This is a genomic window from Amazonocrinis nigriterrae CENA67 (assembly GCF_016056305.1).
Classification (GTDB): domain Bacteria; phylum Cyanobacteriota; class Cyanobacteriia; order Cyanobacteriales; family Nostocaceae; genus Amazonocrinis; species Amazonocrinis nigriterrae.
In genome coordinates this window covers 129,805-245,147 of the sequence record NZ_JAECZC010000007.1, presented here as the reverse complement: position 1 = coordinate 245,147, position 115,343 = coordinate 129,805, and the positions used below count along the sequence as shown (strand labels likewise).

General features: G+C 42.5%; 87 protein-coding genes and 5 pseudogenes (1 of these 92 running past the window's edge). 52 read left to right on the top strand and 40 right to left on the bottom strand.

Annotated elements, in window-relative coordinates:
- The 4 genes from I8748_RS06255 to I8748_RS06240 form a co-directional block, all read right to left on the bottom strand.
- Positions 1 to 32: the 5' portion of a DUF1392 family protein gene (locus I8748_RS06255; RefSeq protein WP_198123785.1), read on the bottom strand. It extends 424 nt beyond the left edge of the window; only the first 32 of its 456 coding nucleotides appear in the window; it begins with the start codon at positions 30 to 32; its stop codon lies off the left edge, out of view.
- A gap of 371 nt (positions 33 to 403) precedes the next feature.
- Complete coding sequence (locus tag I8748_RS06250) at positions 404 to 703, bottom strand: RNA recognition motif domain-containing protein (RefSeq protein WP_198123784.1); 300 nt, start codon at positions 701 to 703, stop codon at positions 404 to 406.
- A 294-nt stretch (positions 704 to 997) separates the two neighbouring features.
- Complete coding sequence (gene psb34, locus I8748_RS06245; RefSeq protein ID WP_198123849.1) at positions 998 to 1,168, bottom strand: photosystem II assembly protein Psb34; 171 nt, start codon at positions 1,166 to 1,168, stop codon at positions 998 to 1,000.
- Positions 1,169 to 1,534: 366 nt separating this feature from the next.
- Complete coding sequence (locus tag I8748_RS06240) at positions 1,535 to 5,164, bottom strand: hypothetical protein (RefSeq protein ID WP_198123783.1); 3,630 nt, start codon at positions 5,162 to 5,164, stop codon at positions 1,535 to 1,537.
- Between the two features lie 964 nt (positions 5,165 to 6,128).
- On the opposite strand from I8748_RS06240, the gene I8748_RS06235 reads away from it, so the two are divergent.
- From I8748_RS06235 to I8748_RS06220, 5 genes are all read left to right on the top strand, one after another.
- Positions 6,129 to 8,510, top strand: a complete 2,382-nt coding sequence (locus I8748_RS06235) for a phosphoketolase family protein (protein ID WP_198123782.1) — start codon at positions 6,129 to 6,131, stop codon at positions 8,508 to 8,510.
- 148 nt (positions 8,511 to 8,658) lie between these two features.
- Positions 8,659 to 9,291 (top strand): bifunctional 4-hydroxy-2-oxoglutarate aldolase/2-dehydro-3-deoxy-phosphogluconate aldolase, encoded by a 633-nt coding sequence (locus I8748_RS06230; RefSeq protein WP_198123781.1) that lies wholly within the window; start codon positions 8,659 to 8,661, stop codon positions 9,289 to 9,291.
- A 111-nt stretch (positions 9,292 to 9,402) separates the two neighbouring features.
- Positions 9,403 to 9,915 carry a L,D-transpeptidase gene (locus I8748_RS06225; protein ID WP_198123848.1) on the top strand — a complete coding sequence of 171 codons (513 nt, stop codon included), beginning with the start codon at positions 9,403 to 9,405 and terminating at the stop codon, positions 9,913 to 9,915.
- A gap of 264 nt (positions 9,916 to 10,179) precedes the next feature.
- On the top strand, positions 10,180 to 10,323 hold the full coding sequence (locus I8748_RS34520) for a hypothetical protein (RefSeq protein WP_214662414.1): 144 nt from the start codon (positions 10,180 to 10,182) through the stop codon (positions 10,321 to 10,323).
- Between the two features lie 75 nt (positions 10,324 to 10,398).
- Positions 10,399 to 10,923 (top strand): L,D-transpeptidase, encoded by a 525-nt coding sequence (locus I8748_RS06220; RefSeq protein WP_198123780.1) that lies wholly within the window; start codon positions 10,399 to 10,401, stop codon positions 10,921 to 10,923.
- 1,127 nt (positions 10,924 to 12,050) lie between these two features.
- On the opposite strand, the gene I8748_RS06215 is transcribed toward I8748_RS06220, so the two are convergent.
- Positions 12,051 to 12,269, bottom strand: coding sequence for a hypothetical protein (locus I8748_RS06215; RefSeq protein WP_198123779.1), 219 nt, complete (start codon positions 12,267 to 12,269; stop codon positions 12,051 to 12,053).
- Between the two features lie 236 nt (positions 12,270 to 12,505).
- On the opposite strand from I8748_RS06215, the gene I8748_RS06210 reads away from it, so the two are divergent.
- From I8748_RS06210 to I8748_RS06200, 3 genes are all read left to right on the top strand, one after another.
- The gene (locus I8748_RS06210; protein ID WP_198123778.1) at positions 12,506 to 13,714 is read left to right on the top strand and encodes an RNA-guided endonuclease InsQ/TnpB family protein; all 1,209 of its coding nucleotides are present in this window, start codon (positions 12,506 to 12,508) and stop codon (positions 13,712 to 13,714) included.
- Between the two features lie 39 nt (positions 13,715 to 13,753).
- Positions 13,754 to 14,701 (top strand): UV DNA damage repair endonuclease UvsE, encoded by a 948-nt coding sequence (gene uvsE / locus I8748_RS06205; protein ID WP_198123777.1) that lies wholly within the window; start codon positions 13,754 to 13,756, stop codon positions 14,699 to 14,701.
- A gap of 191 nt (positions 14,702 to 14,892) precedes the next feature.
- Positions 14,893 to 16,491 (top strand): Hsp70 family protein, encoded by a 1,599-nt coding sequence (locus I8748_RS06200; RefSeq protein WP_198123776.1) that lies wholly within the window; start codon positions 14,893 to 14,895, stop codon positions 16,489 to 16,491.
- A gap of 469 nt (positions 16,492 to 16,960) precedes the next feature.
- Here the strand turns inward: I8748_RS06200 and I8748_RS06195 are convergent, their stop codons facing one another.
- Together I8748_RS06195 and I8748_RS06190 are read right to left on the bottom strand one after the other, a co-directional pair.
- Positions 16,961 to 17,257 (bottom strand): hypothetical protein, encoded by a 297-nt coding sequence (locus I8748_RS06195; RefSeq protein WP_198123775.1) that lies wholly within the window; start codon positions 17,255 to 17,257, stop codon positions 16,961 to 16,963.
- Positions 17,258 to 17,284: 27 nt separating this feature from the next.
- Positions 17,285 to 17,440, bottom strand: coding sequence for a hypothetical protein (locus tag I8748_RS06190; protein ID WP_198123774.1), 156 nt, complete (start codon positions 17,438 to 17,440; stop codon positions 17,285 to 17,287).
- 616 nt (positions 17,441 to 18,056) lie between these two features.
- Between I8748_RS06190 and I8748_RS34960 the strand changes: the two genes are divergently transcribed.
- Positions 18,057 to 18,701 (top strand): transposase family protein, encoded by a 645-nt coding sequence (locus I8748_RS34960; protein ID WP_225896327.1) that lies wholly within the window; start codon positions 18,057 to 18,059, stop codon positions 18,699 to 18,701.
- Positions 18,702 to 19,130: 429 nt separating this feature from the next.
- On the opposite strand, the gene I8748_RS06180 is transcribed toward I8748_RS34960, so the two are convergent.
- From I8748_RS06180 to I8748_RS06150, 7 genes are all read right to left on the bottom strand, one after another.
- Positions 19,131 to 21,476 carry a response regulator gene (locus tag I8748_RS06180; RefSeq protein WP_198123773.1) on the bottom strand — a complete coding sequence of 782 codons (2,346 nt, stop codon included), beginning with the start codon at positions 21,474 to 21,476 and terminating at the stop codon, positions 19,131 to 19,133.
- Positions 21,477 to 22,360: 884 nt separating this feature from the next.
- Positions 22,361 to 25,222, bottom strand: a complete 2,862-nt coding sequence (locus tag I8748_RS06175; RefSeq protein WP_198123772.1) for an NHLP bacteriocin export ABC transporter permease/ATPase subunit — start codon at positions 25,220 to 25,222, stop codon at positions 22,361 to 22,363.
- Between the two features lie 119 nt (positions 25,223 to 25,341).
- Complete coding sequence (locus tag I8748_RS06170; RefSeq protein ID WP_198123771.1) at positions 25,342 to 27,549, bottom strand: NHLP family bacteriocin export ABC transporter peptidase/permease/ATPase subunit; 2,208 nt, start codon at positions 27,547 to 27,549, stop codon at positions 25,342 to 25,344.
- 14 nt (positions 27,550 to 27,563) lie between these two features.
- Positions 27,564 to 29,003, bottom strand: coding sequence for an NHLP bacteriocin system secretion protein (locus I8748_RS06165; RefSeq protein WP_198123770.1), 1,440 nt, complete (start codon positions 29,001 to 29,003; stop codon positions 27,564 to 27,566).
- Between the two features lie 146 nt (positions 29,004 to 29,149).
- Complete coding sequence (locus I8748_RS06160; RefSeq protein WP_198123769.1) at positions 29,150 to 32,452, bottom strand: type 2 lanthipeptide synthetase LanM family protein; 3,303 nt, start codon at positions 32,450 to 32,452, stop codon at positions 29,150 to 29,152.
- 335 nt (positions 32,453 to 32,787) lie between these two features.
- On the bottom strand, positions 32,788 to 33,063 hold the full coding sequence (locus I8748_RS06155) for a Nif11-like leader peptide family natural product precursor (RefSeq protein ID WP_198123768.1): 276 nt from the start codon (positions 33,061 to 33,063) through the stop codon (positions 32,788 to 32,790).
- 146 nt (positions 33,064 to 33,209) lie between these two features.
- Positions 33,210 to 33,485 (bottom strand): Nif11-like leader peptide family RiPP precursor, encoded by a 276-nt coding sequence (locus I8748_RS06150; protein ID WP_198123767.1) that lies wholly within the window; start codon positions 33,483 to 33,485, stop codon positions 33,210 to 33,212.
- 549 nt (positions 33,486 to 34,034) lie between these two features.
- On the opposite strand from I8748_RS06150, the gene I8748_RS06145 reads away from it, so the two are divergent.
- Positions 34,035 to 39,647: a PAS domain S-box protein gene (locus tag I8748_RS06145; RefSeq protein WP_198123766.1), complete on the top strand. Its 5,613-nt coding sequence runs from the start codon at positions 34,035 to 34,037 to the stop codon at positions 39,645 to 39,647.
- Positions 39,648 to 39,705: 58 nt separating this feature from the next.
- Here the strand turns inward: I8748_RS06145 and I8748_RS06140 are convergent, their stop codons facing one another.
- Positions 39,706 to 40,188: a hypothetical protein gene (locus I8748_RS06140; RefSeq protein WP_198123765.1), complete on the bottom strand. Its 483-nt coding sequence runs from the start codon at positions 40,186 to 40,188 to the stop codon at positions 39,706 to 39,708.
- 423 nt (positions 40,189 to 40,611) lie between these two features.
- Here I8748_RS06140 and I8748_RS06135 point away from each other — a divergent pair, with 423 nt between their 5' ends.
- The gene (locus tag I8748_RS06135) at positions 40,612 to 40,785 is read left to right on the top strand and encodes a hypothetical protein (RefSeq protein WP_198123764.1); all 174 of its coding nucleotides are present in this window, start codon (positions 40,612 to 40,614) and stop codon (positions 40,783 to 40,785) included.
- Between the two features lie 221 nt (positions 40,786 to 41,006).
- Here I8748_RS06135 and I8748_RS06130 read toward each other — a convergent pair whose 3' ends face one another.
- A complete protein-coding gene (locus tag I8748_RS06130; RefSeq protein ID WP_198123763.1) occupies positions 41,007 to 41,459 on the bottom strand; it encodes a cupin domain-containing protein in 453 nt (150 codons plus the stop codon).
- 206 nt (positions 41,460 to 41,665) lie between these two features.
- On the opposite strand from I8748_RS06130, the gene I8748_RS06125 reads away from it, so the two are divergent.
- The 4 genes from I8748_RS06125 to I8748_RS06110 all read left to right on the top strand — a co-directional run bounded on the left by I8748_RS06125 (position 41,666) and on the right by I8748_RS06110 (position 44,446).
- On the top strand, positions 41,666 to 43,204 hold the full coding sequence (locus tag I8748_RS06125) for an ATP-binding response regulator (RefSeq protein ID WP_198123762.1): 1,539 nt from the start codon (positions 41,666 to 41,668) through the stop codon (positions 43,202 to 43,204).
- Positions 43,205 to 43,493: 289 nt separating this feature from the next.
- Positions 43,494 to 43,865, top strand: a complete 372-nt coding sequence (locus I8748_RS06120; protein ID WP_198123761.1) for a response regulator — start codon at positions 43,494 to 43,496, stop codon at positions 43,863 to 43,865.
- 67 nt (positions 43,866 to 43,932) lie between these two features.
- The gene (locus tag I8748_RS06115) at positions 43,933 to 44,271 is read left to right on the top strand and encodes a hypothetical protein (RefSeq protein WP_318781195.1); all 339 of its coding nucleotides are present in this window, start codon (positions 43,933 to 43,935) and stop codon (positions 44,269 to 44,271) included.
- A complete protein-coding gene (locus I8748_RS06110) occupies positions 44,237 to 44,446 on the top strand; it encodes a hypothetical protein (RefSeq protein WP_198123760.1) in 210 nt (69 codons plus the stop codon). The genes I8748_RS06115 and I8748_RS06110 overlap by 35 nt, the downstream gene beginning before the upstream one ends.
- A gap of 305 nt (positions 44,447 to 44,751) precedes the next feature.
- Here the strand turns inward: I8748_RS06110 and I8748_RS06105 are convergent, their stop codons facing one another.
- On the bottom strand, positions 44,752 to 45,111 hold the full coding sequence (locus tag I8748_RS06105; RefSeq protein ID WP_225896326.1) for a hypothetical protein: 360 nt from the start codon (positions 45,109 to 45,111) through the stop codon (positions 44,752 to 44,754).
- A gap of 382 nt (positions 45,112 to 45,493) precedes the next feature.
- Here I8748_RS06105 and I8748_RS06100 point away from each other — a divergent pair, with 382 nt between their 5' ends.
- From I8748_RS06100 to zwf, 6 genes and pseudogenes are all read left to right on the top strand, one after another.
- Positions 45,494 to 46,393 carry a hypothetical protein gene (locus I8748_RS06100; RefSeq protein ID WP_198123759.1) on the top strand — a complete coding sequence of 300 codons (900 nt, stop codon included), beginning with the start codon at positions 45,494 to 45,496 and terminating at the stop codon, positions 46,391 to 46,393.
- A 408-nt stretch (positions 46,394 to 46,801) separates the two neighbouring features.
- Positions 46,802 to 46,987 (top strand): hypothetical protein, encoded by a 186-nt coding sequence (locus tag I8748_RS06095; protein WP_198123758.1) that lies wholly within the window; start codon positions 46,802 to 46,804, stop codon positions 46,985 to 46,987.
- 111 nt (positions 46,988 to 47,098) lie between these two features.
- Positions 47,099 to 47,502: pseudogene (locus tag I8748_RS36240) on the top strand (hypothetical protein); the annotation flags it as partial.
- 310 nt (positions 47,503 to 47,812) lie between these two features.
- The gene (locus tag I8748_RS06080; RefSeq protein WP_198123757.1) at positions 47,813 to 48,304 is read left to right on the top strand and encodes a hypothetical protein; all 492 of its coding nucleotides are present in this window, start codon (positions 47,813 to 47,815) and stop codon (positions 48,302 to 48,304) included.
- The gene (gene gnd, locus I8748_RS06075) at positions 48,277 to 49,332 is read left to right on the top strand and encodes a phosphogluconate dehydrogenase (NAD(+)-dependent, decarboxylating) (RefSeq protein ID WP_225896325.1); all 1,056 of its coding nucleotides are present in this window, start codon (positions 48,277 to 48,279) and stop codon (positions 49,330 to 49,332) included. The genes I8748_RS06080 and gnd overlap by 28 nt, the downstream gene beginning before the upstream one ends.
- 74 nt (positions 49,333 to 49,406) lie before the next feature.
- On the top strand, positions 49,407 to 50,783 hold the full coding sequence (zwf, locus tag I8748_RS06070; protein ID WP_198123756.1) for a glucose-6-phosphate dehydrogenase: 1,377 nt from the start codon (positions 49,407 to 49,409) through the stop codon (positions 50,781 to 50,783).
- A gap of 268 nt (positions 50,784 to 51,051) precedes the next feature.
- Here the strand turns inward: zwf and I8748_RS06065 are convergent, their stop codons facing one another.
- Complete coding sequence (locus I8748_RS06065; protein ID WP_198123755.1) at positions 51,052 to 51,957, bottom strand: hypothetical protein; 906 nt, start codon at positions 51,955 to 51,957, stop codon at positions 51,052 to 51,054.
- A 244-nt stretch (positions 51,958 to 52,201) separates the two neighbouring features.
- Here I8748_RS06065 and I8748_RS06060 point away from each other — a divergent pair, with 244 nt between their 5' ends.
- Together I8748_RS06060 and I8748_RS36235 are read left to right on the top strand one after the other, a co-directional pair.
- On the top strand, positions 52,202 to 52,504 hold the full coding sequence (locus I8748_RS06060; protein WP_198123754.1) for a transposase family protein: 303 nt from the start codon (positions 52,202 to 52,204) through the stop codon (positions 52,502 to 52,504).
- Positions 52,505 to 52,602: 98 nt separating this feature from the next.
- On the top strand, positions 52,603 to 52,968 hold the full coding sequence (locus I8748_RS36235; RefSeq protein ID WP_404800277.1) for a transposase: 366 nt from the start codon (positions 52,603 to 52,605) through the stop codon (positions 52,966 to 52,968).
- A gap of 79 nt (positions 52,969 to 53,047) precedes the next feature.
- Here I8748_RS36235 and I8748_RS06050 read toward each other — a convergent pair whose 3' ends face one another.
- The 6 genes and pseudogenes from I8748_RS06050 to I8748_RS06030 all read right to left on the bottom strand — a co-directional run bounded on the left by I8748_RS06050 (position 53,048) and on the right by I8748_RS06030 (position 58,450).
- A complete protein-coding gene (locus I8748_RS06050) occupies positions 53,048 to 53,431 on the bottom strand; it encodes a response regulator (RefSeq protein ID WP_198123752.1) in 384 nt (127 codons plus the stop codon).
- A gap of 434 nt (positions 53,432 to 53,865) precedes the next feature.
- Complete coding sequence (locus tag I8748_RS06045; RefSeq protein WP_198123751.1) at positions 53,866 to 56,130, bottom strand: response regulator; 2,265 nt, start codon at positions 56,128 to 56,130, stop codon at positions 53,866 to 53,868.
- A gap of 174 nt (positions 56,131 to 56,304) precedes the next feature.
- Positions 56,305 to 56,817 (bottom strand): flavodoxin FldA, encoded by a 513-nt coding sequence (gene fldA, locus I8748_RS06040; RefSeq protein ID WP_198123750.1) that lies wholly within the window; start codon positions 56,815 to 56,817, stop codon positions 56,305 to 56,307.
- A 477-nt stretch (positions 56,818 to 57,294) separates the two neighbouring features.
- Positions 57,295 to 57,402 (bottom strand): annotated as a pseudogene (locus I8748_RS36430) (IS982 family transposase); the annotation flags it as partial.
- 17 nt (positions 57,403 to 57,419) lie between these two features.
- Positions 57,420 to 57,554: pseudogene (locus I8748_RS06035) on the bottom strand (IS701 family transposase); the annotation flags it as partial.
- 446 nt (positions 57,555 to 58,000) lie between these two features.
- Positions 58,001 to 58,450 (bottom strand): DUF1931 family protein, encoded by a 450-nt coding sequence (locus I8748_RS06030; RefSeq protein WP_016863622.1) that lies wholly within the window; start codon positions 58,448 to 58,450, stop codon positions 58,001 to 58,003.
- An 853-nt stretch (positions 58,451 to 59,303) separates the two neighbouring features.
- Here I8748_RS06030 and groES point away from each other — a divergent pair.
- The 4 genes from groES (at position 59,304) to I8748_RS06010 (ending at position 63,314) form a co-directional block, all read left to right on the top strand.
- Complete coding sequence (gene groES, locus I8748_RS06025; RefSeq protein ID WP_011316757.1) at positions 59,304 to 59,615, top strand: co-chaperone GroES; 312 nt, start codon at positions 59,304 to 59,306, stop codon at positions 59,613 to 59,615.
- A gap of 152 nt (positions 59,616 to 59,767) precedes the next feature.
- Positions 59,768 to 61,405: a chaperonin GroEL gene (groL, locus tag I8748_RS06020; protein ID WP_198123749.1), complete on the top strand. Its 1,638-nt coding sequence runs from the start codon at positions 59,768 to 59,770 to the stop codon at positions 61,403 to 61,405.
- An 850-nt stretch (positions 61,406 to 62,255) separates the two neighbouring features.
- The gene (locus I8748_RS06015; protein ID WP_198123748.1) at positions 62,256 to 62,726 is read left to right on the top strand and encodes an Hsp20/alpha crystallin family protein; all 471 of its coding nucleotides are present in this window, start codon (positions 62,256 to 62,258) and stop codon (positions 62,724 to 62,726) included.
- A 45-nt stretch (positions 62,727 to 62,771) separates the two neighbouring features.
- The gene (locus I8748_RS06010; RefSeq protein WP_198123747.1) at positions 62,772 to 63,314 is read left to right on the top strand and encodes a DsbA family protein; all 543 of its coding nucleotides are present in this window, start codon (positions 62,772 to 62,774) and stop codon (positions 63,312 to 63,314) included.
- Positions 63,315 to 63,416: 102 nt separating this feature from the next.
- Here I8748_RS06010 and I8748_RS06005 read toward each other — a convergent pair whose 3' ends face one another.
- Positions 63,417 to 65,072 (bottom strand): group II intron reverse transcriptase/maturase, encoded by a 1,656-nt coding sequence (locus I8748_RS06005; RefSeq protein ID WP_225896324.1) that lies wholly within the window; start codon positions 65,070 to 65,072, stop codon positions 63,417 to 63,419.
- A 626-nt stretch (positions 65,073 to 65,698) separates the two neighbouring features.
- Here I8748_RS06005 and I8748_RS06000 point away from each other — a divergent pair.
- From I8748_RS06000 to I8748_RS05965, 8 genes and pseudogenes are all read left to right on the top strand, one after another.
- A complete protein-coding gene (locus I8748_RS06000; protein ID WP_198123746.1) occupies positions 65,699 to 66,253 on the top strand; it encodes a general stress protein in 555 nt (184 codons plus the stop codon).
- A 192-nt stretch (positions 66,254 to 66,445) separates the two neighbouring features.
- Positions 66,446 to 66,709, top strand: a pseudogene (locus I8748_RS05995) (transposase); the annotation flags it as partial.
- 103 nt (positions 66,710 to 66,812) lie between these two features.
- On the top strand, positions 66,813 to 67,655 hold the full coding sequence (locus I8748_RS05990; protein WP_198123745.1) for a 2Fe-2S iron-sulfur cluster-binding protein: 843 nt from the start codon (positions 66,813 to 66,815) through the stop codon (positions 67,653 to 67,655).
- Positions 67,642 to 68,634 (top strand): FAD binding domain-containing protein, encoded by a 993-nt coding sequence (locus I8748_RS05985; protein WP_198123744.1) that lies wholly within the window; start codon positions 67,642 to 67,644, stop codon positions 68,632 to 68,634. The genes I8748_RS05990 and I8748_RS05985 overlap by 14 nt, the downstream gene beginning before the upstream one ends.
- 18 nt (positions 68,635 to 68,652) lie before the next feature.
- A complete protein-coding gene (locus I8748_RS05980; protein ID WP_198123743.1) occupies positions 68,653 to 70,869 on the top strand; it encodes a xanthine dehydrogenase family protein molybdopterin-binding subunit in 2,217 nt (738 codons plus the stop codon).
- Positions 70,870 to 70,926: 57 nt separating this feature from the next.
- Entirely contained in the window at positions 70,927 to 72,087 is a 1,161-nt protein-coding gene (locus tag I8748_RS05975; protein WP_198123742.1) for an XdhC family protein, read from the top strand.
- On the top strand, positions 72,066 to 72,662 hold the full coding sequence (locus I8748_RS05970) for a nucleotidyltransferase family protein (protein WP_198123741.1): 597 nt from the start codon (positions 72,066 to 72,068) through the stop codon (positions 72,660 to 72,662). The genes I8748_RS05975 and I8748_RS05970 overlap by 22 nt, the downstream gene beginning before the upstream one ends.
- A 430-nt stretch (positions 72,663 to 73,092) precedes the next feature.
- Positions 73,093 to 73,347 carry a hypothetical protein gene (locus I8748_RS05965; protein WP_198123740.1) on the top strand — a complete coding sequence of 85 codons (255 nt, stop codon included), beginning with the start codon at positions 73,093 to 73,095 and terminating at the stop codon, positions 73,345 to 73,347.
- Positions 73,348 to 73,479: 132 nt separating this feature from the next.
- Here the strand turns inward: I8748_RS05965 and I8748_RS05960 are convergent, their stop codons facing one another.
- Positions 73,480 to 74,040, bottom strand: a complete 561-nt coding sequence (locus I8748_RS05960) for an amidohydrolase family protein (protein WP_198123739.1) — start codon at positions 74,038 to 74,040, stop codon at positions 73,480 to 73,482.
- A gap of 468 nt (positions 74,041 to 74,508) precedes the next feature.
- On the bottom strand, positions 74,509 to 82,629 hold the full coding sequence (locus tag I8748_RS05955) for a phytase (RefSeq protein WP_198123738.1): 8,121 nt from the start codon (positions 82,627 to 82,629) through the stop codon (positions 74,509 to 74,511).
- Between the two features lie 799 nt (positions 82,630 to 83,428).
- Here I8748_RS05955 and I8748_RS05950 point away from each other — a divergent pair.
- Positions 83,429 to 86,449 carry a peptidase domain-containing ABC transporter gene (locus I8748_RS05950; RefSeq protein WP_198123737.1) on the top strand — a complete coding sequence of 1,007 codons (3,021 nt, stop codon included), beginning with the start codon at positions 83,429 to 83,431 and terminating at the stop codon, positions 86,447 to 86,449.
- A 79-nt stretch (positions 86,450 to 86,528) separates the two neighbouring features.
- Entirely contained in the window at positions 86,529 to 88,103 is a 1,575-nt protein-coding gene (locus tag I8748_RS05945; protein WP_198123736.1) for an HlyD family efflux transporter periplasmic adaptor subunit, read from the top strand.
- 197 nt (positions 88,104 to 88,300) lie between these two features.
- Here the strand turns inward: I8748_RS05945 and I8748_RS05940 are convergent, their stop codons facing one another.
- The 4 genes from I8748_RS05940 to I8748_RS05925 all read right to left on the bottom strand — a co-directional run bounded on the left by I8748_RS05940 (position 88,301) and on the right by I8748_RS05925 (position 92,040).
- Complete coding sequence (locus tag I8748_RS05940) at positions 88,301 to 88,975, bottom strand: response regulator transcription factor (RefSeq protein ID WP_198123735.1); 675 nt, start codon at positions 88,973 to 88,975, stop codon at positions 88,301 to 88,303.
- Between the two features lie 68 nt (positions 88,976 to 89,043).
- On the bottom strand, positions 89,044 to 90,462 hold the full coding sequence (locus tag I8748_RS05935) for a sensor histidine kinase (protein ID WP_198123734.1): 1,419 nt from the start codon (positions 90,460 to 90,462) through the stop codon (positions 89,044 to 89,046).
- Positions 90,463 to 90,739: 277 nt separating this feature from the next.
- Positions 90,740 to 91,474, bottom strand: coding sequence for a DUF4079 domain-containing protein (locus tag I8748_RS05930; RefSeq protein WP_198123733.1), 735 nt, complete (start codon positions 91,472 to 91,474; stop codon positions 90,740 to 90,742).
- Positions 91,475 to 91,659: 185 nt separating this feature from the next.
- Complete coding sequence (locus I8748_RS05925) at positions 91,660 to 92,040, bottom strand: hypothetical protein (protein ID WP_198123732.1); 381 nt, start codon at positions 92,038 to 92,040, stop codon at positions 91,660 to 91,662.
- Positions 92,041 to 92,372: 332 nt separating this feature from the next.
- On the opposite strand from I8748_RS05925, the gene I8748_RS05920 reads away from it, so the two are divergent.
- The 4 genes from I8748_RS05920 to I8748_RS05905 all read left to right on the top strand — a co-directional run bounded on the left by I8748_RS05920 (position 92,373) and on the right by I8748_RS05905 (position 94,929).
- Complete coding sequence (locus I8748_RS05920; protein ID WP_198123731.1) at positions 92,373 to 93,419, top strand: DMT family transporter; 1,047 nt, start codon at positions 92,373 to 92,375, stop codon at positions 93,417 to 93,419.
- Positions 93,420 to 93,458: 39 nt separating this feature from the next.
- Positions 93,459 to 93,689, top strand: coding sequence for a hypothetical protein (locus I8748_RS05915; RefSeq protein WP_198123730.1), 231 nt, complete (start codon positions 93,459 to 93,461; stop codon positions 93,687 to 93,689).
- Between the two features lie 149 nt (positions 93,690 to 93,838).
- Entirely contained in the window at positions 93,839 to 94,336 is a 498-nt protein-coding gene (locus I8748_RS05910) for a DUF427 domain-containing protein (protein ID WP_198123729.1), read from the top strand.
- Between the two features lie 149 nt (positions 94,337 to 94,485).
- Entirely contained in the window at positions 94,486 to 94,929 is a 444-nt protein-coding gene (locus I8748_RS05905) for a DM13 domain-containing protein (RefSeq protein WP_198123728.1), read from the top strand.
- A gap of 175 nt (positions 94,930 to 95,104) precedes the next feature.
- Here the strand turns inward: I8748_RS05905 and I8748_RS05900 are convergent, their stop codons facing one another.
- A complete protein-coding gene (locus I8748_RS05900) occupies positions 95,105 to 95,305 on the bottom strand; it encodes a hypothetical protein (RefSeq protein ID WP_198123727.1) in 201 nt (66 codons plus the stop codon).
- A 152-nt stretch (positions 95,306 to 95,457) separates the two neighbouring features.
- On the opposite strand from I8748_RS05900, the gene I8748_RS05895 reads away from it, so the two are divergent.
- Positions 95,458 to 95,934: a GNAT family N-acetyltransferase gene (locus tag I8748_RS05895; protein WP_198123726.1), complete on the top strand. Its 477-nt coding sequence runs from the start codon at positions 95,458 to 95,460 to the stop codon at positions 95,932 to 95,934.
- 118 nt (positions 95,935 to 96,052) lie between these two features.
- Here I8748_RS05895 and I8748_RS05890 read toward each other — a convergent pair whose 3' ends face one another.
- On the bottom strand, positions 96,053 to 96,667 hold the full coding sequence (locus I8748_RS05890) for a class I SAM-dependent methyltransferase (RefSeq protein ID WP_198123725.1): 615 nt from the start codon (positions 96,665 to 96,667) through the stop codon (positions 96,053 to 96,055).
- Between the two features lie 340 nt (positions 96,668 to 97,007).
- On the opposite strand from I8748_RS05890, the gene I8748_RS05885 reads away from it, so the two are divergent.
- The 5 genes from I8748_RS05885 (at position 97,008) to arsS (ending at position 101,621) form a co-directional block, all read left to right on the top strand.
- Positions 97,008 to 97,295 carry a Mo-dependent nitrogenase C-terminal domain-containing protein gene (locus I8748_RS05885; RefSeq protein WP_198123724.1) on the top strand — a complete coding sequence of 96 codons (288 nt, stop codon included), beginning with the start codon at positions 97,008 to 97,010 and terminating at the stop codon, positions 97,293 to 97,295.
- A 274-nt stretch (positions 97,296 to 97,569) separates the two neighbouring features.
- A complete protein-coding gene (locus tag I8748_RS05880; RefSeq protein ID WP_198123723.1) occupies positions 97,570 to 98,244 on the top strand; it encodes a response regulator transcription factor in 675 nt (224 codons plus the stop codon).
- A 260-nt stretch (positions 98,245 to 98,504) separates the two neighbouring features.
- Complete coding sequence (gene arsM / locus I8748_RS05875; RefSeq protein WP_198123722.1) at positions 98,505 to 99,473, top strand: arsenosugar biosynthesis arsenite methyltransferase ArsM; 969 nt, start codon at positions 98,505 to 98,507, stop codon at positions 99,471 to 99,473.
- Positions 99,474 to 99,488: 15 nt separating this feature from the next.
- Positions 99,489 to 100,448 carry an inorganic phosphate transporter gene (locus tag I8748_RS05870; RefSeq protein WP_198123721.1) on the top strand — a complete coding sequence of 320 codons (960 nt, stop codon included), beginning with the start codon at positions 99,489 to 99,491 and terminating at the stop codon, positions 100,446 to 100,448.
- 186 nt (positions 100,449 to 100,634) lie between these two features.
- Positions 100,635 to 101,621, top strand: a complete 987-nt coding sequence (gene arsS, locus I8748_RS05865; protein ID WP_198123845.1) for an arsenosugar biosynthesis radical SAM (seleno)protein ArsS — start codon at positions 100,635 to 100,637, stop codon at positions 101,619 to 101,621.
- A gap of 426 nt (positions 101,622 to 102,047) precedes the next feature.
- Here the strand turns inward: arsS and I8748_RS05860 are convergent, their stop codons facing one another.
- Positions 102,048 to 102,305 (bottom strand): hypothetical protein, encoded by a 258-nt coding sequence (locus tag I8748_RS05860; RefSeq protein ID WP_198123720.1) that lies wholly within the window; start codon positions 102,303 to 102,305, stop codon positions 102,048 to 102,050.
- A gap of 298 nt (positions 102,306 to 102,603) precedes the next feature.
- Here I8748_RS05860 and I8748_RS05855 point away from each other — a divergent pair, with 298 nt between their 5' ends.
- The 4 genes from I8748_RS05855 to I8748_RS05845 all read left to right on the top strand — a co-directional run bounded on the left by I8748_RS05855 (position 102,604) and on the right by I8748_RS05845 (position 106,310).
- Positions 102,604 to 104,835 (top strand): FG-GAP-like repeat-containing protein, encoded by a 2,232-nt coding sequence (locus tag I8748_RS05855; protein ID WP_198123719.1) that lies wholly within the window; start codon positions 102,604 to 102,606, stop codon positions 104,833 to 104,835.
- A gap of 90 nt (positions 104,836 to 104,925) precedes the next feature.
- Positions 104,926 to 105,087, top strand: coding sequence for a hypothetical protein (locus I8748_RS34515; protein WP_214662443.1), 162 nt, complete (start codon positions 104,926 to 104,928; stop codon positions 105,085 to 105,087).
- 598 nt (positions 105,088 to 105,685) lie between these two features.
- On the top strand, positions 105,686 to 105,865 hold the full coding sequence (locus I8748_RS05850) for a hypothetical protein (protein WP_198123856.1): 180 nt from the start codon (positions 105,686 to 105,688) through the stop codon (positions 105,863 to 105,865).
- A gap of 145 nt (positions 105,866 to 106,010) precedes the next feature.
- Positions 106,011 to 106,310 carry a hypothetical protein gene (locus I8748_RS05845; RefSeq protein ID WP_198123718.1) on the top strand — a complete coding sequence of 100 codons (300 nt, stop codon included), beginning with the start codon at positions 106,011 to 106,013 and terminating at the stop codon, positions 106,308 to 106,310.
- A gap of 192 nt (positions 106,311 to 106,502) precedes the next feature.
- Here I8748_RS05845 and I8748_RS05840 read toward each other — a convergent pair whose 3' ends face one another.
- The 5 genes and pseudogenes from I8748_RS05840 to I8748_RS05825 form a co-directional block, all read right to left on the bottom strand.
- Positions 106,503 to 107,498: a carbohydrate kinase family protein gene (locus tag I8748_RS05840; protein WP_198123717.1), complete on the bottom strand. Its 996-nt coding sequence runs from the start codon at positions 107,496 to 107,498 to the stop codon at positions 106,503 to 106,505.
- A 17-nt stretch (positions 107,499 to 107,515) separates the two neighbouring features.
- The gene (locus I8748_RS05835; protein ID WP_198123716.1) at positions 107,516 to 108,832 is read right to left on the bottom strand and encodes a glycosyltransferase; all 1,317 of its coding nucleotides are present in this window, start codon (positions 108,830 to 108,832) and stop codon (positions 107,516 to 107,518) included.
- A 137-nt stretch (positions 108,833 to 108,969) separates the two neighbouring features.
- On the bottom strand, positions 108,970 to 111,177 hold the full coding sequence (locus I8748_RS05830; protein ID WP_198123715.1) for an ATP-binding protein: 2,208 nt from the start codon (positions 111,175 to 111,177) through the stop codon (positions 108,970 to 108,972).
- 483 nt (positions 111,178 to 111,660) lie between these two features.
- A pseudogene (locus I8748_RS34955) lies at positions 111,661 to 111,801 on the bottom strand (ISAs1 family transposase); the annotation flags it as partial.
- A 581-nt stretch (positions 111,802 to 112,382) separates the two neighbouring features.
- Entirely contained in the window at positions 112,383 to 112,976 is a 594-nt protein-coding gene (locus I8748_RS05825; protein ID WP_198123714.1) for a MarC family protein, read from the bottom strand.
- 365 nt (positions 112,977 to 113,341) lie between these two features.
- Between I8748_RS05825 and I8748_RS05820 the strand changes: the two genes are divergently transcribed.
- Positions 113,342 to 114,157, top strand: coding sequence for a carbon-nitrogen hydrolase family protein (locus tag I8748_RS05820; RefSeq protein WP_198123713.1), 816 nt, complete (start codon positions 113,342 to 113,344; stop codon positions 114,155 to 114,157).
- A 233-nt stretch (positions 114,158 to 114,390) separates the two neighbouring features.
- On the opposite strand, the gene dhaL is transcribed toward I8748_RS05820, so the two are convergent.
- Positions 114,391 to 115,023 carry a dihydroxyacetone kinase subunit DhaL gene (gene dhaL, locus I8748_RS05815; protein ID WP_198123712.1) on the bottom strand — a complete coding sequence of 211 codons (633 nt, stop codon included), beginning with the start codon at positions 115,021 to 115,023 and terminating at the stop codon, positions 114,391 to 114,393.
- Between the last annotated feature and the right edge of the window lie 320 nt (positions 115,024 to 115,343).

The window sequence follows — 115,343 nt, the reverse complement described above, 5'->3', positions numbered from 1 at the left end:
CAGGATTCTAAAGCGGTAATCTGGTTAATCATGATGCTTTGCACTTCTCTTTTTTATACATACACTTGATTACACCAGCACAATCCGGAATTTCAGTCAAATCCTTAACCTGACCATAACCAATAGCCTTTTTCTACAGAAACAGTAATTTTACTATGCTTTAATATTGGTTTGGCTTACCCCACTCAAATTTAAATTATGGGTCAAGACTGCGCTCAACATTTTTGTTCAAAGCTTTGCTTGTGTCTGTTGCAACGTCTACCTTGGTGGGTGAAGAATTGATTTGATAGTGGTTATTAGCTACTATGTATACTTGGATACAGGAAACAGAGGCGATCGCTTGCCATCCCCAAGTTAGATTTTCTCACTTGAGGAAGCAATTGTTCGTTTGAGAGCTTAAAGCTTAGTAACGGTTACGTCCACCGTAGTTACCTCTGTTACCACCAGACGGCCCTCTATCTTCTTTGGGTTTAGCTTTATTCACTTTCAGTTCACGACCCATCCACTCAGCACCATTAAGAGCTTCAATGGCAGCTGCTTCTTGATCATCTGAACCCATCTCTACAAAAGCAAAGCCTCGCAAACGACCCGTTTCACGGTCTGTAGGAACTACAACCTTTTTGACAGTACCATACTCTCCAAAAACACTTTTAATATCATCTTCGGTAACTTGGTAAGAAATGTTACCCACATAAATTGACATCGATTTTCTCCAAAATTATGACTGTGTAGAGATTTAAATTTCGGAGACAAGTCTTTCAATATCAAAAGCAAAAAGCCTGTCAATACTAAAAATAAACCCTTTCACCGAATTAATTCTCACTTTTTTAAGATGACATAGCTATCAAATATCTGCAAAAGCCTAGTCAGCCTTGCAAGGGACTTTTCTTGGCGTCTAAGCACTGATTAGCAATAAAAAAACCCAGCCATATCAGCTGAGGTTAGAGAGAGAAAACCCAATGTAGAAGGAAGATACCGATGCCAAACTTCAAAAATCCTAGCTGACACCCAAGGCAACCAAAACTAGAGCAGTAACGAAAACTACTGCAACCGCACCCAAGAGTGTGTAGCGACGTTGCTGCTCTGGTGATGGATAAGCGGCATAGTACATCTCAGGTTCAGTGGCGTAGTTGTTCAGGATGCCTTCTTCGTTAATGGTGGTGTACATAGTTTGTTTAAACATATTAATTTATGTAAATAAATATAACAATATTTTTACAAATAGTCAACAAGACTGAACACAAAAAGGTTGATAACCTTGATAAGAGCTAGTAATTAGGGATAAAGGAGTTTAATCAATACGGTTCGGATAAGAAATTTACTCGTGAAGGCAAGCAGGGGAGCTGGGGAGCTGGGGAGCAGAGGGGAAAGACTTACTGCAAGTCTTTCCCCTCTGCTGTCTCAACGAAGAGATGTCTTAACCGAACGGTATTCGGAGTCTAATAGCCTGCAAAAGTCTCTTTGACAGCTGAGAAAAGGGTAAGGGTTTAAAACCCTTACCCTTTTCCCTTTTCCCTTTGCCCAATCTACACGGTCACTGCTGGTGTGCTGAGATCAGCTTAAGCGGCTTGAATGTATTGATATCTACGCAAGTGGTATTATCCAGCTTGACTTTTAATTCAGTACTGAAAGTGATTAGTTGCTCAACCAGCGCCTGGCGATCAGTTAAACAGCCTTTAATAACCATGAGTTCTTCCAAAGTCCACTCATAGAGATTTCTTTCTGAATTGTTAATAAACACAATCAATTCGTTTCTGATTTTCCAGATTTGGTTGAGTAGCTCGTCCAGCTTAACGCTGATTACATTCGCAACCTGAATGTTGAATGATTCTCTATTGCCGATGATTGCAATCACTTCATCAACGTATTGTCTCACCAGAGTGATAAATGTCTGATTCCATTCATTACGGATGTTCTCAAGCTTAATGTCAACATCTCTGTAGAGGTTATTAATCTTGTTGTTAATTTCCGTACTGTTAACAATAAAATTGAGCATTCTATTGTTAACTTCAGGACTGTTGATCACAACATTCTCAATCTTCTGGTGAATTTGAGAATTATCGATGAAAACATTCTGAATCTTCTGGGTTAATTGATCATTGTCGAAGATTTGGTTAATTAAGACGTTGTTGTTGGTTACGTTGTACTGCAAGCGTTGGTCAACGTACTGATTCAGATCAGTGTTGTCATTAATGATGCTTTGAGTGATCAGGTTGATTTTGTTGCGGACGTTTTGCTCGAATGAGTTATCAACTTGCTGGCTGACATACTGATTAAGCTCAGTATTATTATTAATGATGCTCTGGGTAATCAGGTTGATTTTGTTGCGGACGTTTTGCTCGAATGAGTTATCAACTTGCTGACTGACATACTGATTCAGTTCAGTATTGTCATTAATGATGCTTTGAGTGATCAGGTTGATTTTGTTGCGGACGTTTTGCTCGAATGAGTTATCAACTTGCTGGCTAACATACCGATTAAGCTCAGCACTATTGTTGATGAGATTTTGAGCAATCAGGTTGATTTTGTTGCGGACGTTTTGCTCGAATGAGTTATCAACTTGCTGACTGACATACTGATTCAGTTCAGTATTGTCATTAATGATGCTTTGAGTAATCAGGTTAACGTTGTTGCGGATATTTCGCTCGAATGAGTTATCAACTTGATGACCGACATACTGATCAAGCTCAGTATTATTATTAATGATGCTCTGGGTAATCAGGTTGATTTTGTTGCGGACGTTTTGCTCGAATGAGTTATCAACTTGCTGACTGACATACTGACTAAGATCAGCACTATTATTGATGAGATTTTGAGCAATTAAGTTGGTATTTTTACGGATATTTTGCTCAAAAGAACTGTCGATTTGTTGATTAAACTGTCGGTCGATGAACTGGTTAAATTCCTGCTTATTGACAATGCTATTGATAATCAAATTAATGTTGTTACGGATATTTTGCTCAAAAGAGTTGTTGACTTGCTGATTAACGTATTGGTTAAGTTCCTGCTTATTGATGATGTTGTTGAGAATCAAACTAATATTGTTGCGGATTCTTTGCTCAAAATTTTGGTCGAAATAGAGGTTGAGTTGTTGGTTAATTTTATTCGATATCTCAACGTTAATCTTATCTTCCAATATCCGCTCTAAGTAATAATCAGACCAATCTTGCAAGTTCTGCTTCAAGCTCAACTCTACCTGTTGTAGATAAGCGTCCATTGAGAACCTGACTTTTGCCACTTCTATGGACAGGCTGTTGAAGCGCTCTTCGTAACTTTTGAGAAGTAACTGTTCGAGTTGATCCCAATATTTATTTTCTAGCTTTATATCAACTTTATCTGTCACCTTGGTAGAGCTATCAATCTGCTTTAATTGCTCTTCCCACTTTTTCTTAAACTCTTCTTCTTCAAATCTGAATGTGAAGTCAAAGGTATAGTTTTCTTGCTTCCGTTCTATATTCGTCTGTTCTATTTCTATAGAGTTGTTATCTCCCAACTCTATACGTCTTTCGGTTATTTCAGCTTCGCCTAATTGCTCTATTGCCAAAATAATCTGTCCTTCATTATCTTCCTTATAGGTATCAATAAATAATCCTGTTAGCGTAGTCTTTTCCTTGACTTCTAAAACTACTTCGTCTTTCAGACCATTTAATGAAACCCAAGTTTCTTCAATTTCGATACCTGTGAGTTTTGTAGTAAATTTCCCACCTTGAATCAAAATTAAAGCCCAAGGCTCTAGATTAAATTTTTTGTTATCTGACCAATAGCTAGCATTACCTTCCCGAATCTTCAGCCGATAATTACCAGGATTTAATTCAATGAAATTACCTCCAGTTTGTTTGAGGGTAGACAGATAATTTTCGTCCAAAACGTAGCAATTTTTTTTGCTGTCTACTGTTAAAGTTCGAGAGTTAAAATATTGCTTATTACTAGTAATAAGCAGATTAATTGACCCACTATTATCAGCATTATTGAAATCGAAGTATAAGGCGTTGATAACAGCTTTACCCTTGACCTCTAATTTGAGAGTGTCATTATATTCATTTAAAGTCGTCCAGGTTGCACCTACTTCAAACCCTGTGTTTTTATTAATGATTGTAGTTCCATCAATCCCATATATCCACAGTAAAACAAACGGTTCACCTTCTGTTTTGCTTTTGGCATAACTATAGCGACCTTCAGTAATCCTGATGTCAAAATTACCTTTTTCTAAGGTGAACGAGGTTGCAACATTCTGTTGCAAATTGTTCATTTGATTAGGGTCGATAACGTAGCAATTGGTTTTGGTATCGATAGTTAAGATATTCACGTTTTTTCCCTTGGCAGTTGTAATTACTTGCATAGTTTTGCTGTTGTGAAAATTTTCCTCTGGCTTTACTTCTGGAGTAATTTCGACTACTCTTTTCGTAGCTGGTTCATAAATAGTAATCCCAGCCCAGCGACCGATAGGTTCGGTTATGGCAACTAAAGTCCCTTTACCAGTTTTAGTATCAATGGAGATTAATTGACCATCTTTACCTAACTGAAAAAAGTTACCAGTTACGCCGTACAGAACATCATTAACAAATTCTAAACTGGTAACATCAGCAAAGCCTATATCCCCAATAATTTTGACTTCACTTGTATCAAGGTCACAGGTTGCTAATAGTTTCTTTTTGTCATAACCAATTAAGGTGATATAAGCTTTACCATTAGCATTAAAAGCAACTTCACCACAGTTATATTCTTTGCCTGTTACTGTTAGTGCCGGTGTTCCTTTACCTGTTTCGAGATTAATAGCAATCAGTTGTTTAGCACTTGTAGCGTAGAGGATTTGGCGCTGGCAATTGTATGCTAAACCTACACAAGTAAAGCCAATATCACCGATCGCGATCGCCTCACCTGAATTTAGGTCGATTTTAACTAGTTTCGTCTTATCGTCTACAAGGCCCAGTCCGTATAATTGAGAATCAACAAAAGCAATATCTGAAAGTTCTACAGCTATTTCGCCAATCAGAATAGCTTTATTTGTTGCCAAATCCAGAGTATACAGTTTACTTATTTCATTCAAGTAAACTGCTCTTGGTATGAGCTGAATATTCGGTGTGCTGCTATCAAGTTTTCTGTTTACACTTGATTCATTTCTTTTATTTTGCACATAACTAGATATCCAACTAAATATGTTCATAGCAAAAATTTACGAAATTTTGTTGCAAATCAAACTTTTTAACTACTTGCAAGTTCAGTAAACCGAAAACTTTTAGAAGCTGACAAAAGACTGAAGATATTAGGCGTAATCTTGAGAACTTTTCATGATGATAATAAACATTACAAATAGTTTATGGAAGTCGTCGGGAAACTCCATCCTTTTGTGGGTCGAGAGGGATAGCCGCCTGCCGACTTGGGGCATTGGGCATTGGTAACTCTTCTCCATACCCTATTTTCCATGTCCAAAAACTCCATCCCCTTGTGGGTAGAGTTTTTTTATTGGTAATCCACCTAGAAGTGTTGAGTTGATTTACCAAACTTTACATTATTTTTTACAGCAGAAACGATGAGATAGGAAAACCTGTTAATAGTTTCCTATTTTGTTTTCCCTCTGAAGGTGTAATTATTTTTTATCAAAAGAAATATTTATAAAATGTAATTCTTTAATTGGCTCAATGTATTACAACGTAATCCTCTAGCTTGATTTGCAGGAAAATAAAGGATTAGATGACAGTAGGATAAATTAGGCAAACAAGGGAATAAATGAGCATTAAGCTGTTCCGCATAAAAGATTGCATATCTAATTTGTGTGGACTGATGACTGATGACTGATGACAGTCAACGACCTTTATAGGTGATTATGCAATTTAGATGCGCTTTAGCTTAGTTGCTAAATCATGGCTCAGATATGTAAGACAAAAAATAAAATTAAGTGGAAAAATAACTCGGTATGATGCTGAAGTCTGTTACCTTCCTGTAAAGGTCATATTCGGTATTTAATCAGGTTTATTTAAAATTTGAGTAAATGTATTACATAATTGCTCATACCTATTTTCAATTTACTTATGACAATATTTGTCATGAGTAAGATGCACTTGATTTTATAGGCGAGTAAACTGTCATACTGATGAATTCGTGAAAATTATTTTGTAATGGAGTTTGATATGACTTTAGCAACTCCTCCACAGACGAAGCCTTTAACTGATGCAGAATTGTATAAAATGAACGCCTACTGGCGTGCAGCCAATTATCTTTCAGTAGGGCAAATATATCTTCTTGACAATCCATTACTGTTAGAACCGCTGAAGTTGGAACATGTCAAACCCCGACTACTCGGACACTGGGGAACAACACCAGGCTTGAACTTCATTTATGTCCACCTCAACCGAGTAATCAATAAGTATGATTTGAACACCATATACATTGCCGGGCCTGGTCATGGTGCCCCTGGACTGGTAGCTAACACTTACTTAGAAGGCACTTATAGCCAGTATTACCCCAACATCTCCCAAGATATTGAGGGGATGAAACAACTTTTCAAACAATTTTCCTTTCCGGGTGGTATTCCTAGCCATGCTGCACCGGAAACTCCGGGTTCTATCCATGAAGGCGGTGAACTTGGTTATGCGCTTGTCCATGCCTACGGTGCTGCTTTTGACAACCCTGATTTGATAGTTGCGGCTGTTGTCGGTGATGGGGAGGCTGAAACTGGTGCTTTAGCTACTAGCTGGCATTCTAACAAGTTTCTCAATCCTGTTCATGATGGTGCAGTACTTCCTATCTTGCACCTAAATGGGTATAAAATAGCTAGTCCAACCCTACTGTCACGGTTGAGCCATGAAGAGCTAGAAAGTTTGTTTGTGGGTTATGGTTACAAACCTTACTTTGTGGAAGGCTCAGAACCCGCAGATGTCCACCAACAGATGGCGGCAACTTTAGACACCATAATTACAGAAATTCAAAACATCCAGAGAGAAGCCCGCGTGCATGGTTTTAGCCAGCGCCCGCAGTGGCCAATGATTATTTTACGCACACCCAAAGGTTGGACAGGGCCAAAAGAAGTAGATGGCAAAAAAACCGAGGATTCTTGGCGATCGCACCAAGTACCTTTAAGCGAGATTGCCAAAAAACCAGAACACTTGCAAATTCTGGAAGATTGGATGAAAAGTTACAAACCAGAAGAACTTTTCGACACCAACGGTAAGCTAATTCCTGAACTAGCAGAACTGGCTCCCAAAGGACACCGCCGCATGGGCGACAATCCCCACGCCAACGGCGGTCTTCTCCTGCGCGATTTGAAGTTACCTAACTTCCAAGACTACGCTGTAGATATCCTCCAACCAGGCAAAGTAGAAGCGGAAGCTACCAGGGTGACAGGAAAATTCCTCCGGGATGTCATAAGACTCAACCAAGAAACCCGTAACTTCCGTATGTTCGGCCCCGACGAAACCCAATCAAACCGCCTAGATGCTGTGTTTGAAGTTACAGATCGGACTTGGGTAGCCAAGATTCTTCCAGAAGACGAACATTTATCTCCCGATGGGCGGGTGATGGAAATCCTCAGCGAAACTAGTTGTCAAGGATGGTTAGAAGGCTATTTATTAACAGGTCGCCACGGATTTTTCTCCTGTTACGAGGCATTCATCCACATCATTGACTCAATGTTCAACCAGCACGCCAAGTGGTTGAAAACTACCCTTGACATTCCTTGGCGTAGACCAATTGCTTCTCTGAACTACTTGCTTACCTCCCACGTTTGGCGACAAGACCACAACGGTTTTTCTCACCAAGACCCTGGTTTTATCGACCATGTGGTCAACAAAAAATCAGAAATCATTCGCGTATATCTCCCCCCTGATGCCAACACCTTGCTGTCGGTGACAGACCATTGTCTCAGAAGCCGTCAGTATGTCAACGTCATCGTTGCAGGTAAGCAACCTGCACTGCAATATTTAGACATAGATGCAGCTATCAAGCACTGCACCAAAGGTATTGGGATTTGGGAATGGGCAAGTAATGACCAAGACAGCGAACCCGATGTGGTGATGGCTTGCGCTGGGGATGTTCCCACCTTAGAAACCTTAGCTGCTGTAGACATTTTGCGGCAGAACTTCCCTGATTTGAAGGTGCGGGTGGTCAACGTAGTGGATTTGATGACACTACAGCCAAAAAGCGAGCATCCCCACGGTTTAAGCAGCAAAGACTTTGACACGATTTTCACCACTGACAAACCAATTATCTTTGCTTTTCATGGCTATCCTTGGTTGATTCATCGCCTAACTTATCGCCACACCAACCACAATAACCTGCATGTACGCGGTTATAAGGAAGAGGGAACCACCACAACTCCCTTTGATATGGTTGTACTTAACGACCTCGATCGCTTCCACCTGGTGATGGACGTAATCGATCGCGTACCAAAACTAGGTTATAAAGCAGCTTATGTCAAACAGCGCTTGCAAGATAAGCTAATCGAACACAGGCACTACATCTCTAAGTATGGCGAAGACATGCCAGAGATTCGTGACTGGAAGTGGCCGTATTAAGCTAGGGAGTGGGGAGTAGGGAGTAGGGGGGATGAGGAGGATGAGGGGGATGAGGGGGATGAGGGAGAATAACTTCTTTTTCCCAATTCCCAATTCCCCATTACCAATTACCCATTACCCATTACCTATTACCAATTCCCTATTAACAATGCCTGATCAATTTTGGTTATCACAGTTACAAAAACACCGAGCGATCGCAGTTATCCGCGCCCCAAAAATCGAACTGGGACTGCAAATGGCTATGGCTGTGGCATCTGGAGGAATGCAGCTAATTGAGATTACCTGGAATAGTGATGGCGCACCAGAATTAATTAGTCAACTACGTTCTAAATTACCTGACTGTATTATCGGTACTGGTACACTGTTCAATGTCCAACAACTGCAAGCTGCGATCGCATCTGGGGCACAGTTCCTCTTCACACCCCACGTTGATCCTGTGATGATTCATACCGCAGTTGAGAGAAATATCCCTATTATCCCTGGTGCGCTTACTCCTACAGAAATTATTACTGCCTGGACTCAAGGCGCTAGTTGTGTGAAGGTGTTCCCTATACAAGCAGTGGGAGGGGCTAGTTATATTAAAAGTTTACAAGGGCCACTAGGTAACATTCCCTTGATCCCTACTGGCGGCGTCACCCTAGAAAATGCCAAGGAATTTTTACAAGCAGGAGCAATTGCTGTGGGTTTAAGTAGCGAATTGTTTCCTCAAAAACTGGTTGTAGATAGAAATTGGGAAGCGATCGCTCAAAATGCCAGTAACTTGATGCAACAGTTAGTCTAACGATAGAGTGAAATTATACAATGTATATACTTATAATAGAAGTAAAGGGCTAGAGATTAAATTTTAAATCTGAAAAATCTCTTTCAACTTCGTCATCTGAAGGTATTTATGATGAAAAGTCTTATTAACACTGACTGGATGCGTCACTTAAAAATATTCCTTGCAGGCACAGCACTATCCTTGAGTGTGATGGGTGCTGGAACTAATCAAACTTGGGCAGCTTCAAATCAACAGACGATTAAACAAACCATCCAGACTTTACAACAATCCGACCAACGCTGGATTCAAATTAATCTCTCAAAGCAGCGATTAACAGCTTGGGAAGGTGGAAAACCCGTTTATTCCGTCGTGATTTCTTCCGGCAAAAAATCTACTCCGACTCGCGTCGGCACTTTTAAAATTCAATCCAAGTACAAGACTACCCGGATGCGGGGAGAAGACTACGACGTTCCTAACGTTCCTTATGCAATGTTTTACCAAGGAAACTATGGTATTCATGGTGCATATTGGCATAAAAGTTTTGGTACTCCAGTCAGTCACGGCTGTGTTAATGTTGCACCGAATCATGCCAAGTGGTTATTCAAATGGGCATCGTTAGGGACACCAGTAGTCATTCATAAGTAGTTTTTGGGAATTGGGAATTGGGAATTGGGAAAAAGAAGTTATTTTCAACTTCTCACTCATCCCCCTCATCTCTACTCCCCACTCCCCATTCCCTAATAACCAGAAATCAAGACAATTGAGCGATTTTGGTGGAACTGTCGGTAGGAAATCTCCGGAATTAGAATTACTAAAGTTGAAATAAATAATAGAAGAACTGATCAGCCTCAAAGATATAAGCGTAAATCCTGACAAATCCTGTTTGAAATTACTTAAATTGTGAGTGCGATGTCTACGCAGTTAACACCATCAAATCTGCAAACGAGCGATCGCACCAGACAAGACTATTGGAAGCATGAGAGTAAAAGTTTACTACAATGCCCCTGTAATATTACAGTTGCAATTTATTCTCCCCTGCTGTCTAAACGATAATCTCCAGGCAAAAAAGGAGTAGGACTACTCTTTTTCTGCTCAAACAAGCAAACTTAAAATAGAAGGTGATGCAACATGCAAAGTTGGATACGTTGCTCAAGAACTTTCTGTGCAGGTATGGTGTTGATCGTGGCAGCTTTAGTCTCTTGTTTGCCACCAACGGCGGCTGACCATAACTCTGCTACAGCCAGTGCAGCATCGCTGGAGAACAACAGCATCACTATCTCTGAAGACCAACAAAAATCCCAACCTCGTAGGATTGAAATTGACTTATCCGAGCAACGCTTACGTGCATGGGAAGGTGAAAAACTAGTATATTCATTCCGCATTTCTACAGGAAAGCGCTCAACTCCCACACCCATAGGTAGCTTTCGCATTAATTCTAAATATCGCACTGATCGAATGCAAGGCAGGGGTTACGATATTCCTGATGTTCCTTACACAATGTATTTTTATCGAGGCTATGCTATTCATGGTGCTTACTGGCATAACCGTTTTGGGACTCCAGTAAGTCATGGTTGCGTGAATTTGCCAGTTAAATTAGCTCGCAAGCTTTACAACTGGACTTCAATAGGGACTTTGGTTGTAGTGCGTAAGTAGAGTGCTGAGTGCTGAGGAGCCAGCCGCGTGGGCGGGTTTCCCGACTTGAGCGGACTGGCGTTGCTGAGTGAGTTAGGTTAGGAGTTAGCAGGACTTAAACAAGGCATACGCATTTGTTATTTCAGCGAACTCATTTGTTATTTCGGCGTACGCATTTGTTATTTCGGCGTACGCATTTGTTATTTCGGCGTACGCATTTGTCATTTCGGCGTACGCATTTGTTATTTCGGCGTACGCATTTGTTATTTCGGCGAACTCATTTGTTATTTCGGCGAACTCATTTGTTATTTCGGCGTATCCATAACGCACGCTACGAAACTTCTAGAAGAGTTGAAACCTATGCTGCTTGTACTTGTGTATACACCGTAGCCTTAGCGAGGGAAGGGTGCGCGAAGTGTGCGGGCGGGGCATTTCTGTACCTCATATAGTTGAAATTTGCTGTATTTAGGTTTCAAGCATTTTTAAGTCTTTGGTTGTATTTGTTTTGCCTGCATCGGTTTGAAGGTTATTTCTGCCTCAAAAATGTTTCAGTCCTGTTATTTCTTTTGAGAGACAAGAGTAATTAATCCAATTATTTCTCAAGTTTGATAGCAGTTCTTTCCCCAGACTGACTAACTAAAAGTGAGCAATTGCTATGATAAGTGCATAACAGTTATTACTGGATGGGTGTTGTACCGCTGTGACCCATTGTCGTGTGTCGAAGGAGAGCGACGACAGATACACGGACAGTAAGAATATGTGCAATGAAAGGTGTGGAGTTTTTGTCGCTTCCTTCACTTTGCTACCTATGTACGGAAGGTTAAACCCTTCATCAGAGCGGTTGGGCGTAGTAGACTTTCAACGCTATTATGACATGTTATAATACTCAAACTGCCTTAGCTCACTTGTTGAACTAAGGCAATTTGAGTGATTATAATTGCGAATTTCTTGTGAAGACTGTTAATGGTCAGGAAATTCCATAAAATCAGGACTCATACCAATTTGAAAAAAGAATGCAACAGATATCTTGTAGGGGCGTACAGCTGTACGCCCCTACAGTTAATCAATCTGTCGCAAAGATTATTTAAATCGGTATTATGCAAAATAATGCATTGAGGAGACTTTACCCCTGCTTTCCTACTTCTCCCTCAAGCCCTGGATGTTGGTTTCAAAAATAACCATGCGACGAAGAATGTAGCTGCTGTAAATAGTTGCGTCAAATCTAAAGCAGATAGATAGCCATCTGCAAATGAAGCAATACTGCGATCGGTGATGCCAAATACCCAAGATGAGAGGCCAAACAGCCAAATCCCATTTTTGAGATATCCTACGAATTCCTTAGAGTCTGATTTTTGCTGGTCTTTCATGATCCTCTGTTGTTTTAGTGAAGAATCTGCTGATTTATGAAAAATGCCGCTATTAAAAACTTTCTTCGACTCCTGGGATTGGATCTATCTCTATATTAATAAATATTTCAGAGGCTTGACTTCACTACCTAAAGGTACATCTATCTTTTTTGACCGAAATTAATGGGTTTTAAGCCTCGCCTTTATAGGGCGGCTTTTTTGTGTTAGAATTTTGCCGTAGGGTTTTCCCACGTCAAATGATTGTTTTTGAGTTTAAAGCCAAAGGAAAAACAACTCAATACGCCGCCATTGATGAGGCGATAAGGACATTTCAATTTGTTCGCAACAAGTGTATCCGCTACTGGATGGACAACCGAGGTGCAGGACAAAAACAGTTATATCGTCACAACACTGCGTTAAGAGCTGAGTATCCATTTGTTAAAGCTTTAAACTCTCATGCAAGTCAAGTTGCAGTTGAAAGGGCTTATACTGCAATTGCTCGGTTTTACGACAATTGTAAAAAGCAAATTCCAGGTAAAAAGGGCTATCCACAGTTTCAGAAAAACAACCGCTCAGTTGAATATAAAACCTCTGGATGGTCACTTTCACCAAACAGGAAGCAAATCACTTTTACCGATAAAAAAGGCATTGGCAAGCTAAAAATCAAGGGAACTTGGGATTTAAACTTCTACCAAATAGATCAGATAAAACGGGTTAGATTGGTTAGTCGTGCTGATGGCTACTACGTTCAGTTTTTAGTGAAAGCTGATGTGAAAGTAGACATTAAACCAACTGGTAAAACTATTGGATTGGATGTTGGAATCAAAGAGTTTTACACCGATAGCAACGGACATACAGAACCCAACCCTAAGTTTTATCGAACAAGTGAGAAACGGTTAAAATTCCATCAACGCCGTGTTCAACGCAAAGTTCAAGGCTCTACTAATCGTAAGAAAGCTATTAATAAATTAGGGCGAGTACACCTCAAAATAAGTAGGCGGCGTGAAGAACATGCCAAGAAGGTGGCACGTTGCGTAATCCAATCTAACGATTTGGTCGCCTACGAAGATTTGAGGATTAAAAATTTAGTTAAAAATCATTGTCTCGCCAAGTCAATTAATGATGCTGGTTGGTATCAGTTCAGAAAATGGTTAGAGTATTTTGGGACGAAGTTTGGTAGGGTAACTGTTGCTGTTAATCCGCGACTAACTTCTGCTGAATGTTCTAATTGTGGTGCAGTAGTCAAGAAATCTTTGTCTGTGAGAACCCATGCTTGTCAATGTGGTTTTGTGCTAGATAGAGACTGGAATGCTGCAATCAATATTCTGAATTTAGCCTTGGGTACTACGGGTCACGTAGGAACCTGGGTCTTAGACCCGAACGCTTCAGGAGATTCGACCTCTACTCATACTGGAGAAATCCTGTGTGAGCAAGTTGGGTCTATGAATGAAGAATCACCGCCCTAAAAGTGCGGTGAGTGTCAAAGAAATCAATCAATTTAGTTAATGACTGTAATTCAGTTTCAAAACTCATCTGATACACAGCGATCGCAAACAAATCTGCCACATTTAGGGCTAGTTTGTATCACTTTTTCTAAACAAGTTCGCTTTCGCACGATGACGCGCACGCGCTACTTGCAACTCTCTCATGTTGAACGTGAAAGCGGACTCAGAGAAATATATCAGCATAATTTACAGCGTTTGCATGATGCCCTTGGCTTTTGTGAAGCAAACAAAATTCGGCTGTATCGCATAACCTGCGCTTTATTTCCGCTGAGTGATATGGAAGATGAAATTGGCGCTCATATATTGGAGGAAATGCAGCCCCAATTGAGCGAAATTGGTAAAAAATCGCTAATTTTGGGCATCAGAATGGTACTGCACCCAGACCAATATGTAGTGCTGAGTTCTGATTCTCCCGAAGTGGTGCAAACAAGTATTAAAATTCTAGAACGCCACGCTCGTACACTTGACTTGCTGGGCTTACCGCGATCGCCTTGGTCATTGATGAATATTCATGGCGGCAAATCTCAACGCAGTGAACAATTAGTAAAAGTGATTTCCGAACTCCCAGAAACAGTTAAAAGTCGTTTGACCTTCGAGAATGATGAATACGCTTACAGTGCTGAGGAAATTTTAGCAGTGTGTCAGCGCTCAGGAGTACCAATGGTATTTGATGCCCATCACCATATTTGCCACGAAAACTTAGATAGCTACAATCACCCCAGTGTAGCGTCGATGTTTTACGCAGCGCGGGAAACTTGGAAAAATCCAGATTGGCAATTGGTACATATTTCCAACGGTGAAGAAGCTTTTAATGACAGAAAACACAGCGAATTAATCATTGCTATGCCTGATGTCTATCACCAAGCACCGTGGATAGAAGTTGAAGCTAAAAAGAAAGAAGAAGCGATCGCGCATTTGCGATCATGGTGGTTGGAAGGGGAAGGGTGAAGGGGAAGGGGAAGGGGAAGGGGAAGGGTGAAAGGTGAAGGGGGAAAGTAAGAGTATACTATATCAGTATTTTGGTGTGGAAGCACGTTCTTTCCCTACACCCCACACCCTGTTTTCGGTCATCAGTCATCATAATTAGATATATTATTTGCATCACAAATGTCTTGGTGGGAAATCATTATAGATAAACTATGGCGATCGCAATCGATTTTGGTACTAGCAACACAGTCATTGCCCGTTGGAATCCTGTCACCCAGCAGCCGGAAACCCTTAGCATACCTGGTTTATCAATTCAGCAAAGTTTAAATCCGCCATTGATTCCTAGCTTGGTTTATGTCGAAGAAGCAACACAAGGTAAAATTTTAGTGGGGCAACAAGTACGCGATCGCGGTCTTGACCTTAAGGGGGAAGCACGATTTTTTCGCAGCTTCAAACGTGGTATTGGTGCAGATATCCAAGGTTTTCTACCTGAACTAGATGGGCAGATTATCACGTTTGAACAAGTGGGACAATGGTTCCTCAAGGAAGTGATTGCACAACTAGCACCCCAGGAAGGCGGGTTAGATTCCTTAGTGTTAACGGTACCCGTAGACAGTTTTGAAGCTTATCGTCACTGGTTGGGAAAAGTTTGTCAAGACCTCAACGTTGAACAAGTGCGGATGCTGGATGAACCCACAGCCGCAGCTTTGGGTTATGGCTTGGCAGATCAAGACATGATCTTGGTAATTGACTTTGGCGGCGGTACTTTGGATTTATCCCTAGTGCAGTTGAATAAAGGCGCGCAAGGAAGCACAAAGCCTGTGGGTTTTCTCTTGAAGTGGGGTAATAAATCTTTGGCGGAAAACTCCAAACAAAAGGTAAAAACTGCCCGTGTTCTGGCGAAAGCTGGGCAAAATTTGGGCGGTACTGATATTGATAATTGGTTAGTAGATTACTTTGTCAAAACTCAAGGGTTGACGGTAAGTCCTTTGATAACCAGACTCGCTGAAAAGTTGAAAATTCAGCTATCTACCCAAAACCAAGCCAGTGAAGTTTATTTTGATGATGAAACATTTGAAAGTTACGAACTAGAATTAAACCGTGATGGCTTGGAAAATATTCTCACTGAACATGGGTTTTTTGAGTTACTCGATGAGTCCATGACAACATTGTTGCAGCAAGCGCGACGGCAAGGGGTAGAGATTGCAGATATCAATGCAGTTTTGTTAGTTGGTGGTACTGTGCAATTGCCAGCAGTGCAGACATGGGTGAAGCAGTATTTTGCACCGGAAAAAATTCGTTGCGAACGTCCCTTTGAAGCGATCGCCCAAGGTGCGTTACAGTTAGCCCAAGGCGTGGAAATCAAAGATTTTCTCTACCATAGTTATGGTATCCGTTATTGGAACCGCCGCCAACAACGCCACAACTGGCATCCGATTATCAAAGCGGGACAACCATATCCCATGAGTCAGCCAGTGGAATTAGTTTTAGGTGCTTCCTTGGAAAATCAACCCAGTATTGAGTTAATTATGGGAGAATTGGGAGTAGAAACAGGCGGTGTTGAAGTTTATTTTGATGGCGATCGCTTGATTACTCGTCGTCTGGATAGCGGTGAAACCAGCGTCAAACCACTCAACGATAAAGATGGTGCCAGAAGTATAGCTCAATTGTCACCTCCGGGTTATCCTGGGAGCGATCGCATTAAAATTCTGTTTCAAGTTGATGAACAGCGCTTTTTACGAATCACCGTTGAAGACTTGTTGACTAATGACACGCTGTTGGAAAATCAACTCGTAGCACAGTTGAGTTAGTGTTCTTCTATTCTGTCAATCAGATTGGCACAAGCTTAAATATTAGACTTCTTGCATAAATCAAAAAACAACCCCACCCCGCCTTTGACTTACGTCAAAGTCTCCCTACCCCTAATCCCCAAAGGGGGCCCCGAGTTCCCCGCAAGCGGGGAGGGGATTAAGGGGTGGGGTAAAACGACTGTGGAATAAGCTTTTTGACTTAAGTTGACACCAATGACAGCTGTACGCCCCTACTCATGTATCTGTATCAGGTATTTCGTGAAATGGTATAATACCATGTCCGGTAAATTAGTTATGATTCCCACAATCATTGCACCCCACCCCTAACCCCTCCCCGTTCACGGGGAGGGGAAACAAAGTGTAGCTTTGGTGGGGTGGGGTTCTTAGGGTTTAATAAGTAATCAAGCGGACATGATATAACGCTTCACAAAAAAACCCCCGTTCCCTAAAGAAAACGGAGGTTCCAAAGTTATGAAACTAAAATCTGACGAATGAGAATACTCATCACTTCATCAGGGTTTCCGGTTGGTAATAGTTGACTCCAGTCTCCCACGTTTGCATAGCCAATCACTTGCAAATAGTGGATTGTGCTAGTAACGGCTTTGGGAGAACCTATCAGTAAATGCTTAATTGGTTCTCTGGTAGGTAAAAGTTTTGCAAAAGATTGCTTAGGAGTGGGTGTATCTGAATCTTCGCTTGGCAAATAACCCTCAAACTCTCCTTTGGCAAAGTTTTGATCATCTCCGGACTGTTTTTCTTGTGTCATGATAGTGTTGACTCCTATTGTAGGGGTTTAAAGAAGGGCGATCGCGCTGCCTTGGTCGGGAAGCGATCGCCTTTCTTGTACATTTGACTGTACATATATAATATATAGTATAAATTTATACTTTGCAAGCCCTGTTGCAAAAATTTTTTGTCCCTCTTTGCGTCGGATTGGAGAGAGGTTCATCGAACTCACGTTAATTATTAAAATTTTCTAAAAATCGCCTTAACTGTCTTAACTGTCTTAACTATCCTTGCAAAATTAACTATGGTCGTATTAGTATACAAACGACCGCCTAAAACAGAATTATTTGCTACCAAAAAGAGTCTGATTATGGATCAATTAGCGTTTAAGAGAATGTTTGTAAAGGTTTTTTTGCTCTGGTGTTAAACACAGCGAAGGATCTGGTGTACATGGCTGTAACTTTGATTCTTCGTTGGAATTGACCCAAGTCAGAGCAGTAAAAGTATAGCTTACGGCACTTTTAAAACAAGCTCTCAGAGCAATTCTAGATCAGGATTGCATGGCACTGATTTATCCATAGAAGATAAACACATATGGACAGCTGATGGTGAATCAGTTGACAGATTTTCATATGGTTTTGAACAAAGACTTACCAATGGTGTGCCTACACCATTTAGTTTTGTAGCGTCATTCTGGCAGACGTAAGTTGCAATATAAATGTAGAAACTGCTTTTCAAGAATCAAGTTGTTTCTAACATTTTTATAGACCATTACGTTCTGTAAACAGGTCAAAAATTTAGTTTCTTTGCTCAAAACTCAAGTAATAAAAGGAAAAAAAATGAGCGACATCACAAAACGTTATCCTGTAATTCTATTTCCAGGCATAGCAGGATCGCGACTGAAAACAAGGAAAGATGGTTCTCAAAATGATCACCCACTTTGGTTTAATAGTCTCGTACTGGCGACAATGATTCCTGGGTTGTCAAATGATACCAGCACCCAAGAAGTTGATAATTCTACTGTTCCTTCGGCATCAATAGTTGAATCTGATGTAACAGAAGCTGATTTAGATAAAACCACGGCTATTCTGCCTTCAGAAACCTGGCAATTCCATATGAAATTGGATGTTGATGGCATAACCCCAAAGAAAGAAGCAAACGGTGGTGAGATAATTAATAGAGAAGTACAAGGATTAGAAGGAATTAAAAATGCAAATTATCCTTTACCTAATGAGAATCAAGACCCAGAAAGGGGATATTATCAAGCATTAGTGGATATCCAAGAAGGCGAAAGCGCCTCAGTCCTTGGGTTGAGCCAAAATATATTTGATACGGCTGGGCTAATTTATTTATTGGATCTCCCCAAGGCTTTTCAAGGTGGTGAAAACATTACTACTCCTCACAAAAGAAAGGCAAAACAAGAATTAACTCAACAGCAAAAAGATGAAAATAAGGCTTTGTCTAGTAATCGAATATTCATTTGAACATTTGATTCGATTGCTTAAAATATTCCGTATAGCCTCACAAAGATTTCGCTTAAAACTTGAGACGTATGAGCAGATTATTTTAACAGTCTGTGGGTTAGTTAGGCTGAGAATTAGTAGCTTAATTCTGCCAATTTAGCTATTAAAAATAGTCAAGAAATTCTAAAAAAAAATGAGTTAATGTTTATGCCTCTAAACTAATAGTAACTATCTCAAAGGCTGATCGCTACGTTTTTACGCAAATATCAAAGTTTTGCCTCAAAGCTTTGAACAGTCTGGCGCGAGGAGTTTTCGGACAAGTCTACTGACAGATTACCGTTACTAGAGCTTTTTTTGACTTTCCAAACATCCTCTTAGCTCAATGACTATGATGTTTTCTCATAAATGATTTAGTATTGCTACATTACACTGTTTTAGTTTAAAGTCCAGTTAGTTGTGCTGCAACATAGAAATAGCAATTTGGTATAGAGAGTGGATATTTAGTCCATCATTAGGATAGTCAACCACAGCAAAATAACAGCTTACTTGGAAGCGATCGCCATTGGGAGCTGTAAATACTTGCTGGCGGAGCTTGGTTAAAATGTCACTGAGGCGGTGGTTAATCACAAGCCGTTCTGTTTCAGTAAACACAGGAACTCCTACCACAAATTCTCCGTTACCCCAATAGCCTAAAATTTCGCCACAGCAAAATGCCGATTGAAATAGACGACTCCATCGTTGCAATACTTGATTACCAGCCTCATGACCGTACTGGATATTAATTTGGCGTAAATCACTGATAGTTAATATCACTAAGTAAACCGATTGCTGATTTTTCTCGGCTTGAGCAATCAGGTACTGTAAGTCACGGTTAGACTGGAACTGATTTGCTAGTCCGGTTAGGGGGTCTTTGGTAGAGAGGGACTGAAGTAGGCGGCTGCGTTCTAAGCGATGGGTAATCCTTGCCATCAGTTCTGCTTCCACAAAGGGTTTAACCACATAATCATCTCCTCCAGCAGCAAACACCTGCTGCACTGTTTCCATCTCCCAGTGAGCAGTCAGAAATATAATCGGTAATTCCTGCCATTGGAGATCTGTGCGAACTGTCTGACAAAGTTCTGTACCACTTACGTGGGGCATTTCTATATCCAAAATCAATAAATCTGGTGCAGTAGATTGTAATACCTCCCAGAAACGTAAGGGATCGTCCAATCCAGTCATTCGCATTCCCCAAGGCTTTAACATTGGCTCTAATGCTGCTAAAATCACCGGATCATCATCAACTACCAATACATTTGCTGTTAAAGAACGGGTAGACTGTAATATTTGAGACGCAGTTTTGCAAACTTGACTTGCAGTGACAGGCTTTACGAGAAAACCCCGCGCCCCAGACTGAGCCAAAGTCACGCGATCCACCAACTTATCACTGACAGCCAGCGCCAGAACAGGTACAGGAGGGATGTGTGTTGCTAAATCCAATATTAGTGCCAAACTTTCCTCTCGCTGCCCTATCTCATCTACATTCAGCACTACTAAATCTGGTGATGTGGTTTGCAAGAAGTTTTTTGCACCTTCTAACGTTGTTATTTGCTGCCATTGCATCTCCATAGAATATGCAACTTGTTGCAACTGTGAACCTAGTTGTAAATCAGGGTCAATCAGCAGTAACTTAGAATTTATCTCTTCCTCAATCGAGGTAGGTGTTTGATTAACTACCTTTTGTGTCATCAGGTCTAACAATTTGCCTAACTCTTGTATCAGTGATATCAGTTGGTGTTTTTGGGCTGGTGATAGCTCTCCATTTTTGTCTAAAATCTGTTCAATTTCCCGCGCTATTTGAGTTCCTGCTTCTTGCTCAAACATTCCCAAAACACCGGCTAGCTTGTGGGCTTCCCGTCCCGCCGATTTACGTAATTCTATAGTTAGTGTGCCGCTAAAGATTTCTGATGCTGCTTGTTGCAGTACCTCCATTCGCTGTATCATTAACCCCTGATATTGACTCCACAACGTCTTCATTGCCTGGTTAAACTGCTGTTCAACAGATGAGGAACTATTGGGTATGGAAGAATTATGATTTGTATTTTTTTGAGTTATTTCTCTTTCGTTATTTCCACTAATAATAACTTTTTGGGATTTTAAGCGATATCCCAGACCATAAACGTTTTCAATCCAGTCTACGGCCCCAACTACTTTCAACTTATGTCGTAACCACTTAATATGGGATTTAACAGTTTCCTCTTGGGGTGGGTCGTCAAAAGTCCAGAGATGTTCGATAATATCTCCCCGACTAAAAACCCGCGATGGATTCCGCAGTAATAGCTCCAGTAGACTGTATTCTTTGGGGGTTAAGTTGAGAACTTGATTATTGTATGTTACTTCACAAATACTTGGATCTAACCGCAATGCCCCAACTTCTAGCACTGGAGGACGGGGAATATCGCTGCGACGTAATAAAGCACGTACCCTTGCTTGGAGTTCTTCCAAATTTAAAGGTTTAATTAGATAATCATCTGCTCCAGCATCGAGTCCACGAATGCGATCATTAGTTTCATCTTTTGCTGTGATCAATAAAATGGGAGTGGAACAGCCACTAGAACGTAAACGCTGACATAAAGTAATGCCATCCAGTTTCGGCAATCCTACATCCGTCAATATGAGGTCGTAGCTTGTATTTTGGACATATTCCCAGCCAACTTGTCCGTCTCGTGCGATTTCAACAGCATAGTATTGTTGGGAAAGAGACTGCAACAAAATACTTGCTAAAACTTCGTCATCTTCGATCAACAAGATTTTCATCACAACACTATTTTTCTTTGTATATAGAAATTTTATTTGATTTTTGAAATAACTCCTTACATCCCAATAGTGTAAAATCAAAACATCTGTCCAATAATTTATAAGTCAGTCTGTACAACAATTTGAGTCTCAGCTTTCATACAGCAAATTGCAGGTTTATAAGATACAGTGGCAGTAATTTGTAAACCAATTTTGTAGATGTTTAAAATTGACTAATTTTAGTGCAGTTGGAATTAAAACATTAAAGATTTTTGTTGTGCATCGAGAGAACTGAGGCAGAAAATAGTCGTAACATTTAACAGAAAATTAGGGGGTAAAGAGGCTAGCAATGCTAGCCTCTTTACCCCAAACCCTTTAATGATTATCATTATCTATAAAAGTATTTGCAGAGATACTCAACACTTAAGTCGAATGGCATTAAGAAAAGTAGAAACGCTTATCAATTAAATAGTTTGTAATTGTTGGCATAATTCGTACCTCTTTTTGGTCATGAAGGGGTAAGCTTTGGGGCGGCGTTTGGTAACTCGTGCCTCATTAGCTCTGACTTTTCACGTCATGTGGAAAAGTTAACGCCAGACCTAACCCCCCAGCCCCCTTCCCTTGAAGGGAAGGGGGAGTAATTAAAGCCTCTCTCCTTGTAGGGGAGAGGTTTGGAGAGGGGTTTTCCAGATCCCGTGAAAAGTCTGCATTAGCTAGACGAAACCAAGCGTTAGGCATAATTTCAGGACTTGTGTGTACACCGTAGGGGAAGCCTGGAGGGAGAGGTTCATCGAACTCACGTTAACTTTTAGCAAAGTGCGATAAATGCAAAGACGTTTTTGAGAAGAAGCAGCTAATAATTTGGGGATAAAGTTAATTAGCAATCTTAAACTTTTGTTTATGAATCAGCTTTTAAGCTCCTCTGCTAACTGTTGGGCTACCAGTCTGGCAAATAATCCTTCTTGAGCAATCAATTCCGCAAAATTACCTACCTGCACGACAGAACCAGCATCAATAACATAGATGCGATCAGCATTACGAATCGTGCTGAGACGATGAGCAATCACCACTCTGGTAGCATTTAACTTAGCTAAACTTTCAGTCACAATTGCCTGGGTGCGGTTGTCCAAGGCACTAGTTGCCTCATCCATCAAGATAATTTTAGGCTTTGAAACAAGCGATCGCGCAATCAATAATCTTTGCCGTTGTCCACCAGAAAGATTAGTACCTCCCTCGCTAATTATGGTGTACATCCCCATTGGCATTTGCTTAATGTCATCAGCCAAGCCTGCCATTCGTGCCGCTTCCCAGGCTTGTTCTTGCGTTACCAAAGCTCCAGCAGTTATATTCTCAAAAATTGAGCCTGTGCCAATTTTGCCATTTTGCAGTACCACCCCTAATTGTCTTCGCACAGCCTGAATATCCAACTGTGTCAAGTCTTTGCCATCATAGTAAACACTGCCTGTTAATGGAGTCTCAAACCCCAACAACAAACGCAATATTGTTGATTTTCCGCTTCCAGAAGGGCCAACAATCGCTATAAATTCTCCTGGTTCACCATGGAGGCTGACATCGTTAAGGATTAAACTTTTATTCTGTGAGTAGTGAAAGCTAACACGATCCAGTGCGATGCGACCGCTTAACTTTCCAGGATTTGTTTTAGTTGAGTCTGATTCTGGCTGCGATCGCCAAATTGGCTTGGCCTGTTCCCAAATTGGTACAATACCCAACATATCAGTTACGGTATTGCTCAGGTCAGTCACTCCCTTGATAAAAATTGTCAAAGCATAGTTAAAAGCAACAAACGTACCAATATTCAAGCGTGTCTGCATCAACAACATGACAAACCCAAACAGCAGCACAGTACTCATCAAGGGAAGTGCTTCGTTAAATATAGAAACGCCATCTTTTATTTGTTGCCAACTCGCTTTCAAGCGAATCTGCTGGCTGTACTTTTTTGCCCAAGCTGCGAATGCTCGTTCTTCTGCCATTGCTACCCGCAATTTAGCGACACCATTAATCAGTTGCACGGTGAGTCCTTGAATTGCACCATTTAGTTCTTGCTGTTTTTGTGATTTCCTTACTAACAGCCAGTTGGAAATAGCCGTTACTACAGCAGCAACAATTGCTAAACTGACTCCCACAATAGCTAGTTGCCGACTGTAAACAAACATCAGTGCTAAATTGAATAAAGCAAAAACTCCACTCAATAAAGTTCTTTGGGTTGCACCACTGAGTTGTTCATGAATTTGCCTCACCGCCATGACGCGGTTAACCAAATCTCCAGAAGCGTATTGACGAAAAAAACCTGGACTTAATCTGAGCAGCCGATCCCAGATAGCTGGTTGCAATACGCTGTCAGTAGCACTTTCGACTCGTAAGGTAATAATACTTTGGGCAATCTGAAAAGCTAACTGTCCAAAAGCCGCTGCTAACAATACTAATCCTATCTGCCACAGTAAAGTGCGATCGCCATCAGGAATAGCATTGTTGACTAAAATTGTGGTTGCCTGGGGTGCAATCATTCCCAGCAACGTTCCCATTATCCCCACTACTACAATACAGGTGATATCTTTTTCATAGCCCTTCACCCCAAACTGAAGCAGCTCAATGGCATTATTCACAGCTTTGGGTAATGGTCGATACAAAACGTAAGCTACATCTGATAGTGTTTTGGCGACTGATGCATTTACGGCTATGCGAGTTCGTACTATTGGGTCAAATACGATATAACCCTTATTATCTGTAGGCAACAAAGCTACTGGGCGGCTTTCTAACTGGGTATAAGCTAACAGAGGCCCTTGATCCTGTCGCCACCAACCATCTGTTAAACTTATCCGCCGAATATGAATTTGCGATGCTCTGGCGATGGCTGCTACAGGGTCTTGAGCAGAACTGAAATCATCTGCTGGCGGACGAATCTCTATCCCCAGTACCCTGCCGACTGCTGCCAATGCTATCAACAAGGGCGGCCCTTCTTGAACAAATACAGCCTCTTGTTGCGGGTGCAAAACTGCCGCTAACTCAGAGAGCGCTCGTTGTACGACTTGCTGATTAAGTTGTTCTCGTTCCTGAAACTGCCAAAATTTTGCTTCCTTGTTTAACAGTAAATTCAAGTAGTAGAAGAAATAATTATGTAAAGTTGCCAAACCTGCGAACATTTCCGCAGTATTTTGGAAATTTACAGGCCATATCTCTCCAGTAACCGTATTTTCTGCTTCTAGCCACATGCCACTCGTGAGCGGAAACACTGGCGAGGTGGGATTTATCGTTAGTTCAGCAACCCCCATCCAGCGAGTATTACCTTGCTGCAACTTCACCCATACAAGTGTTTTTTGCCACAATTGTAGTGCTTCACCAGTCGATAATGAAAAATTATGCCTGTTCGGCTGCACCTGCACAAGGTTTAATGGTGTTGCCAAAACTGTTTGCTGAGCGCCGAGAGATTGACCTAAATGGTATATCCAACCTTCTAAAAGTGCGAGTGGTTCCAAATCAGCCATTAACATCTGGCATAATTTTGTGGGTGCTATTGCCACTACCACAAATCCCCATTCTCCAGATGTACCAAACACGGCCTCACCAGCACTGACATGAAACAGATAGTGGCGACGCTCTGAGCCTAAACCATTTTTAACATTAGCGGCAAACACCGCTAATGTTCCAGACTGCACTATCCACAATGTTTCTGGATTATCCAGAAACGCTGATTCGTTTACCTCAAGAGAGCATAGTCTGGGAAAGAAATTCACCTGCGGGCTACTCATTCATAGGAAGTGGGATTCAAATATCTTAAGTAAGTTGGCACAATAAAATCAAACTGATGTAAACAAAAATGAAATAGGCTAAAACTCTTATGACTATTGCCTATTGCTTTTTGGCTTAATTATATCTGTGTCGCCTGGAGTAAACGGACATAAGTTCCACCTTGCTGCCATAATTCTTCATGAGTGCCACGCTGCACGATTTTACCTTGCTCTAGGACAATAATTTCATCACAGTAGCGAATTGTACTGAGACGATGGGCTACTACAATACAGGAACAACCACGCTGTTGTAAATTACGATTAATAGTCAGTTCTGTTTGGGCATCTAGGGCACTTGTTGCTTCATCAAGTACTAACACAGAGGGATTTCTGACCAAAGCGCGGGCAATTTCTAAACGCTGACGTTGCCCACCGCTAATATTCATGCCGCCCTCAATCAACTCAAAGTCATATTTTCCAGGCATAGATGCGATCGCATCATGAATAGCTGCATCCTGGCAAGCCTGCACTAAATCAGCTTCTGGCACAGTAAAGTCCCAAAGAGTGATATTTTCTCGCACAGTCCCTGCAAATAAAAAAATATCCTGTTCAACCATTGCCAAACAATTAGCAAGGACAGAGCGTTTAATCTGCGATCGCCCTACACCATCAAAGCAGATTTCTCCATCCCAAGGCTGATAAAGACCGCAAATTAATTTAGCAATAGTAGATTTACCAGAACCACTTCCCCCTACAAGTGCTATTCGTTGCCCTGGCTTGACAATTAAGCTCAAATTGTCAATTAACGGAGGTTCTACACGACTGTAGCCAAAGGTGATATTTCGTAACTCAACATGTCCATGTAATTGCCAGGGAGATGAAGAAGTAATTTCTCTCCTCACTCCCCCTACCTCCTGCTTTTCCTCCACTTCTGAGTCAACTGAATTTTGCAACACATCATCAAGGCGGTTTAAGTCAGCTTCTAAATCTTGCAGGGTACTGCCAAAATTGACGAGGCTATTAACTGGTTCTAAGAAGCTCTGGGTTAAACTTTGGTAGGCAACCAGCATCCCAATACTAAGACTTCCATCCATTACCTGTAAACCACCAACTAGCAAGATAAAAGCTGTGGTCAGAGCGGTTAAAATGGTCGGTAATGTAGCAATAATTTGAGTTTGTAAACCTAATTTTTGTTCAGCGTTGAGTGCTTTGGCATAATAACCCGCAAACCGAGCAAATAAATCTGACTCCAGTCCAGAAGCTTTGACGGTTTCTATTGTTTGGATGCCACTAACCGCCACCCCAGCTACCTTGCCATATTCCTGAGCTAGCCGCATATTGGCGTCGACGCGAGTTTGCGATAAAAATAGCAGGGCAAGAATGTTGATAGCAGCAAAATAAACTGCGATCGCACTCAGCAATTGATCATACTGAATCATGATCAGCAGGTAAAAAACCATCATCACTGCATCAATGACTGTAGTTGCCAAACGCCCTGAAAGTATTTCTGCAACTTTGTCATTAATTTGCATCCGACTGCTGATTTCCCCAGCAAAGCGCTGGGCATAAAACCCAATGGGTAATCGCAAGATATGCCAAAGAAACTGTCCTGACATACTGACTGATAACTTTACCATCAGTCGCCGCAGGTAGGTAAGCCGCAGTCTAGCTAAGAACGCCCGTAATAGAGCAGTCATAACCATTCCTAACAACAAAGGTCGTAGCCATTGTTGACGGTCTTGAACTAAAATTTCATCAATGAATACCTGAGCAAAGGCTGGTACTGCTAATCGAGGCAATGTTAGCAATAACCCTGCCAGCAAGCAAAACAAGATAGTACTCTGTGAGTTTTGTAAGCGGGTAGTTAAGGCTGAGACAATGTGATTTTTTGTGCCTCCCTTGCGAAAGTCCGCTCCTGGTTCCATCACCAGCGCAACACCAGTGTATGCACGGTCAAATTCTTCCCAACTAACTGTTCTGTGACCATTGGCGGGATCGTTGAGGTAAACGCATTTTTTGCTATATCCTTCTACGACGAGAAAATGGTTAAAATTCCAAAAGGCAATATAAGGAAGACGGGTAGTTGTCACCTTTTCTAGAGACAATTTCAAACCTTTAGCATTGAGTCCATAATTTTTAGCAGCTTTGAGGATATTAAAAGCTTTGCTACCATCCCGCGAGACACCACAATCTTCCCGCAGTTTAGCCAAAGGAACAATTCGACCGTAATAGCTAAGAATTATTCCCAAAGCAGCCGCACCACATTCAACTGCTTCCATTTGCAAAAGTGTAGAAGTGCGGACACGATTTGGTTTCAATTTGGGAATTGGGAATTGGGAATGGGGCATAGGGCAGGCCAAACTTAATAAATTCCAGTCCAAGAACGGAGCATAGGAATAATATAAGAAATAGGTGCTTTTTCTCCTACTTTGACTTGAACAGAAGTAGTTGTGCCAGAGGATATTTTTATAGATGATCCATCAGAAGACGACCATTTATAGCCACTAATTGAAGTGGGGTTTTCTTGTAGTTTGATAAAAGCTTGCACCTTGCCTTCACCTTTACCTGCAAGACTAGCAGCAATTTCTTTATTACCAACGATCGCTGTAATATCTTCTGTAGTGACCGGAAAGGAAGAGATATCTGCAACAATTCCAAGGATACCACCATCGCGCTCACGTTTGGCAAAGCTGGGAGTCACTTGTACAGCCATCCCTGGCTTGATTTGCTTACCATCTTTATTAGCAAAGTAAACAAGACTCATCAGTTTTGAATTTGGCTGTTCAGCTTCAATTGAACCCAAGCGAGTACCCGGATTCATCATTTGACCAGGGACAACACTGAGTTCCAGAATCTGACCATTATATTTGCTAATAATTCTACTTTCTTGAGATAATTGCAGTCCTAATTGAGCAATTCGCCGCTTTACTTCCCGAATTTGATTGGTTTTGTCAATTGATTGCTTCAGGTCTTGCTCGCGTAGTTTAGTATTTTGAGTATTCAGGTCTTGAATTTTGGTTTTAATTTGGTCAATTCTGTTGAGATTTTCTAGATATTCTCGTTGCGTGGTAGTTTCTTGAATTTCGAGATCCTTTAGTTGCACGTCAATATCTGACAGTTCACTTTGAGTGTTAAAATATTCCTGCTCAGCTTGCACCAGCATGTCTTGGCTAATAACATGCTGCTTAAAAAGCTGACGACGTTTATCAACCCGTCGTTGCAAGGTTTTGACTAAGTAGTTAATTTGTTGCTTACGGGAATTGATGCTTTGACGTTTTTGGGCGATCGCTCTTAGCGTCTGATCACGTAGTTTTGGCGCACTTTGCTCTCGATGCAGATTATTTTCTAAATCCAGTTTTTGCTGTCCCAGAGTGATGATTTGTTGCTCAATCAGCAGCTTTTGCAGCCTGTCAGTTTCTTGATTTTGAGTTTGCAGTTGTTGCAACTTTACTTGTTCTTGCTGTAATTGCTGCTTTAATGCTGATTGGTCGATAATACCCAGTACATCACCTTGTTTAATAATATCCCCTGGCTTGACTTTGAGAGTTAGTAATGGGCCAGAACTGGGTGCTTGAAATTCCACAACGTGGTGCGGTTTAACCAATATACCCTGACCTGTGACGGTGAGGGGAATTCTACCAAACACACTCCAAACCCCAGCCACAGCAACTACAAAACTCAAAGTAGATAAAGTCAACCAAGCTTGAGGTTTGACAACTTGTATTGCCTGATCCAGTTGTTCTGGTGAAGATAAGCGGTCTAGGGCTTCTTGACGGAAGATGTGGCTGTGTTTTAGTTGCATTGTCCTCCTCCTTGCTGACACCACCTAGAATCTCAAATCTTCTAGACTTTAAAGATTAAAGTGCGATCGGGGAGAACTAGGGGAGAAATAAAAAAGGCGATCGCACAAATAAAGGTATTTATTATGATTGTTGTGGAAACGGCGATTTATTCCCACAACAGCACCGAAGGCAGATCATCCGTAGCTAGCCGTAGCAAATTATAACCAATTCCCGCCGTACCCCGGAATAAACTCGGATGAAATACGGAACTGGGCAAGTTAGTAAACATTTGATAAGCTCCGGTTCGTCTGGCTTTAGCTACAACATTGGCAGCATTTTGGAGGGCAGCTTGATGCCAATCAGAGCGGCAGCAGCGTTGAGCGCCGACTAACAATACCTCAATCCGGCCTAAGTTGCCACAGCACAGGTGATCGCTGTCTTGTAAACTATGATTTTGGGTGGTTTGCAAAGCAATTTCAATTTCCCGTTCAATTTCGGGGAAATCAACAACCCCTAAGCAGCCCAAGCGCGCTAAACCAATTCCAGCCGCACCGTGACACCATCTAACTGGAAAGCCTGGTGATTGATTCAGTTCTGCACTGCGAAAATCAGGCCAGTTGCCTTGGGATTCACAAAAGACGCTGCGTTCATACTCAATACCTGCCAGTGCTGCTTGGCAGTAAGCTTGATTTTGAGTAACTGTGTAAAGTTGCAGCAAAGCATAAGAAATTCCTGCACTTCCGTGGGAGAAGCCAGTCAAAGGCTGTTGGCCAAGAGTCTGCCAAGCTTGGGGAGCGCCTTGATAGCTGACCTGATGATTAAGTAAATGCTGTCCACAGGCGATCGCCTTTTCTAAAACTGTTGCATCTTTTGTTACTTTATACAGAGACAACAACCCTAAAATAGCTCCAGCAGCTCCGCTCATAATATCTAACTTTTTATCGGCGGCAATCAATTCAGGTGTCATCCAATTCGCTAATGCTTGAGCATCTGCCAATAGCGTTTCATCGTTCAAAAATTGGCTGACTTTCACGAATGCATAGATTAGGGAACCCAAACCCGCTCCGCCACCGATTCCCATCAAGCGAGACAGGCGTTGCTGAGATTCTAAGTCAAAAGTCTGGATTTGCCGACGCAAGGGTTGTAATGTCCTCAATGCCAAATCGCACGAACGTGGCTCCCTGGCTACTTTATCGAGTGCAGCTAGAAATAAGGCAACCCCACAACGTCCATCATAAAGACCAAAGCCTAATACTTGCAGTCGAAATCGCTCTGCTTCGGGTACATAACCTAAACCAATCCAGTTGGCACTACCATCAGGATCGATAATAGCTGTCTTTTCGAGTGCATTTGCGATCGCTCTAGCTTCTTCTATCAATTGTGCCGAACTCAGCAACGGTGCAGATTCAACCTCTGATTGCTTACTTTCTTCACTAGAAGTTTGTGCTAACTTGGCGTGGAATGAGCCTTGAATAATCGCTATTTGTCGAGCAAGGTCAGTTTCATCCATTGCCTGCAACTGCTTCAAGACATGCTGATAACTGGGTTGTTTAAAATAGTGCGAAATAGCTAAATCATCGCTCACACTCAGTTGATCACTAGCAGCGTTAGCTACGAAAAAAGGAATGTCTAGTTGTTCCATAGCTTGTAGTTCTGCACTTAAAACAGGCCAAGCGTTAGGTTTTTCCTGAGCCACCAGAAAAGCACAACTCAGGCGTTCGAGTTCGATGCTGTAGTCTATCCCATCTTTGAGGTAATCGGATGCCCAAATTTTTTGCAGGATGAGGCTGTAGACGCGAGTCGGGCGGAAAACAAAACGTACCTGTTGCTTTCTCATCGCAGTGAACGGACTTTCTGGTTGAAGCAGTATATCCTTGTTATCCATCAAGAAACGATACATCTGCTCAAACCCCGCAGCAATTTGTGCTTGATAATCGTTGGGAGAAAGGGCAATTTCACCTATATAAGGCACATTTTTCTGAATGGGTAGATGAATAAACTCATAACCCAGGTGCATTTCGTCAGTATTAACTAGTCCCCAGCGCGGCACTTTTTGAGGAGCTTGTTGAGGGTCAGTACTGCCCAAACCACTAATATCATACGCAACACGGCGATCGCTGCTAAAATCCCAACGGGGTAAAAGTCCGCTACGTAGTACAGAGTTTCCAAGTTGCTGTTCTGCGTTGGCTTCAGATTCTTGCATATCTGGTGAATTTTCAATCAAATTCGCTTCATGATGCAGCAGAGTTTCTGTGTCAATCAGCACTAAATGTTCACCACTAGCAATTAAGTTTTCATGGTGGCAATCTGTTCCCCGTAAGGCATAAAGCACACATAATAACATCCCCGCTCGCTGATAAAACCGTTCCGCAGCAGCTTCATCGATACAAGCTTGGTGTTCAACATATTCTACCCAACCGTATTTATTCCGGTTCAGCACTTGAATAACTTTAAAATCTAAAAGTTGGCTGTGGTGATTGCACCAGTCTAGAAATTGGTTGAAACCAACCTCTAGTCCCAAATCTTTTGGTTTATAAACAAGTTTTAATCCCGACTCAAATGTGAGTAAAATAACGGTTCGTCCTTGCTTATGGGAGTCGGACAAGGAAGTTTTAATTTCAGTAACTTTCCCTAAATAATCTTGATTAGACCCAAATTTCCCAAAAATTCGTTGAATGTCTGCTTTGTCTTCAGACAGACGTTGCAGAAACTCGGCAGTAAAATCAACCCAAAAATTGACTGCTGTTGCGATTAATCGGCCAAGAACTGGATATTTTTGGAACAATGTCATCAATCCATCTTTTAGAAGTTGATTGACGAACTTATTGTAGTAAGTTTTAGTTTTGTTAGTTTCCGTTTCCAGTCCCAGCAAGTTGAGTAAATTTTGACCAAACGGACGAAACTGAGAAAATTCCAAATATAGTGTTTTGGTACAAAATGCCGCTAGTCGTTGCAGCAAACTCCGCTCTAAGTTGTGGTAAGCCGTTTGTGTTAGAAGTAATCGGGGAAGGTGTTCTTCAATTCGATTTTGAAGTTCTAGTCTGGCGACTTTAAGAATAGGTAAAAAAATATCTTCAAAGGGAATCGGATTTTCTGAGTCGGTTGGCAGAAATATTTCTAATTCCGGCTGAAATTCTGTTGCTGTTTGGATAATTTTTTGTAAGGTTTCTGCCCATTTTGGTAACGGTTGACTAGCATTAAACTCTACTGTTCCCAATCGAGGGCGAATTGTATCGAAGTCTAAGCCTTCCCAGCGTAAGCGTTTTTGTAGAGTGTTCCAATTACCTTGTGCTACGACTTGACACCAGCGTTTCAGGCGATGGTCAATCTCTTGTTCATTAACCAAACCAGCAGCGATCGCAAATTGTTTTGTATCGAGGCGTTCCCAGAGAAAACTGGCTTTAGTCACAATAGTTTTTAAGTCGGGTACAGCAACCTGCTGGGAAGATTGAACAAATAATTGGGACATGGCTGAACTTTTTCAGGTGGTGGTTAAATAGATCGGCGTAAATATTTAGCGTTGGGACAAAGTAAAAGGTAGGGGAAGAAATAATTAACTACTCCATTCCCCAGTCTGCAATCCCTTGCTCACCAAAAAAGGCAGAGGGCAGGAGGCAGGAGGCAGCTATGTATGTCTCCTGCCCTCTGCCCACGACTGCTCATGAGTAAGGGAAGGGTCTGAAGCCCCTCCCAAATCTTTGATTTGGGAGCAACGAAATTGGTAGGGGTCACAATCCCCTTCCAATTGGTTCCTTCTGCCCTCTGCCCTCTGCCTCCTGCCTTCTTGAACCTTCTCTAGTTGCTTTATCTAGTTGGACAGTCGTTACAACATGACATATGCACGTGTGTGTCGCCAGCAGCTCCTCCACTAACACCGAGCAATTCTTCTTCACTAAGTTCATCAGATTCCACACAGAGCAAATCTGTCAGCATTTGAGAAATGGCTTCGAGGGTGAAGTTATACCCTTTCTCTGCACTAGCAATAGCTAACACTTTGATAGCTTCTGCTTGGTTAGTTGCTGCTTTTACTTGTTGTTGCAGTTGTGCGTTTTGAAGCAATTCTTTGATTTGGTGTAGCATAGGTTTTTTCCGTTTTTGTTGACTTAATTAAATGACAGAAATTCTAATCGTGTAACTTGAATTTAGTAAGGGATTGCTAAATAGCAAAATCAAGTAAAGTAATGTTTTACTTTTCCTAGTCCCTTACTGGCACTTCTGTAGTTGCTTTATCTAGTTGGACAGTCGTTACAACATGACATATGCACGTGTGTGTCGCCGGCGGCTCCTCCACTAACACTGAGTAATTCTTCTTCACTCAATTCATAGGAATCAACAAAGGTCAGTTCTGCAAGTATTTGAGAAATGGCTTCGACTGTGAAGTTATAACCTTTTTCTGCACTGGCAATAGCTAACAATTTGATGGCTTCTGCTTGGTTAGTTGCTGCTTTTACTTGTTGTTGTAATTGTGTGTTTTGAAGCAGTTCTTTAATTTGGTGTAGCATAGGTTTATTCTCCGTTATTGATATGGCAGAGATTGTGTGCTTGTTTTGGGTGGTGTTCTCTGCTTTGATGATTTGAATTTAGAGATAAATAGGGGAGAAATAGGGGAGATAGTTGCAATTTCAAAAAATTTTTGGCGTTGCTGATTAATGGGATGATTTTTGCCTGACATAGAGACAAGGCAGTGCGTTGGGCGGGTTTCCCGACTTGTAGACGCTTCTGCGGCTTCCCGCAGGGTAGCAACTGCCGCGCAGAGGCGCAAAGAATAAGAATTTGAGAGATTGAATTTTTGGCGTTATCCCATGATTCAGCAACGCCGAATTTTTAATTTTCATTTTCAGCAATGCTAAATTTTTCAGCACGGATTAATTGGAGGATTGGGGATTAGGTATTCGTAATTTCTTCTCTATGATGCTGATATCTATGTTAATGCTGTAATATTTACAGCCAATATGTAGTTTTGCTGTAGTTAAATATCCTAATGATCAACTAAAGATACAATCGCTATACCAAGTTGTTCTATCTATCTAGGAGACATTGAGGAGTTGGTAATGAGCGCTAAACAATTAGAGCAGGTGAAGCAATTGCAAACTATCCTCACCAAAATGGAAGTAACATTAGGTGCGATCGCTGATGCTGTAGTCTGGGTAGGAGAAGACCGATGCATCCAATGGTGCAACCCTAGCTTTGAACGTTTGGTGAATCAACCCCACAACACTGTCTGCGGCAGAAAGTTAACTGACTTACTACCACTAGCACAAGCAGGACAATTAGTTGCTTTGTCGGCTTATCCTGATGTACAAATACACAGTGGGCAGTACGAAATAACAGACTATGAGTTGCAACAAAAAGACAATTCTTTAGTGTTGCAAATCTCTGGAAGTTCTGCCGGACTTAGCGATGATAATTGCGCTGTGCTGATCATTAGGGATATAACCCAGGCAAAGGAAAGTATTACCTTGGTTGAGCAAACTCAAGCATCTCTGCAAGAGAGCGAGGAACGGTTGCGGACACTGATTAATGCTACACCTGATATTATCTGTTTAAAGGATGGCTCAGGAAGATGGCTGGAGTCGAACCAAGCTAACCTGGAATTTTTAGACCTCCAAGGCGTAGATTATAAAGGCAAAACCGACTTAGAATTAGCACAATTCAGTAATTATTATCACGATGCTTTGCTCAATTGCCACAAAACAGATGAACAATCTTGGCAACGAGGATGTATTCATCGGGTAGAAGAAGTTATACCCCGGCCTGATGGTACAGTGTTCATTGGAGACATGATTAAAATTCCCCTGTTTCATCAAGATGGCAGACGTAAGAGTCTTGTAGTTCTAGGTCGGGACATTAGCAATCACAAACAAACTCAAGTAGCTTTAGAAAACTCTCTGTCTTTGTTAAGCGCTATCTTTGAATCGATTCAAGACGGAATTTTAGTAGTCGATAGCTCAAGTAACATCACTAGTTACAACCAAAAGTTCTTAGAAATGTGGTCAATTCCATCAGAACTTTTGACAGAACCAGATCATTCTAAGCGGTTGGCGTATCTGGCAAATCAGTTAAAAGACCCAGATATTTTTTTGCAACGAGTCCGAGAATTATACACACAGCCAGAGCTAGTTAGTTACGACTTATTAGAATTGTGCGATGGCAGAGTATTTGAGCGCTATTCCTGTCCTCAACGCATCGGCGAACAGATTATTGGTAGAGTGTGGAGTTTCCGCGACATCACCCAACGCCAAAGGGCAGAAGAAGCGCTACGACAAAGTGAGTTGCAATACCGTAGTATCTTTGAAGCTATCAATGATGGACTATTTATTACTGAAATAGAAACTCAAAAAGTTGCCGAAGTTAATCCTGCGGCTTGTCAGATGCACGGTTATTCTTATGAAGAATTTATCACGTTACATCCATCTGCCTACATTCACCCAGACTCACATTCTGTTTTTTTAGAGTTTCTTGAAACAACGCGATCTGGTGAGCAATTTTATGGACTAGCAGTTGATATCTGCAAAGATGGCACTTTGATAGATGTAGAAGTTAAAGGGACAACTTGCACTTACAACGGTAAGCCACACATCTTAGCGGTAGTGCGCGATATTACTGCTCGCAAACGCACTGAAGAAGCCTTACGACAAACCGAAGTCCAGTATCGCGATTTGGTGCAAACAGCCAATTGCATCATTCTGCGCTGGGACGGTAAAGGTAACATCATATTTTTAAATGATTACGGTCAAAGGATTTTTGGTTTCGCTTTAGATGAAATTATCGGGCGTAATGTCATCGGTACAATTGTTCCAGAAACCGAAACTTCTGGGCGCGATTTAGAAGCATTAATGATTGATATTTGTCAATACCCAGAAAACTATCTATTCAACGAAAATGAGAACTTATGCCAAAATGGCGATCGCGTTTGGATAGTCTGGGCAAATAAACCTATTTTAGATGCACAAGGCAACTTAATCGAAATACTTTCAGTAGGCACCGATGCCACAGAACGTAAACGCGCCGAACAAGCCCTCCAGGAAAGTGAGTTAAAATTCCGCAGCATCGTCGAAAATGCCAATGACTTGATATTTGTCCTCTCGCCAGACGGAATTTTTACTTATCACTCGCCAAATGTGACTGCAATTATGGGTTACAGTTTGGAAGAAATCGAAGGTCATTCAGTGGTGGAGTTTACCAAACCTGAAGATTTAGCAACTAGCGTCGCCGCCTTACAAAGGGCGATAACTGGCGAAAAGCTAACTGATATTGAGGTGCGATTGCGACACAAAGACGGTAGCTGGCGATGGTTCAACTTTAACACTTCAACAATCAACACTCCTGGCGGTGAAATTGCGATCGCGGGTGTGGGACGCGACATCACAGAACGCAAGCAAGCAGAAGAAGCCTTGCGTCGTAGTGAAATGAAGTACCGCAACATCTTTGAAAATTCCCAAGTGGGGATTTTCCGCACCTGTCAAAAAGATGGATTGATTATTGATGCTAATCAACGTGGTGCCGAAATATTAGGTTTTACCTCTGCTGGTGACTTAATTGGCAAGTATTTCACAACTGACTTATATGTCAATCCCAATGATCGCACGCGGATGTTAGCAGAGTTAGAAAAGGAAGGTGAAGTTCGTAATTTTGAAGTAGCACTAAGGCGGCTTGATGGTTCGATTGTTTGGTTACTGTTGTCACTCCGCCTTAATGCCGAAGAATCCTGTCTCGATTCGGTTTTTACAGATATTAGCGATCGCAAACAGCAAGAACAGGCTTTACGCTTAATAGTTGAAGGTACGGCATCAAAAACAGGTGATGAATTTTTCAATTCGTGCGTTCGTTACCTTGCTGAGGTATTGCAAGTTCAATATGCCCTAGTCACTGAGTTTGGTGATGAGCCAAAAACTAAAGTCCGCACTTTGGCATTTTGGTGCTGTGGCGCTATTAAGGAGAACTTGGAATATGACTTGCAGGGTACTCCTTGTGAACATACCTTAGAAGGCAAGCTCTGTCACTACCCCCAAGGAGTGCAAGCCGCTTTCCCGGAAGATGCAGATTTAGTGAGGATGAATGCCGAAAGTTTTTTTGGCGTTCCTCTCACCAGTTCATCCGGCGAAATCATCGGACATTTAGCAGTGATAGATGTTAAACCAATGAAGCCCGATCCGGGAAGAGAACTGATTATCAGAATCTTTGCTGCTCGCGCCGGTGCTGAATTGGAACGCAAACAAGCAGAAGCCGCCTTACAGCAAAGCGAGTTAAAGTTTCGCACTATTGTTGAAAAAGTCAACGATGTGCTGTTTGTCATCACTCCTGATGGGGTTTTCAACTATATTTCTCCAAATATCTTGAAGACTACCGGATTTGCCCCCAGCGAAATGGAGGGTAATTCCTTGGCATACTTTACTCATCCTGAAGATGTGCCAAAATGTCTAGAAGTCGCCCAAACTATCCTCGCAACAGGTGAGGGGATTTCCGGGACTGAATACCGCGCTAAACATCGCACTAGAGGGTGGGTTTGGCTAACTGCTAATGCAGTCCGCACACAAGACGCCCAAGGTAATTTCCAGATTGTCGGTGTAGCTCGTGATATTAGCGATCGCAAGCAAGCAGAGGCAGCCTTGCAACGTCGCGCCCAACTAGAAAGTATACTCAGCAGTATTTCCCGTCATTTTATTGACCAAAATTTAGAAATAGCAATTGATTTTACACTCCAGGCGATCGCTCAATTCATCAATGCTGAACGTTGTGCGATTTTTGAGTTATCTTATGAGCCACACGAAGTCTACTTAGTCAATGAATGGTGTGCTGCTAATATTCAACCATTAACTGGCAATGCCAGAAGGGGCAATCTAGAAGTTTTTCCCCGACTTGCACCAATGCTTCTAGGCAATAATTCTATGCTGCCATGCATCGCTGATTTGCCACCCGATGCTCCTGAGAAAGAATTTTTTGCAAGTCAGTCAATTAAATCTGCACTCGGTGTCCCGATGGTTCATTCTGGTAAAGTAGTTGGGTTTATTGCCGCAGATACTATTAACTATACAAAAACCTGGAACCAAGAAGATATTAATCTACTGAAACTCGTAGGTGAAATAATTGCGATCGGTCGATCTAGGCATCAGGCAGAAGAAGCTTTGAGAGTTGCTAAAGAAGCTGCCGAAACTGCCAACCGAGCTAAAAGTGCTTTCCTAGCAAACATGAGTCACGAACTCCGCACGCCTCTCAATGCCATTCTGGGTTTTTCTCAGTTAATGGAACGAGGTACTAACCTCAATTCAAACCAACGTGAATCTTTAGCTACCATTAACCGCAGTGGAGAACACTTGCTCAACCTGATTAACGATGTCCTGGAAATGTCCAAAATTGAAGCCGGACAAATCATTTTCAACCCTGAAGACTTTGACCTTTATCTGCTGTTGCAAACAATACAAGAAATGTTTCAGGTAAAGGCACAAACAAAGCAATTGTTCCTCAGATTTGAAATTGCTCGCAATCTCCCCCGTTATATACAAACAGACGAGGGCAAACTCCGCCAAGTTCTCATTAACCTTTTGGGTAACGCTGTCAAGTTTACTCAAACAGGGGGAGTAACTTTGCGAGTGAGCTTAGGGAGGGGAGACTGGGAAGCAGAAGAAGAATTATTGATAATTGACCCATGCCCAATGCCTAATACTTCTTTACAAGAGGCTGCGCCTAGGAGAACGCTGAGTACAACTGCCACATCCCTTCACTTTGAAGTCGAAGATACTGGACGGGGGATAGCACCAGAAGAAATGAATAACCTGTTTCAGCCTTTTGTTCAGACAACAAGCGGTATCCAAACCAAGGAGGGGACTGGGCTAGGACTGACTATCAGCCGTCAATTTGTGCGGTTATTAGGGGGTGATATTCACTTGAGGAGTAGCCTTGGGCAAGGATCTACTTTTAGTTTTGACATCCAAGTGAATATAGCCGCAGCTTTGAAAGCTACACCAAAATTGAGTAAGGGGCGTGTGATTAAACTGGCAGCAGACCAACCCTCTTACCGTATTCTCGTAGTGGATGACCGCAAAGAAAACCGCGATTTAATTGTGCAACTTCTTGGTAGCATTGGTTTTGAAATCGAGACTGCGAATAATGGGCTTGAAGCGATCGCTATTTGGCAAACCTGGCAACCCCACCTGATTTTGATGGATATGCGGATGCCTGTAATGAATGGCTACGATGCAACTAAAGAGATTAGAGCTAGGCAAAGAAGTACAAATACAAATCTTTGTACCGTAATTATTGCCTTAACTGCCAGTGCTTTTGAAGAACAACAGGCAAGTATCTTAGCCGCAGGTTGCAACGACTTGGTTCGCAAGCCATTCCGGGAACAGGTGATTTTTGAAAAGATAGCTGAATATTTGCAGGTGCGTTATATCTACGCACAAGAAAGCAGTGAAGAAGCAACAGACAACAACTTAAAGAATATGCAATTTTCCATGTTGGATCTTTGCTCTGCAATGACCGCTATGCCTACCCAGTGGCTAACAAAACTTAATCATGCAGCTGTTGAAGTTGATGCTGAAAGGATTTTGGAACTAATTGAGCAAATTCCACAAACTCATTCTAGTTTGGCAGAAAAACTGACAAATTTAGTACGCAACTTCTGCTTTGATGAAATTATCGAGCTAACGGAGGATAATTTGTAATTGGTAAGTAATCGAGTTAGATTTAATTAGCGATCGCAATCTTTCTTGATAAACTTTATTAATTTGTTGCTAAAACAGGTGATGCCAAAAAATATTTCAAATTTTCTTGCTGAGTGGTAAATTTCAAATATTGAGATGCCATTTCTGGTGTTAGCAGTTCTATCATTAATCTATTTTCCACCCAGAACTCAATCACATCAAAGAAAGAATCGCGGTTACAGCGCACTACACGCCAACCTTCACGAATACCGATTTGTTCAATTTCTTGCTGCTCAATGGGTACAGAAATAGCTGCATGAATATCTGTAAATATAGAGGTAATTGCATGACGCACAAATACGCATTCTTCATCAGCTTTACCAGGTTCAATTTGAGAGCCTAAAGGATAGAGTTCAATGGCTGTACCGTATTCATCAAAAGGTATAACTATATAGCTTCCTGGGTTAGGAGGAAAGGGAACAGCTTGCGCTTTTAAGATTTCGGCCAGAACTTGAGCAACATGGCTGGGGTTTCTAACAGCAATTGAAATATGGTGAATCATGGAATAACCTTGGTTCGATATTTTGTAGATTACGAAACAATGGGGGAGAACTAGGGGAAGTAGAGGAAGCAGAAAAAAGAAAAATCCATAACCCAAGCGTATTGGGTTCTAAATGCTCGTTAGCTTATTGAGGTCGTCCGTAATGAGATCGACCCTGACCATCGGCAGTTTCAAGCACCAGAACTTGCTGTCCGTAGTCGTTCGTCTCAACCGACCACTTGTAAGTCTCAGATTTTGCAGTATTGCGGCTTGAGTAGGTACGCCCAGTGTTGCAGATTTGTCCAGTGGATATGCTCTCAGTGGGCTGGAAAGTAAAGCTTTGAGCCTCAACCTTAACTTTACCTTTTTCCTCAATAAAGAGGTGAGAGGCGCAGTTGTAGGTGTTGATCTGAAGCAGCCTCTTCCGCTGGTAGTTACCGTTAGATGCGAGTTGAAATTCATCGCTTGAACCATTTGGGGCTGCTGGCTGCCCTGTGTAGCTATCTTGGTATTGGACGGACGAGATTCGACCGTACCGCCAGTCGCCCTGGAGTTCAGCAGGCACTACAGTGTCGTTTTGACCTGCCTGACTGGCGCTTGGGCAAAAAACAAGGCTAGCAGTGAGGCCCAAACTCAAGGCATTAGTAGCGAAAAGGTGAGCAAATTTTGGCATGGAATAGACTTGCTTTTTTGTTATTGAGTACATATGACTTTTGTAGAAATAGATTTATTTACCAAAGAAAGCGATTTAAAAGATGAAGACTGTGTGTTTATATATAGCTGTTTCGATTAGAGGCGCACAGTTAGCTAGCTGTGCGCCTCTAATCGAAACGAAAGGTTCACGCCAGAAACTGCAATCCATATTTGTTCAAAACAGGCTGTACTTTTTCCATGTTTAGTGATGAAATATCTGCGATTTGACCCATTTCCTCATAAAAGTTTTTCGCACCTTGAGGTGAAATTAAAACCAGAAATTTAGCAGTAGCAGAACGAACCTTGAAGGCGTGTGGTGTATTGTGAGGAATGTTAACGAAAAAGCCTGGTGATACCAAAATTGTTTCTGTACCAACTTGGATATCTAGTTCACCTTCTAGAATATAAAACGCTTCTTCCCAAGGGTGAGTGTGCAATGGTGGGCCATTTTCCTCTGTATCTGTAACTTCATAAATTGTCCAAGCTTGATTTGTTTGTTCTCCGGTTGCTTTTGTTATGAACTGTGCGCCAAGAATTGAGAATTGATTACCTTCTTCGGGTCTAAGAATAGTTGGTTTACGTATGGTTGAAATTGGCATATAAGTTACTTCCTGTTCTGCTATTGTGAGTGTGTAAACTACCAACTTGATTTGCTGTTTATTAGATTAGAAATTAATCGGGGAGAAGTAGGGGAGATAAATCGGTAATTGATATTTTTTTTTGTGACTGATTATTAAAACATGGAACTAAGGTTAAAATCTCTAGGAAGAATTAGTAGCCTATTCTGGCTAAAGTTGATATTGCCATGCCTAAACAGCCACTCAACTTACCTAAAGCAGACATCTTGGTGATTGATGACACGCCAGAAAACCTGAACCTGTTATCTGCCATGCTGACAGAACAGGGATATAAAGTTCGGAGTGTAACTAAAGGTTCTACAGGGTTACGGGGAGCAAATGCAGTTCCCCCTGACCTGATTTTGCTGGATGTAAATATGCCTGAGATGAATGGTTATGAAGTCTGCCAACACCTGAAGGCAAGCGATCGCACGCGCGATATTCCGGTAATTTTTATCAGCGCTTTGGATGATGTGCTGGATAAGGTGAAAGCGTTTGCAGTTGGTGGGGTGGACTATATCACTAAGCCTTTTCAACTAGAAGAGGTTTTAGCAAGAATTGAAAATCACTTGACGATTTGGAAACTGCAACAACAACTTCAAGCCCAAAATGAGCGGTTGCAGCAGGAAATTCGCGATCGCGCCAAAGCAGAAGAAAAGTTTACTAAAGTTTTTCGCTCTAGTCCTAATCCGATTGCGATCGCCACCATTTCTGAAGCACGCTTTATTGATGTCAATCCTAGTTTCTTAAGAATGAGTGGCTACTCGCTGGAGGAAGTAATTGGACATACTGCTACTGTACTGAATTTGAGTAAAAATACAGTTGCAATTGCTCAGAAAATTCAACTTTTGCCAGAAACTGGGTCACTGTACAATTTAGAATTTGAATTTTCTACTAAGTCTGGAGAACTCAAAACTATACTCATATCTCTCGAATTGATTGACTTAGCTGGAGTGCCATGTGCTTTATTAATTGCTAATGACATCACCGAACGCAAACGCCTAGAAAACGAATTTATCTCTTTAGTCAGTCATGAGTTGCGTACACCTTTAACTTCCACAATGGGAGCATTAGATTTATTAGGTTCAGGACAGTTGGGAACTATGACCGAACAGGGGCAGAAAGTCCTGAGAATTGCCACCACTAATACTGAACGCCTGATTCGTTTAGTGAACGATATTCTCGATTTAGAACGAATAAATTCAGTTAAAATCTTCATGCGTAAGGTTAAGTGCAATGCTGCTGACCTGCTAATTATGGCAACAGAAACAATGCAGGCAATGGCAGATAAATTACAAGTTAAACTAATTGTTCATCCTTTAGCAATTGAACTTTGGGCAGACCCCGATCGCCTCTTGCAAACCCTGACTAATTTATTGAGCAACGCTATTAAGTTTTCTGAACCAGGCGATACCGTGTCGGTAATTGCTACACTCGCAGAATACAAAGATGTTGAGTCTGACAAAAATGAGCCTTCATCACACAACTACCTTCTGATTACTATCCAAGATCAAGGGCGAGGAATTCCTGAAGATAAATTACAACTAATCTTCGAGCGCTTTCAGCAGGTAGATGCGTCCGACTCCCGCAACAAAGGAGGAACAGGTTTAGGGCTGGCTATTTGCCGAAATATTGTCCAGCAACATCACGGTAAAATCTGGGTTGAGAGCGTTTTGGGTGAAGGTAGCACGTTTTATGTATTGTTACCTTTACCAGGTTTGCAATAAACGGCTTCTAACTGCTTAATTTTCCCCTACTTTTCCCGATCTGGCCCTAGAATATCTTAACGGGACTTAAACATTTTTGAGGCAGAAATAAGCCTTAAACCCATGCAGGGCAAGGAAAATACACGCCTTGCTCAAAAGTGCTTGAAACCTAGATATATCAAAAAACTAGGCTTAACGATGTCAAAGTCTCCCTGTATATACGTTTGATGGTTTTTCCTGGCTACTTTTTGTCTAAGTTCCATTCAGAGCATCAAGCAAATCAGCACTTACATTATGCAAGAGTCTCACTATGAAAAAAAATATCTTGATTGTTGATGATGAAGAAGATGTACGGGCGATCGCAAAGTTAGGATTAGAAATGGGTGCTGGCTGGAATGTGTTGACAGCTAGTTCTGGTCAGGAAGCGTTAAAGATAGCTGCTAACCATAAACTAGATGTCATCCTACTAGATATGATGATGCCTAATATGGATGGACGTGAAACTCTGCAACAACTGAAAGCTAACCCCGCCACTAAGAAAATTCCAGTAATTTTATTAACAGCTAAATTCCAGCAATCAGATCGAGAGAGTTTTACTGGTTTGGATGTCGCTGCTATTTTTGCTAAGCCTTTCCGTCCATTGAAACTAGGAGAGCAAATCAGTGAAGTACTCAACATTTAACCAGACTTTTCACGGGATGTGGAAAAGGGAAAATGGTTCGCGGATGTAATACCAAGTCTATGTGAGGGTGCATAGAAGTGTAGAATTTAGTATGAGCTGTCAAACCCGCCATCAAGTTGAACAGCTGACCGAGGCGATTATCAAAATTCAAGATTATCTCAACAACCAACCAAGACGGCAGAAATCGTACAGCAACAATTCATACGTGAACAAGCAAACTCCACGTATTCAACCACTTACCGAAGAAAATTTAGCCAAAAGGCTTGGGGTGAGCGAGGATTCTGTACGCGAACAACGCATCAAACTGCCACCGCCGCTGTTTTTCGCATGGTGTAAGGGCAAGGATACATCGGGTATCGGTTGGCAATTCAATGCAGAAACGGGGTTGTATCATCCGGTTACTTAGGGATGGGGAGTGGGGAGTTGGGGAGTGGGGAATATCGTGCGTTGTTCCCCAGCACACCCAAAGTGCGATCGCAACTGCCCCAGCTCATCATGATGACCAAGCACAAAACATCGCACCTCTGTCCAAAAGCGATCGCATATATATGAATGGCACTAAGTTTAGTTTTATCTGTTGAGGCAAGCTGGGGGAGCTGGGGAAGCGCTCTTGTGCTGGGGGAGACAAAGACATAAATATATTTCCGTAGTGCAAAGTCATAAAAAATACTCTTTTCTCCCCCAGCCTCCCCAGCTGTACAGTGACAAATTAAATGGCGTTGAGACAAATTTGTGTCATCAAATTAAGCTTTACCCACTTGAAGCTTGTAACGATTTGTGTTGATACAGCTTGTAAGTTTCCTGTGCTGTTTTGTCGCTTAAGGCTCTTTGAGTTCAAGCTTCACACCCTTGATGACATTAATTTGGCACAGCGACAAATAAAAAGTCACTGTACATAAGCTAACAAGTCTTCCAAACTCATGTTGAATTTGTATTTGGCGAAATTCAATAATTGTTCTGTGGTGTAACGACAATCTTCAGGACGACCAAAACAGATTTCAAACTGAAGCTTAAAAGCTTTCCAATCGAAATTGTCAGACCCCAGTTGCCGTTGTGATTCGCGTTCGTAAAGGTCACGAATTGAATAGAAAATTGTGTTGTATTCACGCACGTTGAATGATTCAATCTTGAATTGCTCCATTGTTGAATCATCGACTGTAGCAGCTTGAGCTTTAGTAGATTTATTAGCAGCCATATTTGTTTCCTTGATGAGTGTTTCACTTTTAGCTGCGTCATCATTAGTCAAAAAAATAAATCCCACTCTGTATCAGCGAGATTTTCTGTAAAATCAGATTATTTGTGATTATTTTGCTAATAAACGTTCGCGTTGTAGCCAAGTACGTTTGTTGATTTCGAGTAGTTCTTCTAAGCCTTTGTTGAAGTGCTTAATGGAATAGTCAACCATTCCTGTGTTTAAGTTTTAATAAGAATCGGGAGTATCCATCCCCCAATGGCACCAGTCATACAAACGGCTGCTAAAATTGAGAAAACTTCAGTTCGACTCTCTGCTTTAACAAAAGCATTGCTCTTTAAACGTCCTCATTTTTTCCTTAGATTATCTCGCTACAATTCCCACGTTGATCTAGTAATTAGCTCATGCTGCAAGAGGAACCCTAGGGAGTGAGATCATGACTAAACCGATTCAAATTCTGTTACAGACAACAATTCCCACCAATGAAGATGATTGGTATATTGGGCGATTTTCTTTGCTAAAGGACTATTTAGCTTCGTTGAAAAGTGACACTGGGGAACCCCTGTACCAGGTAACAGCAAGGGATCGAGAAAATACTGCTGAAAAAAACGATCCAGTTTTAAGTACGCTGGATAATTCAGATTTTGATGAACTGTGGCTGTTTGCTGTGGATGTAGGGGATGGCATAACTCCAAAGGAGTGTCAGAGCATCAGTGCCTTCCGTCAGCGCGGCGGCGGTTTATTGGTCAGCCGTGACCATCAAGATGTAGGTTGTTCGGTTTGCAATCTTGGTGGTGTCGGCGCAGCCCATTACTTTCACAGTAAGAATCCCGATCCCGATCCCTCGCACCACTACCCTGATGACATCTACACTAAGTATATTTCCTGGCCCAACTTCCATTCTGGGTTAAATGGTGACTACGAGAAAATTACTCCCATAGAACCTATTCATGACTTACTCAAGAATCCTACATCACCTTTTGAGGAGATTGAATTCTTTCCGGCTCATCCCCATGAAGGAGCCGTAGGTGTGCCTGCAAACGAGAAGAATGCACGAGTAATTGCCTTGGGTACAAGCTCAGTCTCCGGTCGGGACTTCAACTTAGTAGTTGCTTTTGAAAGTACCCAGGATGAACAAGGAAATATTTTAGGACGTGCGATCGCTGAATCAAGCTTCCACCATTTCGCCGACTACAATTGGGATGTTGATATGGGCGCACCTAACTTTGTAACCGAACCCCCTGGAAATGGGATGAAGCAAAACCCACAAGCCCTTGAACATATTAAAGCCTATGTGCGAAACTTAGCCCTCTGGCTGGCTCCTACCTCAAGTTAAAGGAAAGTCTCCCATCCTTAAAAACTATGAGTAAACAGCCTTTATCAAACCTTTTTCGATATGTCTTAATTACGAATTACGTTAGCGTAGCGGTAGCGAGTCCGCGAGCGTCGTTACGAATTATAAATTAGTATCACTTCCTGCCTGAGGTCATCCTGCAATCCATCCGGTGGTATTGTCTCTATGCCTTCAGTTATCGAGAACTGGAAGAGATGATGCGAGAGACAATAATAGGCTTGGCTCTAGTTACGATTGGTGTAGTCATCTCTTGCCGGGGCTTGAAAACTATCTCTGACGATGCGTGGCGCGTTTTAGTAGTAGTCATCGGGCTGGTCTGCATCATTTTGGGAGTTGCTATCAGTCATTGGATTGTCAAACTGTTGCTCTTCATACTTTTGCTGATGCTAAATGTTGATCCAAACGAAAGTTGATCAACATTTAGCATCAGCACAGCGCCTCGCTTTTCGGCTTCAGGTGAAAGGTGGAGGAATCGAACCCCTACAGTTGCCTATACCCTGGTTTTCAAGACCAGTTGCCGACCATTTAGCGGCATCTTCCATTAAACTTTGTCTGGTGAGACTTGTAGACGCATGAAGGGCGGCTTCTTGAAATCGCTTTGCCGCATTGAGCCAGTCAGCTTAACCCTGTTGTGTCACTATCGCGGTAGTATAAAGATGTACAAAGCCCAGAACGAAGACACAGAACAGAGAAGTTGGGAATTTTTACGGTTTAAGAACCTGGGTGGAATATGGCTTAAAGCAAAGTAAAAATGAATTAGGTTGGGCAGATTATCGTTTTACTCGCTATGAAGATATTGAACGATGGTGAGCCAGCGCGTTGCGGGGGCTCCCACGGCAGTCCGTTCAAGTCGGGAAACCCGCCCACACGGCTGCCTCCCCGTTGTAGCGACTGGCGAACCCGAAGGGTGGGAGATTGTATGTAGTGCCTACCTGATGGTTAGTCTTCATTCAGAACAAATGCGTCCTTCTCCCCCAGAACCTCAATCAGAGTTCGCTTATCATCCTGGGTGGGATAATGGTAAAGGTTGGAAGAATATTCTCAATATTTCCTTGTTCCACAGCAAACAGCCACAGTTCATCAAAATCTGAATTATCCAGCGTACTTAAAACTGGATCGTTTTTTTCAGCAGTATTTTCTCGATCCCTTGCTGTTACCTGGGAATTGTAGCGAGATAATCTAAGCAAAAAATGAGGACGTTTAAAGAGCAATGCTTTTGTGAAAGCAGAGATAAGTGTTTCTAAAGGTAATTTAGTATCAGTATCTGCTCAGATTTTCCTTAGATTTGCCAACTAACGTTAGGGCAGATTCGTTAAGAAGATAAGGAAATGGGAAAAATTGGACAAATCCTAGATTCAGGCTTGGTTAACTGATTCGTCTTTGTAGAGAGGTATAAGACCTATGGTTAACAAAATTGTAACTACATTTGAACAAGACTATAACCGACCAGAATCAAAAGAATTTTATTGGAAACATTTTCTCTATAGTCTAGTTTGGCTGACGGTGCTAATGCTGGGATATGGAGGATTGGGATGGACTCTCTGGCTCAATCGCCATTTCTCGACGATTGCAATACCGATGTTCATTTTGGCAATTGCCGCAGTCCGTGCCTGCATACTCACTGGCTTTCCCGTCTGGGCGGGATTGTTATCTCTCACATTCGGTTCTGCATGGATTCTAACTGGAGCATCGATATCAAGCGGATTATTGGGCTGGGCAATAGCGATCGCTCTATTCTGGATTGGCATTTTTACCCTGGATATGGCATTAGACCAGTCCGTCGAACATTTGTTGCTAATAGAGTTTAACCGAACTGAAGTTTTTTCAATTCTAACAGCCGTCTGCGCTACTGGCGCTATTGCGGGATGGATACTCCCAATTTTTCTCACTTGAATACAGGGCATGTTATGGAACTGGGAATGATAGGACTAGGACGAATGGGAGCTAACATGGCACACCGTCTAACCCAGGCTGGACATACCGTCATTGGCTACACTCGTCAGCCACAAAAAGCAGAGGTGCTGGTTCAGGAAGGAGCGATCGCCCGTGGTGTAACATCATTCGTTGAACTCATCGAAGCACTCACGCCACCCCGCACCGTCTGGCTGATGCTACCCGCCGCGACAGTAGATGCTACCCTACACACTCTCATGCCGTTTCTAGACGCTGACGACATTATCATTGATGGTGGCAATTCTCACTACATTGATGACATTCGTCGTGCAGATCAATTAAAAGTCAAAGGAATTGAATACATTGATTGTGGAACTAGCGGTGGCATTTGGGGGGCAGAACGCGGCTACTGTCTCATGATTGGTGGTGCATTGGCGGTGATAAAATATCTTGACCCCATCTTTGCAGCGCTGGCTCCTGGTGTATCAGCTGCACCGCGCACCCCTGGTCGTGAGTTAATAGGGGGAACAGCTGAACAGGGCTATTTGCATTGTGGCTCTCACGGTGCAGGGCACTTTGTCAAAATGGTTCACAACGGCATTGAATACGGCATCATGGCAGCTTATGCCGAAGGGTTGAACATTCTTCACCATGCTAATATTGGGAAACAATTGCATCAAGTCGATGCAGAAACGGCTCCCTTGCGAAATCCGGAATTCTACCAATACGACTTTAATCTCGCAGATATAGCAGAGGTGTGGCGCAGGGGGAGCGTGATTAGTTCTTGGTTACTTGATTTAATCGCGATCGCCCTTCTCAAAGACCCCGACTTAGCCAACTTCGAGGGGCGCGTATCTGACTCTGGAGAAGGTCGATGGACACTAATGGCAGCCATTGAAGAAGGAGTTCCAACTCCCGTCCTTAGTACAGCCCTCTACACACGATTTAGCTCTCGCGGTCAATCAGACTTTGCCAATAAACTCATCTCTGCGTTGCGCTACGAGTTCGGTGGGCATCTGGAACGATGACGCGGGGATTTTAATCAGCTTTCTTCCCCTCTGCTCCCCTGCTTCCCCTCTTTGCGTCGATATGGAGGTTAATCATGGCAGCTTTACTCTCCGATGCCCTGGTATTTTTTGGGATCACAAGTGATTTAGCCTACAAAAAAATCTTTCCTGCCTTACAGGCGATGATTCAGCGCGGTCATTTTGACATTCCAATTATTGGAGTGGGTAGGCGAGATTGGAGCATCGAACAATTACAATCTTATGTGCGTAAGAGCCTGGAGGAACAGAAGAGCGTTGATGAGGCAGCTTTCCAGAAACTGTGTTCATTACTTTACTATATTTTTGGTGATTATAGCGATCGCGCCACCTATGATAAATTATGCCAGGTACTCCAAATAGCTGAAGCTCCTCTGTATTACTTAGCCATTCCTCCCAGTTTGTTTGCGACGGTTGTCGAAGGGTTAGGTCAATCAAGTTGTGTAAAGAATGGTCGCGTTATGGTAGAAAAACCCTTTGGACGCGATCTAGAATCGGCTAGAATGCTGAACTGCATTCTGCACTCTATCTTTCCCGAAAGTCATATTTTTCGGATTGACCATTACTTGGGAAAAGAACCAGTCCAAAACCTTCTCTACACTCGCTTCGCCAATTCATTACTCGAACCGATTTGGCATCGCGTCAGTATTGCCAGCATCCAAATCACGATGGCTGAAAAATTTGGCATCGATGGACGGGGACAGTTTTATGAAGAGACAGGCGCTATTCGGGATGTGGTGCAAAATCATCTACTTCAGGTGACGGCGTGTTTAATGATGGATCCGCCCATCAACGAGCAGCATGAAGCCATCCGAGATGAAAGAGCGCGATTGCTCAAATCCATAGATCCAATCGAACCCTCAAATGTAGTGCGCGGGCAGTACAAGGGCTATCGCCAGGAATCTGGTGTAGCTCCTGATTCCAAAGTCGAAACCTTCGCGGCGGTTAAGCTCAACATTGATACTTGGCGCTGGGCTAGCGTTCCGATTTACATTCGTGCAGGCAAATGTTTACCGAGTACAACTACTGAAGTTGTGGTCAGGCTCAAGCGTCCGCCGCAGGATGTTTTTGGCGAGCGTGCCTTTGGATTAGCAAATTATTTTTACTTTCGTCTTAGTCCAAATGTGCTGACTGCGATCGGCATTCGCTCTAAAACCCCAGGCGACGGAATGGTGGGTAGCGAAGTCGGACTAGTCGCTCAAGTCGAGCATGGCAATGAGATGAATCCCTACGAGCGGCTTTTTGAAGATGCCATGAAAGGCGACTCCATGTTGTTTGCTCGCCAAGATGAGGTGGAAGCACAGTGGCAAATTGTCGCTCCTATCCTAGATCAAGCAACCCCTGTTTACGAATACGCACCCCATACCTGGGGGCCTCCTTTGGCGGATCATATGATTCCCCCCGACGGCGGTTGGCATAATCCTAATGAGACGTGATATCTTCCTATACTGTACTCGAAGAGTTGGTATTGGTTTTCAAGTTTACTCCTGGCAAAACTTTTGGTTGGCTTTTTACTTCAATTTCGCAAGAAACAAGATGTTGAATTGCAAGTATACGTGCTTCTATAACCTCTAGAAAGTAGGGTTTTAAAAAATCTTTTGCATATACTTTAAGCCTAATCTTTTCGGAGTATGTTTCCTGCATATATGGCGAGTCGTTGCTATTAGTGAAACCTATCATACTTCTAGAGATATCTTTTATTTTTTATATTTGAAAAATTAGTTTTGGATTTCCAGAACTACTACCGTATTTTGTTAGTAAATTCTCACATTCTAAATAAATTCTTTCAAAAGCTGTCAGAAGAAATTGTTTCCAAGAGAGTTTCTCTCCCGATTTCGAGACAGCATTAGATGATTCATTGATATTTTTATTCTCGAAAACTCTAATAATGGTTTCTATTGCTACTAAATTATAACTTTGGGATGCAGTACAAATACTTTGATTCACCATTTTTTCGGATTCTTCATATCCTAATTCATCTGCAAGAAAGTAATTGAGAAAAACTCCAAGATAGTTGATGCAGTCAATAAACTTATTGCTGACAATAATACTAATTAAATCAACATTTTTGATAGTATTTATATTACCTATGATTTCTATTAAGGCGTAATTAAGAGTTTTTGCTAACTTAGTTCTAATTTCTGACTTTTTAAATTGAGATAAATAATGATAGGTACACATTCGTCTGCCACGAATATCAAATGGCAAGTCTTCGATCTGACCTTGTGAGGTATTCACGACGCAAATTATTTTGTCCCAGCCAAGAGTACTAGCTGCAAAACCTAATTCAATTAATACATTAGGATTAGGTGTTAATCTTTTGGATTTTTTACCTAAAAACTTCGTTATCTTTTCGATTGGAGACAAAGGATTTATTATGGTAGCATCGCATATAAATATATGACTGTTTGATATTTTTTCAAAAATAGATGCAGCAATATCTGGAGATCCAGAGAGATGATCTGTGGCGGTATCTACACGCATTTCAACTCTTATCTCTTCGCTGCCTTTATTAAGCGATTTAATAGCCTTCTCTAAAGCATCTTTGATTAAAGTTCTATTTGAAGATGATGGTGAATCAGACTGCCAGGAATAAAAGATATTGATCATATTACAAACTCAAGTCTTCATTCTACTCGTTCAACAAGCTAATACAATTGCTTACAGTAAGGAGGTCGTCGCAAATAAAGCTAACTGCTGAAGGTCGTCATTTATCATTGGTGATGGTTTCAAGTAAATTTACCTTTCGTAACATAGTTTTGTTTATTTCAACTAACCCCAGGGCTATTTAATTCTAAATGTAGGAAGTATATGGCAAGATGCAGCGCAAATTCTATATTAATGCATCTCTCCCATGTCTCAAATCGCCATTATAGAAGCCTTCGCCGAACTAAAAGATCCTCGTCGTCGTGCTGGACAGCGCCACACTCTTCCACTATGCCTAGCACTATTTACAATGGCTGTCGCGGCTGGAAATAAAGGATTTTTAGCAATTGGAGACTGGATTTCAAGCTACCACGAGCAGTTGATTGACCTTCTTAAACCGACGAAAAATAGGCTGCCTTCTTATAGCACTGTGCGACGTGCTTTATTACACATTAACTACCAACAATATTCCGAATGTCTTGCCATCAAGATTTATTGTCGTGGTTTTTAGCAAACTTATGTAAATAAAGTAACCTTATACTTAAATATACGTTTTAGCGTAGGCGCAGCCCGCCGCAGGCATCGCTCGTTTAAAGTCCGACATCACAAATTCGCGTTGCTCCCGACACATTTGACTGTTACAACACCATTTCACAAGCTGGGGCCAAAGCGGTAATTCCACCGCGCAGTAACGCAAAAATTCAACAACGCACAAACAGCAACACGAAGCCTCATCCTAAAGATGAAAATCTGCTGCGGGTGAACCAAGTCGGATGTAAACAATGGAAACAAGAAAGTGGGTATCATCGACGTTCATTATCCGAGACAGCTATGTTTCAACTCAAAATTATTTTTGGCGGTAAGCTAAGACGGCGCTTTTTTGACAATCAAGCTGTTAAGTTATTTCTGCAATGTGCTGCACTTAATCGCATGATTCAATTAGGCAAACCAGATAGCTACAAAGTGGAAAAATAATCATTAACTCTGCTAATAGATGGTGTGTCTTTTTTCTGTTTCATGCAACAAAGCCTAAAAAAGGCATTGCACTCTAACCTCACCACCCCAGTTGCTCAATAATCTGCTCGCCAAGCTGCAAGACATTGAACGGCTTCAGGATCACTCCAGCAAATTCAGAGGGGTCAAATCCCAGCGAATCGTCTGACGGGTCTGTGGCGGTAAACAAGATAACCGGAATCGACTGCGTAGTCGGATTAGTTTTCAAAGATTGCAGCATAGTCAGTCTATCTTCACCATACAGGCTCAGATCGAGCAAAATCACGTCTGGTTGCTGCGTTTCTGCCTGCATCAGTCCTGCCTGTGCAGACTCAGCTGTGAGGATTTTCCAGCTTTTGAGGCGTTCTAGCGTGAACTTGACAATGCTGCACAGGTCAGGTTCGTCGTCAATCACCAGGATGCATCGATTTATATAAGAGGACATAATACCAATTCGTTATTCGTAATGAAGGGGCGTTAGATTTAATCTGGTTTCATGCGATCCAACTTCTCTCTAAATTGATTGATGGAAAATAACAAAGTACGTTCGCGTAGCATTGGCGCTAGCATCATTATTTGAATCAATCCCTTGAGAGCTAATTTGTAAACTAAAGTAAACTACTTGTCTAGTAAGGGTTTTAGGCATTTAAGTTAATAAAGCGCTTATTTGCTGAAACTCAGACCTAGTAATGAGTTAAGTACCCTTAAGATTTTCTTTACGAATCAGATCTAAGGGATGAAGTATCAATTACTAATTAGGAATTTCCAAGAAATAAATTATCCAATTTATTCATAATTCTATTTTTCTTACTCCCCCTGCTCCTCTGATAACACAGTGATTGGTTATTTTTTTATTTGGAAGTCCCTTATTTTAAATCCCTACCAGGAATTGAAATTTAAAATTCGCTGAATCAAATCGGCTTCTACGATTGGTTTTAAGATATAGTCATCTGCCCCCGCTGTTAGGGCCCGGTACAGGGTATCAGCATCGGCATGAGCCGATAACAACAACACAGGTAGCCGACTCCAACGCGGATCGCTCTTGACTACCTGGCATAGTTCAATGCCGCTAAACCCAGGCATAGCGACATCCAGCAATAGCAGATCGGGAGTGGTGGCTTCCAAGTATTGCCAAAACTGCCTTGAATCTGCCAAGGTTGTGACCTGAAAGCCCCACGGTTGCAGTTGGGCTTCTAACATGGACAACAATGCCGGATCGTCATCCACAATCAGCAGTCTGGCATTGATAGTGTCAATCCGGTGGAGGAGTTGGCTGACGGCTTGAAACACTTCGGTAGGCGTGGCAGGCTTTTGCAAAAAGGCGTTGGCTCCTAAACGGGTGACTTCCACGCGCTTGGTTAAATCGCCAAGTCCTGTCAGCACCAGCACAGGAATAGTGGGAAATTGGTGCTTCAACTGTGCCAGTAGGATCAAGCCGCTTTCGGTGGTATTGGGAAAGGTAAGATCCAATATGATGGCATCGGGCGTGAGGTACTGAAGGCGTTGGCGGGCGAGGGTAAGGTCAGTGACGGCTTCCAGGTGAATGCTCCAGTTTGAGGCATTTGCCTGCATTCGCTCAATCAAGTCAGTATCATCATCAATCAACAAAACCACGCGATCGCTAGACTTCAGTACTGGAGTGGGCGCTGTTGTAGCAAAAGTAGGTAACTGCTGGATAACTTGCCTCAGTTGCCCAAGCAGCGATTTTAGTTGAACCGCTTCCTCTGATTGGACAGCAGCCGTTGGTGTTTTCAAGGTGCGTTCGATCTGGCGGGCAAGTTCTGCTGCTTGCGGCATACCAAATGCCCCCAAAGAGCCAATCAGCCGATGGGCGATGGTCTGGGCGAACTGCCGTCCGTCAGGGGTGAGATTATTAGTAGAGAGGTGGGCGATCGCCTCCTCCAGCTTTGCTAGTTGGCCCTGCAATCGCTCCTGAGAATCCTGCCACATCTGCCCAATTGCCGCCACTGCCTCCGCCTCTGCATCATATCGATTTGCATTCAGCAGGTAGGATGAGGAAAACGCAGAGATGGGGAGATGCGGTGAACCAGCACCTTGGACTGAGCCGCTTTGCGGTGAAGAAGTCGGAGTCTTGGATGCGGCATTCTCCACTTGGGGAGCCACCCCTGTGGTGAGGCAGTCCGATCTTGGGGGTTTCCCCCAGGAGGAACTGCCGAAAGGGTTTCCCGACTTGAGGGGAGTGGCGTGAGATCCCAAGACCGGAGTGGCTCCGTTTCCCGTCGAGTCCGTTAGCGCAGCGTTAGCGACGTTAGCAGCGTCACTTCCGAACCCAGAAGGCAAAGACTTGTGGCGACTGGTGGCCCCAAAGGGTAACGCGGAGAGCCTATCAAATATATTCCCCGTGTCCCCCGAAGTTCTGATCGGAGGAAGCCTCCGCTCAGACTTCTCTCCTTGTCCCCGTGTCTCCGTATCCCCGTGTCCTTGCTCCGACCCCTGCTCCCGCTCTTCTGGCACAGATTTCAGCCGATACCCCAGCCCATACAATGTTTCAATTGGATCGGAATTCAGCCCAGCCATCTGGAGTTTGCGCCGCAACCCGCGAATTTGAGTTGTTATAGCTTCTTCACCGGGACATTCATCAATCGAACAGATGCGATCAAGCAGAGTCCTTCGGTCAAAAATCCGCCGCGGATGTCGCAAAAATAGCTCCAGCAGTTTGTATTCTTTAGGCGTGAGATGTAAGCCTTTGCCTTGACACATGACTTCGCAATTATTCGGATCGAGCTGCAACTGACCCCAGCAGAGTACTTTGGTTAATACTGTGCTGCCTCGTCGCAGTAATGCCCGAATCCGAGCTAGCAGTTCTGATAGCTCGTAGGGTTTAGTAATATAGTCATCTGCTCCTGCCTCAAAGCCTGCTATTCTATCTGCCGGATCAACCTTCCTTGTGAGCAGCAAAATAGGCTCTTGCTGATTCTGTGTCCTTAGTTGGCGACACAGACGAATTCCATTCTCATCGGGTAGCATGACATCTAGCACGATCAGGTCATACTCTGTTGCCTCAGCTAACTCTAGTGCCGATCGACTATCACTAGCGGTATCAACTGTAAACTGCTGTGCTACCAAAGAAGTGGTGAGAGCAGCCGCCGTATCTTGATCATTCTCAACGATAAGCAGTTTCATAAAACCTATTTTTCAGGCAATTGAGCCAAGTATTTCAAAGGCAACCCGAAGCAAGCAAGTTATGTTTTAGAGAATGGTTTTCAGTAGTTTCTATCGCGCAGTTTCATCTTTGAGACGGGCAAAGAATTCTCAAATTTACCTAATTAGGTAACAAGCATTTTAGTGAATAAAGCTTTACAAACCAAACTCTAGCTTCAATTGTGTAACCCAAGCTTTGATTCTTTCCTCTGTTAAATCGGATTGATTATCTTCATCAAGGGCAAGACCTACAAATTTACCATCACGAACAGCTTTAGACTCGCTGAATTCATAACCTTCTGTAGGCCAATAGCCAACTGTTTCAGCACCATTTTCTGAAATTTTTTCCTCTAGAATACCGAGTGCATCTTGAAATGTATCTGGATAACCAACCTGGTCTCCAGGACCAAAATAAGCAACTTTTTTGCCCGTGAAGTCAATGTTATCTAACTCATCATAAAAATCTTCCCAATCACTTTGCAATTCTCCAACATTCCAAGTAGGACAACCAACAATGATATAGTCGTAGTTATTAAAATCACTTGGTTCAGCTTGTGAAACATCATTTAACGTTACAACACTATCACCACCAAATTCCTTCTGAATTATTTCTGATTCAGTTTGGGTATTGCCTGTTTGAGTACCAAAAAATAAACCAATTTTAGACATTTGTACTCCTTTTATAAATTTTCAAAATTATTTAAATTTACATAGTTATTAATAATTAGTTGTTAGCTATATTGGAATAAAATTTTAAGTGTAATAATTGTAAAAAGCATTGGTAAAGTAAATGTAACTTTTTTATTTTGCGTTATTTCAAAAATATTGAATTGTCTTATGTTTGAAGTGCCTTGTGCTGTAATATATTCTTATATATTTTTCATTATAAATAGGATCTCAAGTTAATGTAACCATTTTTATATTTATATAAATATAAAAATTTTAATCAAGATTACAATTAATTAATCTTAATAACACAAAATAAGTATTAATCTGTAATGCAACTAAGCTTAAATAAATTAACATAAGGCTTCATCTATCCAATGGATTGAAAATAGTTTATGCCTAATGACGTAAATTCATATTGATTTCATTTGGGTATACTCATCTGATTTAGGGTTTTAACTAAACGTGAGTTCGACGGAGCTAAAACAGGGCAGGAGGTAGTGCAGGCAAGTGTTTAGGGTAAATATCAATAGACGGTTTGTTGGGTAAGTAGGTATAAGCAACCAAGCCAGCTACTAAGTTAACTAGCGGGACTTAGACAAAAATTAAGCCCAAATGTAGCCCAAACTGGCTTGATAAGCAGCAAATACGTCACGATTAAGAGTTAGCCAATCAAAAAAGCGAAAAGATATAGCTGTTCGGAAGGCGTTATTAGCTTCAGTAAAACTGTTCAAAGGTTGGCATGGCGGGAGGAGTTCCTAAGAACCAGCGCCGCAAGGGATTGCGAGGCGAGTCGTCAACTTCCAGTTCACAGCAACCGTCATTTGTTGCCAGTGTGGACAGCAACGGGAATGGAAAAAAATCAGCAGCAACAAGTTAGGATGTGCGCTATTCCTCAAAATTTTGTCAACAAACTTAAACTACCGTCCCCACCAGAAATCAAACACAGGACTTACGCAAAAATCGCTACAAAGCTTAATTTATCGAACCGCCAAGACGCCAAGAACGCCGAGAATTCATAGAGCGTGCGTAAGTCCTAAAACAGCTTAACGCTTGCTTTCAATGGCGATCGCAGTTTCCAGGAAGGCATATTTAGGCGCTTAACCATTGTTAATCTTGGTATTTGACAAAAAAGCGGAAGTAGCCCCCGCCTATTTTTCGATGCCGTTCCATCTATTTACTGAGTCTACAGCAGCAAGTCAAAAATGCTGAAGGCGCGCTCCCACTGCATCGTCTGGGGGTTCTTGAGATCGGGATCGATGATCTTGAAGGTGCGGGCAAGTGCCACACTAAGTCCACCCACGATGTCTGGAAGCCGTGCCTCGGTCTCTTTACTGTAGTCCAGGTCGAGCAGTGGCCGCGTCGTCATGTAATCCAGTATGGGCTTTAGCTCAATCTCCTCGTTGATCTCCTTGAAGTTGTGAATTCTCTCCTCCAGTCCCTTTGTAATAGGTACATCAAAAGGTTCGATGATGTCGCGCCCGTTCGCCTTCGCCGTAGCCTGGCCACGAAGGAGAAGATCGTAGGTTTTATGATTGACGAAGTCGCTGTAACGCTTAAGGTCGTTCTTGTCCACGTCTAGACCTGCCACAGTGCGGAAGAAGCGCTCGAACTTAGAAATACTGATTACTGACATGATTTAAATCCTCTTTGAGAACATTAAACAACCTCAGTGTTTAACGGTTGAATTGAGCAGATGCTAATAACCTTGAACTTAGTACTGGCGGCTCTCTTCAGTCCGCTCCAATGAGGTTTTATCAATAAAGGCAGAGGGCAGGAGGTGAAGCAGTCTCAGTCTTGGCGCTTTGCGTCGATTGAGAACTGCTGAACCCGAAGGGCAGAAGGCAGAAGGAAATCTGATTCCTGCCCTCTGCTACGACCGTAGGGAGTAAGGGTTTAAGACCCCCACCAAATTTTCAATTTGGTGAGCCAGCGCTGCAAGAAGGTTTCCTTCTGTAGGCGACTGGCGTTAGCGAAGCGGTAGCGAGTCTTCGAGCGTCACCCGTAGGGTGGCTCTTGTTTAGGAGGGGTCTGAATCCCCTTCTAAACAAAACATAAAAGCCCTCTGCCCTCTGCCTCCTGCCTTCTTCAATTCAATACAGTTCGGTTAATAGTAGCCGCACCCTTTAGCCTATGAGCTAAATCTCACAACCAATCACATTTGCGGTGCTTTGCAACTCAGCCGATATCTGCAACTATCAGTACATCCCACCATCGTACTCAATTAAGCTGAACCTCAACAGAAATTTTTGCACGCCCGGTTTTTGCCATACAACTGTTTTGCAACTTCCATGATTTCCTCAGAAAGTCCTTAGATTTTTTGGTTAAGGTAATAAGCACTGAGCAGTACCAATCAATATTTTTGACAAAAAAGGTAGGAGACATACTGCGGGGTACAGAAGAAAGATGACAAAAACTTTAGTTGTGGGTTTAAAGCCCACTCACTAATGTACCTACTGCCTCCTGCCTTCTCAACAGGAGAATAGCCTATGGCAGCCGTATCGTTGAGTATTTCGACAGTAAAACCATTGGGCGATCGCATCTTTATTAAGGTTGCGCAAGCGGAAGAAAAAACTGCTGGGGGAATTTTATTGCCCGACACCGCCAAAGAAAAGCCACAGATTGGAGAAGTGGTGCAAGTCGGCCCGGGGAAGCGTAATGAGGATGGATCTCGTCAGCCAATGGAAGTGAAAATTGGCGAGCGAGTTCTCTATTCCAGATATGCCGGAACCGACATTAAACTCGGTAGCGAAGAATACGTGTTGTTGTCTGAAAAAGATGTCCTGGCGATCGTGGAGTAAGCAGCTTTCAAAGGGACTGAGTATTGGGGAAAAGAGAGCAGGGGGAGCAGGGGGAGATAAAACTCCTAACTCTTGTACAGACGCAATTTATCGCGTCTCTATTCAGCACTACTGAAAACATCCTAATTAAAATTAACAAGGACAACATTTCTATGGCAAAGACAATTCTGTACAAGGACACGGCCCGTTGGACATTGGAAAAAGGCTTTGACGCTCTGACCGAAGCCGTCGCTGTCACCCTCGGTCCCAAAGGGCGGAATATAGTTTTGGAGAAAAAATTTGGCGCTCCTCAAATCGTCAATGATGGAGTAACTATTGCCAAAGAAATTGAACTAGAAGATCCCACTGAGAATACCGGGATTTCCTTGCTACGTCAAGCAGCCTCCAAGACAAATGATGTCGCGGGTGACGGAACCACCACTGCAATTGTGCTGGCTCACACGATGCTTAAAGAAGGGCTACGTAACGTTACGGCTGGTGCCGATCCCCTGACGGTGAAACGGGGGATTGATAAAGCTACGGAATTCGTCATCGAAAAAATTAAAGAACACGCCCGTCCAATTAAAGATTCTAGGGACATTGAGCAGGTTGCAACCATTTCAGCGGGTAATGACCCCGAAGTGGGTCGGATTGTGGCTGAGGCGATGGAAAGAGTGGGCAAAGAGGGTGTAATCTCTCTAGAAGAAGGCAGATCCACAACGACCGAACTGGAAGTCACTGAAGGAATGCGCTTTGATAGAGGCTACATTTCGCCTTACTTTGTGACCGATCCTGAGCGAATGGAGGCAGTACTGGAAGAACCCCACATTTTAATCACCGATCGCAAGATTACAATGGTTCAAGATTTGGTGCCGATTCTGGAGCAAATTGCTCGCACGGGCAAACCCCTACTAATCATTGCGGATGACATTGAAAAAGAAGCTTTGGCAACTTTAGTTGTCAACCATTTGCGCGGTGTGCTGCGAGTTGCGGCGGTGAAGGCTCCCGGCTTTGGCGCTCAACGTAAAGCCATGCTGGAAGACATCGCGGCGCTCACAGGTGGTCAGGTGATTAGCGAAGATACGGGCTTGAAGCTAGAAAATGTCAGGTTAGAAATGCTTGGTAAAGCCCGGCGAGCGATCGTTACCAAAGACGACACAACCATCGTGGCAGAAGGCAACGAAGAAGCTGTCAAAGCTCGCATCGAACAAATTCGTCGCCAAATCCAAGAAGTTGAATCCTCCTACGATAAGGAAAAACTGCAACAACGGCTGGCGAAACTGGCAGGTGGTGTCGCGGTGATTAAGGTCGGTGCTGCCACCGAAACTGAACTCAAAGACCGCAAGCTACGTCTAGAAGATGCAATTAATGCCACCAAAGCCGCAGTTGAAGAAGGAATTGTGCCTGGTGGCGGTACAACAATAGCACACATTGCTCCCCAGCTTGAGGAATGGGCAAAGAGCCAAATGAAGGATGAAGAGTTGACGGGCACTATGATTGTGGCTCGCGCCCTTTATGCTCCACTACGTCGCATTGCTGATAATGCTGGTGCTAATGGTGCGGTGATTATGGAGCGCGTCCGCGAACTGCCCTTTGATGAGGGATACGATGCCGTTGCTAATAAATTTGTGAATATGTTCGAGGCGGGCATTGTCGATCCAGCGAAGGTGACTCGTAGTGCTTTGCAGAATGCTGCATCTATTGGTGGTATGGTGCTGACCACTGAGGGTGTTGTGGTAGAAAAACCTGACAAGCAGGCGAAAGCGCCAGCTGGTGTCGGCCCTGGCCCTGGCGAAGACTTCGATTATTGAGGAGACTGGGTATTGGCGAGCCAGTCGCGTGCAAAGAGAAGTGCGGTCTTTGGGAGACACTGCGTTGCGGTGAGGGGGTCGCAGTCTTGGTGAGTCCACTTGCCGTCTTGGCTTCTGCCGAGATGGCAAAGTGGCGTTAGCGCAGCGTTAGCGAGCTTGCGAGCGTCACCCGAAGGGCGGTTTTTGCCGATTGCGATCCCCCGAACCCGTTCGCTGAAAGCGTTCCCGTTCGCGTAGCGTCTCCCTTTGGGAGAAGGGTAGGGAGGTTCCCTCGTTGAGTGCAAGTGTCGTCTTTGCCCCTTCGGGTGACGCTCCTGCGTCGCTCTAAGCGTTCGCGTAGCGTCTCGTAGAGAAGCTATGCCGTAGGCTTTACGCTACGAAGATCGGAAGTTTCAACTCGACGGGAACCGGAGCCACTCCGGTCTTGGGGTCTCACGCCACTCCCCTCAAGTCGGGAAACCCCTTCGGGTTCGCCAGTTGCCTGCGGAGGGAAACCCTCCCGCAGCACTGGACTCACCGTCCACAGGGGTGGCTCCCCAAGTGGAGGATGTGGCATCCAAGACTTGAACTTCCTCACCAAGTGGAGCAACTTCGGAGGGTTTCCCCCGTTGAGCGAACTGGCGTGACTAAGAAAGTTTAAAGGGAAGTTATTTGTTTTTCCCCTTACAATTTTGCCTTGTCCCAATCCCCAATCATCATAATTTCCTCAGAAAGTCCTTAGATTTCTTCTCTATAGTGGCAACAGAGTTCAGCACTGGCATGATAGCAACGCTGTTTCAGGGACTGACAAAACCCAGTCTAATGCAGAATTCTAAACACCCAAGTATAGATCATCAGGAGACTTAAAATTATGGCACTCGTTCGTTGGGAACCTTTCCGAGAAGTTGAAAGTTTGCAGCGGCAGTTAAACCGCTTGTTTGATGAGATAGCACCGACAGGTCGTAGAGAAGAGGAAGGCATTGCCTTTATTCCCTCCGCAGAGATTCAAGAAACCCCCGATGCGATTCATCTCAAGGTAGAAATTCCCGGTGTAGACCCCAAAGACCTAGATGTGCAGGTATCGCCAGAGGCAGTATCTATTTCCGGTGAGCGCAAGTCAGAAATCAAAACAGAAGAAAGAGGCATCACCCGCACCGAATTCCGCTATGGCAGGTTTCAGCGCGTAATTCCGTTGCCTACCCGTGTCCAGCACGATCAGGTGCAAGCAGAATACAAAGATGGCATTCTCAAGCTGAGGTTGCCCAAGGCTGAAGAAGATAGGAACAAGGTTGTGAAAGTAAACTTAGGTGACGGGCACAGGGGCAACGGGCAAGGGCAGTGACGCAATGTTTTCCAAAGCACTCCCTTAAGAGCAGGAGGTGACAATATGATCACAACAGCAACAGGCGAACTTAGCCTCCCAGTTAGCGATCGCGACCATATCCGAGGGCCAAAAAACGCACCCGTCACCCTCGTGGAATACGGCGACTATGAGTGTCCCTATTGCGGTCGTGCCCATTTCATCGTCAAAGAACTCCAGCAGTTGACCGGCGATCTCATGCGCTTTGTCTACCGCCACTTCCCATTAATCAGTATGCATCCCTACGCTGAGCAGGCAGCAGAAGCAGCAGAGGCAGCTGGGGCGCAAGGTAAGTTCTGGGAGATGCACAACCATCTCTTTGAACATCAACAGGCGCTTGATCGCAAACATCTAATAGAATATGCCGCTAACCTCGGTCTTGATGTGCCTCGGTTTAGTCACGAACTCGCCGAGCACGCCCACGTAGCCAGGATACGCGAAGACTTACTCAGCGGAATCCAGAGCGGGGTCAACGGCACGCCGACTTTTTTCATCAACGGTGTGCGCCACGATGGCTCTTACGACCTCCGCTCATTGTTAGCCGCGATTGAAAACGCAGCCGAATCCTGAGTGCTAAGGAGCCAGAGGGCAGAAGGTTCAAGGATAGATTCTTCCCTCTGCCAAAAGGTCACAAGCCCACGCCAGTTTGCTCAAGTCGGGAAATCCTTACTTTCAGAAGCCGTTGTTAAATCCCCTAAATTTATTTATGGGGATTCCCCTTCTGGTTGAGTCGATGGGGAGTATTATCTCCCACACCTCTGAGTTAGAACCGGACGTGCCGCGTTTGCGTGCATCCGGCTCCCGATGTTCTGGTTTGCTCATGTGCAGGTAATCATGACAGCTTTCATGGACTGCTATCAGATTATTCTTTTTCCAGTTGGAGTGGTTCCCATCTTTGTGATGTAGGTTAACTTTCTCATCAGATAGGAGTTTAAGTCCACAGGCTGCACAAGTATGGTTTTGCCGTTTTAAAGCAAAAGAGGTTTTGCCGTCGTAGAGTTTGCTGTTACGTTGACTCCAGTAGGTGATGTCTCCATCAAAGGGTGATTTTATACCTTTAACGTTGACGTGCTTGTTTTCGAAGTAGGGAACCTTGGGGAACGCTTTGTCCAGCAAAATCTTGCTGGTTTGGCGGTTTAGTTTGGTTTCCTTATTGAACACCTGAAATGCTCTGCGTTGGATGTGGTACAACGAGAATCGTGACCCGTTCATCTTGCAGTGGCAGTGGTAGTTCCTCCATCCTCTAACTACAGGGGCTAACTTGAGAGCCTTTGTTGTAGCACCAATATTCGAGTTGTTGACAATGCGCTTTACTTTCTGACGGAATGTTTTAAAGTTGTCCTCTGAAGGGACACATCTAAATTTTCCGTTGTTCTGCACCTTGAAGTGCCAGCCAAGGAAGTCAAAGCCCGAAGTCGTAGCGGTTAGCTTGGTCTTCTTCTGGCTGATATTCATCCCCCTGTCTGCTAGGAATTGGCTGATTTTGGCTAGTATGATGTTGGCATCGTCTTCTGGTTTAAGAATAAACACCATGTCATCGGCATATCTTACCGAGTTATGGATTTCCTCAATTCCATTGAGTGCGATGTTAGCTAAAAGCGGACTTCCCACGCCGCCTTGCGGTGTTCCTTGTTCGGGAAATTCTGGGTTTACACCTGCTTTTAAACATCGGAATATACCGAGTTTTAACCCCTTGGGGGCAATCAGGTAATCCATAATTGCTTTGTGGTAAATCCTGTCGAAGCATTTTTCGATATCAAGCTCGATGACTCGTTTGTCTTTTCCGTGGTGGTTGGATTGTAGGTTTGTAAACAGGATTTTCTGAGCATCGTGTGCCGAGCGTCCTGTCCTAAATCCGTAGCTCCTTGCATGAAATGTTGCTTCGTGTGCTGGTTCTAAGGCATATTTTGCAAGGCATTGCCATGCTCTGTCTGCCATAGTGGGGACTTTGAGGATTCGGGTTTTTCCGTCCTTTTTAGGTATCGGTATTTCCCGTAGTTTGTTATGATTCCAGTTATTTGCACTGAACTTGAGGAGTTCTTCAAGTGCGAAGCGTTCTCTAATGCTGAGGGACGCTTTGCCATCAACACCTGCGGTCTTTTTCCCAGCATTTAGCTGTGTTACTTGTAGCTGTGTTACTTGCCGAATCGCCAGTAATCTAGCCGAAGTAGATTTCAGAATCAGCTTTTGTAGTGAGCGAGCTTTCCGATAGTCGCCAACTCGAACAGCTTTGTACACGCGCAATAGTAGGCGCAATAGGTTACAACGGAATTTCTTCCACGGTAGTCCTTTCCAAGATTCACTGGTATTTCTACTGTGTCTAATCATCGCTCTTACTTCAATCGTGTGTATTCTGAACACCTCAACCCAATTACGGGTTGTCCTACCCGAACCGAAGGAATTACGCTGCTCGTCCAGCCTACTTGGGGTTCGACCTTTCCCTAGACCCTCAGTTCGTTTTTATTCGTTCCCTCACAGAGATTGTTTCGTTCCTTTAGGCGTAGCCAATTCAACCAATGGATTCCCTAGACTCATACCGCTATTGAGGACATTTGCGGCGGGAATAATCTCCAATGGAGTCGGGTTTTGTCTGTTGTGTCCCGCTCAAGGCTGGGTTGCTTTTTGAGGCTCTGTTTCACCTTGGGAACTCCCTGTTAGCACCAGTGTCATCTCACAACAGATGTCTGATTGCGCCCTGTTTTCAGCTTCACTTTCCAAAAGTCGAGTCTGGGAGCGCGTGGACAGATAAGGAGTCACACCTGAGTCAGGTGGGCAGGACTTTCACCTGCATCTATCTGAGAGTTCAACCAAATCTATTTCTAGATTTGGTTGGTGAGGTTATTTACGGACTGATTACCGTGATTCACTCACATCGAATCGCACGCCCTCTGCCTTTCTTGATAACTTTCGGTTTTATTGGTGAGCTAGTGCTGCCTCACTGAAATAAGGATAATATGATTACAACAGATAACAAGCACGCTGTTGGAGTATTTACTAACCGTAAAGCAGCGGAGCAATCAGTTAATGAATTGAAAGCCTCAAGCTTTCCAATGGAAAAAGTTGCGATTTTTGCAAGATTTGCAGATCGCATAAATCGTATTGGCGAAGTATCAGTCAGTTCGCGTATCAACAATCAAAGTGTAGATACAACTGGAGCAGTTGGTGACGCTTTAATTACAAGTTTTTGGGGAAGCGTATTAGTTGGTCTTAGCAGTTTGGTACTTCCTGGCGGTATTGGAGTAATAATTGCAGTCGGTTCGGTTGGAACAGCATTCATTATCAGTGTAGCGGGTGTTGCAGTTAGTACTATAGCCACAAATCATTTAGTAAAGGTGCTAGCTAGTTTAGGTATTCCTGAAGACCGAGCTAGACTTTATTGCGATCGCATCCAGTGCTGTGAATATTTACTAGTACTAAAAGGCAAAGATGAGGAGATTGAAAATGCTGAAGTCATTTTGAAGAAGCATGATATTAACTATTGGGGTATCTATGAGCTACCACAGGTTTAAATAAGCCTTCTTGGGTGGCCGCCGAGATACGGATACCGTTGGCGAAATATTGCTTAACAAAAAAACGGTGGATTTACCGTGTATTACTTGGAGAAGATAGATATCCCTTTTCGTGTATTACACGGGAGAAAAAAATTAAGTTAGCTGCCTCAATAATCAATAAACTAGAAGAAATACTTATGTATGCAGTATATGTGCTTACATCCCGAAAACTTCCTCCTATTCCTGATGAAACGGTACGTGTAGCCAAAGCCGCGTTCCCCAAAGGTAATTTATATATGCGACTGCGTGATGAACTTGGAGTCTTTTATCAGGATGAAGATTTCACATCACTGTATCCACAACGGGGTCAGCCAGCGCAAGCACCTTGGCGGTTGGCGATGATACTGGTGATGCAATATAAGCGAGAATTTATCTGATAGACAAGCAACTCTTGCAGTGCAAGGGCGGATTGAGCGAAGGTGCTTCTGCGCCTTTGGTGGGTGCAGACCGTGAGAAGAGTCGGTGCGAAAAACAAACACTTGTCCAGGGCTTGTTCGAGAATGTTGCAAGGAGAATCATGGACGACAATCAAGAACGACAAGACTTCGATCTAAGCGAAAGCGATGAGCAACTCAGCGCGGACGAAAAAACACTACTCGACGAACTCGGTATTGTCGGTGCTGCTCGCCGAAAATTCTTGGGGCAAAACATGGCTGCGGCACTCGGCACCTTCGCCTTCCACCTGCTGGCTAAAGAGGAGGTCTTTGCCACGCTCGCCGCTTCGCCCGACGCAGTGTTCGCTTCGACAGCTGGGGTGGAAAACGCCGTTAAGGTCTTGTTGAAAATCAACGGCTCTACTCAACGCCTGGAAGTGGATTCGCGCACGGTGCTGCTCGATGCCCTACGCGAAAGACTTGGATTGACCGGCACCAAAAAAGGGTGCGATCAAGGACAGTGCGGTGCTTGTACAGTGATCGTTGACGGACGCCGCGTGCTTTCGTGTCTGACACTTGCCGCGAGCTGCGAGGGAAAAGAGGTGACGACCATCGAAGGGCTGGCTCAGGGCGACCAACTTCATCCGATGCAGGCGGCGTTCATCAAATACGACGGCTTCCAGTGCGGTTACTGCACGCCGGGGCAGATATGTTCGGCAGTAGCGCTTTTGCAGGAAGCCAAAAACGGCGACGTGAGTCACGTCACTAACAATTTGCGGACGAGTCCCCAAAATTTAGAACTCTCCGATCAAGAAATCAGAGAACGCATGAGCGGCAACATTTGCCGTTGCGGTGCGTATCCAGGAATCGTTGCGGCAATCAGAGAAGTTCATTCCGGGCGCGAAACAGCCCAAGCCTGGCATTTTGCAAGCGATGAAGAAATTGCCATTGCATTCAATGAGGGCAAAGCCGATGAAATCGTTTAAATATTCTAGCGTAACCGACGCAGCAAGCGCCGTTGACACCGTTTCCGCTAATCAAACGGCACAGTTTCTCGCAGGCGGGACAAATTTGATTGATTTGATGAAAGAATACGTCGAGCGTCCCAGCGAACTTGTTGATATCTTAGGTTTGAATCTGGCGGAAATTCGATCGACCTCGAACGGAATTTCGATCGGCGCGTTAGCCAAAAATACTGATACGGCTAACCATGCGCTCGTCCGGCAAAATTACCCGCTTCTGTCAATGGCGATTTTAGCTGGTGCCACCGTACAGCTTCGCAATATGGCGACCAACGGGGGAAATTTAATGCAGCGCACCCGTTGCCAGTATTTTTACGACATCGCTATGCCGTGTAACAAACGCGAGCCTGGCAGCGGATGCGGAGCTATTCAGGGACTCAATCGCATTCATGCCATTTTTGGCTACAGCGATAAATGCGTGGCAACTTACCCAGGCGATATGGCGAATGCGCTTTATGCGCTTGACGCGGTTGTGAAGGTTCGGGGCACGAACGGGCAAGAACGTACAATCCCGATCCAGGATTTTCATCGCTTGCCGGGCGACACGCCGGAAAAAGATAACAATCTTCAGCATGGCGAATTGATCGTTGCCATCGAAATGCCGAGGAATAACTTCGCCGACAAGTCTTATTACCTAAAAGTTCGCGATCGCACTTCATATGCTTTCGCACTGATTGCCGTGGCTGCTGCTTTAGAAACAAGAGGCAACAACATCAAACAGGCACGCGTTGTTTTGGGAAGCGTCGCGCATAAACCTTGGCGTTCAGGCGAAGCGGAAAGAGTTTTGATCGGAAAACCAGCGACGGAAGAAACTTTTCGGGCTGCTGCCGAAGCGGCTTTCAAAGATGCGAAACCCCTTGAACATAACAGTTATAAAGTCGAACTCGGAAAACGCGCCATTGTTCTCGCTTTGCAGCGAGCGATGTCGGGCGGTGTTGCGTAAGTAGGGAGAATAAAAGAAATGGCAAGATACATCGGAAAAGAAATGAGCCGCGTAGACGGCATCGCAAAAGTGACGGGCAAGGCAAAATACGCCGCAGAATTTCAGATTTCCAATCTCGCTTACGGTTTTATCGTGCTGGGAACCGTAGCAAAGGGCACGATTAAATCAATCGACACGGGTGAGGCTGAACGCGCTGCGGGCGTAATTCGCGTCTTCACGCACCTGAACACACCAAAGCTTGATCCGAAGTTTTCCATGGTGCAGACTCCATCGCGCGCTACCGATGAGCAAGACAAGTCGTTTCGGGCGCTCCAGTCCGACAAAATCTTCTTCAATATGCAGCCTGTGGCACTCGTCGTCGCCGAGACATACGAGCAAGCGCGTTATGCGGCACGTCTGGTCAAAGTCTCCTACAACACAGAGCCGCACACGACCGACACCGAGGCGGTGCGAGCGATCGCGCGCGTCCCCACCCAAGGGCCGCCTCCAAAGCCGCGCGGTAATCCCGAAGAGACGATGCGTACAGCGGCTGTGAAGGTAGAGGCCGAGTACCGCATTCCTATCGAGCACCACAACCCCATAGAGCCGCACGCGGCCATCGCGGTCTGGCAAGGCGACAAGCTCACGGTCTTCGACAAGACGCAGGGGGTCTATGGCGTGCGCGCACATTTGGCTTCGAGCTTCGGCGTGCCCAAGGAAAATGTGAGCGTGCTTTCACCCTTCGTCGGCGGGGCTTTCGGATCGTCGCTGCGCCCGAACTATTATCCGGCGCTGACAGCGATGGCGGCCTGGGAACTCAAACGCCCAGTCAAGGTCGTCTATACGCGCACACAAATGTTCACTGGCCACGGCTATCGTCCGTACACGATTCAGAAGGTCGCGCTCGGCGCAGAGCGATCGGGAAAGCTCTCCACGATGATTCATGAAGTCGTACACAACACCTCCAACATCGATGAGTTCTCAGACGAAACCACGCTTTTGACGCGCCAGGTCTACGCCTGCCCGAACCTCTACGCGCCGCTGAAGATTACCAACACTGACCTCCCCACCCCGACCTGGATGCGTGCACCGGGGGCCGTTAGCGGTATGTTCGCGCTCGAATGCGCGATGGACGAGCTGGCCTACGCGCTCAAGATCGATCCGCTCGAACTACGGCTGATCAACTACGCCGAAGTAGACCCCGAGAGCGGCAAGCCATTTTCGAGTAAGGCGTTGCGGGAGTGCTATCGGCTCGGCGCGGAAAAATTCGGTTGGAAGAACCGCCAGTTTGAGCCGCGCTCAATGCGCGACGGACGCCTACTAGTCGGTTGGGGTATGGCAACCAGCGTCTGGGACGCTGCCCAGATGCCTGCTGCCGCCCTGATCACGCTGCGGGTGGATGGCACGGCGCAAGTTGCTAGTGCGACCAGTGACATCGGCCCCGGCACCTACACGGTGATGACCATGATCGCTGCCGAGTATCTGGGGCTGAAGTTGGAGCAAGTGAAATTTGAACTCGGCGACACGAAGTTCCCTCGGTCACCGTCGCAAGGGGGATCTTGGACGACGGCGAGCGTCGGCTCGGCGGTGCGCGGCGCGGCTCTAGCGATCGGCACGAAGTTGCTCGCACTCGCGAACCAGGAACCGAATTCTCCGCTTAAGGGGGCAGCCGCCGCCGATGTCGAGATGCTCGACGGGAGACTGCAACTAAAAAGCGACCCGTCGCGTTTCGTCAACATCTCCGGGGTGATGAAGCGTAATGGTCTCACCGCAATCACGGAAACATTCGAGTCGCGTCCCTCAGAGGAGCGCAAGAAGTATGCGACGTTGGCGCACGGCGCGCAGTTCATTGAAGTGAAGGTCGATCCGGATGTGGGGACTGTCCACGTTACGCGGGTCATTGAAGTGACCGCCAGCGGCAAGATCATGAATCCGAAGGCCTCGCACAGTCAGAAAATCGGCGGCGTTGTCTGGGGCATTGGTATGGCACTGCAAGAGGCGACTGAAATCGACCATCGTTACGGGCGGATCATGAACCCGAATTTGCAGCACTACCATGTGCCGGTTAATGCCGATATTCTGGAGATCGAAACGATCTTTGTTGAGGAGGACGATAAAATCGTCAATCCGCTCGGTGTCAAAGGCATGGGCGAACTCGGTATGGTCGGAATTTCGCCGGCGATCGCCAATGCGGTTTTTCACGCGACCGGCAAGCGAATCAGAGATTTGCCCATCACGCCTGACAAACTCTTGTAGAATTTGCTGCCGCAAATTTAGCGCTATTACATAGTTCTGTAAGTGAGTAATAACTATATGAACGAGTTACAGCATATCCTGCAAGCATTTGTACATAGCCAAAAGTCAGCACAGCGTAGTGCTTTAGCAACGGTAGTACAAACAAGTGGCTCGGTTTATCGCCGACCAGGGGCGAGAATGTTACTGGTTGAAGATGGACAAATGATTAGTGCGATTAGCGGTGGCTGTTTGGAAGGTGATGTTTTTGAACGGGCGCAATCGCTGATGTTTGGCGGTGGTGAACCGATGGTAGTAAGATATGACACTACATCGGATGAAGACATTGTATTTGGCTTTGGGTTGGGGTGTAATGGCGTTGTCGATGTTTTGATTGAATCTTTAGCTGATGAAACTGCTGCGAGCCAAATGTCTTTCATTCAAGATTGTTTGCAGTCTGGGCAAGTGGGAGCGATCGCTACTGTCTTTAGAATAGAGGGAGCGTCAGATATTACAGTTGGTTCTCGAATGATGCTGAAATCAGATGGCACTGTCATCAATCACGTTGCTAATATTTTCATTGCTCAAAAGATAGAAATAGACACTCACCAAGCACTGAGAAAAAAACAAACTTGCGTACAATCATATACTTTACCTCAAGGACGCGTTGATGTGTTGATTGAAGTAATTCATCCATTAGTACCACTGCTCGTATTTGGTTCTGGATATGATACGATTCCCGTGGTGCATTTGGCGAAACATCTGGGTTGGCACGTTACCGTAATTGACGATCGACCAGGGTATTTGAGAGGCGATCGCTTTCCTCAAGTTGACCAAATTCTCTGGTGCGAACTCAATGATTCCCACTCATACAAACATTTGCTGACACCGCAAACTGTAGCAGTTGTCATGACACACCGCTATCTAAGCGACATAGCATTTCTCAAGACTCTGATTCCGTCCCAGGTGCGTTACCTGGGAGTGTTAGGCCCAAAACGCCGGATGCAAAAATTGTGGGATGATCTGTCTGAAGAAAATATCATTACCACATCTGCACAAGAACAACGAATTTATAACCCTGTAGGACTAGACATTGCTGCGGAAACACCCCAAGAAATCGCCCTGTCCATCGTGGCAGAAATTCAAGCTGTAATTGGCGGACGTAGGGGTAGTTTCTTGCGCGATCGCCCAGGCTCGATCCATTCTCTCTTAGAGCAACCATGTCTAACATTGGCATTATAATTTTGGCAGCAGGCGCTTCCACAAGGCTTGGTCAGCCTAAACAGATCCTAGCTTACCAAGGTAAATCACTAATTCGACATATCACGGAGGCGGCGATTAATTCTCAGTGTCGGCCAGTTGTTGTTGTGTTGGGTGCTTACGTCGAAACTATTGAGCCGCATCTGAGAAATTTAGATATCCACATTGTTTATAACCAAAAATGGTCAACTGGTATGGCCAGTTCCATTCGATGTGGACTAAATGCTATTGGGGCGATCGCATCTGAGATTGAAGCGATCTTACTGATGTTATGCGATCAACCGTTTGTTTCCTCCGACCTGATTAATCAACTTGTTACAAGATATCAAGCTACAAATTCGATGATAGTTGCTTCGGAATACGCGGGTATCCTTGGTGTTCCTACTATATTTCACAAAACGTTATTTTCAGAACTAGCTCTTCTTCAGGATGATATCGGTGCTAGAAAAATCATTCGTCAGCATTATTCAAACTGTTCAAGCATTTATTTTGCTGAGGGAGTTATTGATGTAGATACTCTTGAGGATTATGAACAACTTCACAAGCATCATCGTTAACAAGTTAAGCTTTAGGGCTATTAGTCAATAAGCAAAAGTATGCAATAGTTCAAGGGGCGACAATCGCCTCTAAACCCGGACAGGGAAGGGTTTGGGAGGAACAGACCCCTTGAAAAATTTGGGTGCTTATTGAGAATGAACTATACAGTTATTAAGCAGCCAGCCGGAGGGTACAGTTTAATGGTAAAAAAGAACGGTCTGGTAATTTGACCAAGACCGTCATAATAATGCTGGCATCATTCTACCAAAACTTTGAGCGAAAAATACCTGAATAAAGCACAGTTAATCACACTGAATATGTTGGTGTGGTTATTACAAAATCAGAAACAAGTGAGGATAGAAAGACTAGCGGCAACACTACCATTTAACTAATTTGCCTGATTTAAATACTGCTCTCAAAATATACGCTCAACGTTTTGGGATTGAAGCAATGTTTAAAGATTGTAAAACGGGTGGTTACAATCTGGAAAGTTCTCAAGCCAATCCTGATAGACTTCTACGTTTGATTTTCTTAATTGCTTTGGCTATGACTAGTTCTTGGTTACATGGGCAAAGAACTAAACTTCAAAAACTTGATTCATATATTTGTCGCACTCAAGAAAAAAATAGAACTCAAAAACGTCACAGTAATTTTTGGATAGGTTTATATGGTGAGCCAGCGCGGTCTTGGGGGTTTCCCCCATGAGCGACTGGCGAACCCGTAAGGGTCAAAATTGGATAGTAGCTTGGCATGAGTGTCAAGCATGGGTCGAGGAACTGGTCGGTTTCAGTCGCAATAAGCAAGCATATTCTCAGCGAGGTTTAAGGGCTATGAAGCTTATACAGCAAGCACTTTAGCTCGCTTGTCGCCCCTTGAAGTCTCAGTGTCAATTTGCTCTTTTAATATTGCAACAATGTCTTCAATACTTTCCACCCCACTATCTGGCGGTGGTGACAAATTTGCAACAGCAAGCATAATGGCGTAATTGAGGATGTGACTATGGGCATCGATGAAGCCGGGAACCATGATATTGCCGTTTAAATCGATGATGCGAGTAGCTTCCTCCTGATATTCCATCACTGCTGCTGTGCTTCCCACTGCCAGAATTTTGCCATCTTTGACAGCAACGGCTTCTGCGGTGGGTTGAGCATCGTTTACAGTAATAATTTCACCATTGATGTAGATAGTATCAGCGATCGCTTGAAAAGACTTTGAGCTTTGCCCAATCACCTTAGAGGGTGCAGTAGTTTTAGCCAGCTTATTAGACAGTGCGATCGCAGCTTCTAATGCTCCTGTACCTAGTTGAGTAAACCTCAATGGCAGAGTAAATTTCTCAATTAGTAAAGAAATAAGGGGATTGCAACAAGGGCAATGCCCAAATTGGGGCTGTTGAATCATGACCATTAAGAAAACATCCTTTACTGCGTATTCTTGTCAATTACTAGGGAGAGATAAGTAGAACACAGACTCTTAAATAACTCCCAAAACTTTAAATTCAATCCAGGAAAGCAAGGAAACCTACACTTAAAAATCCGCCAGTAGGTTTGGACATACTGCCACTTTGATCAAAAAAATTCAAGGACAGTTAAGACAGTTAAGAAAAAATTAATAAATCCTTAATAATTATCGGCATATTTTCAATTATTTTTCAAATTGGTCTTATAGCTGTCGCCAGTAGTGTTATACCAATTCTCCGTGAACATGCACTTGTATCAAGTCCGGTTAATTAGCAACACATGAATCGACTGTAGGGGCGTACAGCTAGCTGTACGCCCCTACGAGGATATCTGTATCAGGTATTTCGTGAAATGGTATTAGACAATGATTGTCATTGTCATGTTGGGATAATTTCTTTTCTGGAAGTCCCTAAGCAATACTCAAATTTACTTGCACAATCATATCGTTGAAATCTTTGTCGCCACCATTTGCTATATCCTCAAAGCCAAAAATGTTATTTCCTAACAAACTAATGTGATCTACCTGCTGATAATTAGCTCCTAAAAATGGGAAATAAACAGGTTTATCATTGTTAGGATTGCCATCTAATATTGCATCTGGTGTACCGTTAGCAATAATCAATGGTGCAAAGATAGAACCAGGTTGGAAAGTAGCGGTATAAGTTGCCGTACCGTTGTTTTTTGCTGTCAAGTCGATACCTGCAACGCGTGCATTCACGGCTGCTTGGGCATAATCGGCTTCTGTGGGCAGAATATCTGCTTTACCATCTTTATCGCTGTCAATGCCTCCATTTTCATCAACTACTTGATAGAAGCTGATGTAATTGTTATAACCAGCTTCTCGATGAACAACAAACTCGGCTTTGACTAATTGTGTCTCGTTGCGTAAATCGATTAATTCTGCTTGGGATTCACCTTGTAAATTTGTACCTAAAGGTAAAGATTCACCAGTAGACTTAATTTTGACTACCAAATCTTGAAAGTCTTTGTTGCTAGATTTCAGCTTCCAAGCGAGAGAGTATTCATTATTGCCTAAGCTGGTAATTTTTTGGGTGGAAGCATTAGCAAATACGACATCGGTGATGGGGGTGACTCCAGCGCGGACGGCATCATTAGTACCATTTTTCACTACATAGAATCTTAAATTATCACCAGAGTTCAACTCTAATAGTCGTGATAAATTGTTGCTATTAAATCCATTGGGCAGTTTGTTAATAGCAGAGAAAATCGCCTTTCCTCTCTCTAAAGCAGCTTGGGCGTAACCTGCTGCACCGGGTTTAATGCCGTTGATTGTACCTTCTGCATCATCAACAGTAAACGCAGCCACTTCATTTACTTTGTTGGAACCGGTTTTTGTGAGAGTGACTTGCAGATTTGATTTGACACCAATACCGGAAATAGTAAATACATCATTCCCACTTTTGGTAAGGTTGGGGGTAGCTAAGTTAAGCGTCTTGGCTAAATCCAGGATAATGATTTCGTTGTTATCAATTCCCCCCGATCGCCCCGTTGAAAATGGATAATTGTTATCGTTGGCTACTAAGATTGTATTGGCATCCAGCACCACCACATCTTCAATAGTTTGGAAGGGGAAGGTGAACTTATTATTACCATCTTGATTCAAATCATTGGGGTCTTGAATATTCAGCAAGTCCACAATTTCTTCTTTGCTGACAAAGCCGTTGGCATCTTTTTGTGAGAAGTCAACTTTGAAGATTTTCTTGAACTTGGCGTTAGCTCCTTGATTATTATCCCGCTCAATGACTAAATATTCATGGTCATTAATCACGGCAAAGTCGCCAATGGAGTTGTTGGCATCTGACAATTGATAATAACCAACTAAACCTTGAAACTGCTGCGATGCTACATCAAATTTGTAGATTCTAAGTGAACCTACGGAGTTGCCTGCAACGGTGCCTTCTAGCAATGGATATAGGGTCTTTTTATCAGGGCTAATTGCTAAACCCTCAAATCCTCTAGAACTACTTAGGTTAGAGACTGCTGACTCACCGACGAATTGGTCGCGTACCAAGTCACCGATATCAGGGAAGTCGGTGAAGTAGCCATCGACACCTAAATTGATGAACTGTTGGAGTTCTTTTTTCAAGTCGCCATTGTAATCCCGTGCCAGGAAAACACCTTCTTTACGGAAGGTATAGGGGTGTACCAGCAAGCCTGCGTCATGGGCATCGTCAACTAGGGTTGTGGGAGTTTTGGTGATTCTATCGGCATCATTAACTACACCATCAGCAGTGATATCATCATCCTTGCCATCGCCATTGAGGTCAAAACCTTGTACTGGTACAATTAGGCGTTTATCTGGGCCGATTGCCGCTGCGTAGGTAGCGATCGCTTCCAGTCCTTCTGGTTTGATAAGATCGCCATAGGTGCGGGTGTCACCACTAACAACAAAATCGTAAGGACGGCTTGTCGCCCCACCCAATAGTTGCACTAAAGGTAAATCAATTCCCGCTGCGGGTAAGATTTCCTGTTTCAATTCCTGGAGGTTGCTAACCTCAAAAGACTGAATAAACACTCGTTTGGGGTCTGTGAAACCCTTAGCAACCAGCGTGTCAACTAATTTCTCACCCAGGTTAATACCCAAATTAGCAAAGTAGGTGGGGTGCTTGGTTTCTGGATAAATGCCGATTTTGCGACCGGTTTGGTCTTCTACCTGCTTCACCAAATCAATGATTTCTTCTAAGGTAGGAATTTTCAAGCCATCATCATCGTATTCGGTTCCTCGCAGTTGGGGTAGACGTTCTTTAGCATTTAATGTTTTCAATTCTGCTAAAGTAAAGTCTTCGGTAAACCAACCAGTCACAGGATTACCATCGATTATTTTAGTAGTTTTGCGGTCAGCAAATTCTGGATGGTCGGCAACGTTGGTGGTTCCGGAAATGTCGTTTTCGTGACGGGCGACTAAATAACCATCCTTAGTGGCGACTAAATCAGGTTCAATAAAATCAGCCCCATCTGCGATCGCTAGTTTATACGATTCTAAGGTGTGTTCTGGACGATAACCACTAGCACCACGATGACCAATGACTATTGGTGCATCACCATCTAAGGTGTTAAACTCTGTTTTATTTAACACATCGGGGTTATCAGGCGATCGCACAAACTGCCCCGTTAATCGGTCGCGTACCAAGTCGCCAGTACCAGGAAAATCGGTGAAGTAGCCATCTACACCTAAATTGATGTACTGTCTAAATTCAGCTTCTGGGTTGCCGTTATAGTCTTTTGCTAAATATCGCCCTTCGTTGCGGAAGGTGTAAGGATGTACCAACAAGCCTGCATTATGGGCATCTGTCACCAAAGAAGTGGGTGCAGTCAAGGTTTTATCAGCATCGTTGACAGTACCATCACCATTGACATCATCGGCTTGCCCATCCCCGTCAGCATCAACACCTTTGACAGAAACAATCATCCGCTTCCAAGGGCCAATACCATCGGCATAGATGGCGATTTCTTGCAAACCTTGGGGTGTGCGTAAGTCTGCATAGGTGCGAGAGTCACCACTGACGACGAAATCGTAAGGCTGTATCTCAATTAGTGAACCATCAAGGTTAACATCATAAGCATCTAATAGTTGAATTAGAGGCAAATCAATCTTAGCAGCAGGCATGATTGTATCATGGAGTTCCTTGAGATTGCTGACCTCAAAAGATTGAATATATACTCTACTTGGGTCTGTAAAGTTGTTGGCAACTAAGGTGTCAATCAACTTCTGACTCAAATCGATGCCTTGATTTTTAAAGTATGTAGGATGCTTGGTTTCTGGATAAATACCAATTTTCCGACCTGTATCAGCTTCTTCTTGCTTCACCAAAGCAATGATTTCTGACAAGGTGGGAATTTCGTACAAATCGTTAAATACTTGCGGGCGGAAACTTTGAGCCATCTTTGCCCGTAGCGTCTTGATTTCTGCTAAAGTAAAATCTTCAGCAAAGAAGCCTTCTTGGGCTACTCCATCTACTATTTTTGTTGTTTTGCGGCTGGCAAATTCTGGATGATCTGCCACATCGGTAGTATCAATTAGATTTGGTTCATGACGGGCGATTAATACGCCATCTTTGGTAGAAACCAAATCAGGTTCGATGAAATTAGCACCGCGTTCAATGGCACGTTGGTAAGACCCTAAAGTATGTTCTGGCAGTTCACCACTCGCACCACGATGTCCGATAACAATTGGCGCTTCGCCATCTAAGGTGTTGAGACTAGTGTAATTTGGTGTAGCGATGGGAGCATCTAATAATTTACCAGTGGCATCAAAATGCAAAATGTAAGGGCCAAATTCATCGCCAATCCAGATTGTACCATCTGGTGCTAATACAAATGATTCTACATCAAAGTCTGCACCTGTTAAGAGGCGTTCTGTAGTGTTTTCATTAACTATATCGAAAGGAACTTTTTTGTCAGGGTCAGATAATTGGATAAAGTCCAACACCTTGACGGTGCTATTACCATCAATTTCTGTACCTCGAAAACTGGGGTCAAGGCGATATAACCGCAACAGAAAATCAGCACTATTGCTTTTACTACCAAAACCGTTGTCAGAGAGGAACCAAAAAGAGTTATCATCAGCAATTTGTACGCCACTAAAACCTTGGATAGGCTGACTTGCAAATGGGACATTTCGGCCATTGGTGTTACCGGTGATGGCACTACCTGATGGCGGCCCTTCGGCAAAGCTATCGGCTGGCAGAGAAGCGAAACCTTTTAATGTGACTTTGGGTGCAACATTTAAAGTAACTGTTGCTTGGTCATCTTCAGTTGCATTATGATTTCCTGGTGTAGAATCAGGGTCATTCTGAAACACAGTTGTGACTTCGGCTGTGTTTTTAACCACACCCTTAGTATTAGCTTTGGCGGTTAGCTTCAGAGTAGTGTTGACATTGGCGACGACAATACCAATATCCCACACACCCGTTTGACTGTCATAAGTTCCTTGTTCAGGTGTTGCAGAGATCAAACTGAAGCCTTCAGACAATAAATCTGTAACTTTGACGCTGCTGGCGAAACCAGAACCTTTGTTACTTAGTGTCAAAGTAAATGTCACCTCGTCTCCCACTTGTGGACTGGCATTATCCACAGTTTGACTCAATTCCAAATCTGCCTCGGCGTTGGGAGTGCGAGGATTGTAACTAGTGGTATCAATATTTAAAGGATTAGAAAATTTATTGGCGATATTTTCCCAAGGCACAAGTTTAAAGTTCGAGTTGATATTCTCACCATCGGCAATGGTGGCTGGTAGATTATCACCATCTTGAGTGACAAACAAACCAAATGGAAAATTAGCACCCAAGGAAACGTTAATTACATCTGCACCATCGGACTCTTGAACGCTATCAATACTCCCATTGTTACCCACAGCAAAGTTACCCACATATGCGTTATCACCTTCACGGGTGTAGGCAACAAAGGTGCTGTCACCTTGGCTAGATGCTAAAAGGTAGCCGGTACCGTTTGCACCATAATATATAGTCAGTCCTTCTACGTCGTCGGTGAGGTGAGTTCCACCCAAATCTCTGACTTTATCAATTAGCTGACCAGTATTACTACCATTTGGTTCAGCTGCAAATTTCCAGATACCCACATCTTCTTGTCCGATGTAGAGAAAGCCGGTTTCTTGGTCTACTACCATGCCTTCAGTTTGAGGGCTGCGTCCTTCAGTTGTGGGTATGGTAAATTCCCGGACTCTTTCATGTCCGATTTTACCATTGCCTTTGTCAATGAGTTTGACTTGAGCTATATCTCCAGTTTCGCGGCGACTGACAAAGACGTAGTAATCGTTAGTTTTGGGACTCCGGTATATAGTCAGTCCATAGGCGCTGCGAGATGATGTAGAATAAGGTTCGCTAAAGGGTGATGCTTGGAAAAGAGTTGCGATACTGCTATCAGTGATGTCTTCTAAATATGCACCTGGGGTGTTGGGATTGGGGTTAATTTTGAAGATTGCTAGTTTATCGTTTTGGCGATCGCTCGCTACTGCTATATCTATAGATTCCCCGCCCAATTGAAAACCGTATTGCAAATCAATATTGTTGTAGCGAATGCCACCGGGATTTACTTCTTGCAACAACTCACCAGCCAAGTTGTAGACTCGCAGACCGGCATTTTTCACTGAAGTCAAAATCAAGCTGTCGGCGGAGTTTTCCGCATTCACATAAATAGCAGGATCATCAGCATCGGCACGCTGATCTCTGGGTAATGTCTCATCATCCAATAAATCAGGACGAGTTTCTACTGTGGGTGTGGCGGTACTCACGATATCTGCACTCAAGGTAAGAATTTGGGTAAATTGCGATTCGCTAAAGTTGTTGTCACTTACCAACACAATGGACTGGCTACCATCTGCTAATTTCGGGCCGAAGCTAATGCCTTCAATATTATCTGTGCCATTGGGTAAGTCTAGGTCATTTAAATTCAATAGCAACCGTTTTTGTACTGGTTGGATAGTTTCTAGTTCAGTTGCACTCAAACTATCGATGCTGCTGATGTCGGTTGCACCCTGTAAAGTAACTTCGTAGATTTTGATTGTGTTACCTACGCCTTGGGCAAAAGAACGTTCCAATGCTAGTAAGGTACCACGATTATCAATTGCCAGTAAGTCCACCAAGCCGTTATCAGTAAAGGCTGTAGTCGGGTTTGGTTCCACCGCTGCATCGGTAATGTAGAGATATTCCTTTTCTGGTTGTCCACTCAGCAAGTTGTATTGTAAAATCCGGGAACGGCTGCCTGTGGTGGTGGATACTCTCGGGCCATCTTGGAATAAAGCTTCTTCAGTGGCAGTATATAAAGTCTTTTGGTCTGGTGTGATGGTGAGGCTTTCAAATGCCAAGTTATTGCGAACGCCTGATGTTTGCGTATCACCTGCGTCTATAATATTGTTGCCGTTGGTGTCTTCTACCTGGGGGAGGAATTTTTTAGGTACTGTTAATGTTCGCAATTCTTCTCCTGTTGTCAAAGAAAACTCTTTGATGAAAGGATTGGTAACACGACCTGCACTAGGATTAACTTCACCCTCAGAAGAGATGAAAACAGTATTATTGTTGGTTAAGGCGATGCCTTCCGGGTCAAGGCTGAGGGCGGTAAAAAAGTTACCAGCGGTATCTTTGAGGGGAGTGACATTGGTAAAGGTTACGCCATTGGAGTCACTGGTGAACGTATAAAAGCGGGCGGGGGCGATTTGCGAGCGATCGTCTGAGATAGCATAGAAGCGATCGCTCTTCTCATCGTAAGTCACACCAGACAATCCGCCTAATCGAGTTGCCGTGCCATTGACTATACCCGCCGCACCAGGGGGTATAAAGCTGGTGGTGAAAGTACTTTGTCCTGCAAATCCTATGCTAGGTATAGTTTTACCTGCTTCTGTCGCCCCCACCTCCACATCTACCCACACGAGACGATGGTCGGAACTGGGAAAGGGAAAAGTACCTACCAAAGGAAAGGTTGCATCACTATTCACAGGCCAGAAAACTGCTGAATCCTTAATTTGCAGGTTTGCTGACGGTAAGACGTAATCTGTCCGCAGGTTTCCAGGAGTCGTATCAGTAAAGTCTGCGGTATCAAAATAAGGATTGCCTTTTTGGTTGGCGTTTGCACCACCCTGTAACTGTGCTTGTTGGGCAGCGCCGGCACTGGTGGGGATAACATTAGTATTAATCCCTGGATTTTGCAATAGTTGCCGAACAGCATTGTCAAAACTATCACCATCTACAGGGTCAGCATTTTGATCGCCCATAATCACAAAGCTAGAACCAGCAGCCAGCCCACCATTTTTACCATGATCATCGTAGATGTAATCACCTTTAGCAGGGGTAATGTAGTCTGCCCAAAAGCGAATTTCATCATGGTTGCGTTTGCCGTTGCGGTCTTCAGACCCATCAAAAGTAGGCGGAGTGGGGTGACTGACGAGGACGTGAATTGTTTCGCCGTTCACCTGAATGGGTACATCCCAGTGACTCTTGGAAGAGAGACGCAGGGCGTTTTGTTCTTCAGATGAGTACCAAGGTGTGTTAGTAGTAGGATCAATGATGGTAGACAGCAAAGAATCCGGCATATCTTGCCAAAGGAAGTTTTGGAAAGTGCGGACATTGGCTGTATCGATGGGATATTTAGATAACAATAACATCCCATATTGTCCGGGAAAATTGCCAAATCCCCAAGCATCATCACCGTATCCCGATGCGCCTATTGTTGTAACTACTTTGCCGTCGTTGTTCAAGTCAAACCCAGAGGCAACACCAGTGTTGGAAGGTGCAATATAAACGTAGGGATAATTAATAGGAGTTGCACCGTTTTGACTGACTGCAAGGTAATTTTCTTGGAATAGTTGAACTGCTTGTGGGGAATAGTCAAACTCATTAATTAGTAGTACATCTGGGTTGCTGCGTTGAATAATTTCTGCAACGGCTTTAGCCTGGGCATTGTTGGGGGTAGACAAATCAGTGACTAGCTGACCATCAGTGTTGCGGTTCAGGGAAGCGTTGAACTGAGAAAAGCGAATTGTGGTTGTAGTGACCATAGTTATTTCTGTGGTAGATTCCAGACCAGCAAAATAGGTATTTACTTAACTTCTGGCAAAAGCCTTAATTTAAAACTCTGTATGAATTTGGATTTAGCGACCCCAAATTATCCCAGCTAGATTAAGAAACAGATAGCGCAAGGTTAAAATCAGTAAAAACCTTCGTGTCTTAGTGCCTTTGTGGTTAAAAATGTGACTTTGTAACCACTAAGACATTAAGACACCAAGGTAAAAAGCCCAAATCGGTAAATTGTTTGAGGATTTTTACCTATTTGAAAGAGCTAGTTCTGTAAAAGTAAGCAAATTGCAAAAGTATTAAATTTCTATTAAAAAATACATGATATTAAGTATATTGTCTTAAGTGTGTATCTCAACAAAAAGTTGTGATAATTTTGTGAACAGTAACAGCCCCTAGTGGTAACTGACATTAACTTTAACGAGTGGATTTATTATTATGTATTTGCCGAATCGAAGTTTTTATAAGCAAAAATATATTTATCAACCAAGCGATCGCACAGATTCAGCGTACGTAGGTACAAGCGCAACTAGCCTGTAAACAATTGGTTGTATCCGTGAAATTACTGTCTATTCTGCCTAACTTTAGTGAAAATATCATTTACTAGTCAACCGCAACAGGTTTGACCACCAACTCAAATAGAGATTGAATAGTGATCGTTTTCCTACAAAAATTGCTACAACTTCAGAGTATAGAGATTCTAACCTCTCTTGATTAAAAGCTGCCCCTAGAGGTAGGGTTTTTCAACTCAAAAATTACGAATTATATTTGTCTCAAGCAAGCATGACTTATATCAAGAATACCTTTCAAGAATTCCTATCTACCTTAGAAGGGTTTAACCAATTACCAGCTGAGGTGATAACCAATTTATCAAACCAACTACAAGCTTGGCGCTATCGTATAGGTCAGAAAATTATTGGTAAAGAAGCAATCCCCGAACGAGTAACAATTATTTATGAAGGTCAAGTACGGCTGTTGGGATTCGATCCCCAAACACAAATTCCGACTACCTTAATGTTGCTGCAACCAGGGTCAATTATCGGCGAAATTAGTTTATTGCGTGGTGTTGCTTGCGAGACAGCGATCGCTTCCAACGAAGTGGTATGTTTAACCTTGAGTACAGCCGAATATTTACGTCTTTTTTCTGCTTACCCAGCTTTTGCCAATGCTCGACAAAACAGCGCTCATGTGGTAGAGGTCTTCGACATCCTGGGTTTACAGTTGGAAAAGCAAGCTAACGCCGCTATTAATCTCCAAGAACTGACACAAAAAGCTTTACCTGGTGCCAAGGTACATTACCTCAATCCTGGAAAAACCCGATTTGACCAACTAGATAGTGACAGCATTTGGTTTGTCAGTGGCGGTGGAACTGTGACAGATTTTCCTCCAGGTTCTCCCTTAGAGTTGAGTGATGGCAAAAATGTAATTGAAGTTAAAGGAACAAATCCGGCTCGTTTAATTGGTTTAATTCCCTCAGATTTATTATTTATAGATAATAATCATCATCAGTTACAACCGGTAGAAGTAATTGTCAACGATGCCGAACCAACTGTTATAGATGAAGTGGAAATTCCCTACGCATCTGATGAAGAATTTACCCAATCAACAACCTATTCATCACAAGGTAAACAAAAAGACAAAAATTACCCATTTTTTAGAGGAAAAGGCGAATTAAATGCCACTTTCGCCTGTTTCCAAATGGTTGCGAAGTACTTACAAATGCCGTTTCGTCGGGAAGTGGTTCGTCGCATCTTAAATGAACAACTCAAACGCCAAGGTAATGTATCATTCCAGGCTTGTGCTTACCTAGGAGAATTAATCGGACTAAAGGCGCAGTTAGTAGACTTACCACAAGCTGCAATCACACGTATTCCTACACCGGCACTGATTCGTTATGGTAATAGTTATGCAGTTTTATATGCAGCGGATGCGAATAAAGTAGTTGTGGCTGTACCATCCCAAGGAATTATCCGCTGTAAACCTGCTCAATTACTTGAACGATTAGAGGTTGATGAAGCCAATTTTCCGCCTCAAGTTAGGGTATTACTGCTAGCAGCTACCAACCAAACTCCTCAAGAACGCTTCGGTTTACGGTGGTTTCTCCCCTATTTGTCACGCCATCGCCGAGTTCTGATAGAAGTATTTATTGCTTCTTTCTTTGTACAGTTGGCAGCTCTAGCCAACCCGTTGGTGATTCAATTAATTATCGATAAAGTTATCGTTCAAAATAGTATTAGCACCCTGAATGTTTTGGGTTTATTACTATTAGTAGTTGGAGTATTTGAAGCAATTCTCACTACATTACGAACTTACTTATTTGTCGATACAACTAACCGGATTGATATGGGTTTGGGGTCGCAAATTATTGACCACATGCTACGGCTACCGCTACGCTATTTTGAACGCCGACCTGTAGGTGAATTAGCCACTCGCATCAACGAATTAGAAAATATCCGGCAGTTTCTCACTGGGACAGCACTAACAGTAGTGTTAGATGCGGTATTTTCAGTGGTTTATATTATCGTGATGTTGTTTTACAGTTGGCAACTCACCTTGGTAGGTTTAGGAACCATCCCAATTTTTATCATTATTACTTTAATAGCTTCTCCTACTGTTAGCAGACAGTTACGCAGGAAAGCCGAACGCAACTCCGAAACCCAATCTTATTTAGTTGAGGTAATGTCAGGAATTCAAACGGTGAAAGCGCAGAATATTGAATTGCGATCGCGCTTTTCCTGGCAAGAGCGTTATGCACGGTATGTAGCTGCTGGCTTTAAAACCGTTGTGACTTCTACCCTCGCCAATTCTACAAGTAACTTTCTCAACAAACTCAGCAGTTTATTAGTTTTGTGGGTAGGCGCTTATTTAGTACTCAAAGGCGAATTAACTTTAGGGGAATTAATTGCTTTTAGAATTATCTCAGGTTACGTCACCAGCCCCATATTGCGCCTAGCTCAACTTTGGCAAAGCTTCCAAGAAACAGCTTTGTCTTTGGAACGATTGAGTGATATTGTCGATACACCACAAGAAGCTGAAATAGACCGCAACAATATTCCTTTACCCGCCATTGTCGGAGCAGTGAAATATGAAAATGTTTCCTTCCGGTTTGCATCTAGTGGCCCTATGCAACTTAACAATGTAAATATTGATTTTGCTGCGGGGAATTTTATCGGCATTGTCGGACAAAGTGGTTCAGGTAAAAGTACCATGATGAAGTTACTGCTGAGGCTATACGATGTAGAATCCGGCAGGATTTTAATTGATGGTTACGATATTTCTAAAGTGGAGCTTTATTCACTGCGGCGACAAATTGGTGTAGTTCCCCAAGAACCGTTGTTGTTTGATGGCACCGTTCAAGAAAATATTGCTTTGACGAACCCAGAAGCCACAACAGAAGAAATTATTGAAGCCGCTCGTGTTGCAGCTGCCCACGAGTTTATCATGAGCTTGCCCAACGGTTACAATACGCGGGTAGGAGAACGCGGTGCTGGACTTTCCGGTGGACAAAGACAGAGAATTGCGATCGCTCGTTCTGTTTTACAACGACCAAAACTGTTAGTTCTAGACGAAGCAACTAGCGCTTTAGACTATCCCACAGAAAGACAAGTCTGCCTGAATTTAGCTAGAGCATTTCAAGGAGACACAGTATTTTTTATTACCCATCGTCTGAACACAGTCAGCCATGCCGATGTTATTGTTGTCATGGACGGCGGCAGGATTATAGAACAAGGAAGCCATCAAGAACTAATGGCTGCAAAAGGTCATTATTATTACCTGTATCAACAACAAGAAGTAAATTTGTAGATGGTTTGATGACTGATCACTAACAACTGACAACTGACAACTGACAACTGACAACTAACAACTAAAAGATGAAATCGCTATGACTCAAATGAATGGAAATCGTCTCAATGACGATAATGGCAACGGTAAGGTCATAAAAACAGAATCCTCACTAGTTCCATCTCCAAATCACGCTGCTAACAAAGCTTTAGTTAACCCAAACGATAGTATTTTTGAACAATCTGTTGTCCTACGCCAATCTCCAGTTTGGTCACGCACAATTATGATCACTCTGATTGGGTTAGCCTGTGCTGGAATTACCTGGGCTTGTTTCGCCAAAATTGAGCAAGTAGTCCCTGCTACTGGTCAGTTAAAGCCCGAAGGAACAGTTAAAGATGTTCAAGCTCCTGTTAGTGGAGTAGTCAAAGAAATTTTTGTCAAAGATGGACAAACTGTCAAACAAGGTGATTTACTGTTAACTTTTGAAAGCGTTGCTACTGTCGCACAATTAAATTCATTAAAGAAAATTCGTGCTGCTTTACTGGAAGAAAACCAGCTTTATCGCCGTCTGATGGGAGCTAGTTCTGCCATTGCATCAGAAGCAGAATTTTTACGCGATAGATTACCCAGAGATGCTGCTTTTCTATTGAAAAGTAGGGCAGCATTAGTTGCAGAAAATGAATTATTACGTACTGAATTGAAAAACTCTACTAACGGTGTAGGACTGGGAGTAGATGAACAAGAACGTCTGCAAGTTTCTCAAGCAGAATTAAATTCTCGTGCTGCTGCGGCACAATTGGAAGTAGAAAAAATTAAAAAACAGTTTGCTCAAACTGAATATAAACTGGAAGATACTAAATCTAGTTTGGCTATTCAGCAGCAGATTTTAGATAGACTGAAAATTTTATCAAAAGACGGTGGTATCTCTCAGCTTCAGTATCTTAACCAACAACAACAAGTACAAAATCTGGCAGCAGAAGTCGCACAATTAGTTGAAGAAAAGAAACGCCTACAGTTTGATATTGAGAAAGGGCGACAAGAGTTAAACAATACTGTCGCTGTTTCTGGGAAAACCATTTTGGAAAAGATAGGCGATAATAAAAAACGTATTGCCGAAATCGATAGCCAATTTATGAAAATTGTGCTAGAGAATGAACAGAATTTGGCAGATGTTAATAGCAAAATTTCGCAAGCTGAATTGAATTTCAAATATCAAGTAATTTACGCTCCTGTAGCAGGAACAGTTTTTGATTTGCAAGCCAAGAATCCAGGCTTTGTGGCTAATACCACTGAAAAACTGATGCAAATCGTACCTAATGATAAATATATAGGTGAGGTTTTTATTACCAATAAAGATATTGGTTTTGTACGTAAAGGTATGAAAGTTGATGTGAGAATTTCTACCTTTCCCTTTAGTGAGTTTGGTGATATCAAAGGCGAAGTGCTTGAGGTAGGATCAGACGCGTTACCACCAGACCAAACACATAATTACTATCGATTCCCTGCCAGAATTAGTTTAAATAAGCAGTTTCTGGATGTAAAAGGTAAAACAATAACCTTGCAGTCAGGAATGGAAATCAGTGCCAATATTAAAGTACGTGAAGAACGCACTGTTATGAGTTTGTTTACCGAACTGTTTACCAAACAAGTTGAGAGTCTTAAAGAAGTGCGTTAATAGTTGTCAGTTGTCAGTGGTCAGTTGTCAGTTGTTAAAATCATAATTCAGAATCTTTCTTGGTGCGTTAAGCGTTGCTATAACGCAACGCCAGTTGCTACAACGGAGGGAACCTCCGCAACGCACTGGCTCCCCTACAATTTAAGGTTTACTTAATTACGAATTACGAATTACGAATTACGAATTATTGGGTATTCCTACTCTCGCAACACATACCCCACACCACGTACTGTATGAATTAAGCGTTTTTCGTTATTTTCTTCCAGCTTGAGACGCAGATAGCGGATATAAACTTCGATAATATTGGAATCACCCATAAAATCATAACCCCAAACTTTCTCTAGAATTTGATCTCTAGTAAACACTTGACGGGGGTGGGAGAGCATATACTCTAATAAGTGAAACTCTTTTGCTGTTAACTCAATTGCCCGCTTACCTCGATAAACCTGGCGAGTACGATGATTTAAACTCAAGTCTTCAAACTGCAAAATATCTTGATCGGGTTCTTGAGTGCGGCGTAGATGTGCGCGGATTCTAGCTAGCAGTTCCTCAATACTAAATGGTTTGACCACATAATCATCAGCACCCGCATCTAAACCAGCCACGCGATCGCTAACTTCATCTTTTGCTGTCAATAAAATCACTGGTATATTAATATTAGTAGCGCGTAATCGGCGACAAATTTCTAAGCCTGACAATTCTGGCAACATCCAATCAAGAATAGCTAAATCTGGTGATAACTCCCTTGCTAGGGTCAAAGCAGCAATCCCACTATGTGCAACACTTATCTTGTAACCTTCGCTACTAAGTTCTAATTCCAGAAATCGCGCCAGTTTGACTTCATCTTCAACCAAAAGGATATGTGCTGTCATAGCTGATTAATTAACTCTTTTACAATCCAAAATCCAAAATCTAAAATCCAAAATTCAAAATGGTATAACTATGCTTGTAAAGTGATTGTAAATATACTTCCTTCCCCTAACTTTGATTGCACAGATACATTACCTCCCATACCCTCTACAAGTGTTTTGACAATCGATAAACCTAAACCACTACCTCCAGTAGCATGACTGCGAGATTCATCTACACGGTAAAATCGCTCAAAAATGCGTGTTTGATGTTGTAAAGGAATACCATAACCTTGATCGCAAACTTGAATAACTGCGTGATCAGCAAACTGATTTAACTTTAAAATTACAGGCATATGATCTTCAGAATATTTAACAGCATTATCAATCAAATTTAGTAATACTTGTTTCAAGCGATTGTAGTCTGCTTTTGCCTGAATTGGATAAGTTGCTGACTCAATTGTAATCGAGCGATCGCAATACTTCTGCGCCATGACAACGACTTCCTCAACCAAATCATTTAGCACACAAAATTTTATCTGCAAGCGTAAACTACCATTATCTGCTCTTGCTAAATCAAGTAAATCTTGTAGCAGCCGGATGGTATGTTCGGCTTGTGATGCAGCAGTTTCTAAAGCTTCTACTTGAACCTCTGTTAGATTATTTTGTCGCCGCAAAACACTTTGCAAGTAACCATGTACAATCGTTAATGGTGTGCGTAACTCGTGAGAAACATTACTGACAAATTCTCGTTCTTGCTGCCAAGATTGGGAGAGACGCGATAACAGCATAGTTAAAGTTTGAGCTAATTCTTTGACTTCGCTGGGTGCGTTATCAAGATATAGTTGTGCTTGTCCTAAATCTTCTATAGAAATAACAGAAGTCATCTGACTCAGCCGCAGCAGTGGTTGTAGAGAACGCCTAATATAAAGTGCGATTGTAATTACTAGTACAATAATTGCTACAAAACTGACAATACTCAAACTTTGAACCATTGCTGCAAACGTAGTTTGTTCACGGGTAATATCTTGCACTACAAATAGCTTACCCAGCAACTTATCTTGCACTTGCAAAGAAGTACTACTCAAAATAAAGTAGCTTTGGTTAACTTGATAAACTTGGGGTTTAATCTGCATCTGAGTGAGTGACATTAACTCAGTTACCGTAGAATTAGGTAATAAATCTAGAGTTGCAGATTTTCCCAATATTTGATTATCACTATTTTTTACCCATAATAATGTATTAGTATTTGCCAAATTATTAATAGCCTTTTGCAATCCAGTTTCAGGTTGCATCATTTCACTATAAAGTTGTACATCATGCGGCAAGCGTTCAGCGATTTCTTCTATATTCCGTTTATGACTATCAATTAAAATCTGTTGCATTTTCCAACTAGTCCATGCAGCGAGACTACCCAATATTAAAGCTGAAAATGTACCAATCCCAATTGTCAGACGTAACCGTAATGAAAATAAGTCTATATTTATCCATTTTTTTATATTTTGCTTCATTATTTTAGTTATAAATAGGTTGGTAAAAAATTAAATTCACTTGTGTAAGTTGTCAGTTATCAGTTGTCACTGGTAAATAATTTCAGAATTTTTCCACTTAATATAGTTATATTTATTCTTGTTGATTTATCAGTAGGGTGTGTAATAGATCTTAATTAGGATATCATCAATAATTTAAGGTGTGTTATGCCAAAGGCTAACACACCTTAATTAAATACAAATGACTAATGACAAAGATAAAGTAATTATGCAATTTACATATATTTGAGTTTATTAGTTAATGGTTTTTGGGTGAAGAAACTGGCTGAATTGTACAGGATTGAGTAGCGCAATTTTGCTCATAAAGCATCTGGATATAGGGCTTTTGCCAAGTGAGAGGAATTTCCACCAATGCCTGAGTTCCTGTGATTCCTTGCCCTAGAAATAGTAAGATGGCAATAAAATTAACAATAATATGAACCTGACGCCAGCGATTAGTTTTATCTTTATAAATATCTGGCAAAATCGCTAGTGAAAAAATCATCAGCAAAGCAGCAATTAGCCCATAATAATAGTGGGAAACATACCATTGTTCAGTTTTGCGATAGATACCATCTTGACATCCAAGTATTACTAACATCATCCCCGTCAGCGTTGCAAATATCCCACGCCAGTTTTTATCCTTCGCCTGATAGAGTAAATATAAACAAGCGATCGCACCCGCAAACAATGACCCGATCAAGATTACCTGAAATGGTGCTTTTATCCAAACTTCTTTGTCTAAAATATTACCCACAATACCATTAGCGAACGCGATTAAAATAATACCTACAACCGCCGCCGTCAGCCAGCGACCCAAAGAAACATGCTCTTGTCCTACAATGGGGGGTATTTTGCTCTTACCTGTTGCTAAAATTTCTAATCGGCGTTGACGGACTTGCCAAGCGCGGTTAACAACGATACCAATTGTTGGAAAAACTACCAGTACAGCCAGCACTGGATGTAACACCAAGACCAAATCTTTCAATTCCATATCTAATACCCTTTCACTAAATGGACAGCTATTGAGCAGGAGTGCAGGAATGCAGGGGTGCAGGGGAACTCGGGGCCCCCACGACCGAAAGGGAGTGGGGATTAGGGGCACAGGGGAGCAAGGGTGCAGGGGAAGAAATAAATAATGCCCAATGCCCCATACCCCATGCCCTATGCCCCATTCCCTTATTTAACTTCGCTGGCAGCAAATGATGTTACTTTACCTTTTTTAACGGCAACTACTACATCGTAAGTTGAACAGTAAGCAAACGTGACATTATTAGCTTTGTTATAAAGATTAACTACCATACCTGCGCCACCAGGTTGAACAGCAAGCGGTTCTAGATCACCAAAAAAGTAACGACGTAGCTCGTCACCACTACCAAATTGACCTTTATGCTTGATCAACAAATCAATTTTTTGTTGAGCAGTTAAACCTGTAACATCTTTCATTTCTGCGGCTGATGCTTGCGCCAGTGAAGGATTCACAGCTTTAAGTGGAACGTCCCAAACAGTCAATAGACCAGCCAAAGCAACACTTGTCAGCACAGAAGAAGCAACTTTCATTTGTTTTTCCTGAAATCTCAGTTTTTCGACTAACCACAGCATCCCACCTGCTACTGAAGCTAAAATGAAACCAGTCTATGAATTGTCTGAATTTATCCTTGAGGAAAATTCAGTTAAGACTCAGCATTTTCTCAGATTTATTTAACCTTAAGTTAATCAACAAAGTTGAAAATAGTAAGCTGTTGTGCATAAAAGATTGCATATCTAATTGTGTTGACTGATGACTGATAACTGATAACTGTCATCGGTCATCAGTCAACGACCTTTACAGGTGATGCGCGCAATTTAGATGTGCTTTAGCTTAAAAATTATTTCTTTGCTGTGGTGTTATTGTGACCAGACTGAGAAATTGGTATTCTCTCATCGATAAAATTCCAGGTCAAACCTATCTCTGGCTAGCAATCTTGATTTTTGGAGCCTCTAGTGCAGTTACTCGCAAGCTGACACAAATCGGTGCCCAACACTTGATAGATGGTGAAAATCCGATTTCTTTGTGTAATGTTTTATTCATAGGTAATCTTTGTTCCTTGGTAATTTTGTTACCTATATATGGGCGACAGTGGAACAAAAAGACTTTGAGACAACTGTCACAAAAAGATTGGTTTGCACTGACAGCAGTAGCTATTTTATCGGGAGCGCTTGTCCCTGGCTTAATTTTCCAGGCATTAGCAATAACAGAGGTTAATAATATTATTTTGGTTGGACGCTTAGAGCCGCCACTGACTATGGCTTTATCAGTCTGGTTACTCAGAGAACGAGTAAATCGTTGGCAAGTTGTGGGAGCGATCGCTGCATTTATCGGTGTTACCCTAACTATTATCCTTCAGACTCCAGAAACGCCTATGATTAACATGGGGGGTTTAAGATTGGGTATTGGGGAAATTTTGACAGCGATCGCAACTGTGGCTTCGGTAGCTGCAACAATTATTGTCAAAGAATATCTTTCTCATATCCCTTTAGGAATTTTTACCATATTTCGTACTGCTTTAGGAACTGTGATATTTTACTTCATTGCTTTAGTTCTCTATGGCAGCGACCATTTTGCAGGTGCTTTTTCACCTTTTTTGTGGCAGTGGATGCTTGTTTATAGTGCTGTAATTGTTGTGCTGGGCCAATTATTTTGGCTTAAAGGCTTCAGACATTCTACCGTGTCAGTGGCTTCCTTAGCTGGTTCTTTTACCCCAATAGTGGGCATAATCGCAGCGTATTTAATACTAGGTGAAGCCCCTACCCAAGCTCAATATATTGGTAGTAGCTTGATTTTAGTTGGCATATTCCTCAGCCAAGTTGGTATTCAGCTTCAGACTTCTCGCACAGTTGCGCTTGATCAAGCAAGTGTCACTCAAATACAACAAGGTATGGGATTTAAAGGTATTTAAAAATCAGCCAATATTTTAATTAATCCAGAGACAAAACTCATGATTAATTTATCGTTGAAATATGGCAATGCTCAAGCCTCTGGTTTTGCTTACTGTCTTTATGGCATGAGTTTGGCAAATCAAGGAGATTATCAAACAGCTTATGAGTTCGGAACATTAGCTCTAAAACTCGATCGCCATTTTAATAGCACTCAGTTGATTTATAAAAATAATAATATTTTTACACACACGATTAATCCATATAATCAGCAAGTGCAAAATATTAGGTAAGCAATTGCAAACTGCTGAAATCACAAGTGTTTTGGCTTTCAAGTGTCCGATGCGGATCTAAAGTCAAGACCCTATGCGATCGCATTTGCGGTAAAGTAAAAAGCTAAACCCAATTATTCTCCCTTGCACTCTATCCCCCCATCTTCACTATGGTCTACCCCCAACGCATCGAACCCGCTCCTGGACAAGAATCAGTTTGGGATTACCCCCGTCCACCTCGCCTTGAGGATACCAGCAAACATATCCAAATTATCTTTAATGGCGTCAAAATTGCAGATACCCACAGCGCCAAACGTGTTTTAGAAACTAGTCATCCACCCGTTTACTATATTCCTCCTGCGGATATCAAAATGGAATATCTGCTGCGGACACCGCAATCTAGTTTTTGTGAGTGGAAAGGAAATGCTGGTTACTATACAATCCGTGTGGGTGATAAACAAGTACAAAATGCTGCTTGGTTTTATCCCAACCCCACACCAGCCTTTGCAAGTATCAAAGATTATGTAGCTTTTTATGCTCATATAATGGATGTCTGCTATGTAAATGAGGAAAAGGCGCAACCGCAACCAGGCAACTTCTACGGCGGTTGGATAACCAGTGATATTGTTGGGCCATTCAAAGGTATCCCCGGTAGTTGGGGATGGTGAAAGATATGGGGGGATGGGGGGATGGGGCAATGAGGGAGATGAGGGAGATGAGGAGGATGAAGGAAAATTCTTAACTGCAAACTCTTAACTCCAAACTCCTGACAACTGACTCCTGACTCCTGACTTATGAATTTGAAGATATCAAAGCTATGAAGTTTAAGCATTCAGTCATTTTTGGTATTGTTATTGTTGCTACCCTTACTACAAGCTGTACAAAAGAAGTTACCATCAATCAGACACAGACTCAGGCCCCAACCCCTGCATCTGTGGCTGAGTCTGGAAACTTTAAAGCTCGCGAATACCCGGCTCAAGGAACAGCCAAGGTTATCACTGAACAAGGAAAACGCTACTTGGTGTTTGATCAAAAATTCAAAACTGGTAAAGGCCCCGACTTATTTGTGATTCTGCATCGTTCTGATGCACCCCCATTAACTGGCATTAAAGAAAAAGATTATGTGAATATTGCTCCCCTACAAAAAACAAGCGGCACTCAACGCTATGCCTTACCTGGTAATCTCAAGTTGGCAGAATACAAATCTGTCGCTATCTGGTGTCGCAAATTCAATAGTACTTTTGCCTACGCCAGTTTATAAAAAGGATAATACTGGCGATCGCTCTTATCCTCTTCCTCTAATACGATTTAGCCACGAACAAAAAAGAGTGAACAATTGTGTTTTGTTTCACAATTATTCACTCAAAATATACTAGAACAAGTCTATGACAAAAAGACGCAATGATATGATTTAAACTTGGGAGAGTTCAACAGTATTAACGTGACTCAGTTCCTTGATTGGGGCTGCCAGGTACAGTATCATTTTCTGGTGCTTCTGGTGTAGCACTTGCTTTAGCATCACTTTTGTCATCTACACCTGTTTTGCGAACATTCTCGTCGATAGGGGTTTCGTAGTCACCAGAAGTAGAAACAGTGGAATTAGTTTCTTGTTTTTTAGTTGTTTTTTCTTCAGCCATCACTATACTCCTTTAATTTAGTCTTGGGATTATATTAAAAACATTGTGAGTGCCAGGACATCTATCTAGAATCTAGTGATCGCTGATTGATCCCTCTATCTGAAGTATTGTTTAGTACTACTTATATCTGCTGGGATAAATGCACAAAATAAATGAAACAGGTTGATTTCTCTTTACCATCTGGGTGTGTCCTCCGTAGGGCAACGTCTTTTGATAATTGCCCGATTCGATGGTTGGTGTTGTCAGCTAAACTTGAACCAACTCAATTACGTTGGCAACAATTTTGGGTGATTGAATGTAATGGAGATTTGGTAGCTTGTGGACAACTGCGTAACTTCTCAAGCGCACAAGAACTCGGCAGTTTAGTTGTTGCACGAGCTTGGAGAGGTAGGGGTTTGGGTAGCTTTCTCACACAGCATCTGATCAATACAGCAACTAAACCACTGTATCTGGAATGTCTGGGTCAGCGACTAGCGCGATTTTACAATCGCTTTGGTTTTGTGGCAATATCTTTTGAAGACTTGCCGCGATCGCTCCTGCCTAAATTTAGATTTTCTCACTTAGCCAAAAAGCTGCTTGGAGTTCCTGTAGTGTTCATGCAGTATCGAGATAATACTGCAAATTTGTAGAACAACACAGGGAATTTTTGGTTTATGTGCTTGAAATTAGGGAGTTGGGAGTTGGGAAAGAGCTATTTTTATACTTTGTCGTCTAAGCAGTTGATAACTGCTAGGTTGTCTGTTAACCTCACAAAGGTTTAGCAAAAATCGTCAGCAAGACAGGCCCTAGTAAATAGTGGTGATTTAAAACCAATAACCCAGCAGAAGAGCCAAGAAGCTCACGTTGGTTAGGGCTGTAGAGCCTAATTCCAAAGGGGGAAATTTGGAGCATTTGAGGTAGTCTCTCTACTTTGGTACTAATGTCAACTAAGTAAAAGCGTCCACCAGGAACAAGCACCCGCGCCACCTCACTCAGCACTTGTTTAGGTTCTAAATAGTGTAAAAAGCTGATGCTGCTGAAAACAGCATCAAATTGACCTTCAGCAAAGGGAAGAGACTCAGCTTTACCCTCAACAAAAATTAAACGCGGATGATGATGGTTGCTAAGTCTTGCCACCTGCAACATGTTAGGAGACAAGTCTAACCCAGTGCCACGCAAGTCGGGAAATTGAGTTGCCAAGCGCTCAAGTAAGCGTCCTGTACCACAGCCGATGTCAAGTACATTTGCTTGTTCTGGTAAATCAACGTATTGTAGCAATCGTTTGTGGATAGCTTGGTAAATCACCGAAGGAAACAGCCAATCATAGCTTGGTGCCCAGGTGTCAAAAAGTAGTTTTTTGCTACTAAGAAAGTTATCTGTCATCAGTTTTCGCAGCCGATAATCCTAAAGTTGTAGCCGCGCCTCCAAGAAGTGAGTTAATTTTGACCAGAGCCAGCAATTAGAGCTTTGCAATCTGACATATCTAGCCTAGCGTTTGGCACAACAGCTATGCATTCGCCAAGACGAATTATCTGGAATGCAATGCCTTGAATGTGTAGTTAAATAATGTTCTGAGAGATTCACAGATACACAAACCCTATTTTTCTAGAGAAGCGAAAAATCTGCTATCCCTGCATAAAACTTTAAAACCCAACTGTATGTATAGGTAGAGGTTCAAACCTCATAAACCTAATTAAGTTTGAAATTCTTAAGGTGAGGAATTATGACAAGCTTTACTCAAGTCTGCTTACACAACGACCTACTACACCCAATCCGCCAGTGGTTAGAAGGAATAGAAATTCATAGCGCCAAATTAGCCCATTTATTGTGCAAAACTATACCTGCTCAATGTCCGTTTGAACGAGATGTCAAGCTGTTTGGTCGTAAACTATTTCACATTCCCGCAATGTGTAAATTAAATCCCCTCTACGAGCAAATAGTAACTCTGCGTTTCAAAGCGCTTTGTTATCTTGCAGATGAATGTGGCGAAGATGTGACAGCTTATTGCTAAAGTGATACCATTTTGGATTTGAGATTAGGAATCGCTTTCTGTGTCTGGGTTGTGTGGAACCTTCAGCCGCAATCATTTTTCAAATTGGTATGAGATGATGTTTGAGGCAGCAGCGATCGGTAATTACAGACTGACGATTATTGGCTAGTTAAATGTATACTAAGCTAACGGAAATCTAATTAGATGACTGGCTATTTAGTAGCTGGTACTCTCTCAAGAGTTCTTAGTCTGTGTTATTGATTACTATACCCTGCTGAAATTATCATAATCATCTATGACGCACATCTTACTGATTGAAGATGAAGTCAAACTGGCGCGATTTATAGAATTAGAACTCAATTATGAAGGCTATCAGGTCAGCGTCGCCTACGATGGATTAACTGGGCTTACCGCAGCGCAGAAGTTGCGCCTAGATTTAATCATTTTGGATTGGATGTTGCCTGGCTTATCAAGCTCAGAAATTTACCGCCGCTTGCGAAGTACGGGCAATAGAGTGCCGATAATTCTATTAACTGCTAAAGATGAAGTGAGCGATCGCGTTGCAGGTTTGGATATTGGTGCTGATGATTATGTAGTTAAACCCTTCAGTAGTGAAGAATTATTAGCCAAAGTCCGCATCCACCTGCGAAGAACTTCAACAGCAGATACCGCAGAGATTTTAGAGTTTGCAGACCTGAGTTTAAATCGTCGTACACGCCAAGTGTACCGAGGCAAGCGGTTAATAAATTTAACAACCAACGAGTTTGATTTACTGGAATATTTACTTGCCCATCCACAACAAGTAATTACCTGCGATCGCATTTTAAAAGAAGTCTGGAGTAACGACTTCATAGGCGATATCAACGTTATCGAAGTTTACATTCGTAACTTGTGCCTAAAACTAGAAGCCATTAACGAAAAGCGCCTCATTCAAACCGTGGTTGGCGTCGGTTATGCCTTGGGTGAGTAGGGAGTGGGGAGATGAGGGAGATGAGGCAGATGAGGGAGAAGTTGTTTCCAACTTCTTTTTCCCAATTCCCCATTCCCAATTGCCCCTAATCCCCACTCCCTTCGGTCGTGGGGGCCCCGAGTTCCCCATTCCCAATTCCCAATTTTAATTAAGATTTTACCGTTATCCCGCCAAGAGCCAAAACTCATGTAATTGATAGTTAGTTATATTAGGATGCACAAGGTAGACGCTATACGAAAATAGGCAAAATCAAGATTACAATGACTTATCTCGAAACCGCGGCACAATTTTATCAGGAAGTTGCCCAAACACCGCTTTTAGGGCTTTGTTGTGTTCAAAGTACTCCCCTGCAACTGCCAGGATTGCAAATCCCTTTGCCAATGCAGGAAATGAACTATGGTTGCGGCACCACTGTCCACCCCACTGAACTCTCAAACCAACCCACCGTGCTATACGTTGGTGTTGGCGGCGGTTTAGAAGCATTGCAATTTGCTTATTTTTCCCGTCGTGCAGGTGGTGTGATTGCTATTGAACCAGTTGCAGCTATGCGAGAAGCGGCTGCACGTAACTTGGAAATTGCTGCTACAGAAAACCACTGGTTTGACCCTAGCTTTGTGGAAATCAAAGAAGGTGATGCCTTTAATTTACCCGTGGCAGATGCTTCCGTGGACATTGTAGCCCAAAATTGCCTCTTCAACATCTTTGAACCAGATGATTTAACTCGGGCTTTAAAAGAAGCATTTCGGGTATTAAAACCAGGTGGACGCTTACAGATGAGCGATCCGATCGCGACTCGTGCGATACCAGAACATTTGCAACAGGATGAACGGCTGCGAGCCATGTGTTTATCAGGCGCACTCACCTATGAGGAATATACTGAACGTATCATCAATGCTGGTTTTGGTCAAATCGAAATTCGCGCTCGTCGTCCTTACCGGTTGCTAGATTCTCAAACGTACAATCTCCCAGAAAATCTACTTCTAGAAAGCCTTGATTGTGTTTGTTTCAAAGTCGCTATTCCAGAAGACGGTGCTTGTATATTCACTGGCAAGACAGCAATTTATGCTGGCGGAGAATCTTTTTTTGATGACTCAGCAGGGCATCTACTTCAGCGTGGTATTCCCGCAGCAGTGTGTGATAAAACTGCTGCTAAACTTGCAGCTAGCAAGCCAGCAGAAATTATGATTACTGATTCAACTTGGCATTATAGCGGCGGTGGTTGCTGTTAATTTTAATTACCCACAATGTTTTTAATTAGTTTATTTCTGTCTACGCTTTTTTTAGCTTATTCCAATGGAGCCAACGATAATTTTAAAGGTGTAGCAACACTGTTTGGTAGCCGGACAACCAGCTATCAAACAGCAATTTTGTGGGCAACTTTTACAACTTTTGTTGGTGGGATAGCTGCGATTTTCTTTGCTAGCACACTAGTGAAGAACTTTTCTGGGAAAGGCATATTACCAGATGCGATCGCTAATGCACCAGAATTTCATACTGCTGTGGCGATCGCTTCTGGTTTGACTGTGCTAATTGCTGCACTCACAGGATTTCCCATTTCCACAACTCACTGTTTAACTGGTGCTTTGCTTGGGGCTGGATTAGTAGCGATCGGACTAAAAGTTAATTTTGCAGCTTTAGCAAGTTTGTTTATTTTACCTTTATTGCTCAGTCCGATCATTGCTATTGCTTTGGGAGTAGGAATTTACAGTTTATGGGAGTACATCAATTATAAATGGAACCTGGAAGAGAACCAGAAAATTATTGATGCTTGCCATTTTATAAGTTCTGGTCTGATCAGTTTTGCCAGAGGATTAAATAATACTCCCAAGATTGTCTCACTCATTCTGATTATTGATTATTTCTCAATACAGGGAGGAATGATCACCGTAGCAATGGCAATGGGACTAGGCGGTTTACTCAACTCCCAGAAAATTGCTGAAACCATGAGTGAAAAAATTACTTCTCTCAATTCTACTCAAGGTTTATCTGCCAACATAATCACTGGAATTTTAGTGATTGGAGCTAATCAATTTGGGCTTCCTATTTCTACTACTCAAGTTGCTGTAAGCTCCATTTTTGGTGTGGGACTGATGGGGAAAAAAGTTAACATACGTGTTTTTTCTCAGATTCTCATTTCGTGGATTTTAACCTTACCTACTGCCGCAATTATCAGTGGAATCACTTATAGATTATTACAAAGATAAGTAGGTCGGTGTGAATAAAGTTAATGAGTGAGGGTCGTCAGTGGTTAGTTGTCAGTTGTAAGAGTTTCAGGCATATTTAAATTTCGTAACAGAATCACGTTTATTTTCCATCGTCTATTTAAAACAATCAAGCATATTTTTATACTCTTGAAGGAGTAGTAACCGATGCAAACTCAATCAATAACTATGCTAAATACAGCAATTACACCATTTAAAACAAAACTAAATTCTCCTTTAACAAAAAAAGGAATCACTATTTTACAAATTAATTTAGGTAAGCGCTGTAACCTTGCTTGTACACACTGCCATGTTGAAGCTGGCCCAAAACGTACAGAAGAACTTTCTCCAGAAATTTGCGAACAGTTGATTGAGTTAATTCACAGATTTCCTGAAATAAAAATTGTGGATTTGACTGGTGGCGCACCAGAAATGAATTACGGATTTAAGCCATTAGTAGAAGCAGCAAAAGCAACGGATAAACAAGTAATTGTCCGGTCTAATTTAACTATTTATTTTGAAGATGGCTTTGGTGATTTACCAGAATACTTTGCCCAACATCAAGTTAGAGTTGTTGCTTCCATGCCTTGCTACCTCTCAGACAATGTTGATAAAATGCGCGGTACTGGGGTCTTTGATGGTTCAATTAAAGCTTTGCAATGGCTGAATCAACTTGGTTATGGCAAAGATCCAAGCTTAATTTTAGATTTGGTGTATAATCCTCAGTTGCCCACAAGTGAAAAATTTTCCTTAGCGCCTGAACAGTCTAACTTAGAAAGAGATTACAAAGTGTTCTTACAAGAACATTTTGGCATTAGCTTTAATAACCTGTTCACCATTACTAACCTACCAGTTGGTAGAACTAAAATGTATTTAGAACGTAAAAAACTGTATGCTAGTTATTTGCAATATTTAGAGTCGCATTTTAATTCTGGTACAGTTGAACATTTAATGTGTCGCGATCAACTTTCAATTGATTACATGGGTAATGTATATGATTGCGACTTTAACCAAATGATGAATTTGCCTGCACAAAGTTACAATGGTGAAACACTAACAGCTGCAAAATTTCTAGAAGCAGGGAGTTTGGATTTGATTAGTGAAGTACAAACAGCTGCTTATTGTTACGGTTGTACTGCTGGGTGTGGTTCTAGTTGTGGCGGCGCTTTGGTGTAAAGTTAATTGATTTTTAATTGACGGCGTGACAAGACATTATATGTCATCAAAAAACAATTTTGTAACAAAATCTGTTCAACTGATATTGCTAATCCTCATTTGGGTTTATGATCAGATTAGTTAAGTCTCCTCACACCACACCAAAAAGCCGTGAAATCCTCAAAATTTACACGGCTTTTATTTTGTGAATTCATGGTATTTTTGACCAAGCCCTTCGGTCTATTAATAGAGAACAAGCAACAGTGGTGAAAATGCTTTGGCAGCAGAAAAATAGTTGAATGACAATTCTCTTATCGTCTAACCTTCATTTTTGACAAAGGTGAAAAAATAGTGTATCGCCTGCCCCCAAGTCTGACTGACAATTCGGATTATCGTACCATACCTACTAAACTGTTTGTTTGACAAGTGCGATCGCTACCTATAAATTCAAAGTCTGACCTCACAAAATTGCGTTGCTCCCTTGTTTAAGTCCCAGCGAAACGGCACACCAGTCAGCCATTGACCGACCAACTCAGAACTTACGCACGGACTACGAGACTCAAGCAAGCGATCGCGCTTTTGAGTGGCTGGGCAAAAAATAAAGGGATGCCTGTAATCACAAGCACCCCAGTCAAGCAGCATACGAGTATTTATGTCGAGCAAAGGATGCAACCTTTGAACTAATGGATGCAATATTCCTAACATGCAACGCTTACAGCTTGGCAGATTTATCAGCCCAGAAATTTGATTTCCTGGCAATTTGATTCGCAACTGCAAGAGCTGATACAAAACCTAACTACATTAGCACTACATCACAGCCGTTACGTAATTTTCCTCAGAAAATTTTCTAAGCAATTTTACTGTGGAAAATTTTATTATTTACACCATAAGCTTGATGAGTCTTCCTCACAATTCACTGAAAGAATATTACCTCTGCAAACTATCTTGTTATCTAACCAAAAACAGCTGTGAGGAAGCCAAAACCCTATTAATGAAAACAACTATGAACTTATCTTTCTTAAGCGCCACTAACTATACAGTCGGTTCCGGCCCCTCTTCTGTTGTGGTGAAAGACTTAGATGGTGACGGAAAACTTGACTTGGCGGTAGTCAACTCTACTTCTAACAATGTCTCGGTGCTGTTGAACGATGGCAATGATGGCTTTGGCATTTCCAGTAACTTCTCAGTCGGAACTAATCCAGTTTTCATTACCTCAGCAGATATCAACGGTGACAACAAGCCTGACTTGCTGGTGGCGAACGCTACTGACAACAACGTTTCACTGCTATTGAACAATGGCAGTGGCAGCTTTGGCGCTGCTACCAACTTCACAGTCGGCACAAAACCCTCTGCGATCGCTGTCGGAGATATAGACGGTGACAACAAGCCTGACTTGCTGGTGGCGAACGCTACTGACAACAACGTTTCACTGCTATTGAACAATGGCAGTGGCAGCTTTGGCGCTGCTACCAACTTCACAGTTGGCACAAAACCCTCTGCGATCGCAGTCGGAGATATAGACGGCGATAACAAGCTTGACTTGGTGGTGGCAAACTATACTTCTACCAATGTCTCAGTACTGTTGAACAATGGCAGTGGCAGCTTTAAAGCTGCTACCAACTTCACAGTCGGCACAAGTCCTAATTCCGTCGTCTTAGAAGATATAGACGGTGATGACAAACTTGATTTAGTGGTGGGGAAGGATAATGCCAACAATGTCTCAGTGCTGTTGAATGATGGTAATGGCGGTTTTGGCACTGCTACCAACTTCACAGTCGAAACAAATTCAGCTTACGCGGCTGTGGGAGACTTCAACGGGGATGAAAAAATTGACTTGGTGGTAGCCAACGCTGATAGTGATCAAGTCTCGGTGCTACTTCATAATTCTGCCCCTACAGACTTGATATTTAGCGCTATCAGCGATGATAACGATGATGAAAAGGTCATCGGTATCTTTACTACCACAGACTCAGACAAAAACGACCAGCATACTTATAATTTAGTGGCTGGCACTGGCGATACTGATAATGACGCGTTCATCATCGAGGGAGATACCCTAAAACTGAAATCTGACGCGACTAAATCTACCTATAATATTCGCGTCAGCACTACTGACATTGGCGGACTTTCCACTGAGAAGGAATTGGCTATCAATCTTAACGAACTGGGATCTACCACCAACAATCAGATCACAACGATTTGCGAACTGACCAACACTACTGAAAATATCTTTTCCGTCAAAAGTAAAATTAAAGGCGGTAAAGCAAAACTGTCAATTAAGATTGCAGGCAATGCTTCTAAAATAGTCGATGAACTCGGTGTATTTATAGTAGACGATGCGGAAGGTAAGATTGATGGTATTGCCCCAGGTGCAGCAGGTTATGCAGAATTAGCACTCAAACGAGCAAAGGTAATTTGCTCAGCTATTGGCAATGCACCCAATGGTTTTAATCCAGCTGACCTAGCAAATTTATTAGAATTCGACTCAGGTGTACAGTTGAGATTCTACAGCATACGCAGCAGCACCACTTATGCTGTACTTTCAGGACAAACTTCCTTCTCTGAAGTCGTCTTTTCTTCTGCCACGAATGTCACAGTGGAAAGTTCGGAAACTGAAGGGTTTTCTCTGCGTTGGAAGGGTGTATCTAGTGGCGGTAGCGATTTAGTAGTCAAGATTAAAGAAACCAATGAAGAAATACCTCTGGGTATAGGACTTCAAGGAAAGCACCAAGGCGAACTCATCGATTTACGGGAAGTCACAACTAAGGTAAAAGCTGAGTTTATCGTCAACAGAGAAGCTACTTACGACAACCTTGTGGGCTTTTGTAAAATAGATGATGAGGATGGTGGCATTGATAGCGATAACGATGGTATTGTTGACTTGCGTCCAGGAGATGCAGGTTACATTAAAGCAATGGTTAGTTCCCGTGTTGAAGGCATTAATTTGAAGGTGAACAACCAAGGTAAAGCAAGTTTCAGCGGCATCTTTGAATCCAATTCGTTGTTTGCACCTTTTATTATTGTTAATTCTACTATAGAAGCAATTTTAAGTAGTAATTCTGATGATTTGACAGTTTTCAGCCCATTCTTAGGCGCTAACTCTGACAAAAACAATCATGTTCGCCTACTAGGCAATAACTGCTTTGGCTTTGAAGATGTGGCAAAAGGCAGCGATTGGGATTACAACGATTTAATTGTCCAAATTAAATTGACTGTCAACAGTGCAGATATCTGATATTGTTTCATTTTCAGGTTACTACAAATGAACAGTAAAAGCGTAAAGTAACAGGGGAGAAAGAAAAAGTTCTAGTAGTGCATCGCATTAATGATGAGAGGGAAAAGAACGAACCGCATAGACGCGTCAGCAGTGAGCCAGCGCGGTGAGGCAGTGCGTTGGGCGGAAGCCGCCAAGACTGCGACTGCCTCACCAAGTGGAGCATCTGGCGTGGTTCCCCCCATGAGTGACTGGCGATCTCAAGAGCGTTAGCGACGGAAAGCGTAGCGTCTCCCCTTGGGAGAAGGAGCGTCACCCGAAGGGCTTTCCGCAGGGTAGGACACAAAGAACGCAAAGTAATATCATGTCCGATTGATTAAAAGTCAATTGCGAGGGAAGCGTAAACGCGTACTGCTTCACAGAACCCGCAGGCTATCGGCTTCTCGTTCCCAGGGGAGAGGGTTCCTGCTTTCTGAGAGTAGCAATCCCAGAATCCTTGTGATTGCTACCCTACCCTTCGGGAACACCTTCGGTGAACGGTTTCTCCGAAGGAATACGCTCCACTTCGTTGCTCCCAAAATTGTGTCTACTTTCGTATTTACAATCCTATTCTTTACAGCAATTGATATTAATAACTAAGCTCAGGTGATTGTAATTTTAGTTGGAGAAACTCTGGTACTGGGTATTAGTTGCTATGGAGTTTTGGTCAGATTTAGCGATCGCATTTGTACATCTTGAGTCTGGTAAGCTACTCTAATTAGGTAGGATCTACGTACTATGACCCTGATTTATTCATCTCACAACTTCCTCACAATCTCCTGATAATTTAATTAATGTAATTTGTGCTTAACTCCTACAATGAGGTGGGGTTATGAAGACAAAAAAATTGTTTTATAGCTTAATTGGTCTATTCACTAGTAGTGCGATAGCTTCGCTCGCTGTGGGTATCGCTGGATTAGTAATTTTAAATCATGCACAAGCTCAGGTTTTAAACTCAGAACACGATTCTCATCACCCATCAAAAGAATATTCTCAATCAGCTCAAAAATAATCGCATTAAGTCATGCTTATTGACAAAGATTTAGGCGATCGCTTTGAGGTTTGGAAAGTGAATCAAATGATAAATGCTGATTTTTTCGTTGATTCTTGATTTCAGTAGTCACTAAGTATAGTTTAGATGCGTTCGCCCTGGTGTTTTGCGACATCATCAACGTCGTTGTACTGGTCGTAAAGTCGCCCCTTCATCACTTGTAATTCGAGGCACAGTCCAATTAGCTTCAGCCATTGCTACTGCACTTCATTGTTTTACATCTCAAGATTTGGCTCAGGTTTGTGTCCAAACTTGGCAACAATTACACTCTGATTTACGCCAACATCAACTTACTCGCTACGAACAAAAATACCAGGAACTGATGCTCAAAAACCTCAAGCAAAAAGCTCAGGCTCTTGGTTTAGAACTCATCCCTATTTCCCACCCCACCGAATGTGTTTCTTGAAAGTCTATGATTTGGTCTATGCGGTCAGTCACGACAGTGAAAAAAGTTATGTTTTTTTAAATTTTAAGGCATAACTAAAGGGTCGGCTTGTCTCCCCCGTCCGCCCTTACCGCTGCCTTGTCCCAGCCTGGATTACCAAAAGCGGACAACAACCAATAATCCGTTAACCGACAACGGGTGATTACGCCTTAACTAACTAATACTATCCCGCTTTAAATAATGGGTACTTAAGAAAACTTCGACTTCAATAAGTGTGGGTTGAGATGTAATTGCTCCTAATTTCATTGTCGTGAGTGTTCCTACAGCACTTGCATAAGTAACTATTTTTCTGATAATTTCTGGATCAGCCAAGCTATGAATGCCATACTTGAGAATCTGAGATATTATTCCCGCATTAAAAGCATCTCCAGCTCCTGTAGTATTTTGGACATCAACAGAAAAGGCCGGCAAATTACCTTCATATTCGCCTAAATAATAGCTGCAACCGCTTTCACCGGCGGTGACTAACACACCTTTAAGGTTACTGAAGAATTGAGCAATTACTTTAGGCTTAATAGTACCAAACAAAAATTTAGCTTCATCAACAGTTAACTTGAGGAAATTCACATATTTAATTAATTCCATAATTGTTTGGAAGGCTGTTTCTATGTTTATCCAAAACATTGGATTCCAGTTTATATCTACAAAAATTTTTTTGTCATAAAACTTGGCTAAACTAATAGCTTTGTAAACTGCTTCTCTACTCTTAGGATAAGCAAGTTCCAAAGTTCCTAAAACCAGCCAATCTACTTCTTGGAATAGAGAGATAGGTAATAATTCAGCACAGAGATAAGCATCAGCAAATTCTCCAGGTTCACGGCCACCAAATCCAACAAGCTTGGAGTTACCTGTTTTGTCCCGAACCAGATAGACAGTCCTTGTAGGCGCTGTATGATGACGCTGCACACCTGTGCAATCTACGCCAGAATCTTTGAGTAGATTTACCAACAGTTCCCCTAGTTCATCTTGAGCTATGCAACCAATGAAAGTAGTGGAAATACCTAATTTAGCTAAAGCACAGGCTGTATTGGCTGGCGCACCACCCGGAAAATCTTGCCAAGATGTAACCTTTTGCAATGATTCGCTTGGTTGTTCAGAAAAACGATCAATTAAAATTTCACCAATACAGATGACACGAGGTTTGTTCATATAATGACTCGATTGCATTAAGTTGTCAGTGTTAGCTCCACTTTTTGAGCTAGCAATTCATTGTAAAGGCTGTTCAACTGACCAACGGTTGTTGTTAGATTGAAGTATTTATGTACTCGGTTTGAAGCATTGATACTCAACTGTTTAGCCCAAACTTTATTTGCTAGAATCTGGTCGATGGCTTCAGCAAATAATTTAATATTCTGGGAAGGTATTAACAAACCAGTTTCCTCATGTACAACTGTGTACTTTAAGCCACCAACATCTGAAGCTATAACTGGGATACCGCAAGCCATTGCTTCTATAGCAACTAGACCAAACATTTCATAATGACTGGGTATTAGGCATACATCTGCACAAGCATAGTACAAGGGCAATATATGGTGGTCAACTCGACCAACAAATAAAGTTTTTTCGGAAAGTCCTACTTCTTGAACAGTTTGCTCAATTCGCTTACGTTCTAGTTCATCTATACGATCCGAGCAACTTCCCCCCACAATTACCAATCTTAAGTTCCCCGTCAATCTAGCTTGAGACTGAGCGCAGGCTCGAACCATTGTCTCTATACCTTTGCGAGGATCAAATCGTCCTACATATAGAACAATTTGTTCAGTTAGGTTTAACCCTAACTTAGTTCGAGCCTCTGACTGAAGTATGGGATGAAACCGATCAAGACTTGTTCCCAAAGGAATTAGCTTAATACATCCCTTTTGAGAAACTAGATTACGCAGGTCTTTTTTCTCTTGCAGACTGTTTACAACTACACAATCTGCTTGTTCAAGAATCTGCTGCTCAACTTTCAGTCGAGTTTCTGCAATTTCCGGTAGCTGAGTCAGGGTTTTGTACTTTAAAGCAGCTTCATACTTCACTGTACCTAAAGAGAGATAGGTATGAACTAGCTTAATGTCAGTAAGATTTTTTAATTTCAGACCAACCCAGGCAGAGAGCCAATAATTTGTATGAACTATCGGATAATATATGTTTTCTTGCTTGCGAAAAGCCTCAAATGCTGAGACAAATTCAGGCATATAATCAAAAATCTGATCCCTAGGAATAAACTTCTCTGGCCCAGCAACTAAACGGATAGTTCGGCAGTAAGGAGAATTTTGAACTATCATCGGGTCTTCTTTTTTGATCTTGCGGGTAAATATATCCACCCACCAACCGAAAGTCGGCAGCATTTCACCCAACTGGCGAACATAAACATTTTGACCACCTGCCTCTTCCACACCAGTTTCTGTAGAAGGATCACCATGATCAGAAATTATTGCAATTCTTTGTTTATCCACAAGTGATTTGCTAACAATTTCTTTTTGATTAATAGAATTATCCATTATGAACCCAAATTATTTTTATAACGCACTTAAAAAACTTGTAGTCAGATATATTTTATATATTATCAAATTTGATTATGAATTATAAAGTTACTCAAAGTATGTACCTTCGGAAAAATCAATAAAATTCTGGAATCCTATACTATGGTAGTAAGAAAATATTTAACCTCTTCTGCTTCTCTTATCATACCAAGCTGATTAAAACCATCAAGTGCTTGTTCTGCCCATTTACAAGCTTCTTTGAAATTGCCTTTTGCTTTGTCTAAACGTGCATAAGAAATTTGATAACAAAAAATTCGCCTTTTGAAACTATTTCTTTCAGCCATCTCTAAACCTGTCTGCAAAAGTTCTTCAGCATAGCTAAGTTCACCTTTGATTATTGCAATATCAGCTAACCAATTTTGTGCATAATTATTATAACGCTGCCAGTCAATTCCTCTTGCTTGAAGACTAACTTGTTTGAACATAATTTTTGCTCTATCATAATTTTTTTCATAGAATAAAATTTCTGCTCTACTATATAAAACTGTCGTCAATCGTCGAATCTGATAACGCTCTTCCATATCAGCAAGGTGAATTATTTCCTCTTGCCTGTCTAACCAAATGCGTGCCTCACTATATTCTTCTTGGACGATATATAATTGTGCAATATTATGAGCTATAAAATCTTGGTCAATCAAATTTACGTGATGTCGAAGCTCCCAGGAACGCATTAATAAATCACTTGCTATTTTCAAATTTTTACGTGAATAAAACCGTATGTATGACCAACTCACATTAGTTGCTATCTTTACAAAACTTACCCAGTCACCACGTAATTTGGCCTCTTCGATTAACCATTCCATCCAACGAATTCGCTCGCGCCAATAATCATAAATATAAGCAGGCTCATAGAGATATTGCCAGAAGTTTGTGACATTTTTGTAATCCTTTTTGGCGGCACACCATTCGATCACGTTCATCAGATTTCCCCATTCTTCTTTTAGCTGAAAATATCCATCTTTTGTAGGGCCCCAATCAACGCCAACAGTTTTCTTTGCAAAGTTTAAATACCACTCTACCCAACGTTCTCGTGCTTCTTTTTCCCAATTTGGATAAGCAGCAAGTTCTGCTAGGATGTAATAACGTGTCAGAGAGAGTATACTGTAACGACCATCCCTTTGGCTTACTAGAGAAATTTGTTGTAGATGCTCTAGATAATCATTGACTTTAAAGAAAGGTTCAGTTTGTAGCCCCGCAATTGCTGCAAGAGCATCACGAACAGGAGCATCTTGAAAAATTGCTAATGCCATCAAAATTTTATGAGTGGGTTTTTCTCGTAAGCTTTTGGCATCTTTGGTAAATAGAAAATGGGCAACATCTCCCTCAGCAGACTGTAAATCATTTAATACTGTTTCAAAAGTCCTGCTATCTGCTAACCGACCAATTGCATAAACAATGACTATAGGAATGCCGTTCGTACCTTTATATAGCTTTATTTGTTCGTCTTCTGTGAGACAAATCCCTTTGTCTCCTTTTGCCTTTAGTTCCTGCTGAATCAACTGTAAACCCTTAGCCTCTGGGAGCGAAGTTAATCGAATATGAACGTAGATAGACTTTTGTTCACGCGTAGTAATTATAGATTTAACAGTGGGAGGTAAATCAACTAGAAAACTTAGCACACTTTCTTTGTCATCTATTGTTTCCAAGTTGTCTACAATTAGTAGCGTTCGCTGTTTGGCAAGACTTTTATGTACAGAGTTAAGTTGCTCCTGGAGAGCAACTTCAGTAATAATAGTGTCGTCTTTTAAGGTGTTGGCAATTGCCCGGAAAATGTTGCTTAAATTACGCTGTTGCTGAGATGTCGGCAAGATTCCTATAGGAAGAAGTCTTTCCAACTTTGCTGAAGTAAAAATGATGGCATCAAATGTAGGTGTGTCCGGTAGGTTATTCTGGCTAGCTTTGAGGCACTGGTAAGCGACTTCCATTGCTAAAGCAGTTTTACCAACGCCCCCAATGCCATCGACTGTAATGATAGGAGCTGCGTGGTCAAAAGAAAGCAACTCTAATAACCTCTTCTTCTCCGTCTCACGGCCAACAAAAGTACTATAGGTTGGTTTTGGAAGATTATGAGGAATATCTCGCTCCTTGAGAATGATGTCTTGCCACTCAAATCCTAACTGCTCACAAATGTCAACGAAGTAAGAATAATCAATGCGATCACCACGAAGAAATTTTCTCACAGTATCTCTACTACATCCGACAGCATCCGCCAGAGCCTTTTGATTTCCATAGCCTTTCGGTTTTAAAGCTAATTTGACTGTTGTGAGGTATGCAGTAGCAACCTGAAGTGAGCGTTGCGACATAGATCGCTATACTTATGAGCAACAAAAATTATTTTGCATCAAAAACCGGGATTTTCATAGTACTTTAACAAAGTCAGTCAAAGTCTGGCATAAGTTCTGCATAAGTTCTAATTTTTAGCCTCTTGTCTACTTCTGTTTCTAGGCAACCTATTGTCCAGAATGGAATTATAGATTTGAGCAAGACATTATGCGGAAACTTAACAGATGTACTTCATTGAATGGGACTAGAAAGGCAAAAAAGACATCGGAATATAAAGTTACAAATCATTCTTTCATTTCGTGGGAACTTTTACAGCGCATAGTAGTTGTACTGACGCTGTTAAAAATAGTTATTGAACTAGTATCTATCTTTCCACAGCCTAATTTGAATATAAACTTAGATCATAAATTCCCAGATCTGCCTCCTATTAACCGCATATTCACCGCAGAAAAGTTTATTTTTAGCAGGAAAAAATTTTAGTTGTTAAAACTGAGAAGCTTATATGCATCTTGCTGAGCGATTAACTTCACAATATTTTTTTGACAGCCGATTGCATCTATTATCACAATACATCCAGACAGTTCTAGCACCTTTAAGAACTCTGGGATTGCTGTAATTTCAGTTGATAATTTGCTAATAATAGCTCATTGGTGAGCGCTGATTATCAATCACTGTTTGAGTAAGGATTATGAGTTGTACAGCGAGTTATCCCTCTTTTGTCACTCTCGGAAAACAATAATCGAAGCGAGATTCTGGAACTTTGATTTAGTCGATATTTGAGCCTTTCTTTTCTAACAGTAACTGAAGTTTGTAGCTAAAAACTGAAAATTAAAGCTCCGAAAGGCTTACAGCGATGAGCTTCTCCCAAAGTGACAAAAGAGGAATTAACTGTATTTTTCTCAGCCATTACCTATTACCTATTACCAGGCAAACCGACTATATCGTAAGTAATTAGCCGAACTTAATATTAATTAACGACAAAATAATTACGGCTATTTTCAGAGTCGAAAACCGAAGAACTAACTAATTCATTTACTTTGGTTTAGACCATTTGTAAAATTAAGATGACTGCTTGTGTTTCTAGAAATATCTTTGGTTGTGTTTGATCATCAAAGGGACGATTATAAATACTTGTTTCTAGATAAACCCTGGTCATATTACAATAATGCACTATGTTATGTGACGTTGCGTTAGGCTTGACGCCGTAACGCACCCCACAGTAAATTTATTTGAAAAACAATTCTCGAATGCCGTTACTGCCAATTTCCACTGCTAGCGCTGCTAAGATAAAACCCAATAGCTGAGTGATAATCACCTCGCCTTCTGCACCAATCCAATTTTGGATATAATTTGCCAAACGTAAAATTAACCAAGAGACAAACATCGCCCCTACAATACCCAGCACCACACCAAGATGGGGATTTTGCGATTTTGACATTAATAACATTACCGTTGTCAGCGTACCCGGCCCTGCAAGCAACGGCAAAGCCAACGGCGTAATTGCCACATCGCGTCCTTCTTCAATAATTGGCGTATCTAGTTGTCCCCGCAGCATTTGCAAAGAAATTAGCAGCAACAACAATCCTCCAGCTATCCGCAAAGATGCCATACTGATTTCTAAATAATTTAAAATTAGTTGACCGGCAAAAGCAAATAGCAGCAGCACTGCGATCGCTACGATAATAGCCTTATCTATGACTTTGTTTCTTTCCTCTGGCGTCATGCCTTTAGTCAAAACCAAAATTATGGGTATATTACCTACAGCATCCGCTAGCACAAATACCGCAATAAAGGTTTGGATGAGAATGGAGGTATCCACAACACAAACAGGTGAGTAAATTTATTAAGGTTTCATAACAACCTAACCAGACTCTTGGTAACTTTTCCACAACCCGTAGGAAGATTGAGTAGGGAATTGGGTATGGGGTATGGGGAGATGAGGAAGATGAGGAAGATGAGGGAGATGGGGTGATAGGGAAGAATAACAACTGACAACTGACAACTGACAACTAACTCAGCAACGCCAGATACTTCAACGGGGGGAACCCCCGCAACGCACTGGCTCCACCCTGCGGGAAGCCGCAGAAGCGTCTACAGCACTCAGCACTCAGGACTGCACCCAGCACTCTTTTGGGTATATTTGAAAATCTATCTTGCAAAAATCCACAGTTTTTTGTTGAATCTATGAAGTCTTATTTAGCAGCCGCTATTCAAATGACCAGTGTGCCCAACCTACATAAAAATTTGGCACAGGCAGAAGAATTAATTGATCTTGCTGTACGTCAAGGTGCTGAATTGGTCGGTTTGCCGGAAAACTTTTCTTTTATGGGAGAAGAAAAAGATAAACTGAGTCAAGCAGAAGCGATCGCCAGTGAAACTCAAACATTTCTCAAAAAAATGGCTCAACGCTTCCAAATTACTATCTTGGGCGGGAGCTTTCCAGTTCCAGTAGAAAATACAGGTAAAGTCTATAACACTACAGTACTCATCAACCCCAACGGTGAAGAACTCGCCCGCTACTATAAAGTCCACCTGTTTGATGTCAATGTTCCTGACGGCAATACATATCGAGAATCTAGTACTGTTGTGGCTGGTAAGCAATTACCCCCGGTGCATTTTTCGGAAAATCACGGGAATATAGGACTTTCTATTTGTTATGATGTCCGCTTCCCCGAACTGTACCGCCATCTCTCAGACAAAGGAGCCGATATCATCTTTGTACCTGCTGCGTTCACGGCTTTTACTGGTAAAGACCACTGGCAACTATTGTTACAAGCAAGAGCCATTGAAAATACTGCCTATGTAATTGCTCCTGCTCAAACCGGCAACAACTACGGTCGCCGTCTCACCCACGGACACGCCGTCATTATTGACCCTTGGGGAGTAATTTTAGCTGATGCTGGTGAAAAACCGGGAATTGCGATCGCAGAAATCAACCCTTCGCGCTTAGAACAAGTTCGTCGTCAAATGCCCTCTCTGCAACACAGAGTATTTAGTTGAGTTAGGAGTTGGGAGTTGGGAGTTAGGAGTTAGGAGTTAGGAGTTAGGAGTTAGGAGTTAGGAGTTAGGAGTTAGGAGTTAGGAGTTAGGAGTTAGGAGTTAGGAGTTAGGAGTTAGGAGTTAGGAGTTAGGAGTTAGGAGTTAGGAGTTAGGAGTCAGTTGTCATTTGTCATTTGCTCCCAATTACCAATTCCCAATTACCAATTCCCAATTCCCAATTCCCAATTCCCGCACTATCCCTTTTCCAAAGTTTCCAATAAACTCTTCAACATTAAATAAGACGAAGTAGCGCCTGGGTCTTGGTGTCCTACACTCCGTTCCCCTAGGTAACTAGCTCGTCCTTTCTTTGCCAACATTGGGGTAGTATCCTGCAACCCCTTTTTTGCTGCTGCTACAGCCTGTTGCATAGCTGCCAACGTATCCATATTTTCAGCTAAGGCTTGTCCAAAAGCCACCACAGCAGGAGACAGCACATCTACCATTGTTTTGTCTCCTAATTTAGCTCTACCACGTTGCAGCACACCATCTAAACCTGCTTGCAACAATTCCCCCAATTCCTGTGCATTCAGTTCGTGCTTACCAGTCGCTACTGTACTGGCTCTAAGAAATAGAGTGCCATACAAAGGCCCACTAGCACCGCCAACACTGGTAATTAGCGTCATGCTTACAGTTTTCAAAATACTACCAATATCTTGATCTGCAACAGTAGTTAATTGACTGATTACCTTTTTGAAACCACGATCCATATTAATGCCGTGGTCAGCATCACCAATCGCTGCATCTAATTCTGTTAAATATTCTTTATTTTGCTCTATTTCCGTTGCAAATGCCTGTAACCATTGCAAAACCTGCTTTTTGTTTACCATTTTTAATTTTTATCAAGCTAGCTTTTCCGTAATTATTCATAAAAAATCTCACGGGAGCTTGGAACGAGCGTGGCTTTAGCCAAGGGAGGAAAAGCGACTCGGCAGACTTTAGTCTGCTGTGTCCCTGTATTGATTAAATCAGATTTTCGCTGTACAATATCAACTATAGCGAAAATAAATTATGTACCTGACGCAAAAGAACCAAATCAGAGAACTGAATAAGACTGAATTTGTTGCTTTGCGCGAGTTGTGCCGACTGAGCAAGAACCTGTATAACGTAGGTTTGTACACAGTGCGGCAATACTTTTTTCAGGAGCGTA

Excerpts from the sequence above, each read along its gene's own strand:
- I8748_RS06250 (WP_198123784.1), bottom strand. The coding sequence starts at position 703 with ATGTCAATTTATGTGGGTAACATTTCTTACCAAGTTACCGAAGATGAT.
- psb34 (WP_198123849.1), bottom strand. The coding sequence starts at position 1,168 with ATGTACACCACCATTAACGAAGAAGGCATCCTGAACAACTACGCCACT.
- I8748_RS06240 (WP_198123783.1), bottom strand. The coding sequence starts at position 5,164 with ATGAACATATTTAGTTGGATATCTAGTTATGTGCAAAATAAAAGAAAT.
- I8748_RS06235 (WP_198123782.1), top strand. The coding sequence starts at position 6,129 with ATGACTTTAGCAACTCCTCCACAGACGAAGCCTTTAACTGATGCAGAA.
- I8748_RS06230 (WP_198123781.1), top strand. The coding sequence starts at position 8,659 with ATGCCTGATCAATTTTGGTTATCACAGTTACAAAAACACCGAGCGATC.
- I8748_RS06225 (WP_198123848.1), top strand. The coding sequence starts at position 9,403 with ATGAAAAGTCTTATTAACACTGACTGGATGCGTCACTTAAAAATATTC.
- I8748_RS34520 (WP_214662414.1), top strand. The coding sequence starts at position 10,180 with ATGTCTACGCAGTTAACACCATCAAATCTGCAAACGAGCGATCGCACC.
- I8748_RS06220 (WP_198123780.1), top strand. The coding sequence starts at position 10,399 with ATGCAAAGTTGGATACGTTGCTCAAGAACTTTCTGTGCAGGTATGGTG.
- I8748_RS06215 (WP_198123779.1), bottom strand. The coding sequence starts at position 12,269 with ATGAAAGACCAGCAAAAATCAGACTCTAAGGAATTCGTAGGATATCTC.
- I8748_RS06210 (WP_198123778.1), top strand. The coding sequence starts at position 12,506 with ATGATTGTTTTTGAGTTTAAAGCCAAAGGAAAAACAACTCAATACGCC.
- uvsE (WP_198123777.1), top strand. The coding sequence starts at position 13,754 with ATGACTGTAATTCAGTTTCAAAACTCATCTGATACACAGCGATCGCAA.
- I8748_RS06200 (WP_198123776.1), top strand. The coding sequence starts at position 14,893 with ATGGCGATCGCAATCGATTTTGGTACTAGCAACACAGTCATTGCCCGT.
- I8748_RS06195 (WP_198123775.1), bottom strand. The coding sequence starts at position 17,257 with ATGACACAAGAAAAACAGTCCGGAGATGATCAAAACTTTGCCAAAGGA.
- I8748_RS06190 (WP_198123774.1), bottom strand. The coding sequence starts at position 17,440 with ATGAACCTCTCTCCAATCCGACGCAAAGAGGGACAAAAAATTTTTGCA.
- I8748_RS34960 (WP_225896327.1), top strand. The coding sequence starts at position 18,057 with ATGAGCGACATCACAAAACGTTATCCTGTAATTCTATTTCCAGGCATA.
- I8748_RS06180 (WP_198123773.1), bottom strand. The coding sequence starts at position 21,476 with ATGAAAATCTTGTTGATCGAAGATGACGAAGTTTTAGCAAGTATTTTG.
- I8748_RS06175 (WP_198123772.1), bottom strand. The coding sequence starts at position 25,222 with ATGAGTAGCCCGCAGGTGAATTTCTTTCCCAGACTATGCTCTCTTGAG.
- I8748_RS06170 (WP_198123771.1), bottom strand. The coding sequence starts at position 27,549 with ATGCCCCATTCCCAATTCCCAATTCCCAAATTGAAACCAAATCGTGTC.
- I8748_RS06165 (WP_198123770.1), bottom strand. The coding sequence starts at position 29,003 with ATGCAACTAAAACACAGCCACATCTTCCGTCAAGAAGCCCTAGACCGC.
- I8748_RS06160 (WP_198123769.1), bottom strand. The coding sequence starts at position 32,452 with ATGTCCCAATTATTTGTTCAATCTTCCCAGCAGGTTGCTGTACCCGAC.
- I8748_RS06155 (WP_198123768.1), bottom strand. The coding sequence starts at position 33,063 with ATGCTACACCAAATCAAAGAATTGCTTCAAAACGCACAACTGCAACAA.
- I8748_RS06150 (WP_198123767.1), bottom strand. The coding sequence starts at position 33,485 with ATGCTACACCAAATTAAAGAACTGCTTCAAAACACACAATTACAACAA.
- I8748_RS06145 (WP_198123766.1), top strand. The coding sequence starts at position 34,035 with ATGAGCGCTAAACAATTAGAGCAGGTGAAGCAATTGCAAACTATCCTC.
- I8748_RS06140 (WP_198123765.1), bottom strand. The coding sequence starts at position 40,188 with ATGATTCACCATATTTCAATTGCTGTTAGAAACCCCAGCCATGTTGCT.
- I8748_RS06135 (WP_198123764.1), top strand. The coding sequence starts at position 40,612 with ATGCGAGTTGAAATTCATCGCTTGAACCATTTGGGGCTGCTGGCTGCC.
- I8748_RS06130 (WP_198123763.1), bottom strand. The coding sequence starts at position 41,459 with ATGCCAATTTCAACCATACGTAAACCAACTATTCTTAGACCCGAAGAA.
- I8748_RS06125 (WP_198123762.1), top strand. The coding sequence starts at position 41,666 with ATGCCTAAACAGCCACTCAACTTACCTAAAGCAGACATCTTGGTGATT.
- I8748_RS06120 (WP_198123761.1), top strand. The coding sequence starts at position 43,494 with ATGAAAAAAAATATCTTGATTGTTGATGATGAAGAAGATGTACGGGCG.
- I8748_RS06110 (WP_198123760.1), top strand. The coding sequence starts at position 44,237 with ATGCAGAAACGGGGTTGTATCATCCGGTTACTTAGGGATGGGGAGTGG.
- I8748_RS06100 (WP_198123759.1), top strand. The coding sequence starts at position 45,494 with ATGACTAAACCGATTCAAATTCTGTTACAGACAACAATTCCCACCAAT.
- I8748_RS06095 (WP_198123758.1), top strand. The coding sequence starts at position 46,802 with ATGTTGATCCAAACGAAAGTTGATCAACATTTAGCATCAGCACAGCGC.
- I8748_RS06080 (WP_198123757.1), top strand. The coding sequence starts at position 47,813 with ATGGTTAACAAAATTGTAACTACATTTGAACAAGACTATAACCGACCA.
- gnd (WP_225896325.1), top strand. The coding sequence starts at position 48,277 with ATGGATACTCCCAATTTTTCTCACTTGAATACAGGGCATGTTATGGAA.
- zwf (WP_198123756.1), top strand. The coding sequence starts at position 49,407 with ATGGCAGCTTTACTCTCCGATGCCCTGGTATTTTTTGGGATCACAAGT.
- I8748_RS06065 (WP_198123755.1), bottom strand. The coding sequence starts at position 51,957 with ATGATCAATATCTTTTATTCCTGGCAGTCTGATTCACCATCATCTTCA.
- I8748_RS06060 (WP_198123754.1), top strand. The coding sequence starts at position 52,202 with ATGTCTCAAATCGCCATTATAGAAGCCTTCGCCGAACTAAAAGATCCT.
- I8748_RS06050 (WP_198123752.1), bottom strand. The coding sequence starts at position 53,431 with ATGTCCTCTTATATAAATCGATGCATCCTGGTGATTGACGACGAACCT.
- I8748_RS06045 (WP_198123751.1), bottom strand. The coding sequence starts at position 56,130 with ATGAAACTGCTTATCGTTGAGAATGATCAAGATACGGCGGCTGCTCTC.
- fldA (WP_198123750.1), bottom strand. The coding sequence starts at position 56,817 with ATGTCTAAAATTGGTTTATTTTTTGGTACTCAAACAGGCAATACCCAA.
- I8748_RS06030 (WP_016863622.1), bottom strand. The coding sequence starts at position 58,450 with ATGTCAGTAATCAGTATTTCTAAGTTCGAGCGCTTCTTCCGCACTGTG.
- groES (WP_011316757.1), top strand. The coding sequence starts at position 59,304 with ATGGCAGCCGTATCGTTGAGTATTTCGACAGTAAAACCATTGGGCGAT.
- groL (WP_198123749.1), top strand. The coding sequence starts at position 59,768 with ATGGCAAAGACAATTCTGTACAAGGACACGGCCCGTTGGACATTGGAA.
- I8748_RS06015 (WP_198123748.1), top strand. The coding sequence starts at position 62,256 with ATGGCACTCGTTCGTTGGGAACCTTTCCGAGAAGTTGAAAGTTTGCAG.
- I8748_RS06010 (WP_198123747.1), top strand. The coding sequence starts at position 62,772 with ATGATCACAACAGCAACAGGCGAACTTAGCCTCCCAGTTAGCGATCGC.
- I8748_RS06005 (WP_225896324.1), bottom strand. The coding sequence starts at position 65,072 with ATGATTAGACACAGTAGAAATACCAGTGAATCTTGGAAAGGACTACCG.
- I8748_RS06000 (WP_198123746.1), top strand. The coding sequence starts at position 65,699 with ATGATTACAACAGATAACAAGCACGCTGTTGGAGTATTTACTAACCGT.
- I8748_RS05990 (WP_198123745.1), top strand. The coding sequence starts at position 66,813 with ATGGACGACAATCAAGAACGACAAGACTTCGATCTAAGCGAAAGCGAT.
- I8748_RS05985 (WP_198123744.1), top strand. The coding sequence starts at position 67,642 with ATGAAATCGTTTAAATATTCTAGCGTAACCGACGCAGCAAGCGCCGTT.
- I8748_RS05980 (WP_198123743.1), top strand. The coding sequence starts at position 68,653 with ATGGCAAGATACATCGGAAAAGAAATGAGCCGCGTAGACGGCATCGCA.
- I8748_RS05975 (WP_198123742.1), top strand. The coding sequence starts at position 70,927 with ATGAACGAGTTACAGCATATCCTGCAAGCATTTGTACATAGCCAAAAG.
- I8748_RS05970 (WP_198123741.1), top strand. The coding sequence starts at position 72,066 with ATGTCTAACATTGGCATTATAATTTTGGCAGCAGGCGCTTCCACAAGG.
- I8748_RS05965 (WP_198123740.1), top strand. The coding sequence starts at position 73,093 with ATGTTTAAAGATTGTAAAACGGGTGGTTACAATCTGGAAAGTTCTCAA.
- I8748_RS05960 (WP_198123739.1), bottom strand. The coding sequence starts at position 74,040 with ATGATTCAACAGCCCCAATTTGGGCATTGCCCTTGTTGCAATCCCCTT.
- I8748_RS05955 (WP_198123738.1), bottom strand. The coding sequence starts at position 82,629 with ATGGTCACTACAACCACAATTCGCTTTTCTCAGTTCAACGCTTCCCTG.
- I8748_RS05950 (WP_198123737.1), top strand. The coding sequence starts at position 83,429 with ATGACTTATATCAAGAATACCTTTCAAGAATTCCTATCTACCTTAGAA.
- I8748_RS05945 (WP_198123736.1), top strand. The coding sequence starts at position 86,529 with ATGACTCAAATGAATGGAAATCGTCTCAATGACGATAATGGCAACGGT.
- I8748_RS05940 (WP_198123735.1), bottom strand. The coding sequence starts at position 88,975 with ATGACAGCACATATCCTTTTGGTTGAAGATGAAGTCAAACTGGCGCGA.
- I8748_RS05935 (WP_198123734.1), bottom strand. The coding sequence starts at position 90,462 with ATGAAGCAAAATATAAAAAAATGGATAAATATAGACTTATTTTCATTA.
- I8748_RS05930 (WP_198123733.1), bottom strand. The coding sequence starts at position 91,474 with ATGGAATTGAAAGATTTGGTCTTGGTGTTACATCCAGTGCTGGCTGTA.
- I8748_RS05925 (WP_198123732.1), bottom strand. The coding sequence starts at position 92,040 with ATGAAAGTTGCTTCTTCTGTGCTGACAAGTGTTGCTTTGGCTGGTCTA.
- I8748_RS05915 (WP_198123730.1), top strand. The coding sequence starts at position 93,459 with ATGATTAATTTATCGTTGAAATATGGCAATGCTCAAGCCTCTGGTTTT.
- I8748_RS05910 (WP_198123729.1), top strand. The coding sequence starts at position 93,839 with ATGGTCTACCCCCAACGCATCGAACCCGCTCCTGGACAAGAATCAGTT.
- I8748_RS05905 (WP_198123728.1), top strand. The coding sequence starts at position 94,486 with ATGAAGTTTAAGCATTCAGTCATTTTTGGTATTGTTATTGTTGCTACC.
- I8748_RS05900 (WP_198123727.1), bottom strand. The coding sequence starts at position 95,305 with ATGGCTGAAGAAAAAACAACTAAAAAACAAGAAACTAATTCCACTGTT.
- I8748_RS05895 (WP_198123726.1), top strand. The coding sequence starts at position 95,458 with ATGAAACAGGTTGATTTCTCTTTACCATCTGGGTGTGTCCTCCGTAGG.
- I8748_RS05890 (WP_198123725.1), bottom strand. The coding sequence starts at position 96,667 with ATGACAGATAACTTTCTTAGTAGCAAAAAACTACTTTTTGACACCTGG.
- I8748_RS05885 (WP_198123724.1), top strand. The coding sequence starts at position 97,008 with ATGACAAGCTTTACTCAAGTCTGCTTACACAACGACCTACTACACCCA.
- I8748_RS05880 (WP_198123723.1), top strand. The coding sequence starts at position 97,570 with ATGACGCACATCTTACTGATTGAAGATGAAGTCAAACTGGCGCGATTT.
- arsM (WP_198123722.1), top strand. The coding sequence starts at position 98,505 with ATGACTTATCTCGAAACCGCGGCACAATTTTATCAGGAAGTTGCCCAA.
- I8748_RS05870 (WP_198123721.1), top strand. The coding sequence starts at position 99,489 with ATGTTTTTAATTAGTTTATTTCTGTCTACGCTTTTTTTAGCTTATTCC.
- arsS (WP_198123845.1), top strand. The coding sequence starts at position 100,635 with ATGCTAAATACAGCAATTACACCATTTAAAACAAAACTAAATTCTCCT.
- I8748_RS05860 (WP_198123720.1), bottom strand. The coding sequence starts at position 102,305 with ATGTTAGGAATATTGCATCCATTAGTTCAAAGGTTGCATCCTTTGCTC.
- I8748_RS05855 (WP_198123719.1), top strand. The coding sequence starts at position 102,604 with ATGAACTTATCTTTCTTAAGCGCCACTAACTATACAGTCGGTTCCGGC.
- I8748_RS34515 (WP_214662443.1), top strand. The coding sequence starts at position 104,926 with ATGATGAGAGGGAAAAGAACGAACCGCATAGACGCGTCAGCAGTGAGC.
- I8748_RS05850 (WP_198123856.1), top strand. The coding sequence starts at position 105,686 with ATGAAGACAAAAAAATTGTTTTATAGCTTAATTGGTCTATTCACTAGT.
- I8748_RS05840 (WP_198123717.1), bottom strand. The coding sequence starts at position 107,498 with ATGAACAAACCTCGTGTCATCTGTATTGGTGAAATTTTAATTGATCGT.
- I8748_RS05835 (WP_198123716.1), bottom strand. The coding sequence starts at position 108,832 with ATGGATAATTCTATTAATCAAAAAGAAATTGTTAGCAAATCACTTGTG.
- I8748_RS05830 (WP_198123715.1), bottom strand. The coding sequence starts at position 111,177 with ATGTCGCAACGCTCACTTCAGGTTGCTACTGCATACCTCACAACAGTC.
- I8748_RS05820 (WP_198123713.1), top strand. The coding sequence starts at position 113,342 with ATGAAGTCTTATTTAGCAGCCGCTATTCAAATGACCAGTGTGCCCAAC.
- dhaL (WP_198123712.1), bottom strand. The coding sequence starts at position 115,023 with ATGGTAAACAAAAAGCAGGTTTTGCAATGGTTACAGGCATTTGCAACG.